At 61.5% G+C, this 96,146-nt stretch carries 97 protein-coding genes and 5 tRNA genes (1 of these 102 cut by a window edge); 27 read left to right on the top strand and 75 right to left on the bottom strand.

The features are described 5' to 3' along the window. Both V3330_RS07770 and putA read right to left on the bottom strand, forming a co-directional pair. Positions 1 to 225, bottom strand: a 225-nt coding sequence (locus tag V3330_RS07770; protein ID WP_354694835.1) for a hypothetical protein, incomplete at its 3' end; no start/stop codon positions are given. Between the two features lie 92 nt (positions 226 to 317). After that, positions 318 to 3,485 carry a bifunctional proline dehydrogenase/L-glutamate gamma-semialdehyde dehydrogenase PutA gene (putA, locus tag V3330_RS07765; RefSeq protein WP_354694834.1) on the bottom strand — a complete coding sequence of 1,056 codons (3,168 nt, stop codon included), beginning with the start codon at positions 3,483 to 3,485 and terminating at the stop codon, positions 318 to 320. A gap of 213 nt (positions 3,486 to 3,698) precedes the next feature. Here putA and V3330_RS07760 point away from each other — a divergent pair, with 213 nt between their 5' ends. The 6 genes from V3330_RS07760 to V3330_RS07735 are packed head-to-tail and all read left to right on the top strand — an operon-like array spanning position 3,699 to position 8,701. After that, positions 3,699 to 4,190, top strand: coding sequence for a DUF2244 domain-containing protein (locus V3330_RS07760; RefSeq protein WP_354694833.1), 492 nt, complete (start codon positions 3,699 to 3,701; stop codon positions 4,188 to 4,190). A gap of 45 nt (positions 4,191 to 4,235) precedes the next feature. Further along, entirely contained in the window at positions 4,236 to 5,396 is a 1,161-nt protein-coding gene (gene coxB, locus V3330_RS07755; RefSeq protein WP_354694832.1) for a cytochrome c oxidase subunit II, read from the top strand. A gap of 19 nt (positions 5,397 to 5,415) precedes the next feature. Then, on the top strand, positions 5,416 to 7,062 hold the full coding sequence (gene ctaD, locus V3330_RS07750) for a cytochrome c oxidase subunit I (protein WP_354694831.1): 1,647 nt from the start codon (positions 5,416 to 5,418) through the stop codon (positions 7,060 to 7,062). A 12-nt stretch (positions 7,063 to 7,074) separates the two neighbouring features. Then, positions 7,075 to 7,197 (top strand): hypothetical protein, encoded by a 123-nt coding sequence (locus tag V3330_RS07745; protein WP_354694830.1) that lies wholly within the window; start codon positions 7,075 to 7,077, stop codon positions 7,195 to 7,197. Between the two features lie 16 nt (positions 7,198 to 7,213). Then, positions 7,214 to 7,819: a cytochrome c oxidase assembly protein gene (locus V3330_RS07740; protein ID WP_354694829.1), complete on the top strand. Its 606-nt coding sequence runs from the start codon at positions 7,214 to 7,216 to the stop codon at positions 7,817 to 7,819. Positions 7,820 to 7,831: 12 nt separating this feature from the next. Beyond that, positions 7,832 to 8,701 carry a cytochrome c oxidase subunit 3 gene (locus V3330_RS07735; protein ID WP_354694828.1) on the top strand — a complete coding sequence of 290 codons (870 nt, stop codon included), beginning with the start codon at positions 7,832 to 7,834 and terminating at the stop codon, positions 8,699 to 8,701. A 110-nt stretch (positions 8,702 to 8,811) separates the two neighbouring features. Here V3330_RS07735 and V3330_RS07730 read toward each other — a convergent pair whose 3' ends face one another. Further along, entirely contained in the window at positions 8,812 to 9,051 is a 240-nt protein-coding gene (locus V3330_RS07730) for a twin transmembrane helix small protein (RefSeq protein WP_354694827.1), read from the bottom strand. 60 nt (positions 9,052 to 9,111) lie between these two features. On the opposite strand from V3330_RS07730, the gene V3330_RS07725 reads away from it, so the two are divergent. From V3330_RS07725 to gcvP, 5 genes are all read left to right on the top strand, one after another. Continuing rightward, the gene (locus V3330_RS07725; protein WP_354694826.1) at positions 9,112 to 9,846 is read left to right on the top strand and encodes an SURF1 family protein; all 735 of its coding nucleotides are present in this window, start codon (positions 9,112 to 9,114) and stop codon (positions 9,844 to 9,846) included. After that, the gene (locus tag V3330_RS07720) at positions 9,843 to 10,439 is read left to right on the top strand and encodes a redox-active disulfide-containing membrane protein (protein WP_354694825.1); all 597 of its coding nucleotides are present in this window, start codon (positions 9,843 to 9,845) and stop codon (positions 10,437 to 10,439) included. The genes V3330_RS07725 and V3330_RS07720 overlap by 4 nt, the downstream gene beginning before the upstream one ends. Beyond that, positions 10,436 to 11,428 carry a COX15/CtaA family protein gene (locus V3330_RS07715; RefSeq protein ID WP_354694824.1) on the top strand — a complete coding sequence of 331 codons (993 nt, stop codon included), beginning with the start codon at positions 10,436 to 10,438 and terminating at the stop codon, positions 11,426 to 11,428. Before V3330_RS07720 ends, V3330_RS07715 begins: the two co-directional genes overlap by 4 nt. A 3-nt stretch (positions 11,429 to 11,431) precedes the next feature. Then, the gene (gene cyoE, locus V3330_RS07710; RefSeq protein ID WP_354694823.1) at positions 11,432 to 12,319 is read left to right on the top strand and encodes a heme o synthase; all 888 of its coding nucleotides are present in this window, start codon (positions 11,432 to 11,434) and stop codon (positions 12,317 to 12,319) included. 86 nt (positions 12,320 to 12,405) lie between these two features. Further along, entirely contained in the window at positions 12,406 to 15,330 is a 2,925-nt protein-coding gene (gene gcvP, locus V3330_RS07705) for an aminomethyl-transferring glycine dehydrogenase (RefSeq protein WP_354694822.1), read from the top strand. 14 nt (positions 15,331 to 15,344) lie between these two features. On the opposite strand, the gene V3330_RS07700 is transcribed toward gcvP, so the two are convergent. The 5 genes from V3330_RS07700 to V3330_RS07680 form a co-directional block, all read right to left on the bottom strand. Next, on the bottom strand, positions 15,345 to 17,921 hold the full coding sequence (locus tag V3330_RS07700) for a bifunctional aspartate kinase/diaminopimelate decarboxylase (RefSeq protein ID WP_354694821.1): 2,577 nt from the start codon (positions 17,919 to 17,921) through the stop codon (positions 15,345 to 15,347). A 73-nt stretch (positions 17,922 to 17,994) separates the two neighbouring features. Beyond that, entirely contained in the window at positions 17,995 to 18,858 is an 864-nt protein-coding gene (rpoH, locus tag V3330_RS07695; protein WP_354694820.1) for an RNA polymerase sigma factor RpoH, read from the bottom strand. A 192-nt stretch (positions 18,859 to 19,050) separates the two neighbouring features. Further along, the gene (gene ftsX / locus V3330_RS07690) at positions 19,051 to 20,013 is read right to left on the bottom strand and encodes a permease-like cell division protein FtsX (RefSeq protein WP_354694819.1); all 963 of its coding nucleotides are present in this window, start codon (positions 20,011 to 20,013) and stop codon (positions 19,051 to 19,053) included. Next, complete coding sequence (gene ftsE, locus V3330_RS07685) at positions 20,010 to 20,696, bottom strand: cell division ATP-binding protein FtsE (protein WP_354694818.1); 687 nt, start codon at positions 20,694 to 20,696, stop codon at positions 20,010 to 20,012. Before ftsE ends, ftsX begins: the two co-directional genes overlap by 4 nt. Before the next feature lie 35 nt (positions 20,697 to 20,731). Continuing rightward, positions 20,732 to 22,075 carry a DEAD/DEAH box helicase gene (locus V3330_RS07680; RefSeq protein WP_354694817.1) on the bottom strand — a complete coding sequence of 448 codons (1,344 nt, stop codon included), beginning with the start codon at positions 22,073 to 22,075 and terminating at the stop codon, positions 20,732 to 20,734. Positions 22,076 to 22,327: 252 nt separating this feature from the next. Here V3330_RS07680 and trxA point away from each other — a divergent pair, with 252 nt between their 5' ends. Both trxA and rho read left to right on the top strand, forming a co-directional pair. Continuing rightward, positions 22,328 to 22,654: a thioredoxin TrxA gene (gene trxA / locus V3330_RS07675; protein ID WP_354694816.1), complete on the top strand. Its 327-nt coding sequence runs from the start codon at positions 22,328 to 22,330 to the stop codon at positions 22,652 to 22,654. A 325-nt stretch (positions 22,655 to 22,979) separates the two neighbouring features. After that, positions 22,980 to 24,236: a transcription termination factor Rho gene (rho, locus tag V3330_RS07670; RefSeq protein ID WP_354694815.1), complete on the top strand. Its 1,257-nt coding sequence runs from the start codon at positions 22,980 to 22,982 to the stop codon at positions 24,234 to 24,236. A gap of 80 nt (positions 24,237 to 24,316) precedes the next feature. On the opposite strand, the gene V3330_RS07665 is transcribed toward rho, so the two are convergent. Continuing rightward, positions 24,317 to 25,765 carry a bifunctional 2-methylcitrate dehydratase/aconitate hydratase gene (locus tag V3330_RS07665; RefSeq protein ID WP_354694814.1) on the bottom strand — a complete coding sequence of 483 codons (1,449 nt, stop codon included), beginning with the start codon at positions 25,763 to 25,765 and terminating at the stop codon, positions 24,317 to 24,319. Positions 25,766 to 25,818: 53 nt separating this feature from the next. Here V3330_RS07665 and V3330_RS07660 point away from each other — a divergent pair, with 53 nt between their 5' ends. From V3330_RS07660 to V3330_RS07650, 3 genes are read left to right on the top strand one after another with little or no spacing between them, the layout of a single operon-like run. Then, on the top strand, positions 25,819 to 26,454 hold the full coding sequence (locus tag V3330_RS07660) for a cytochrome b (RefSeq protein ID WP_354694813.1): 636 nt from the start codon (positions 25,819 to 25,821) through the stop codon (positions 26,452 to 26,454). Continuing rightward, positions 26,451 to 27,017 (top strand): YceI family protein, encoded by a 567-nt coding sequence (locus V3330_RS07655; RefSeq protein ID WP_354694812.1) that lies wholly within the window; start codon positions 26,451 to 26,453, stop codon positions 27,015 to 27,017. The genes V3330_RS07660 and V3330_RS07655 overlap by 4 nt, the downstream gene beginning before the upstream one ends. Then, complete coding sequence (locus tag V3330_RS07650) at positions 27,014 to 27,787, top strand: YceI family protein (protein WP_354694811.1); 774 nt, start codon at positions 27,014 to 27,016, stop codon at positions 27,785 to 27,787. The genes V3330_RS07655 and V3330_RS07650 overlap by 4 nt, the downstream gene beginning before the upstream one ends. Positions 27,788 to 27,799: 12 nt before the next feature. On the opposite strand, the gene prpC is transcribed toward V3330_RS07650, so the two are convergent. Genes prpC through V3330_RS07635 form a run of 3 tightly spaced genes read right to left on the bottom strand, consistent with a single transcriptional unit; the run spans position 27,800 to position 30,790 of the window. Further along, positions 27,800 to 28,921, bottom strand: coding sequence for a bifunctional 2-methylcitrate synthase/citrate synthase (gene prpC / locus V3330_RS07645; RefSeq protein ID WP_354694810.1), 1,122 nt, complete (start codon positions 28,919 to 28,921; stop codon positions 27,800 to 27,802). After that, positions 28,914 to 29,816 (bottom strand): methylisocitrate lyase, encoded by a 903-nt coding sequence (gene prpB / locus V3330_RS07640; RefSeq protein WP_354694809.1) that lies wholly within the window; start codon positions 29,814 to 29,816, stop codon positions 28,914 to 28,916. The genes prpC and prpB overlap by 8 nt, the downstream gene beginning before the upstream one ends. Then, positions 29,813 to 30,790 carry a malate dehydrogenase gene (locus tag V3330_RS07635; protein ID WP_354694808.1) on the bottom strand — a complete coding sequence of 326 codons (978 nt, stop codon included), beginning with the start codon at positions 30,788 to 30,790 and terminating at the stop codon, positions 29,813 to 29,815. Before V3330_RS07635 ends, prpB begins: the two co-directional genes overlap by 4 nt. Positions 30,791 to 30,953: 163 nt before the next feature. Between V3330_RS07635 and V3330_RS07630 the strand changes: the two genes are divergently transcribed. Together V3330_RS07630 and typA are read left to right on the top strand one after the other, a co-directional pair. Beyond that, on the top strand, positions 30,954 to 32,144 hold the full coding sequence (locus V3330_RS07630; RefSeq protein WP_354694807.1) for a 4-phosphoerythronate dehydrogenase: 1,191 nt from the start codon (positions 30,954 to 30,956) through the stop codon (positions 32,142 to 32,144). Between the two features lie 30 nt (positions 32,145 to 32,174). Next, entirely contained in the window at positions 32,175 to 34,010 is a 1,836-nt protein-coding gene (gene typA, locus V3330_RS07625) for a translational GTPase TypA (protein ID WP_354694806.1), read from the top strand. A gap of 40 nt (positions 34,011 to 34,050) precedes the next feature. On the opposite strand, the gene V3330_RS07620 is transcribed toward typA, so the two are convergent. The 4 genes from V3330_RS07620 to V3330_RS07605 form a co-directional block, all read right to left on the bottom strand. Beyond that, entirely contained in the window at positions 34,051 to 35,925 is a 1,875-nt protein-coding gene (locus V3330_RS07620) for a M61 family metallopeptidase (protein ID WP_354694805.1), read from the bottom strand. Between the two features lie 122 nt (positions 35,926 to 36,047). Continuing rightward, complete coding sequence (locus tag V3330_RS07615; protein ID WP_354694804.1) at positions 36,048 to 36,548, bottom strand: tetratricopeptide repeat protein; 501 nt, start codon at positions 36,546 to 36,548, stop codon at positions 36,048 to 36,050. Between the two features lie 89 nt (positions 36,549 to 36,637). After that, entirely contained in the window at positions 36,638 to 38,020 is a 1,383-nt protein-coding gene (locus V3330_RS07610; RefSeq protein WP_354694803.1) for a class II 3-deoxy-7-phosphoheptulonate synthase, read from the bottom strand. Between the two features lie 15 nt (positions 38,021 to 38,035). Continuing rightward, entirely contained in the window at positions 38,036 to 38,539 is a 504-nt protein-coding gene (locus tag V3330_RS07605) for a disulfide bond formation protein B (protein WP_354694802.1), read from the bottom strand. A gap of 172 nt (positions 38,540 to 38,711) precedes the next feature. On the opposite strand from V3330_RS07605, the gene hutU reads away from it, so the two are divergent. The 5 genes from hutU (at position 38,712) to feoB (ending at position 45,664) form a co-directional block, all read left to right on the top strand. Then, on the top strand, positions 38,712 to 40,367 hold the full coding sequence (hutU, locus tag V3330_RS07600; RefSeq protein WP_354694801.1) for a urocanate hydratase: 1,656 nt from the start codon (positions 38,712 to 38,714) through the stop codon (positions 40,365 to 40,367). Positions 40,368 to 40,370: 3 nt separating this feature from the next. Beyond that, positions 40,371 to 41,885 (top strand): histidine ammonia-lyase, encoded by a 1,515-nt coding sequence (gene hutH, locus V3330_RS07595; RefSeq protein ID WP_354694800.1) that lies wholly within the window; start codon positions 40,371 to 40,373, stop codon positions 41,883 to 41,885. Positions 41,886 to 41,936: 51 nt separating this feature from the next. Continuing rightward, entirely contained in the window at positions 41,937 to 43,184 is a 1,248-nt protein-coding gene (gene hutI / locus V3330_RS07590) for an imidazolonepropionase (RefSeq protein WP_354694799.1), read from the top strand. Between the two features lie 91 nt (positions 43,185 to 43,275). After that, positions 43,276 to 43,512 (top strand): FeoA family protein, encoded by a 237-nt coding sequence (locus tag V3330_RS07585; RefSeq protein ID WP_354694798.1) that lies wholly within the window; start codon positions 43,276 to 43,278, stop codon positions 43,510 to 43,512. Beyond that, entirely contained in the window at positions 43,505 to 45,664 is a 2,160-nt protein-coding gene (gene feoB, locus V3330_RS07580; protein ID WP_354694797.1) for a ferrous iron transport protein B, read from the top strand. Before V3330_RS07585 ends, feoB begins: the two co-directional genes overlap by 8 nt. Positions 45,665 to 45,848: 184 nt before the next feature. Here the strand turns inward: feoB and rplQ are convergent, their stop codons facing one another. From rplQ to V3330_RS07310, 54 genes are all read right to left on the bottom strand, one after another. Further along, entirely contained in the window at positions 45,849 to 46,235 is a 387-nt protein-coding gene (gene rplQ / locus V3330_RS07575) for a 50S ribosomal protein L17 (protein ID WP_354694796.1), read from the bottom strand. Positions 46,236 to 46,274: 39 nt separating this feature from the next. Further along, the gene (locus V3330_RS07570; RefSeq protein WP_354694795.1) at positions 46,275 to 47,261 is read right to left on the bottom strand and encodes a DNA-directed RNA polymerase subunit alpha; all 987 of its coding nucleotides are present in this window, start codon (positions 47,259 to 47,261) and stop codon (positions 46,275 to 46,277) included. Positions 47,262 to 47,324: 63 nt separating this feature from the next. Next, positions 47,325 to 47,951, bottom strand: a complete 627-nt coding sequence (rpsD, locus tag V3330_RS07565; RefSeq protein WP_354694794.1) for a 30S ribosomal protein S4 — start codon at positions 47,949 to 47,951, stop codon at positions 47,325 to 47,327. Positions 47,952 to 47,963: 12 nt separating this feature from the next. Then, positions 47,964 to 48,347, bottom strand: a complete 384-nt coding sequence (gene rpsK, locus V3330_RS07560; protein WP_354694793.1) for a 30S ribosomal protein S11 — start codon at positions 48,345 to 48,347, stop codon at positions 47,964 to 47,966. A gap of 67 nt (positions 48,348 to 48,414) precedes the next feature. Continuing rightward, positions 48,415 to 48,771: a 30S ribosomal protein S13 gene (gene rpsM / locus V3330_RS07555; RefSeq protein WP_354694792.1), complete on the bottom strand. Its 357-nt coding sequence runs from the start codon at positions 48,769 to 48,771 to the stop codon at positions 48,415 to 48,417. 106 nt (positions 48,772 to 48,877) lie between these two features. Then, positions 48,878 to 48,991, bottom strand: a complete 114-nt coding sequence (gene rpmJ, locus V3330_RS07550; RefSeq protein ID WP_354694791.1) for a 50S ribosomal protein L36 — start codon at positions 48,989 to 48,991, stop codon at positions 48,878 to 48,880. Between the two features lie 78 nt (positions 48,992 to 49,069). Further along, positions 49,070 to 50,413, bottom strand: coding sequence for a preprotein translocase subunit SecY (gene secY / locus V3330_RS07545; protein ID WP_354694790.1), 1,344 nt, complete (start codon positions 50,411 to 50,413; stop codon positions 49,070 to 49,072). Beyond that, entirely contained in the window at positions 50,413 to 50,844 is a 432-nt protein-coding gene (gene rplO, locus V3330_RS07540) for a 50S ribosomal protein L15 (protein WP_354694789.1), read from the bottom strand. Before rplO ends, secY begins: the two co-directional genes overlap by 1 nt. 45 nt (positions 50,845 to 50,889) lie before the next feature. Continuing rightward, the gene (gene rpmD / locus V3330_RS07535) at positions 50,890 to 51,084 is read right to left on the bottom strand and encodes a 50S ribosomal protein L30 (RefSeq protein WP_354694788.1); all 195 of its coding nucleotides are present in this window, start codon (positions 51,082 to 51,084) and stop codon (positions 50,890 to 50,892) included. 5 nt (positions 51,085 to 51,089) lie between these two features. Further along, on the bottom strand, positions 51,090 to 51,602 hold the full coding sequence (gene rpsE, locus V3330_RS07530) for a 30S ribosomal protein S5 (protein WP_354694787.1): 513 nt from the start codon (positions 51,600 to 51,602) through the stop codon (positions 51,090 to 51,092). A 41-nt stretch (positions 51,603 to 51,643) separates the two neighbouring features. Then, positions 51,644 to 52,000, bottom strand: coding sequence for a 50S ribosomal protein L18 (rplR, locus tag V3330_RS07525; protein ID WP_354694786.1), 357 nt, complete (start codon positions 51,998 to 52,000; stop codon positions 51,644 to 51,646). A gap of 64 nt (positions 52,001 to 52,064) precedes the next feature. Beyond that, the gene (gene rplF, locus V3330_RS07520) at positions 52,065 to 52,592 is read right to left on the bottom strand and encodes a 50S ribosomal protein L6 (protein ID WP_354694785.1); all 528 of its coding nucleotides are present in this window, start codon (positions 52,590 to 52,592) and stop codon (positions 52,065 to 52,067) included. 10 nt (positions 52,593 to 52,602) lie between these two features. Further along, positions 52,603 to 52,998, bottom strand: a complete 396-nt coding sequence (rpsH, locus tag V3330_RS07515; protein WP_354694784.1) for a 30S ribosomal protein S8 — start codon at positions 52,996 to 52,998, stop codon at positions 52,603 to 52,605. 13 nt (positions 52,999 to 53,011) lie between these two features. Further along, complete coding sequence (gene rpsN, locus V3330_RS07510) at positions 53,012 to 53,317, bottom strand: 30S ribosomal protein S14 (RefSeq protein WP_354694783.1); 306 nt, start codon at positions 53,315 to 53,317, stop codon at positions 53,012 to 53,014. Between the two features lie 13 nt (positions 53,318 to 53,330). Next, positions 53,331 to 53,873: a 50S ribosomal protein L5 gene (gene rplE, locus V3330_RS07505; protein ID WP_354694782.1), complete on the bottom strand. Its 543-nt coding sequence runs from the start codon at positions 53,871 to 53,873 to the stop codon at positions 53,331 to 53,333. An 18-nt stretch (positions 53,874 to 53,891) separates the two neighbouring features. Next, positions 53,892 to 54,209 carry a 50S ribosomal protein L24 gene (gene rplX, locus V3330_RS07500; protein WP_354694781.1) on the bottom strand — a complete coding sequence of 106 codons (318 nt, stop codon included), beginning with the start codon at positions 54,207 to 54,209 and terminating at the stop codon, positions 53,892 to 53,894. A gap of 30 nt (positions 54,210 to 54,239) precedes the next feature. Further along, positions 54,240 to 54,608: a 50S ribosomal protein L14 gene (gene rplN, locus V3330_RS07495; protein WP_354694780.1), complete on the bottom strand. Its 369-nt coding sequence runs from the start codon at positions 54,606 to 54,608 to the stop codon at positions 54,240 to 54,242. A gap of 40 nt (positions 54,609 to 54,648) precedes the next feature. Further along, the gene (gene rpsQ, locus V3330_RS07490) at positions 54,649 to 54,945 is read right to left on the bottom strand and encodes a 30S ribosomal protein S17 (protein WP_354694779.1); all 297 of its coding nucleotides are present in this window, start codon (positions 54,943 to 54,945) and stop codon (positions 54,649 to 54,651) included. Beyond that, positions 54,942 to 55,145 carry a 50S ribosomal protein L29 gene (gene rpmC, locus V3330_RS07485; protein WP_354694778.1) on the bottom strand — a complete coding sequence of 68 codons (204 nt, stop codon included), beginning with the start codon at positions 55,143 to 55,145 and terminating at the stop codon, positions 54,942 to 54,944. Before rpmC ends, rpsQ begins: the two co-directional genes overlap by 4 nt. Next, positions 55,145 to 55,558 carry a 50S ribosomal protein L16 gene (gene rplP / locus V3330_RS07480; protein WP_354694777.1) on the bottom strand — a complete coding sequence of 138 codons (414 nt, stop codon included), beginning with the start codon at positions 55,556 to 55,558 and terminating at the stop codon, positions 55,145 to 55,147. Before rplP ends, rpmC begins: the two co-directional genes overlap by 1 nt. 11 nt (positions 55,559 to 55,569) lie before the next feature. After that, the gene (rpsC, locus tag V3330_RS07475) at positions 55,570 to 56,250 is read right to left on the bottom strand and encodes a 30S ribosomal protein S3 (RefSeq protein ID WP_354694776.1); all 681 of its coding nucleotides are present in this window, start codon (positions 56,248 to 56,250) and stop codon (positions 55,570 to 55,572) included. After that, entirely contained in the window at positions 56,250 to 56,600 is a 351-nt protein-coding gene (gene rplV / locus V3330_RS07470; protein WP_354694775.1) for a 50S ribosomal protein L22, read from the bottom strand. Before rplV ends, rpsC begins: the two co-directional genes overlap by 1 nt. 11 nt (positions 56,601 to 56,611) lie before the next feature. Continuing rightward, the gene (gene rpsS, locus V3330_RS07465; protein ID WP_354694774.1) at positions 56,612 to 56,884 is read right to left on the bottom strand and encodes a 30S ribosomal protein S19; all 273 of its coding nucleotides are present in this window, start codon (positions 56,882 to 56,884) and stop codon (positions 56,612 to 56,614) included. Positions 56,885 to 56,895: 11 nt separating this feature from the next. Next, entirely contained in the window at positions 56,896 to 57,723 is an 828-nt protein-coding gene (gene rplB, locus V3330_RS07460; protein ID WP_354694773.1) for a 50S ribosomal protein L2, read from the bottom strand. A 12-nt stretch (positions 57,724 to 57,735) separates the two neighbouring features. After that, positions 57,736 to 58,038, bottom strand: coding sequence for a 50S ribosomal protein L23 (rplW, locus tag V3330_RS07455; RefSeq protein WP_354694772.1), 303 nt, complete (start codon positions 58,036 to 58,038; stop codon positions 57,736 to 57,738). Further along, positions 58,035 to 58,637 carry a 50S ribosomal protein L4 gene (gene rplD / locus V3330_RS07450; RefSeq protein WP_354694771.1) on the bottom strand — a complete coding sequence of 201 codons (603 nt, stop codon included), beginning with the start codon at positions 58,635 to 58,637 and terminating at the stop codon, positions 58,035 to 58,037. The genes rplW and rplD overlap by 4 nt, the downstream gene beginning before the upstream one ends. Before the next feature lie 10 nt (positions 58,638 to 58,647). After that, on the bottom strand, positions 58,648 to 59,289 hold the full coding sequence (rplC, locus tag V3330_RS07445) for a 50S ribosomal protein L3 (RefSeq protein ID WP_354694770.1): 642 nt from the start codon (positions 59,287 to 59,289) through the stop codon (positions 58,648 to 58,650). A gap of 33 nt (positions 59,290 to 59,322) precedes the next feature. Then, positions 59,323 to 59,634, bottom strand: coding sequence for a 30S ribosomal protein S10 (gene rpsJ, locus V3330_RS07440; RefSeq protein ID WP_354694769.1), 312 nt, complete (start codon positions 59,632 to 59,634; stop codon positions 59,323 to 59,325). Between the two features lie 27 nt (positions 59,635 to 59,661). Then, a complete protein-coding gene (gene tuf, locus V3330_RS07435; RefSeq protein WP_354694757.1) occupies positions 59,662 to 60,852 on the bottom strand; it encodes an elongation factor Tu in 1,191 nt (396 codons plus the stop codon). Positions 60,853 to 60,898: 46 nt separating this feature from the next. Next, positions 60,899 to 62,992: an elongation factor G gene (gene fusA / locus V3330_RS07430; RefSeq protein WP_354694768.1), complete on the bottom strand. Its 2,094-nt coding sequence runs from the start codon at positions 62,990 to 62,992 to the stop codon at positions 60,899 to 60,901. Positions 62,993 to 63,031: 39 nt separating this feature from the next. Further along, the gene (rpsG, locus tag V3330_RS07425; RefSeq protein ID WP_354694767.1) at positions 63,032 to 63,505 is read right to left on the bottom strand and encodes a 30S ribosomal protein S7; all 474 of its coding nucleotides are present in this window, start codon (positions 63,503 to 63,505) and stop codon (positions 63,032 to 63,034) included. Positions 63,506 to 63,565: 60 nt separating this feature from the next. Beyond that, complete coding sequence (rpsL, locus tag V3330_RS07420) at positions 63,566 to 63,940, bottom strand: 30S ribosomal protein S12 (protein WP_354694766.1); 375 nt, start codon at positions 63,938 to 63,940, stop codon at positions 63,566 to 63,568. A gap of 414 nt (positions 63,941 to 64,354) precedes the next feature. Further along, positions 64,355 to 68,563, bottom strand: a complete 4,209-nt coding sequence (rpoC, locus tag V3330_RS07415; RefSeq protein WP_354694765.1) for a DNA-directed RNA polymerase subunit beta' — start codon at positions 68,561 to 68,563, stop codon at positions 64,355 to 64,357. Positions 68,564 to 68,580: 17 nt separating this feature from the next. Beyond that, the gene (rpoB, locus tag V3330_RS07410) at positions 68,581 to 72,660 is read right to left on the bottom strand and encodes a DNA-directed RNA polymerase subunit beta (RefSeq protein WP_354694764.1); all 4,080 of its coding nucleotides are present in this window, start codon (positions 72,658 to 72,660) and stop codon (positions 68,581 to 68,583) included. Positions 72,661 to 72,907: 247 nt separating this feature from the next. After that, entirely contained in the window at positions 72,908 to 73,288 is a 381-nt protein-coding gene (gene rplL, locus V3330_RS07405) for a 50S ribosomal protein L7/L12 (RefSeq protein ID WP_354694763.1), read from the bottom strand. A 56-nt stretch (positions 73,289 to 73,344) separates the two neighbouring features. Next, positions 73,345 to 73,872, bottom strand: coding sequence for a 50S ribosomal protein L10 (rplJ, locus tag V3330_RS07400; RefSeq protein ID WP_354694762.1), 528 nt, complete (start codon positions 73,870 to 73,872; stop codon positions 73,345 to 73,347). 440 nt (positions 73,873 to 74,312) lie between these two features. Beyond that, positions 74,313 to 75,008 carry a 50S ribosomal protein L1 gene (gene rplA, locus V3330_RS07395; protein WP_354694761.1) on the bottom strand — a complete coding sequence of 232 codons (696 nt, stop codon included), beginning with the start codon at positions 75,006 to 75,008 and terminating at the stop codon, positions 74,313 to 74,315. After that, positions 75,008 to 75,442: a 50S ribosomal protein L11 gene (gene rplK / locus V3330_RS07390; protein WP_354694760.1), complete on the bottom strand. Its 435-nt coding sequence runs from the start codon at positions 75,440 to 75,442 to the stop codon at positions 75,008 to 75,010. Before rplK ends, rplA begins: the two co-directional genes overlap by 1 nt. Before the next feature lie 152 nt (positions 75,443 to 75,594). Continuing rightward, complete coding sequence (gene nusG, locus V3330_RS07385; RefSeq protein WP_354694759.1) at positions 75,595 to 76,128, bottom strand: transcription termination/antitermination protein NusG; 534 nt, start codon at positions 76,126 to 76,128, stop codon at positions 75,595 to 75,597. A 3-nt stretch (positions 76,129 to 76,131) separates the two neighbouring features. After that, a complete protein-coding gene (secE, locus tag V3330_RS07380) occupies positions 76,132 to 76,512 on the bottom strand; it encodes a preprotein translocase subunit SecE (RefSeq protein ID WP_354694758.1) in 381 nt (126 codons plus the stop codon). Between the two features lie 36 nt (positions 76,513 to 76,548). After that, positions 76,549 to 76,624 (bottom strand) — tRNA-Trp (locus V3330_RS07375). A gap of 76 nt (positions 76,625 to 76,700) precedes the next feature. Beyond that, positions 76,701 to 77,891, bottom strand: coding sequence for an elongation factor Tu (tuf, locus tag V3330_RS07370; protein WP_354694757.1), 1,191 nt, complete (start codon positions 77,889 to 77,891; stop codon positions 76,701 to 76,703). Between the two features lie 57 nt (positions 77,892 to 77,948). Further along, a tRNA-Thr gene (locus V3330_RS07365) sits at positions 77,949 to 78,024 on the bottom strand. Between the two features lie 60 nt (positions 78,025 to 78,084). Further along, a tRNA-Gly gene (locus V3330_RS07360) sits at positions 78,085 to 78,158 on the bottom strand. Positions 78,159 to 78,347: 189 nt separating this feature from the next. Further along, positions 78,348 to 78,432: transfer RNA gene (locus V3330_RS07355), tRNA-Tyr, on the bottom strand. Positions 78,433 to 78,630: 198 nt separating this feature from the next. Continuing rightward, positions 78,631 to 78,987 (bottom strand): DUF3545 family protein, encoded by a 357-nt coding sequence (locus tag V3330_RS07350; protein WP_354694756.1) that lies wholly within the window; start codon positions 78,985 to 78,987, stop codon positions 78,631 to 78,633. A gap of 102 nt (positions 78,988 to 79,089) precedes the next feature. Continuing rightward, entirely contained in the window at positions 79,090 to 80,181 is a 1,092-nt protein-coding gene (gene ychF, locus V3330_RS07345; RefSeq protein ID WP_354694755.1) for a redox-regulated ATPase YchF, read from the bottom strand. Positions 80,182 to 80,477: 296 nt separating this feature from the next. Beyond that, positions 80,478 to 81,044 carry an aminoacyl-tRNA hydrolase gene (pth, locus tag V3330_RS07340; protein ID WP_435791644.1) on the bottom strand — a complete coding sequence of 189 codons (567 nt, stop codon included), beginning with the start codon at positions 81,042 to 81,044 and terminating at the stop codon, positions 80,478 to 80,480. 30 nt (positions 81,045 to 81,074) lie between these two features. Continuing rightward, positions 81,075 to 81,797: a 50S ribosomal protein L25/general stress protein Ctc gene (locus V3330_RS07335; RefSeq protein WP_354694753.1), complete on the bottom strand. Its 723-nt coding sequence runs from the start codon at positions 81,795 to 81,797 to the stop codon at positions 81,075 to 81,077. Between the two features lie 199 nt (positions 81,798 to 81,996). Beyond that, positions 81,997 to 82,950 (bottom strand): ribose-phosphate diphosphokinase, encoded by a 954-nt coding sequence (locus V3330_RS07330; protein WP_354694752.1) that lies wholly within the window; start codon positions 82,948 to 82,950, stop codon positions 81,997 to 81,999. 111 nt (positions 82,951 to 83,061) lie between these two features. Continuing rightward, positions 83,062 to 83,138 (bottom strand) — tRNA-Gln (locus V3330_RS07325). 26 nt (positions 83,139 to 83,164) lie between these two features. Next, positions 83,165 to 84,016 (bottom strand): 4-(cytidine 5'-diphospho)-2-C-methyl-D-erythritol kinase, encoded by an 852-nt coding sequence (ispE, locus tag V3330_RS07320; protein WP_354694751.1) that lies wholly within the window; start codon positions 84,014 to 84,016, stop codon positions 83,165 to 83,167. Beyond that, positions 84,013 to 84,627, bottom strand: coding sequence for a lipoprotein insertase outer membrane protein LolB (gene lolB / locus V3330_RS07315; protein ID WP_354694750.1), 615 nt, complete (start codon positions 84,625 to 84,627; stop codon positions 84,013 to 84,015). Before lolB ends, ispE begins: the two co-directional genes overlap by 4 nt. Continuing rightward, positions 84,624 to 86,357, bottom strand: coding sequence for a tetratricopeptide repeat protein (locus V3330_RS07310; protein WP_354694749.1), 1,734 nt, complete (start codon positions 86,355 to 86,357; stop codon positions 84,624 to 84,626). The genes lolB and V3330_RS07310 overlap by 4 nt, the downstream gene beginning before the upstream one ends. A 170-nt stretch (positions 86,358 to 86,527) precedes the next feature. Between V3330_RS07310 and hemA the strand changes: the two genes are divergently transcribed. Together hemA and prfA are read left to right on the top strand one after the other, a co-directional pair. Next, positions 86,528 to 87,823, top strand: a complete 1,296-nt coding sequence (gene hemA, locus V3330_RS07305; RefSeq protein WP_354694748.1) for a glutamyl-tRNA reductase — start codon at positions 86,528 to 86,530, stop codon at positions 87,821 to 87,823. After that, entirely contained in the window at positions 87,820 to 88,902 is a 1,083-nt protein-coding gene (prfA, locus tag V3330_RS07300; RefSeq protein WP_354694747.1) for a peptide chain release factor 1, read from the top strand. Before hemA ends, prfA begins: the two co-directional genes overlap by 4 nt. Positions 88,903 to 88,937: 35 nt before the next feature. Here the strand turns inward: prfA and V3330_RS07295 are convergent, their stop codons facing one another. The 5 genes from V3330_RS07295 to miaB form a co-directional block, all read right to left on the bottom strand. Further along, on the bottom strand, positions 88,938 to 90,059 hold the full coding sequence (locus V3330_RS07295; protein ID WP_354694746.1) for a lipoprotein N-acyltransferase Lnb domain-containing protein: 1,122 nt from the start codon (positions 90,057 to 90,059) through the stop codon (positions 88,938 to 88,940). 37 nt (positions 90,060 to 90,096) lie between these two features. Next, entirely contained in the window at positions 90,097 to 90,939 is an 843-nt protein-coding gene (locus V3330_RS07290; protein ID WP_354694745.1) for a CorC family transporter, read from the bottom strand. A 156-nt stretch (positions 90,940 to 91,095) separates the two neighbouring features. Further along, positions 91,096 to 91,542, bottom strand: coding sequence for an rRNA maturation RNase YbeY (gene ybeY, locus V3330_RS07285; protein ID WP_354694744.1), 447 nt, complete (start codon positions 91,540 to 91,542; stop codon positions 91,096 to 91,098). Next, the gene (locus V3330_RS07280; protein ID WP_354694743.1) at positions 91,532 to 92,503 is read right to left on the bottom strand and encodes a PhoH family protein; all 972 of its coding nucleotides are present in this window, start codon (positions 92,501 to 92,503) and stop codon (positions 91,532 to 91,534) included. The genes ybeY and V3330_RS07280 overlap by 11 nt, the downstream gene beginning before the upstream one ends. A 6-nt stretch (positions 92,504 to 92,509) precedes the next feature. Next, complete coding sequence (miaB, locus tag V3330_RS07275; protein WP_354694742.1) at positions 92,510 to 93,862, bottom strand: tRNA (N6-isopentenyl adenosine(37)-C2)-methylthiotransferase MiaB; 1,353 nt, start codon at positions 93,860 to 93,862, stop codon at positions 92,510 to 92,512. Positions 93,863 to 94,063: 201 nt separating this feature from the next. Between miaB and tdh the strand changes: the two genes are divergently transcribed. Together tdh and kbl are read left to right on the top strand one after the other, a co-directional pair. Next, positions 94,064 to 95,113 (top strand): L-threonine 3-dehydrogenase, encoded by a 1,050-nt coding sequence (gene tdh, locus V3330_RS07270; RefSeq protein WP_435791561.1) that lies wholly within the window; start codon positions 94,064 to 94,066, stop codon positions 95,111 to 95,113. Beyond that, positions 95,110 to 96,146, top strand: partial view of a glycine C-acetyltransferase gene (gene kbl, locus V3330_RS07265; protein ID WP_354694741.1) — the 5' portion only. The gene runs 163 nt beyond the window's last position; the window shows 1,037 of its 1,200 coding nt (coding positions 1-1,037); its start codon is at positions 95,110 to 95,112; its stop codon lies off the right edge, out of view. The genes tdh and kbl overlap by 4 nt, the downstream gene beginning before the upstream one ends.

Below are 96,146 nucleotides of genomic sequence, written 5' to 3'. Positions count from 1 at the left end.
GCTTCTCGACTGCTTTAAAGGCGATTGCTCTGACTCGCTGCGCTCGCCAACTGCAATCGATTCTTGTGTCTCGTTTGCCTTCTTAACGCTGCGCGTTAAACCGGCTGCTCTCGACTGCTTTAAAGGCGATTGCTCTGACTCGCTGCGCTCGCCAACTGCAATCGATTCTTGTGTCTCGTTTGCCTGGCATGAGGCCGTGCCACCACTAACGGGGGTGTCGTTCACTTGCTTGCCTTCTTGACGCTGCGCGTCAAGCCGGCCGCGCTCGTTCACTCCGTCCCGATTGTCGTTGGAATTCTACTCCCTGCCGGGAACGCTCAGTCGTCCAGGGCGAGGAGGCTGGCGTTACCGCCCACTGCGGCGGTGTTGACGGTCAGGGTACGCTCTGTGGCGAAACGGTGCATGTAATGTGGACCACCCGCTTTCGGTCCGGTTCCGGAAAGACGCTCCCCGCCGAACGGCTGCACCCCGACCACGGCGCCGGTCATGTTGCGGTTGACGTAGCGGTTTCCCGCCCGGATGCGGCTGGCAACGTGCATCTGGGTGCGATCGATGCGGCTGTGTACGCCGAGGGTGAGTCCGTAATTGGCTGCGTTGATGTCATCGATCACGCGATCGAGGTCGCGCGACCGGTATCGAACGACGTGCAGAATGGGGCCAAATACTTCGCGCTCCAATTGCCCAATGCCATCGATTTCGAACGCACACGGCGCAAAGAAGTGTCCGCACAGACTGTCCGGAACCCGGGCCCGGGCGATCAGCCGGGCTTCCTTTTCCATTCGCCGGGCATGGGCCTGCAGCATGTCCAGTGCATCCGTATCGATGACCGGACCGACGTCTGTCGACATCCGGCGCGGGTCGCCGACCACCAACTCGGTGACGGAACCTTCGAGCACCTCCAGAATCCGGTCCGCGACATCGACCTGCAGGTAGAGCACGCGCAGCGCCGAGCAACGCTGTCCGGCACTCAAAAACGCGCTGGAAATCACGTCCTTCACCACCTGCTCCGGCAGTGCCGAACTGTCCACGATCATCGCATTCTGCCCGCCGGTCTCGGCAATGAGTGCCGCCAGCGGCGCATCGCGGTTGGCCAGCGAACGATTGATCAGGCGCGCGGTTTCCGTCGACCCCGTGAATGCGACCCCATCGATTCTCGGATCGGTCGTGAGAATACCGCCCACCGATGCACCGTCGCCCGGCAGTAATTGCAGAGCTTCGCGTGGAACCCCGGCAGCGTGCAGGAGCCGAACGGCCGCCGCGGCAATGGCCGGGGTCTGCTCCGCCGGTTTGGCCAACACGGCATTACCGGCTGCCAGCGCGGCGGAGACCTGTCCGGTGAAGATGGCCAAAGGGAAATTCCACGGACTGATACAGGCGAACACGCCGCGACCGTGGAGACTCAACTGATTGTGCTCGCCCGTCGGGCCGGGCAGCACCTGCGGCTCGCCGAAATCCTTGCGCGCGCGCATGGCGTAATAACGCAGAAAATCGACGGCTTCGCGTACTTCGGAAATGCTGTCCCGAACGGTTTTGCCCGCTTCGCGCGCACACAGGGCCATGAACTCCGGCAGGTTGTCTTCCATCGCATCGGCGGCGCGAACCAGCGCCGCCGCACGTTCTTCAACCGGTGTCCGGTCCCAATGCGGCGCGAAGTCGCAGGCAACGCCAATGGCTGCCACGACTTCGTCGGCCGTTGCATCGCGAACCGTGCCGACCACATCCGAAGGCAGGGCCGGATTGCAGTTGTCCACGGTCGCTGTCGCTTCCGAGATCATGTCACCGGCCAGCAGCGGCGTGACATCCCAGCGCGAACGGGCGAACTTCTGCATGCGCTCAGCCAATTCATCGACTTCAATTTCGTTGGCCAGATTGACGCCCCTGGCGTTCGGCCGTGCCTCTCCGTAGATATCCTGCGGCAAGGGAATACCCGGATGCGCAACCGGACGGGTCCCGGTCACTTTGCTCACGGGATCGGACACCACTTCCGCGGCAGGCAGCGAAGCATCGACAATCCGGTTGACAAACGAGGTATTGGCGCCGTTTTCGAGCAATCGGCGAACCAGGTATGGCAGCAGATCCTCGTGACTGCCCACCGGTGCGTAAACCCGGCAGGCGTCGTGAAAGCCTTCGCTGGCGAGCACGACTCCATACAGATCCGCACCCATGCCATGCAGACGCTGGAATTCGAAATCGAGTCGGTCACCCGCCAGTTCGTTGACCACCGCGATGGTGTGCGCGTTGTGGGTCGCGAACTGGGGATAAAATGCCTGACGATCAGCCAGCAGCGCCTTGGCGCACGCGATGTAGGAAACATCCGTGTTGGGTTTGCGCGTGAACACCGGATAGCCGGAATAGCCTTCGACCTGAGCGAGCTTGATCTCCGTGTCCCAATAGGCGCCCTTGACCAGCCTGACGGGAATCCTCCGTTTGGACCGGCGGGCACGGTCGGCCAGCCAGTCGATGACCGCGGTGGCCCGTTTCTGATACGACTGCAGCGCCAGGCCCAGACCGTTCCAGCCATCCAGAGCCGGTTCCGCCAGCACCCGGCCGAACACGTCCAGGGTCAGCAACAGGCGGTCTGCCTCCTCGGTATCGATGGTCAACGCCATGCGGTTTGCGCGGGCCAGCCGTGCGAGTTCCAGCACGCGCGGCACCAGATCGGGCAGTACGCGCTCGCGTTGAGCGAATTCAAACCTGGGATGCAGAGCAGACAGCTTGACCGAAATGCTGGGTGCGGCATGGATGTCTTCGCAATCGTGGCGATCGCCCACGGCCGCGATGGCATCCCGGTAAGCGGCCATATAACGCTCCGCGTCCCGCGCGGTCAGCGCTGCTTCGCCCAGCATGTCGAAGGAATACCGGTAACGGCGGTTGTTTTTTTGTTGCGACCGCTCCATGGCTTCCTCAATGGTTCGGCCCATGACGTACTGGTGTCCGAGAATGCGCATGGCCTGGCGAATGGCGGTCCGAACGACCGGCTCGCCGCTGCGATTGACCAGGCGGGCGATGGTGCTGCGGAAATTGGATGTCGCTCGTTCCGGCAGGGATACCAGGCGCCCGGTCAGCATCAGGCCCCAGGTCGATGCATTCACCAGAATGGATGAACTGCGTCCGATGTGGGACTCCCAGTCCGCGTCCGACAGCTTGTCGGCAATCAGTTTTTCCGCGGTGTCATCGTCCGGAATCCGAAGCAGGGCCTCGGCCAGGCACATGAGGACGACCCCCTCCTCGGAAGACAGGTCGTATTCCACCATGAAGGCTTCCATGACCCCCTGATCGTCGACCCGGTCGCGCACCTGCTGAACCAGGGCTTCAGCGGTCTGCGCCACCCGGCGGGCGCTACCGGCATCGAGCCGGGCCGCCTCCAACAGGCGCATCACGACCCGCTCCTCGTCCTCGTGGTAGAGCCGGTTGATATTTTCCCGAAGGGCGTCCTGCGGCCGACCCGGGGACTTCAGAAAATCGAACACTTGAGATTCGGACACGATGCCTTTCTCCCGAAAACGTCCGATTGGACGACGAATACGTGGCCAGAGGGTGGTTTTTCCGGCCAGTTTAACCTCAGCCCGGGCCCAATTAAAACGGGCTTATGCCTTGCCCCTGCGCGAGCCTGACGGATACAATAACGGGCTGGAAGCGGGGTCGCGGGATGTCACGGCCGGGAACGGTAAAGCCCGGGCCGTAATCTCAGGTCAGCCATGGTGATCGTGGAACACAGCGCGGACGGCACAGCCGCCCGAATTCAGGCGCGAGCCAATTTTTCGCTGGGTGCGAACGGATTACTTTTGCTTCTGACGGCGTTGGCGGTGGTAACCCTCGGCCTGGCAGTCCTCCTTGCATGGCAGGGATATTGGCCGATTCTGGCCATCGCCGTGGTACAGCTCGTTCTGGTTTTCTGGGTGCTGATCCGGGCCTGGCAAAACAGTTGGGCAGTCGAGGAAATCCTGATCGATGCCCGGCGTGTACGAGTTCTGCACCGGCGTTACCGCGAAATTCGGGAGTCCGGGTTGCAGTCGGCCTGGGCTGGAGTTCGGGTGGAATCGCCCCGATATCCCGGATACGCGCCGCGATTGATGCTCACGTCCCGGAACCAGACCGTGGAACTGGGAAAATTTTTGACGGTTGAAGAGAAATTGAGCCTGGCGAAACACCTCTCACATACACTTTCGAAAGTGAACGCCTGGCGTTGAACGACAGCGGGTTCCCGCAGATCGAAATTGAGGCCTGATATCCCGATGAAGAAACCAAATACGATCATCATTTCGCTGGCAGCCGTCGCGGCCGTGAGCGCAGCTTGCTGGCTACTGCTTGTTGCACCGGGACTTACCGGTAACGAGGTCAACATGACCCGCGGTGTGACCGAGCATGCAGAGATGAACTATTCCCTGCACATGATCGCGCTCTGGATTTGTGCCGTTATCGGCATCCTGGTTTTCAGCGCGATGTTCGTATCCATCGTTCTGCACCGCAAGTCGCGCGGTGAGGAACCCGCGAAGTTCACGCACAGCACCAAGGCCGAGATTGTCTGGACCATCATTCCGGTGCTGATCCTGATCGCCATCGCCATACCCGGCACGAAGGGCGTGGTCCTGATGGAGGTCAGCCCCGAGACCGAAATGACCGTCAAGATCACCGGTTTCCAGTGGCGCTGGAAATACGACTACCTCGAAGACGACATTTCATTCATCAGTTCGCTGGCTCCGGACTCCAACGCGGCGCGCAGACTGCAATCCGGTGTCGTTCCGGCGCAGGTGGATAACTACCTCCTCGATGTCGACAATCCGCTGGTACTGCCAGTGGATACGCCGGTCAAATTCCTCATCACCGCGGACGATGTGATTCATTCGTGGTGGGTGCCGGACCTCGGCTGGAAACGCGACGCGGTCCCCGGATTCATCAACGAAGCCTGGACCCGCATTCGCGAGCCGGGAATCTACCGGGGCCAATGCGCCGAACTCTGCGGCAAGGACCACGGCTTCATGCCCATTGTGCTGAAAGCCCTCCCAAAGGACGAGTATCGCGCCTGGGTGGCGGAGCAGAAGCAGGTCGCGGCTGTCGAAGCCGAAAACGTGCAACGGCTTTGGTCCCGGGCTGAGCTGATGCAGCACGGAGAGTCGGTGTACGCGACCCAGTGCGCCACCTGCCACCAGGCAGACGGCTCAGGCCTGGCACCGGCCTTCCCGGCCCTGGCCGGCAGTCCGGTAGCCATGGGCCCGGTTGAGGAGCACATCGAAGTGGTACTGAACGGCCGCGATGGAACGGCCATGCAGGCCTTCGGCGAAATGCTCACGGTAACCGATCTGGCTGCGGCACTGACCTACACGCGAAACGCTTTTGGAAATGATACAGGTGACGTCGTCCAACCCCAGGCGATCGCCCGGATCAAGAACGGCTGAACCCACGGGAATGAACGAGATGGCTAACGAGCACACGGATACGCACGCGAGCACCCACGAAGGCGCTCACGACGACCACCACGACCACAAGCCGACGGGCTTTCTGGACCGCTGGCTGTTCACCACCAACCACAAGGACATCGGAACGCTGTACCTGATGTTCTCGCTGATGATGTTCCTGACGGGCGGCCTGATGGCCATGATCATCCGCGCCGAACTGTTCATGCCGGGGCTGCAGTTGGTCGAGCCCGATTTCTTCAACCAGATGTCGACCATGCACGCGCTGATCATGATCTTCGGCGCCGTCATGCCCGCCTGGGTCGGATTCGCGAACTGGATGATTCCGATGATGATCGGCGCTCCCGACATGGCGCTGCCGCGCATGAACAACTGGAGCTTCTGGATTCTGCCTTTCGCGGTCACCATGCTGCTCAGCACGCTGTTCATGGATTCGGGCGGCCCCGCTTCCGGCTGGACGCTCTATCCCCCGCTGAGCCTGCAGACGGGCGACAGCTTCGCCTTCGTGGTCTTCGCCGTGCACATGATGGGCATTTCATCCATCATGGGCGCCATCAACGTGATCGCCACGGTGATGAACATGCGCGCACCCGGCATGACCCTGCTGCGCATGCCGATGTTTGTCTGGACCTGGCTGATCACCGCCTTTCTGCTGATCGCGGTCATGCCGGTTCTGGCTGGTGCGGTGACCATGTTGCTGACCGACCATTTCTTCGGCACCAGCTTCTTCAACGCGGCCGGCGGCGGCGATCCGGTGATGTACCAGCACATTTTCTGGTTCTTCGGGCACCCCGAGGTGTACATCATGATCCTGCCGGCCTTCGGCATCGTGTCCGAAATCATCCCGACCTTTGCGCGCAAACCGCTGTTTGGCTATGCGGCCATGGTGTACGCCACGGCGTCCATCGCGTTCCTGTCTTTCATTGTCTGGGCGCATCACATGTTCACGGTCGGCATGCCGCTGACCGGTGAGCTGTTCTTCATGTATGCCACGATGCTGATCGCCGTTCCGACGGGCGTTAAAGTGTTCAACTGGGTCAGCACCATGTGGCGTGGCGCAATGACCTTCGAGACCCCGATGCTGTTCGCCATCGCATTCGTGATCCTGTTCACCATCGGTGGGCTGTCCGGGCTCATGCTGGCCCTGGCATCCGTCGACCTGCAGTATCACGACACCTATTTCGTGGTTGCCCATTTCCACTACGTACTGGTCCCCGGCGCGGTCTTCGCATTGATGGCCGGAACGTACTACTGGCTGCCGAAATGGACCGGGCACATGTACTCCGAGCGTTGGGGCAAAATCCATTTCTGGCTTTCCGCCATCTCCGTGAATGTGTTGTTCTTCCCGCAGCATTACCTGGGTCTTGCGGGCATGCCGCGGCGCATTCCCGATTACTCGGTTCAATTCGCCGACTTCAACATGATTTCGTCCATCGGCGGATTCGTATTTGGAGCCTCACAGCTCATCTTTGTGGGCGTTATCCTGCACTGCGTGTTCAAGAGCAGGCAGGCCGCATCAGATCAGGTCTGGGAAGGCGCACGCGGACTCGAGTGGATTCTGTCCTCGCCGCCGCCCTACCACTCGTTCAATGAGCCACCGCCGATCAACTCTTCGACCGTGGCGCATGCGGACGAGTACGCCCACTGATCGAATCGGCCCATGATTGAACAGCGGGACATCGCAAAACAACGGTCACGCGCCGTCGTGACCGCATGGATCCTGGCCGCCGTGGCGGCCGGAATCTTCGCGGCTTACGTGCTGGCCGCAGTGCTGGCCCAGTGAATCGCGTCGCGAACCCATGAACCAAAACGAAACCCCTTCTCCGGACGATTCCCGCGCAAAAGCGTCGGGCCGCACCAATGCCCGCCTGGTTCGCAGGCTGATTCTGGTGGCTGTCGGCATGTTCGGATTCGGTTACGCGATGGTCCCGTTGTATACCGTATTCTGCGAAGTCACCGGCCTGCAGGGTCGTGGGGTGACTGTGGACACCGCCGCTACCGGTGTCGCGGAATCGGACCGGGACGTCCGCGTACGGTTTCTCGCGACCACCCATTCCGGCCTGCCCTGGCAATTTCAGGCGGGTGAACCCTACAAGTCGGTGCGGCTCGGTGAACTTTCCGAAACGCATTACATCGCCATGAACACCCGGGACGAGGCGATCACCGGGCACGCGACATTCAATGTCGTGCCGCCCGAGGCGAGCCTTTATTTCGTCAAGACCGAATGCTTCTGTTTCACCCAGCAATTACTGGATGGGCATGAAAGCCGCGAAATGCCCGTGTACTTCTACGTGCAGCCCGATCTTCCGGATCACATTCGCGAGATTACGCTGTCGTACACTTTCTACCGCAACGATGAACCGGACTCAGTCGCGGCCATTCCGTCCGCGACCCCGTCCCGCTGAAGAGAACTGACCATGGCCCAACACGCCGACGACTCCTATTACGTACCGCATGGAACCCGCTGGCCGATCATCGGCTCGCTGGGAATGATCACGATGCTGGCCAGCGCCGCATTCTGGATGAATGACAGTTCGGTCGCCCCCTGGACCTTCACCCTGGGCGCCGCCATCATCATTTACATGCTGTTCGGCTGGTTCGGCGAAGTCATCCGGGAGAGCGAGTCCGGCCTGTACAATGACCAGGTGGACACGTCATTCCGCATCGGCATGATGTGGTTCATTTTCTCCGAAGTGATGTTTTTCGCGGCGTTTTTCGGCGCGTTGTTCTATGCCCGCGTGCTTTCCGTTCCCTGGTTGGGTGGCGAGGGTGCAGGCGCGTATACCAACGAGATGCTGTGGCAGGGCTATCAGAATGTCTGGCCCACGGCCGGACCGGCGGATCTGGGCGGATCCTTCCAGACCATTCCCGCTTTCGGCGTACCCTTCCTCAATACCCTGATCCTGTTGACTTCCGGAATCACGGTAACCATGGCCCATCACGCACTGAAGAAGAATGACCGCAAACCGCTGATTCTGTGGTTGTTCGCCACAGTCGCACTGGGGTTCATCTTCGTGTATTTCCAGGTCGAGGAATACAAGGAGGCCTATCATGAACTGGGCCTGACCCTGGGCTCGGGAATCTACGGGTCGACCTTCTTCATGCTCACCGGATTTCACGGAATGCATGTGACCCTGGGGGCGGTGATGTTGCTGGTCATCGCCATTCGCTGCGTACGCGGACATTTCCGGCCGGATCATCACTTTGGCTTCGAGGCCGTGGCCTGGTACTGGCACTTCGTCGACGTGGTCTGGCTGGGCCTGTTTATCTTCGTCTACGTATTCTGAGACAGAATCCGGGACCGCCGGGTACCGACTCGACGTAGCGGCGCCTGGTGACGGACAGCGAAGGCCGGCCCCGAACGGGGCGGCAACTCCGAGATCCGGAACGCGGAAATTCAGTCCGCGGGCTGACTCACCGGCGGCACCTGGACAGGACCGCCGTTGGGCTGAATCCACCCGAGGTGGTGGAAGGCCCACAGCAACACGAACAGGACCAATGACAAGCCGATACGCCAGGTCAGACGGCGCACGGTCCGGTCCCCTTCTCCCTTGTCACGCACCAGAAAGAAAAACGACGAGGCGAGACTGTACAGGATGGTCAGCAGGAACAGGACGATGAATATCTTGAGTAGCATGGCGATGCACCCCCGCATTGAAGCGGCATCATTATAGCGGACCTCCGGGAAATTGATGCCATGCGATTTCGTTTCTCCCTTCCGGCCACCCTTTTACTGCTGACACTGGCCGCGGCATTTGCCTGGCTGGGCTCCTGGCAGTGGCAGCGCATGGGGGAGAAAGAACGTCTGATCGCAGAATTCGAAGCCGCCCCGGAATTGGAGTATTCGGCCGCGACCCGCGACCGGGAGGGTTATTCCCGGGTCGCCCTGTACGGCCGATTCCAGTCCGATTGGCATGTCCTGCGAGATAACCGAATCGAGCGCGGCCGACCCGGTGTCGAAGTATTCAGCCTGTTTCTGCCCGATCACGGCCCCGGCCTGCTGGTGAACCGGGGTTGGCTCCCGCTCCCCGCCGATCGCCGCAGCTTGCCGGCGGTACCGACGCCCGACGGCCGCGTGCGGATCTCCGGCCTGCTCGCTCCGCCGCCGGAGCCGGGTGTCCGACTGGGAGAAGCGGTTTTTCCTGAAAACCCCAAGGGTCCGATATTGATGACGTATTTCGACTTCCAACAGATATCCGACCGGATGGAAGACGGCTTGCACGACGCGGTGTTGCTGTTGGATGCGGCTGACCCCTCCGGTTTTGGCGCGCGTGCCTGGGAACCGACCGTGATGCGGCCCGGTCAACATCGCGCTTACGCCGTGCAATGGTTCGCGCTGGCGGCCACGGCTGTCATCATCTGGCTGCTCCTCGGATATCGCCGGACCCGCGCCCGGGATTCCCATACGTCTGACAACGGGGGTTTGGCATGAAAGCGACCCAGGCCCGCCTCGCATTTCTCGGCATACTCGCACTGTTCGTGATCCCGCTGGCCCTGGCCTGGCTGATGTATTCCGGCACGATCGAATATCGCCCCGGAGCCACGGACAATCACGGCCAGCTGGTGGAACCGCCGGTGCCCGTCGACTGGTCACAGGCAAGCCGGAGCCCCGGGGATACGGCCCGCGCGTCCCTGGCGGGTGTATGGGTCGCGCTGTACCCGCTGGAGCAACCCTGCACGGAGCGGTGCCTGGAGCGGGTGTACCAGTTACGGCAGGTACACCGTGCAGCCGGCCGTCATGCCGACCGCATCCGTATAGCGGTGCTCAACGCGGCTCCGACCGAAGGTTCAATGCGCCAGAAACTGGAGGCCATTGACGACGAACTGGTGCTGCTGGAGCAACCGGAGACGGCGTTCATGTCCGCGATAGAGCGAGCCGGCTCGGATGCCATCGAACCGTCGGTATACTTGGTGGATCCGTTGGGTAACATCATGATGACCTACGAGGTAAATGACAGCATGAGCCTGCTGAGCAAAGATCTCAAGAAACTGCTGACCTGGTCCAAAATGGACGAGTCATCGTGAATTCCACGCTGCACCGCCTGGCCGTCGCGGCAACACTGGTGGCCTTCGTGGTTATTGTCCTGGGCGCCTTCGTCCGCCTGTCCGATGCCGGCCTTGGCTGTCCGGATTGGCCGGGATGCTACGGCAAGTTGACCTGGCCGAAAGAAACACATGAAATTGCCAGCGCCAATGAAGCATTTCCGGAGCGGCCCGTTGAACACCACAAGGCCTGGAAGGAAATGGTGCACCGGTATCTGGCCGGTATCCTCGTGCTACTCGTCCTGGCGATCAATTTCGTGGCCTGGCGTGGTGTATCCGACCGTCCACGTTTTCGGATTCTGGCCGCCGCCATCCTGGCACTTATTCTGTTTCAGGCCGCCCTGGGCATGTGGACAGTGACCCTCAAGCTGTTGCCGCTGGTGGTCATGGCCCATTTGCTGGGCGGGTTGACCCTGTTCGCGTTGCTGGCCTGGCTGGCGTTTCGTTCCGGGATTTCGGTCCATTACGCGCCTGGATTGCCGCTGCGGCGGCTACGACCGTGGATTGCGGCCGGGCTGGTGATTCTGATCGCGCAGATCGCGCTCGGTGGCTGGACCAGCGCGAACTACGCCGCACTCGCGTGTCCGGACTTTCCAACCTGCCATGGGCAATACCTGCCTGACACCCAATTTCGCGATGCATTCACCCTGTGGCGTGAAGTCGGCGTGGACTACGAAGGTGGCGTGCTCGATCTGCGATCGCGCGTCACCATTCACTTTGCCCACCGGGTCGGCGCCATCGTCACGTTCCTCGTCCTGCTGGCCGTCGCGGTCCGGCTGATGCGGACGCCCGCCACACAACGCGGTGGCGGGCTACTGGTTTTCTTGCTGGTGACGCAGATCACACTTGGCATTCTCAACATCGTGTTGCAGTTACCGCTGCCCAATGCCGTTGCCCATAATGGCGTGGCCGCCCTGTTGCTGCTGCATCTCATCTGGCTGTTCAACAAGGCCTCCCCGGGGAGACCCTGACCCATGTCGTCGACCGCGGGCCGTTACTTCGAACTGTGCAAGCCCCGCGTGGTGGCGCTGATCGTGTTCACCGCCGTGGTCGGCATGTTCCTGGCCACCCCTGGCTGGCCACCACTGAACGTGTTGGTGGCGGGCACGGCGGGTATCGCGCTCGCCTCGGCATCAGCCGCCGCGATCAATCACCTGCTCGACCAGCGTATCGACGCCGTCATGGCGCGGACCCGTAACCGGCCCTTGCCATCAGGTGGATTGAAACCGGTGCAGGTTCTCGCATTCGCGATACTGATCGGCACCGTATCCATGATACTGCTGGTATTGCTGGTCAATCCGCTGACCGCGGTACTTACGTTTTTCTCGCTGATCGGATACGCGATCATTTATACCGTCTGGCTGAAACGGGCGACACCGCAGAACATTGTCATCGGCGGCGCCGCCGGAGCGGCACCTCCCCTGTTGGGTTGGGTCGCCGTCACCGGAAGTATCGACCCCGACGCACTGCTGTTGTTCTTGATCATATTCGTATGGACGCCGCCTCATTTCTGGGCGCTGGCCATCCACCGACGGCATGATTACGCGGCGGTCGACATCCCGATGTTGCCCGTCACGCACGGCGTGACCTTCACCCGCTGGCAGATTCTCTTCTACACCATTCTGCTGGTGATCGTGACCACCCTGCCCTACCTGACCGGCATGAGCGGACTTCTTTACCTGGCCGGTGTGTCCGTGCTCAATGTGGGCTTTCTATGGTATGCGTTTCGTCTCCTCGCCACGCAGAGGACCCGGGATGACGATCCCCTGCCGATGCAGACCTTTTCGTACTCCGTCGTGTACCTGATGGCCCTGTTCGTGCTGCTGCTGGTTGACCACTATTTTCACCACGCACTGGGCTGAACCTTGATCCTTCTGCCTGTGAGCAGCCGTGCGCAAGCCTTACAATACCGTGAGAAATCAGCCCAAGTCCCCGGAGTACCAAAGTCATGACGCAAGAGCGGCCCGCCGCGATTCCCGACACGCCCTTAAAGCGACTGGAAGACCACGCAGAGTTCGTCACCCGCCACATCGGACCCGACAATGACGACATCGGGCACATGCTCGATACGGTGGGAATCGAATCGCTGGCGGAGCTGATACGCACCACTCTGCCGCCGTCCATTCAGGACGAAAGCGGCCTCGACCTGCCGCGGGCACGCAACGAGAGCGAAACCCTCGAGCGCCTGCGTGCGATCGCGCAACAGAATACGCTGATGCACAACATGATCGGGATGGGCTATCACGAGACCGTTCTCCCTCCCGTTATCCAGCGTAACGTGCTGGAGAATCCCGGCTGGTATACCGCCTACACACCTTATCAGGCGGAAATCTCCCAGGGTCGCCTCGAAGCGCTGCTGAATTTCCAGCAGATGATCTGCGATCTGACGGGCATGCCGATCGCCAATGCTTCACTGCTGGACGAGTCCACCGCGGCGGCGGAAGCCATGGCCATGTTGCATCGTGTGAACCGCAAGTCCCGCTCGCGTCAATTCCTGCTCGGTCCGGGCGTGCTGCCGCAAACCGTGGATGTGGTGCGCAATCGTGCCCGGCACTTCGGGATCGAAGTCATTGAAGGCGAACCTGGAGTGTTGCTCGAAGACGGGGATTTCTTCGGCGTCCTGCTGCAGTTCCCCGGTGTGGACGGCAACATTCCCGATTACCGCGAAATCGTGTCACGCGCACACGAAAAAGGCGCGCTGGTCGCGGTCGCGGCCGATTTGATGAGTCTGGTGCTGCTGACGCCTCCTGGTGAGTGGGATGCGGATGTCGTGGTGGGTTCGGCCCAGCGGTTTGGCGTACCGATGGGGTACGGCGGCCCGCACGCCGCCTTTTTCGCCACCCGCGAAGCTCACAAACGAGCCATCCCGGGGCGCATCATCGGGGTGTCGCGGGACGCGCACGGGCGTCTCGCCCTGCGCATGGCCCTGCAGACACGCGAACAGCACATCCGCCGGGACAAGGCGACCAGCAACATTTGCACGGCGCAGGCCCTGCTGGCTGTCATGGCCGGCATGTACGCCGTCTGGCACGGGCCCGAACGGCTGACGCGGATCGCCAGCCGTATCCATCGACTGACCAGCTTGCTGGTCGCCGCCCTCGAACCGGGCGGTATCGTGCCGGAGTCCGACAACTGGTTTGATACCGTTACTTTCCAACGTTCCGGGGAGGAGATCGATCGAATTTATCGCCGCGCCCTGGATGCCGGCATCAACCTGCGAAGGATCGGAACGAATCGACTCGGCGTCAGCGTGAGTGAGAAGACCACCCGGGCACACATAGCCACCCTGGTGGCGGCGTTCACCGGCTCGGAGACCGCCATTGACCTGGCCGGTCCGGATGCGGCGCTGGCTGCCGATGCCAGCGCCCTGCCTTCGGCGATGCAGCGATGCTCGGAATTTCTCTCTCATCCTGTGTTTCACCGTTACCAGTCGGAAACCGAAATGCTCCGCTACCTCAAGCGACTGGAGAACAAGGACCTGTCGCTGACGCACGCGATGATTTCGCTGGGTTCCTGCACGATGAAACTGAACGCAACGGCGGAGATGCTGCCGGTGACATGGCCGGAATTCAGTGACATGCATCCCTTCGCCCCTCTGGACCAGGCGCAGGGGTACCAGCAACTCTTCCGGGAACTGGAGGCAATGCTGGCCGCCTGCACCGGATACGACGCGGTGTCACTGCAGCCCAATGCCGGCTCTCAAGGGGAATATGCCGGTTTACTGGCCATCAAGTCCTGGCATGAATCGCGTGGCGACGAGCAGCGCGACCTCTGCCTGATACCGTCGTCCGCGCACGGCACCAATCCGGCCAGCGCGGCCATGGCCGGCATGCAGATACGGGTGGTGCGCTGTGATGCCCGGGGCAATGTCGATCTCGACGACCTGAAAATCCAGATCGAAGCCTGTGCGGAACGGCTGGCCGCGCTGATGATCACCTATCCGTCCACCCATGGGGTGTTCGAGGAAAACATCACCGAAATCTGCGCCCTTATCCACGACGCCGGCGGTCAGGTTTATCTCGACGGCGCCAACCTGAATGCCCTGGTCGGTTGCGCCGCGCCCGGCAGGTTCGGCGCCGATGTGTCACACCTCAACCTGCACAAGACCTTTTGCATTCCGCACGGCGGGGGCGGCCCCGGGGTCGGACCGATTTGTGTGCGGAATCACCTGGCGCCGTTTCTGCCGGGCCATAAGGTCATCGCGATGGACGGTCCACATGCCGGAAATCCGGCCGTCGCCGCCGCCCCGTGGGGCAGCGCGGGCATCCTGCCCATCTCGTGGGCCTACATCGCAATGATGGGCCGCGACGGGCTGACTCGCGCGACTCAGGTCGCCATCCTGAGTGCCAATTACATCGCGGTGCGGCTCGCCGATGCCTACCCGGTGCTTTACACCGGCCGCAGCGGCCGCGTGGCGCACGAATGCATCATTGATCTGCGGCCGTTCAAGGAGTCGTGCGGCGTCACCGAGGAGGACGTGGCCAAACGGCTGATCGACTACGGCTTCCACTCGCCGACGATGTCATTCCCGGTGCCCGGAACCCTGATGATTGAGCCCACCGAGAGCGAATCGCTCGCTGAACTGGACCGTTTCATCGACGCCATGCTGCACATCCGAGAGGAAATTCGGGCGGTCGAGTCGGGGCAACCGGACAGCCCCCTCAAGAACGCCCCGCATACCGCGCGTGATCTGACCGGCGAATGGCCGTGGACCTACAGCCGCGAGCAGGCGGTCTATCCGGATTCCGCCCTGCTCCTCAACAAGTTCTGGCCTCCCGTCAGCCGGGTCGACAACGTCCACGGCGACCGCAACCTGGTCTGTTCCTGTCCGCCGATCGAGGACTGGATCGAGGAGGGAAACGGCTCCAATTAGCCGTGCGTCCCCCTTCAATCCTCCAGTATCAGCTCCTCTGCCGGCGGGCGGCGATTGTAATGTGATGCCATGACGCGGCCGTAAGCGCCGCAATTGGCCATCAGGATCACGTCGCCCTCCCGGCACTCCGGTAACAGGCGGGATTCACCCAGCACATCTCCGGATTCGCAGATCGGACCCACGATGCGGACCGTGCGGTCCGGGGCCTCGTCCAGCCGGTTCAGGTTGAACAGTTCGTGGTACGCACCGTACAGCGCTGGCCGGATCATGGAGTTCATGCCGGTGGCGACGCCAACGTAGTGATGGCTGCCCTTGTCCTTGAGCTGGGTGACTCGCGCCAGCAGCACTCCGCACTCGGCGACCAGGTAGCGGCCGGGCTCCACCCACAGTTTCAGCGGGCGGTCTCCGAGCGTCTCGGAGAACTGCCTGTCGAGGACATCCAGATCCATACCCGGCTGCGAGATGCGTTCAGGAACTCCGAAGCCTCCGCCCAGGTCCAGGATACCCACGTCAGGAAAGTGCGGCAGGACAGCCAACAACCGATCGAGCTGCTCCTGCCACACCACCGGATCAATCACGCCGCTGCCCGTATGCGCGTGGAGACCAACGACCTCGATCCGATGCCGTGACAAATGCCCTGCAAGGCTTTCGAGGTGATCGAGGGAAATGCCGAACTTGGAATCCTTGCCCATGGTCACCACCTTGCGGTGATGGCCATGTCCCGACTCCAGGTCGATGCGCAGGAAGATTTCCCGGCCGGTGAACAGTTCGGGCCACTGGTGCAGAACCCACGAATTGTCGACCGTCAGGGTCGCCCCAATCTCGAACGCTTTCGCGTATTCGTCGCGGCTGGCGAAATTGGGGGTGAATAACAGATCCGATGGAGCAACCCCCGGAACCTCGGCCAATACGTGCTCGACTTCCGCCAGGGACACGCACTCGAATCCCAGGCCTTCAGCAGCCAGCGCACGCAGGACTTCCGGGTGATCATTGGCCTTGGCCGCGTACAGGACGCGCTCGACCGACCGCAACCCGAGCAGACGGCGGGCGGCGGCACGGGCCGTCTCGAGGTGATAAACGAAGGCGGCGTCGCGTTCACCGAGCAGGCCGAGCAGCGAATCCGATCGGGCACGCCACCAGGGCTCCGGAAGCAGGGCTCCATCGTCCGCACGATTCAGATCCAGCCAACTCGGCCCGAACTCGGTGCGCTGATCTGCCTGGGAGGCAATAAGCAGTTGGTGGAGTTTACGCACCAGGCTGTCCGCGTAATCGGGATCCACAACCAGGGTCAGGTTGAGGTCGTTGGCGGACTGCGTGACCATGTGGACCTGCCGGTCGTGAAAAACGTCCAGAGCGGAGGACAAACGCCCGAGATTGGTACGAATCGCATTTCCGACCAGACTGATCGATACACAGTCCGCACGCACTTCCACGCGGCAGATCTTTTCCAGCTCGGAAACGAAATCGCGCAATCGCTGGCCACCGGGATCAACGGCGGATTCCGGATCCAGGCTGACGGTCACCGATGATTCCGAAGTGGAGATCAGGTCGACCGAGAAATCGTGTCGCTTGAACACCGCAAAAGCATCCGCCAGAAAACCGACCTGCCGCCACATCGCCGGGTTCTGCATGTGCACCAGGGTGATCCCCCGCCGGCTCACCACGCCTTTCACCTGAGCCTGGCCACGGCGGCGCGTGGCCGCGATTTTCGTACCTTGTGCCTGCGGCCGGCTGGTGTCGCGGATAAACAGAGGTATGCCGTGCCGGGCCACCGGTTGAATGCTGGGCGGATGAAGCACCTTGGCGCCCATGGACGCCAGTTCTTGTGCTTCCAGATAGTCGATCTCACGCAGCAGCCGGGCTTCCGGAACGATTCGCGGGTCGGCACTGAACATTCCCGGCACATCGGTCCATATCTGCAGCGCGCTGGCACCGAGCCGGGCCGCCAGACAGGCCGCCGACGTGTCCGATCCGCCGCGGCCCAGCAGGCAGGTCTGTCCGTCCGGGCCCGCCACGATGAATCCCTGGGTAATGTGCAATGGTCCCTCAGCGGCCAGGCGCGCGGCGAGGTCCGGATCGGCGTCGGGAGAACAGCGCACCGATAACGGATTGGCTTCCGATCCCGGCACCGCCTGGAGCAGGGCCCGCGCGTCCTGCAGCTGCGCATCCAAACCGGCAGATTGCAACACCGCGGCCCCGATGGCGCTGGACAGCTGCTCGCCGCAGGCCAGAATAGCCGCGCGGGCATCACCTCTTGCCGGAAATGCAGTCGTGGAAAGCAGCTCGCCCAATTCCCCCCAGTGTGCCCCGAACGCGGCCAGGTCCCGCAGGCCACAGGCTTCCAGCAGGTCATGGTGTCGGGCTTCGATCTCACCCAGAATCCGCTCCCGCTCCTCGCGCTCCGCGGAGTCAACCAACTCGGTCAGCAGGTTGGTCACGCCGGAAAGCGCGGAAACCACGATCATGACGTGATGCCCCCGCTCGAGGTTTTCCCGCGCCTGGTGACGGATCGTTTCCCAGCGCTCCACCGAACTGACACTGGTACCGCCGAACTTCAACACGACCCAGCCAGGCCGGTGTTCCTCACTCATGTTTTCTCTCCCCATAAACCAGAACGGCCTCCGCTGTGGAGGCCGTTCAATCGAACTAAAGTGCGCAGCGGATTCAGGCCGTTATGGATGCCCTCATCTTTTTCAGCGCGTTGGCTTCGAGCTGACGGATGCGTTCCGCGGAAACGCCGTATCGGTCCGCCAGTTCCTGCAGAGTGACCTTGCTGTCCTCCTGCAGCCAGCGGCTGCGGATGATGTCCTGGCTGCGTTCGTCCAGTTCATCCAGACCCGCGTACAGCAATGCGTCATTGTGTTCGCGCCAGTCATTGTTCTCGGCTTCCACACCGGGATCCTGCAAATGGCTCTCGAGAAACGCGACGGGCGCCACATACGGCGTTTCATCGTCCGCGTTGGAAGGCAGATCGAAACCGATGTCCTGCCCGGACAGGCGCGATTCCATTTCCAGCACCACTTCAGGCTTCACGCCGAGATCCTCGGCGACGGTATTGACTTCCTTCTGATTCAACCAGCCCAGACGTTTTTTGGACTTGCGCAGATTGAAGAACAGCTTGCGCTGCGCCTTGGTGGTCGCGACCTTGACGATTCGCCAGTTGCGCAGGATGAATTCGTGCATTTCGGCACGGATCCAGTGCACGGCAAAAGATACCAGCCGCACGCCATGGTCCGGGTCGAATCGCTTGACCGCTTTCATCAGGCCGATGTTGCCTTCCTGAACCAGATCACCCAGGGCCAGGCCATAGCCGGTGTAACCCTTCGCCACATGAACCACGAATCGCAGGTGAGCGAGCACCATCCGGCGAGCCGCTTCGATGTCATCCTCGTCGCGGTAGCGGCGTGCCAGTTCCTGTTCTTCCTCGAGCGTCAACACCGGAATCTTGTTGACTTCCTGGATGTAGGCTTCGAGGCTGCCGGTTCCCGCTGGAACCAACAGATGACTAGGTACCAATTCTTTGCTCATTCTTCCTCCTGGGCCAGCGGTACATTATAGCACAGCGGCCCCTTTAATCACCATTCAGAACGCCATTTCAGCCAGTCTTTGGCGGGTGGCGCCCTTCTGTTTTCACGCTGATTTTTTTGACAGTGGGCGAGCCCATTCGTTCCTTGTCCGCAGCTTTCGGATCCGCATCGGAATCGGGGCAGCCTCCGCCCTTCAGATGCGGCCGAGCAAGCCGTCGCGGCGCAATGCACGAAGGTAGCGGGCCACCGCGATCCAGGCGCCCCCCAGCCCCAACAGACCACCCGTAGCCAGAACGGCCAGGGATGGAACGAAACCCACGCCTGACAATTCAAACCGATTGCCATAGGCATCCAGGAGCCCGCTGAGCGGCCCGTCGATAAAGGCCAGGCAGACCCGGAGCAGTAGCAGTGCACCGAGCGCCCCGAGCAGGCCGTACCAGAACCCCGAGTACAAAAACGGGAGACGGATGAAGCCGTTACCGGCACCGACGAGGCTCAACACCTCGATTTCATCGGCCCGGTTGGCGACATCCAGACGGATGGTATTGGCGACGACGACCAGTACCGCCACCGAAAACAGCGCCGCCAGCACGGTCACCAGCGCATTACCGACTGCCAGTAGACCCGCCAAACGCTGCAACCATTTCGTGTCGACCACAACCGAATCGATGGCTTCCTGCGACTGCAGCCAACCGGTCAGATCCTCCACCACCAACGTCAGGCGATCCGTCCGGTCGGGCTGGGGCCGCACTTCGATGACCCAGGGCAGCGGATTGGGCGACAGCATGTCCAGCGCCGGGCCGAAACCGGACGCATCACGAAAGTCTTCCATTCCCGCTTCCGGTGAAATCGCTGTCGCGTTCGCGTCTTGGCGCGCATCAATCCGCGCGGTCAGTTCACGGGCGTCCGCCGCGCTGGTCCCGCTCTGCAGAAACACGGTGATGGTGCCCCAGGAATCCTGTTTCAGATCCACCGCATTGAGATTGGTGAGCGCAACGTAAAGACCCAGCGGCAACGCCATGGCGATGCCCAGCACGACCACCGTCATCAAGGTGCCGACCCGGTGGCTGAGCAGGGTACCGAGACTGGAAAAGAAGCTATAGAGTTGGCGCCGCAACCAGGCCCGGAAACGCAGGCGTATACCCGGCCGTTTCATGCCGCACCCCCGCCTTCCAAAGCCGGAATGTCATCAATCAGGCTGCCACCCGAGAGCACGAGAACTCGCTGACCCATGCGACGGATCAGCGCCAGATCGTGGCTGGCGATCAGAACGGTCACGCCCAGCGAATTCAGCTCGCGAAAGAGCTGGAAAAGACTGGCCGAGAGTTCCGGATCGAGGTTTCCCGTCGGCTCATCCGCCAACAGCACAGGAGGCATGCCGACGATGGCGCGCGCGATACCGACCCGTTGCTGCTCGCCGCCCGACAACGCCAACGGCCAGGCGCGCTCGCGTTGCAGCAGACCCACCTTGTCCAGCGCCGCCCGGACCCGTTTGCGAATGTCGGCATAACGCAAACCCGCGATCATCAGCGGCAACGCGACATTGTCGAACACCGTCTTGTCGCGAAGTAGTTTGTGGTCCTGAAAAATCATGCCGATGCGCTGGCGGATACGCGGCGCGGTGCGCATGGACAAACGGCTGAGATTGCGTCCCTCCACGAGAACCTGCCCGCGAGTGGCCTGCTCCAGCATCAGGATCAGGCGCAGCAAGGTGCTCTTGCCTGCGCCGGAATGGCCGGTGAGAAACGCCATTTCGCCCTGGACGAGCTCGAAGTTGATATCCGTCAACGCGTTGATGCCGCCCGGATACCGCTTACTGACATGTTCGAACCGGATCATCGCGAATGTTCCCCAAACGCTGCCAGCCGGTGGTTTCAGCCGGATCCGGCCTGGCCACCACCCCCACCACCGGGTTTGCGGGAGCCACGCCTGCGGCGCGAAGACTTGCGCGGTGCTCCGCCGTCACCGCGGGAGCGTCCACGCCGGCCGCCGCCGTCCTTCGGGCCGCTCTTGCGTGGACGGGGCGGCGGTTTCTTCAGGCTCAATTCGCCGGCCGCTTCGTCCTGCTGGACCGGAATGCTGTAACCGATGTATTCCTCGATCTCGGGCAGGTGAAACGCATAGTTTTCACAGGCGAAACTGATGGCCTCGCCACGAGCGCCCAGGCGTGCCGTTCGTCCGATCCGGTGCACGTAATCTTCAGCGTCCTGCGGCAAATCAAAGTTGATGACATGGGAAACATCGGGGATATGCAAGCCACGCGCCGCGACATCAGTGGCCACCAGCACCGGAATCTCTCCATCGTGAAATCGCCGCAACAGACTCTGCCGCTTTTTCTGGGGCACCTGCCCGGAAATGGCTGCCGCGTGAACGCCGTTCGCATTCAGGGTGCGTTCGATCCGGTCTGTCGCCGCGCGGGTGTTGGCGAACACCATGACGCGGCCGCTGTCAAAACGCCTGAGCAGGCTGACCAGCAACGGCAGTTTTTCTTCATTGGCCGGGTAATAGACGGATTGCTGCACGTTATCGGCAGTGACCTGGTCGGCTTCGACCTTGAGCAGTTCGGGCTCGTTCATGTGTTCGTACGCCAGTTCCAGCACCCGCTGGGACAAGGTGGCCGAAAACAACAGGCACTGGCGCTCCTCCCGCGGCGGCAGGCGGCGAAGCACGTAGCGAATATCCTTGATGAACCCGAGGTCGAACATGCGGTCGGCTTCGTCCAGCACCATCGCCTCGATGTGCCGCAGGTTGAAGACGTCCTGTTTGAAGTAATCGATGATCCTTCCGGGTGTACCGATCAGGATATCGACACCTTCCTGCAGGGTCTTGCGCTGCTTCTCATAATCAATGCCGCCGTAAGCCAGCCCCAGGTTCAGACCGGTTTCTCCTCCGAGCAGCATGGCATCCTTGTGTATCTGAACGGCCAGTTCGCGCGTCGGAGCCAACACCAGCGCCCGGGGTTGCCGCCGGTCAGCTGTGTCCTGGCTCTGCAGCAATTTCTGGAACAGGACCAGCAGGAAAGCAGCCGTCTTGCCGGTGCCGGTCTGGGCCTGCCCCGCGACGTCCTTGCCTTCGAGCGCAACGGGAAGGGTGAGCGCCTGGATGGGCGTGCAGTGAGTGAATCCGGCCTGTTCTACGCCGGCTCGCACCGGGTCGAGCAGGTCGAGACTGGAAAACTGCAGTTCACTGAGATGTTCGCGGCTAACTTGCTGGGTCATAGTGTCTTTTCCGTAAGCGCTGGCCTCGACCGCCGGTCTGGTCAGGCAGGATAAGCAGGTAAGGCCAGGCTTGAAAACTCTTGCTGGCGCCTTGATATCGACATGCGGTTCAGTTGAAATGTTGACCCTGTCAGCCAGGAGTGTCCTGACCGGTGTCCTGCGGATCGATTTTCGGGCCTCTCAGCCAAACATCTTAACCGCGCGGCCTTGCATAAACCAGAGGCGGAGCCGCGCCAAATGCGGAGAATCAATGTGAGCGACAATATAACCCACGTTACCGACGGCAGTTTCGACAGCGATGTACTCAACGCTGACGGCCCGGTTCTGGTCGATTACTGGGCCGAGTGGTGCGGCCCGTGCAAAATGATCGCACCCATCCTCGAGGAAATCGCGGACGAGTACGGCGACCGCCTGAAAGTCGCCAAGATGGACATAGACAGCAACACCGCGACGCCACAACAGTACAGCATTCGTGGCATTCCGACCCTGATGATTTTCAAGGACGGAAAAGTGCAGGCCACCAAAGTGGGTGCGCTCACCAAAGGCCAGTTGAAAGCCTTCGTCGAGGAAGTCGTGTGAACCGCATCGGCGGTCGGCCCCCTGCCGGCCGCCGATGCGCCACCTCGCCACTTACTGGACGCTGTGGCCCGATCATGCTAGTTTTACCCCATTCAAGCCGGGATTTCGCCCGGATTGCAACTTTCCCTGATTCGAAGCTGGCCCGGAGCCAATTCCGTCCAGCCATACACAGAAAAATATTTTGACATAGGCCGAGCAATTCCTGCGCGCTCGCGCGTGGACAAGGCATGCTGGGCCACCGAAACAGGTCCCGAATCCGAATTAGCTCTTTCCTCAACACCCCTGCGTCTGAGCAGGACCACTCCACCCCGGCAGAACCCTTTTCATGAATCTGACAGAACTGAAACAGAAGTCGATCTCCGAACTCCTGGAGATTGCCAACGACATGGGCATCGAAGGCGCGGCCCGCTCGCGCAAACAGGATGTCATCTTCGCGATACTCAAGGCACACGCCAAGAATGGCGAAAGCATTTTCGGCGACGGCGTGCTTGAAATTCTGCAGGACGGTTTCGGTTTCCTGCGCTCGGCCGACAGTTCCTATCTCGCCGGGCCGGACGACATTTACGTGTCGCCGAGCCAGATACGCCGGTTCGCACTGCGCACCGGCGACATGCTGTCCGGCAAGATTCGCCCCCCCAAGGACAGCGAACGTTACTTTGCGCTGCTGAAAGTCCAGGAACTCAACTACGAATCACCGGACGCGGCCAAACGCAAAATTCTGTTCGAAAATCTGACCCCCGAATTCCCGACCAGCCAGTTCAAGCTCGAACGCGGGACCGGCAGCACCGAGGACATCACCGCCCGCATCATCGAACTTGTCGCACCCATCGGAAAGGGCCAACGCGGACTGGTGGTTTCCCCGCCCAAAGCCGGCAAGACCATCATGTTGCAGAACATCGCGACCAGCATCCGGGCCAATAATCCGGACTGCAAGATGATTATTCTGCTGATCGACGAACGCCCGGAAGAAGTGACTGAAATGCAGCGCTCGGTGGACGCCGAAGTGATTTCCAGCACCTTCGACGAACCGGCTTCACGGCACGTGCAGGTAGCGGAAATGGTCATTGAACGGGCCAAGCGACTGGTCGAGCACAAACTGGATGTCGTCATTCTGCTCGATTCCATCACCCGCCTGGCGCGCGCCTACAATACCGTCGCTCCTTCCTCCGGCAAGGTACTGACCGGCGGTGTCGATGCGAATGCGCTGCAGCGCCCCAAGCGGTTTTTCGGCGCGGCGCGCAACGTGACCGAAGGGGGATCGCTGACCATCATCGCCACCGCGCTGGTGGAAACCGGATCCAAGATGGACGAGGTGATTTACGAGGAATTCAAAGGCACCGGCAACATGGAAATCCATCTCAATCGCCGGATCGCCGAGCGCCGCACCTATCCGGCCATCGACATCAACCGCTCCGGCACCCGCCGTGAAGAACTGATGATTTCCCAGGACCAGTTGCAGAAGATGTGGATTCTGCGAAAATTGCTGCATCCGATGGACGAAGCCCAGGCCATCGAATTCATGCTCGACAAGATGAAGGCGACGAAGACCAACGAGGAATTCTTCAACTTCATGAAACGCTGACCGGGACAGACCGGACAACAAAAAAGGCCGCCCTCCCGGGCGGCCTTTTTTGTTGTCTCAGGTGGTGCGGGCAATCAGGTCTAAACGACCCATTCGTCCACGAAGTCCGGCACCGGCATTTTCTCAACACTTTCCTGCGACCTGCAGGCCCGCTCGATCTCTTCGGCGCGATCGGAATCATAATGCGCCGCGACCGCCTTGCGGAACTTTTCGACCAGTACCGGAATACCTTCTTCACGGCGGCGGCGATGCCCGATGGGATAACTGACTTCAATTCGCTCGGACTGGCTGCCATCGGTGTAGAAAACCTGGACGGCATTGCCGATACCGCGCTTGTCGGGATCGAAGTAATCCCGTGTGAAGGTCTCATTCTCTACGACCTCCATGCGATCGCGCAATGCGTCGATTCGGGGATCGGCCGCCACTTCGTCGTTATAACTCTCAGCCGTGAGTTCCCCAAAGATCAGGGGCACCGCGACCATGTACTGAATGCAATGGTCGCGGTCGGCGTAATTGTCCAGCGGCCCCGTCTTGTCGATGATGCGAACACCGGCTTCCTGGGTTTCGATAACGATCTTTTCGATGTCGTCCAGGCGGTCACGGACCGAAGCGTGGAGCTGCATGGCGCATTCCACCGCGGTCTGGGCGTGGAATTCCGCCGGGAAGGAAATCTTGAAAAGCACGTTTTCCATCACGTAGCTGCCATAGGGACGCTGGAATTCGAATTTCTTGCCTTTGAAGAGCACGTCGTAAAACCCCCACACCGGAGTGCTCAACGCGGAGGGATAGCCCATTTCCCTGCGCAGGGTCATCAGCGCCAGGGTCACTGCGCGCCGACAGGCATCACCGGCCGCCCAACTCTTGCGCGATCCCGTATTGGGCGCGTGCCGATAGGTACGCAGCGCGCCCCCGTCGATCCACGCGTTGGACACCGCATCGATCACCTGCTCGCGGCTCCCACCCAGCAGGCGGGTGACCACCGCCGTTGACGCCACGCGAACCAGCAACACATGATCGAGGCCAACCCGGTTGAAGCTGTTTTCCAGCGCCAGAATCCCCTGAATCTCATGCGCCTTGATCATCGCCGTAAGCACGTCTTTCATGCTCAGCGGGGCCCGGCCCTGCGCGATGTTACGGTGAGAGACGTAATCGGCCACGGGCAATATCGCTCCGAGGTTGTCCGATGGGTGACCCCACTCCGCCGCCAGCCAGGTGTCGTTGAAGTCCAGATATCGGATCAGCACACCGAGATTGAAAGCCGCCTGGGCCGGATCGAGGTGGAATCCGGTTCCCGGCACACGGGCGCCGTCGGGCATCTCCGCACCGGGAACCAGAGGTCCTAGCAACCGGGTGCAGCCTTCAAACTTCATGGCCAGCATGGCGCAGGCCAGGCTGTCCATCAGGCAATATCGCGCCGTCGAGAGTGCTTCTTCGCTATCAATTTCATACTCACAGACGTAGTCCGCGATATCGACCAGAACATCATCCGGCTGGGGCCGCTGCGCGGCCCGAACACCAACTTGGGACATGGGGAAAACTCCAGAGCCAGGAAAACCGCCTATTTTACGCGAGCACACCAGGTATGACGACCGTGACGTACGGGTCCTGCATCCGTTACACGGACGCCATGCTATATTCGAGCCATGCCCTGCGCAGATCTGTCGGCATGATTCGCAACACGGCCCACGGCTGGGGCGCGTTGGCGCGCCAGGCGCACTGGCTGATGGCGGCATTGATCCTGGGCCAGGTGGTGCTGGGAAAGTACGCCGAAGCTCTGGACCGGACCCCGCAGAAAATCAGCCTGTTGATGTGGCACAAGTCCTTGGGCATCACTCTTCTTCTGCTCGCGCTGTTGCGGCTGGGCTGGGCTCTCGCCAATCCCCGCCCCACACTGCCGCCCGACACACCACCATGGCGACGGCATGCGGTCCGGCTCAGCCACGGAATGCTGTACGGATTGATGCTCGCCATTCCCATCAGTGGCTGGTTGTACAATTCCGCGCGCAACATTCCGCTCAGCCTGTTCCGCCTCATCCCGTGGCCACCGCTGATGGAGCCCGATGAAGCGCTGGCACCCCGGCTCGGAGACTGGCACGAGGGACTGGTGATGGCCCTCCTCGTGCTGGTCACCCTGCATGCCGGCGCCGCCCTGTGGCATCACTTCCATCAGCGCGATTCAGTCCTGCTTCGCATGCTGTTCGACCGGACCCGCACATGAACCTGCCCGCCATCATGCTGGTCTGTGCCGCGGCGTGTGGTCCTTTCGCCATGGCGCACGCTTGTGAGGGCTGGCGTTCGGTCGCCACGCCCAGCCGCCTCGCCTTCGAGGCCCGTTACGAAGGCGCGGCTGCGCCCGGCCTGTTCCACCGTTTCGACGTCTGCGCGGTGTTCGACCCCCGGGACCCGGTCACCGGAACCCTCACCGTGACGGTGGACGTCACTTCGGCGGACATGGACAGCGGCGACCTCAACCAGGCCATCACCGAACCGGTCTGGTTCGACAGCGGAACCCATCCACGGGCCCGCTTCGTCAGCGAATCCATCGAGGTCGCGGAAAACGGGGCATTCGTCGCGCGCGGTACCCTGCGGCTCAAGGGCGTGACCCGCCCCATCGACGTTCCTTTCTCCTGGCAGATTGACGGCGAGCGAGCCCGGCTGCGGGGCGCACTGAGCCTCCAGCGAACCGAATTCGGCATCGGCAGCGGAGAGTGGTCAGCGGATGGGCCGATTGGACATGAGGTGAATGTCAGGTATGACGTGAGCCTCGAGCCGCCTCCGTGAACGGTCACCACCTGAACACGGGTTCACCGAGGGCCGGCCGGCTCCTGTCCGGACTGCTGCTTATCGCCACCGCGGCCACCGCCTGCACCGCGCCGGAGCCGACGAAACCACCGGTGCCGGGCAGCGACACGCCCGCATGGATCGACCTTGCGCCTTACCGCCAGGGACTGGATGCCGGTGAAGTCTACCGGGTCGTACCCGAACGCTCACGCACGGACATCGTCGTCCGCCGCGGCGGCGCCTTGCAACGACTGGGCCACGATCACGTGGTGACACTGCGGAAGATCGACGGCTATGTTCGCCACGTTCCCGGCAGCAGCCGCGAATCACGCGCCGATCTCGTAATCGAGTTGGTGTCGGCGGAAGTCGACGAGACAGCGGCACGGTCCGTCTGGGGTCTGGACACGTCTCCGGGCGCCGAAGACATCGAGCGAACCCGATCGAATCTTCTGGAACGGGTGCTGGAAACCGACAGGTGGCCGCTCGCCCGCATCGAATTGATCGTACTTTCGACTGACGCGGAGAGCGTCGAAGCGGCGGCGACCCTGTACATCAAGGGGCAGGCACACCGCTTTCCGGTGACCGCCCTGCTGGTCCCTGAAGACGGACGGCTGCGCGCCGTGGGCGCATTCGCCCTGCGTCAATCAGACCTCGGCATCGAGCCCTTCAGCGTACTGGGTGGTGCCCTTCGGGTCGCTGATCGCGTTGAAATCGCCTTTCAGATCGAAGCGGACCGGATCAGCCGTCTGGATCCGGTCCGCACACACTGAGCCGGCGTTCGCTCAGCGGTCGCCGATCGGAACGTAACTCCGGTCGTCCGGACCCACGTAGTCCGCTCCGGGACGAATGATACGGTTGTTGGCGCGCTGCTCGAAACAGTGTGCCGCCCAACCCGTCACCCGGGACATGACGAAGATCGGCGTGAACAGCTTGGTGGGAATTCCCATGTAGTGGTAGGCGCTGGCATGAAAGAAATCCGCGTTGGCGAACATGTTCTTGCGCTCTTTCATGGTGCGTTCGACCGCATCGGAAACGGCGAAGAGCAAGGGATCATCTTTCAGTTCGGCCAGTTTGCGTGACCACTCCTTGATAATCGCATTGCGCGGGTCACGCAGCCGGTAGACCGCGTGTCCGAAGCCCATGATCAGCTCTTTCGCTTCCAGCTTCCGCAGCACGTCGGCAACCGCTTCCTCTTCGGAGGCGTATTGCTCGATCATATCCATGGCAGCCTCGTTCGCGCCACCGTGAAGCGGACCGCGCAGCGAACCGATCGCAGCGGTAATGCACGAATGCAGGTCGGACAGGGTCGACGCGCAGACCCGGGCGGTGAACGTCGACGCATTGAACTCATGTTCCGCGTACAGGATCAGTGAAACGTCCATGACACGGCGTTCGAGATCGCCGGGTGCGGTGCCGTGAAGCATGTGCAGAAAATGCCCGCCGATGGTGTCCTCGCCGGTATCGGTATCCGCGCGCACGCCGTCGTGGCTGTACCGGTACCAGTAGACAACCATGGACGGCAAAGCCGCGAGTAACCGTTCGGCCACGTCCATCTGGCGCGAGAAATCCCCTTCGGGTTCGATATTTCCAAGGAAGGAGCAGCCGGTTCGGAGCACATCCATGGGATGAGCCGATGCCGGGATGCGCTCCAGCACTTCACGCAATGCCGGCGGCAGATCACGGTGCCCGTCAACTCGCGCGCGAAACGCTTCCAGTTCCGCGGCAGTCGGCAGTTCTCCGTGCAGGATCAAATGGGCGACTTCGTAGAACGTCGACTGTTCGGCCAATTCGACGACGTCGTAGCCGCGGTATCGCAGGCTGTTGCCTTCGGCGCCGACGGTACAGATCGCCGTTTGGCCCGCCGACTGACCTCGCAGGCCGGCTCCGGTATTTTTCTCAACCATGATGATCCTCTGTTGATTGGGGTTCGTCATCCGCAAACAGATTATCCAGTTTGCGTTCGTAGTCGTGATAGCCCAGGTAGTCGTAAAGTTCCTCCCGGGTCTGCATGATGTCCAGAACGTCGCGCTGATGGCCATCCTCGCGCAAGGCGCGATAGACGGTTTCCGCCGCCCGGTTCATGGCCCGGTAAGCCGAGCAACAGTACAGAACGATATCGACTCCGACCGCTCCCAGCTCGGCGGTGGTGAACAACGGCGTGTGGCCAAATTCGGTGATGTTCGCCAGCACCGGGACTTTCACGGCCTGCTTCAATCGCGTGTACTGATCGAGTTCGCGCATGGCTTCGGGGAAGATCATGTCGGCACCGGCCTCGACGCAGGCGACTGCCCGTTCGATGGCACTGTCGATGCCTTCGACCGCCAGGGCGTCGGTACGCGCCATGATCACGAAACGGTCATCGCCACGCGCATCCACGGCGGCCTTGACCCGGTCGACCATTTCGGACTGCGACACGATGGCCTTGCCCGGCCGGTGGCCGCAACGTTTGGTGGCGACCTGATCTTCGATATGCATGCCGGCGGCTCCGGCCCGAATCAGGGAACGCACCGTGCGGGCAATACCGAAAGCTCCGCCGAAGCCGGTATCGGCGTCCACCAGCAAGGGCAGCGTGCTGGCCTGGGTGATGCGTTCGACGTCCACCAGCACATCCTGCAGAGTGCTGATGCCCAGATCCGGCAGGCCCAGCGAATTCGCCGCCAATCCACCACCCGAAATGTATATGGCGCGGTGGCCCAGACGCTCGGCCATCCGGGCCGTATAGGCGTTGATGGTGCCGACGACCTGCAGAGGCGCTTCGTTGGCGACCCTGTCGCGCAGCAGCTGTCCGGGTGAACTCACAGCAGATCCTCGACCGCGGCGCGCTCCTCTCGCAGTTCGGCGTCGCTGGCATCCATCCGTTCACGGCTGAATGCATCGACGTCGAGACCCTGCACGATCTCCCAGCCACCGTCCCGGCAGACACAGGGGTAGGAATAAATCACGCCCGGCTCGATTCCGTAGCTGCCATCGGCCGGAACCGCCATGGAAACCCAGTCACCTTCGCGGGTGCCCAGCGCCCAGCTGCGGATGTGATCAATGGCCGAGGATGCGGCGGAAGCGGCACTGGACGCGCCGCGCGCCTTGATAATCGCGGCACCCCGCTGTTGCACATCGGGAATGAAGGTTTCGCGGTACCAGTCATCGTCCACCTGTTCCGGTGCCGGTTTGCCATCAACCTCCGCAAAGCGGATGTCCGGATACTGCGTGGAGGAATGGTTGCCCCAGATCACCATTTTGCGGATGCGATCGTGATGCACGCCGGTTTTCATCGCCAGTTGGGCCAGCGCACGATTGTGGTCGAGGCGAGTCATGGCGGTGAAATTCCGCGGATCCAGGTCGGGAGCGGCGGCGCTGGCAATCAGCGCATTGGTGTTGGCGGGGTTGCCGACCACCAGGACTTTGACGTCGCGGGACGCGACTGCATTCAGCGCGCGCCCCTGCGGCCCGAAAATCTTGCCGTTTTCGGAGATCAGATCCTTCCGTTCCATGCCTGGACCCCGGGGCTTCGCGCCAACCAGCAAGGCGTAATCGGCTTCGTTGAACGCCACTTCGGCGTCGTCCGTCGTTACGGTGCCCGCCAGCAGGGGGAACGCGGCGTCCTGCAACTCCATGGCCACCCCTTCGAGCGCACCCAGGGCGGGCGTGATTTCCAGCAGTTGCAGTATGACGGGTTGGTCCGGGCCCAGCATGTCGCCCGCGGCAATCCGGAAACAGAGTTGATAGCCGATCTGGCCTGCGGCGCCGGTTATGGCAACGCGAACGGGTGATTTCATGCCTGACTCCTTGCGATATGATCGGGAATTCGAAGATGGTCCGGCGGCGGCGGGCCGACCGGTGCAAAACCCGACTATTATAGACGATTAAATTGAACTCCCACCCATTCAATACGTTAATAGTGCCCTTTCCAGCCCTAATACTGACGGGGGCGGCCCGAGCATGAGCCAGGTGTACGGCGAAGGCCCCTCGAACGCGGACGAATCGCCGCTGCGCATCGTCGCCGACGCCAATATTCCGGGCCTGGACACGACGTTCGCACAGCACGGTTCCGTGACCCGGCTGAATGGCCGAAACCTGACTTCCGCCGACCTTCGTACGGCCGATATCCTCCTTGTCCGTTCCGTGACCCGGGTGGATGCCCGTCTGCTCGATGACACTCCCGTCCGGTTCGTCGCCAGCGCGACCATCGGCACCGATCATCTCGACCGCGACTGGCTGGACCGGAACGGCGTCACCTGGATTCATGCGCCCGGCTGCAACGCCGATGCAGCCGCCCAGTACAGCGTTGCGATGCTGTTGCTTTCCGCGCGACGGCTGGGTTTCGAGCTCTCACAGAAGACGCTTGGCGTGGTCGGTCACGGCAATGTAGGCAGTCGCGTCGGGTATCTGCTCAATGCGCTAGGGATCGAATCGGTCCGGATCTACGATCCGCCACTGGCCGAAGCCGGACAAAGCGAATTCTGCTCCATGGACGAGATTTCCCGTTGCGACATCATCAGTCTGCACGTCCCTCTCACCCGATCAGGCCGCTGGCCGACGTTTCATTTGATCGACCGTGACTTTCTACGGCGCCTGCCTGCGGGGGCTCTGCTGGTGAACAGTTCGCGCGGCGACGTCGTGCACGGCGAAGCCCTGCTGCGCTGGCTGCGGGCCGGGAAAGGCCACGCCGCACTCGACGTTTGGCCCGGCGAACCGAGGCCGGATCCCGAACTGATTCGGGCGGCCACGGTGGCAACCCCGCACGTCGCCGGCTACAGCCTCGACGGAAAATACCGGGGCACGCTGTGTATCTATGCTGCTTTTCGTGAATGGCTGGGCAAGGATCCGGCAGCACCCGAACTGCTGCGTACCCTGCCCCCACGTCACTTGCCGGAGGCAACCCGGACCGCGGCGGACGCCATTCTGGCCGCCTGCCCGGTGGAGCAGGACGACGCCGCAATGCGCCGCCTGACCGAAGCGACCGCGACCGAAATCGGCACCGGATTCGACGCCCTGCGCGCAGGCTATGCGCCGCGCCGCGATTTCGCCGGCTGGCAGGTGCCCACCGAGCTGCCGCAAAACCTGAAAAACCAACTCCGTGCGCTGCGCTTCGACACGGATTTCATTGATTTAACGCCGAAAACCGGTTAATGTGCGCGCCCCGCCAATCGGTACAACCCCGTGATCGAAAATCTCAGAAATATCGCCATCATCGCGCACGTCGATCATGGCAAGACCACGCTCGTCGATCAGTTGCTGCAGCAATCAGGCACACTGGGCGAGCGCGCCGCGCGCCCGGAAAGGGTCATGGACTCCAATGACCTGGAACGCGAACGCGGCATCACCATCCTGTCCAAGAACACCGCCATTGACTGGAATGACGGCGAAACCGACTGGCGCATCAATATCGTGGACACCCCGGGGCATGCCGATTTCGGCGGCGAGGTGGAGCGCATTCTCAGCATGGTCGATTCGGTGCTTCTGCTGGTCGATGCCGTCGACGGGCCGATGCCGCAGACCCGCTTTGTCACCCAGAAATCCTTCGAGATGGGATTCAAACCCATCGTCGTCATCAACAAGGTGGACCGCGAGGGTGCCCGCCCTCACTGGGTCATGGATCAGACGTTCGACCTGTTCGACCGGCTGGGCGCAACGGATGAGCAACTCGACTTCCCGGTGGTATACGCGTCGGCCCTGAAGGGCTACGCATCCCTCGACGACAAAGCAAGGGACGGCGACATGCGCCCCTTGTTCGAGGCCATCGTCAAGAATGTGGCGCCGCCGGAAGTGGACGCGGAAGGCCCGTTCCAGATGCGGATTTCGTCCCTGGACTACAGCTCCTATGTCGGCGTCATCGGCATAGGCCGGGTTCAGCGCGGCAGTTGCCGGCCCAACCAGGCGATTTGCGTGATCGACCGAGAAGGCAATGCGCGGAACGCGCGCATCCTGCAGGTACTGGGCTTTCGCGGACTCGAACGCACCGAGGTGCCTTCAGCCCAGGCCGGCGATATCATCGCCATCACGGGCGTGGAAGGTCTCGGAATATCCGACACCCTGTGCGACCGCGAACATCCCGACGCACTGCCGCCGCTGACCGTGGATGAACCCACCATCAGCATGACTTTCCGAGTGAACAACTCCCCGTTCGCCGGAAGGGAAGGCAAGTACCTGACCAGCCGGCAACTGCGCGAGCGCCTGTTGCGCGAGGCGAGCCACAACGTGGCTTTGCGCGTGGAGGAGACCGACGACGCCGAGAAATTCAAGGTATCGGGCCGCGGTGAACTGCACCTGTCGATCCTGATCGAAACAATGCGCCGCGAAGGCTATGAACTGGCCATCTCGCGCCCCGAGGTGATCATTCACGAGACGGAAGAAGGACTCGAGGAACCGTTTGAACAGCTGGTCGTAGACCTGGAAACCGACTACCAGGGTCCGGTCATGGAACGCCTCGGTGAACGCCGTGCGGAACTTCAGAACATGCAGCCTGACGGCAAGGGGCGGGTGCGCCTGGATTACCTGATTCCGGCACGAGGCCTGATTGGATTCCAGAACGAGTTTCGCACCCTCACCGCCGGCACCGGACTCATGTTCCACGTGTTCAGCCACTATGGCCCGTTCCAGACCGGGGGCATTTCACCCCGCAACAATGGCGTCCTGATCTCCAAATCCACAGGCAAGGCCGTGCCTTACGCGCTGTTTAATCTGCAGGAGCGGGGCCGTCTCGTCGTCGAGGCCGGCGCGGATATCTACGAAGGTCAGATTGTGGGCATTCACAGCCGTTCGAACGACCTGACCGTCAACCCCAGCAAGACCAAGCAGCTCACAAACATCCGAACTGTACTCAAGGATGACAACGTGCAGTTGGCTTCCCCGCAGCGCATGACTCTTGAACAGGCCCTGGAATTCATTGAAGACGACGAACTCGTCGAAGTCACGCCAGCTTCGATCCGCCTGCGCAAGACCCATTTGAAGGAGCACGAGCGCAAGCGCGCCGATCGTGAACGCACGGAGGCCTGAGGCCGGTCGCGCGCAGGTATTCACCCCGGGGGGCCGCTGATCAGTTCTCGATGAATTTCAGCTTAACGCCCAGCCACCTGGACAGCCGCGTTTTTTCGCGGCGGCTGATATCGGACCGGATCGTAATGAGGTACTTGTCGGCAATGGCGTGCTGGACTCGAACCGGGATCTCCAGGAGCCGGTCATGCCGCACCAGGGTCAGGACCACGGTGTCATCCACTCGAAGTCTCTGCAGCCGGTCCGCCAGGTTATTCCGCGTCACGCGGGTGCCGGCAATCGCCAGCAGTTCATCGGCGGGTAGAATGCCGGCCGCCGATGCGGAACCACCCTGCACGACCGCACTGACGACCAGACCCGGCTGCTCCTGATCCCAGATGATTCCGAATCCGGCCGGCACCGGACGACCGGCAGCTTCCGCGGCCGTGCGGGACGGGTGGCGGTCGATCTGCAGGCCATACCAGTTCAGGGCGCGATCGATGTCCGGGTCCCGGGTCGTGCTCAGCAACGACTCGACCCGTTCCCGGGCCGGTGCGCCGGCCATCTGTTCAATCAATTCCGCGAACGCTCCGGGCGGGTAACCCGCTCCTTGCTGCCCTTCAGGGCCGAAATTCCGGTATAGCGTGCGCATCACCGAGTCCAGGCTTTCGGCGTGATCGGTCTCGCGCCGAACGATCGCGTCGGTGACGAAGCCGATCAACGCGCCCTTCCGGTAATAGCTGATATTCGAATTGATGCTGTTGGGGTCCGGTTTGTAATGCTTGATCCATGCGTCGAAGGAAGCCAGCTCAGCGGAGCGGACCCGTCGACCGGGCGTGGTTTCATAACGGTGGAATTCCGCGGCGAGCAAGGTGAAATATTCATCGACAGTGATGGTGCCAGAGCGAAACAGCAGCAGGTTGTCGTAGTAGCTGCTCAAGCCTTCGGCCAGCCAGAGATCGCGGGTGTACATTTCGCGTTCGTAGTCGTAGGACACCAGCGCCCGGGGCCTCAGACGCCGGATATTCCACGCATGAAAGAACTCGTGAGTGAGCAGCGAGAGCCAACGGACGTAATCCTCGCGGTCGCGCATCTGCCACAACCCCGATAGCAGCACCGTGCTGTGGTCGTGCTCGAGTCCGCCGGTACCGTCCGCGATCACGTTCAGGAACAGGTAGGGCCGGTCGAACGGATTCGAGCCCCAGAAGTCCTGCACCGCCCCGACGATACGTGATGCGTCCCGGGCCGCCGCTGTCCCGTCCCACAGATCGGTTTCACCCTGATTGACCAGTGCATACGCCTGGTCCTGGACCGTGAACGGGTACCTGGCGGCATTCCCCGCCAGCAGGGGGCTGTCGACGAGCTCATCGTAATCGGTGGCCAGATATCCGCCGCCGGAGGCCTCCGGCAGCGCAATGTGTACCTGTTTCCACGCATCGGGAAGCTCGACTCGCAGGCGTTGTGGCCGGTATCGGCCGGATTCGCTGAACAGAAAGATACCCGCTCCGTTCAGCAGGGCGAACGCGGGTTCTACCCAACTCGTGTGAACAGCCAGTTCTCCCGCCCACACCGCGTAGGAAACGATGACTTCGGGTTCGCCTCCGGCGTCGATGCGCCAACGGTTCTTGGCCACCTTGCGCAGCGACAGGGTGCGTCCGTCCCGGGCCGTGGCCCGCATGCGTTCCACTTGCGCGGCGTAGTCCCGGATCAGGTAGGAACCCGGTGTCCAGTTGGGCATTGTCAGTTCAAGCACGGGCCCCTCGGAAGGGGTCCGCATCTCCACATCGACGTACTGTGCGTTCAGATCGCCGAAACTCACGCGATGCTCCACAACGGGTTCGGGATCGGGCCCGGCCGGTACATCCCGTTGGGCGACAGCCGGCCGGAATCCCGCGGCCATCAATCCGAAGATCACCCATGCGGCGATCAGCGGTCGCATTCCGGCTCCTGTGCAATCAACATGTGGGGCGGCGAGTCCGGCGGCGTGCGACGGTCTGACCAATGCCAGGCAAACCCACCGCATGAAGCGCCGGTTTGCTTATCACCGCTGCCGGAAGCCATTCAAGGGGGAGGAGATGAGACGCCCAGCTTTCCGCTGCGGTCGCGTGCCGTCGCGACCTGCTTCTCGTTGAGAATACCGTCCAGCTCGGCCAGCAGGGCTTCACTGCCGGAATGCCCCCGCTCACGGGCGAGTAGCAGCCAGGCGTAGGCCTCGACAGGATCGCGATCCACGCCGTGACCGTGCAGGTGCAGAACCGCCATGTTGTATTGCGCGCGGCTGTGCCCTTGCTGCGCGGCTTTGCGGTACCACTGCGCCGCCAGTTTGTCGCTCTGGACAACACCGGATATCGACGGGTCACTGTCCGCCTTGTAGTAGAGGTAAGCCAGATCGTACTGCGCTTCAGCGTCTCCGAGTTCGGCCGCCTGCCGCAATTTGCTGTAGGGCTGCAGATAAACCGTATGGGCGAAGCGCTTGTCACGGGGATCAACAGCCAGCGCAGTACTGGCCTGTATCACCAGGAACAGGGCCAGCACACTGCAGATTGGCCGTACTGAACGCATGTGCATTTCCGCCTACGAAAACCTTCATAGACATTATACCGCGCGACCCCCGCCCCGCAAAACCCGACCCGGCAGCGCTTTGCCCCGGATCAGCCCGCCTGGCCGTACTTTTGCACGATGAGCATCGCCAATTCCAAGGACTGCTCATAGTTGAGACGCGGATCGACGGTGGACTTGTAGGCACGATTGAGGTCCGCCTCGGACAGGTCGCGAGCGCCACCCGTGCACTCGGTAACGTCTTCGCCGGTCAGCTCGAGGTGGGCACCGCCAAGCCGGGATCCGGCCGCGCGGTGAATGTCGAATGCCAGGTCCATTTCCCGCATGATACGCCGGAACCGCCGGGTTTTGATGCCGGATTCGGTGGATTCGGTATTGCCGTGCATCGGGTCGCATATCCACAACACGGGACTGCCCTGATCCTCCACCGCCTGAATCAGGGGCGGCAGGCACTCTTCGATGCGGCTCTCGCCCATACGGTGGATCAGCACGATGCGGCCCGGCTCGCGCTCGGGGTTCAGCGTATCGAGCAATTGAGCGACCCAGTCGGCGGTCATGCCCGGTCCCACCTTGATTCCGATGGGATTGCGGATTCCGCGGAAGAACTCGACATGAGCTCCGTCCGGTGCGGCGGTGCGCATTCCGATCCAGGGGAAATGCGTGGACAGGTTGAACCAGCCCCATTGGCGGGGAACCTGGCGGGTCAATGCCTGTTCATAATGCAGGTGCAGGGCCTCGTGCGAGGTGAAGAAATCGACCCGTCTCAAACTACCCGCATCCGTTCCGGTAAGCGTTTCCAGAAAGCGCAATGAGTGACCGATGTTGTCCGCGATTTTCTGGAACTCCTCAGCCAGCGGCGAGTGCTCCACCCAACTCAGATTCCAGTATTCGGGGTGGTGCAGATCGGCAAAACCGCCGTCGACCAGCGCCCGCACGAAATTCATCGTCATGGCCGAACTTGCATGTGCCTGAATCAGGCGCGCGGGATTCGGCACGCGAGCCTCTGGCGTGAAATCGATGGCGTTGACGATATCCCCGCGGTAGCTCGGCAAGGTCACGCCGTCACGGGTTTCGGTATCCGAGGAGCGCGGCTTGGCGTACTGACCGGCGAAGCGTCCCACACGCAATACCGGCATCTGCAGGCCGTGTACGAGGACCAGGCTCATCTGCAGCAGCACCTTGAGGCGGTTGGTGATCAGCGGCGAGGTGCATTCATTGAAGTTCTCGGCGCAGTCCCCGCCCTGCAGCATGAAACGTTTGCCCACCTGCGCTTCGGCAATCTGCTCTCGCAGGGAGAGAATTTCCCACGAAGTGACCAGCGGCGGCGATTCCGCGAGCTGACGTACTGCCGATTCCAGTTGGGCTTCATCCGGGTACCGGGCCTGCTGCAGGGCTTCACGCCGCTGCCATGATTCCGGTTTCCAGTTTTCCGGTTCCCGCACCTGCTGAACGGGCGGCCGAGCATGCTTGATCATCAGACTTTCCTGCTGTTACACCATTTTCCGAGCCCGGACAACGACGCCCAGGGTGATTACTCCGAGGCCAATGTAACAGATCAATGTCCACGATGGCATGCTCAGCCCCATGAATGTCCAGTCGATGGTCGCGCATTCACCCGACCCGTAGAACACCTGCGCCATGACTTCGGCGAACGGCATCGTGTCGAGCATGTAATTGAGACCCATGCCGCAATCCGGGACCTGGTCCGGTGGCAAGCCCTGGAGCCAGACGTGACGGCCGGCGATCACGGCGCCCGCGGCCGCCCCCAGCATCACGAGTGCTCCATAGAACGCGCGACCCGTGGGGCCGGGGCCGTGGATTGCGGCCATCAGCGCGAAGACACCGATCCAGACGAAGGCAACCCGCTGCAGCACGCATAGCGGACAGGGATCGAGAAACTCCACGTGCTGTACGTACAAGGCGTACGCCAGCACGCTCACGCAGAAAAGCGCGACGGCGAGAAACCAGATTCGGGGCCGGACAAAAATGAACATGCTTGAAAGTACTCCCGCATCAGACGGCCGCGCATTAGGCGCTAAGCCCTCATCAGACCGGATTGTGGGGATCGGGTTCCATTATACTCGCTAGTTTTAGACGCCGAATGGATGCCGGGACGAGCAAGTCTGCGGGCACGTTCGGCACACTATCGACCCGGACGAAAAATACATGAGTGCGACAAGAAGACAAATCGAGGCTCCCACCGGCAAGGAAATCAGTTGCAAGGGTTGGCACCAGGAGGCCGCCCTGCGCATGTTGATGAACAATCTGGATCCCAACGTGGCCGAAAAGCCGGACGATCTGATCGTCTATGGCGGCACCGGCAAGGCGGCACGGGACTGGGATTGCTATGAACGCATCGTCAAAACGCTGAAGCGGCTCGAGAATGACGAGACCCTGCTGATCCAGAGCGGCAAACCCGTCGGTGTGTTCCGCACCCACGACCAGGCGCCGCGCGTACTGATCGCCAACGCCAACCTGGTGCCACGCTGGGGCAACTGGGACGTGTTCCGCGATCTGGAACGCAAGGGTCTGACAATGTACGGCCAAATGACGGCCGGTTCGTGGATTTACATCGGTTCCCAGGGCATCGTGCAGGGAACCTACGAAACTTTTGCGGAGTGTGCGAACCGGCATTTCGGGGGTTCCCTGGCCGGCAGGCTCGTGGTCACTGCCGGTCTGGGCGGCATGGGAGGCGCCCAACCGCTGGCCGTGACGATGAACGACGGCAAGTGCCTGGCCGTCGAGATCGATCCCTGGCGCATCCAGAGGCGGGTCGAAACCGGATACTGCGATCGCATGTGCGAAGACCTCGACGAAGCGCTGTCGGCTCTGGAACAGGCTCCGGGAGCACTGTCGGTGGGTTTGCTCGGGAACATCGCCGACATATTGCCGGAGTTGGCGCGTCGCGGAATCGTGCCTGATGTGATCACCGACCAGACATCGGCCCATGACCTGCGTGAAGGCTACATTCCGCTGGGCCATTCACTGGAATCCGCCACCGAATTGCGATCAGCCGACCCCGAACGTTACGACAACGAGGTTCTGGACGCCATGGTGCTGCACGTTCAGGCCATCCTGGACCTGCAGAAGCGCGGCGCCATCTGCTTCGACTACGGCAACAACCTGCGCGGACAGGTGGCCGACCATCGGGGCATGTCGGAGGCCTTCGACTTTCCGGGCTTCGTACCGGCCTATATCCGGCCTCTTTTCTGCAAGGGCGCCGGACCGTTCCGTTGGGCCGCATTGAGCGGTAATCCAGCGGATATTGCGGTCACCGACAACGCCATCCTGGAGCTGTTTCCCGAAAAAGAAGCGCTGGCCCGCTGGATCGAAAAGGCACGCCGGCAAATCCATTTCCAGGGGTTGCCGGCACGCATTTGCTGGCTGGAGTATGGCGAACGGGCCGAAGCCGGACTCAAGTTCAACTGGCTGGTGCGCAAGGGCAAGGTTGACGCCCCGCTGGTCATCGGGCGCGACCACCTCGATACCGGCTCGGTCGCCTCGCCCAACCGGGAAACCGAGGCGATGCTCGACGGCTCGGATGCCATTGCCGACTGGCCATTGTTGAATGCCATGCTCAACACCGCCTGCGGGGCCAGCTGGGTCTCGATCCATCACGGCGGCGGCGTGGGCATTGGTTACTCCATGCACGCCGGGATGGTATGCGTTGCCGACGGCAGCGCCGAAGCCGACCGGCGCCTGGAGCGCGTCTTGACGGCCGACCCCGGAACCGGCGTCATGCGGCACGCCGACGCGGGTTATCCCGAAGCCATCGACACCGCCCGTGAACGGGGTGTCGATCTGCCGATGATCACGGGCTGAGCCATGACCGATTCATCCTCGCATTCGTTGACGATTGCCCGTCTTTATGCCGACATCGCGGCCAGCATGTCCGCTCTTCGCCGCGCCCACCCGAGGGTCGACCGCTCGCGGGAAACCGTTCTCAAGGCCCTGGACGACGGCAAGGCCCACTACGGCATCAATACCGGTTTCGGCGTGCTTGCCAACAAACGCATCGACGCCGACCAGTTGGCGGAACTGCAGCAGAACATCCTGCTCAGCCACGCCTGCGGCGTGGGTGAGCCGGTACCGCGCGAGATCACGCGCCTGATGCTGCAGTTGAAAATCCATGCACTCGGTCTGGGTCAGTCCGGCATTTCCCGCTCTACCTTCGACCAGTTGCTGGCGCTGGAAGCGGCTGACCTCCTGCCCTGGGTTCCCAGCCGGGGCAGCGTAGGTGCCTCCGGTGACCTGGCTCCCCTGGCCCACCTGTGCCTGCCGCTCATCGGCCGCGGTGAAGTCTGGAGCGATGATGGCGCAAAGCAGCCTGCGGCCGAAGCCCTGGGTGCACACGGGTTATCCGCCATCCGGTTGAAACCCAAAGACGGCCTGGCGCTGATCAACGGAACCCAATTGATGGCCGCTTACGGTGCGTTCGTGCTCGAACGCTCGCAACGCCTGCTGAAACTCGCGGACATTCTGGCCGCCATGAGCCTGGAAGCCCTGCAGGGCAGCGCCGTTCCCTTCGATGAGCGCATCCACGACCTTCGCCCACATGCGGGGCAGTTGCAGGCCGCCAGCAACGTGCGCGTCCTGCTGGAGGCCAGCGAGATTCTCGACTCCCACCGCGACTGCGGGAAAGTGCAGGATCCGTATTGTCTGCGTTGCGTGCCCCAGGTGCACGGAGCCAGCCGGGATGCGCTGGCCTACGCGACGGGGGTTCTGGAGACCGAAATGAATTCGGTCACGGACAATCCCCTGGTATTCGATGGTGGAGACATACTCTCGGGCGGCAATTTCCATGGACAACCCCTGGCGCTGGCATTGGATTTCGCAGCCATAGCCCTGGCTGAACTCGGAAGCATTTCCGAGCGCCGGACCTACCTGTTGCTGGAAGGTCACGACGGACTCCCCAAGCTGCTCATGCAGGATACCGGCGTCAACTCGGGCTTCATGATTCCGCAGTACACCGCCGCCGCCCTGGTTTCGGAAAACAAGGTTCTCTGTCATCCCGCATCGGTCGACTCCATTCCCACCAGCCTGGGGCAGGAAGACCATGTATCCATGGGATCGATCAGTGCCGTGAAACTGTTGCAGGTGCTGCACAACGTGGAAAACGTTCTCGCCGTGGAATTGCTGACAGCGTCGCAGGCCCTGGACTTTCGGCAGCCATTGCAGCCGGGCGCCGGAGTGCTCGCGGCCCATCAGTACCTGCGCGGGTGCATCCCCCACGCCCGGCAGGATTATGAGGTGCGCAACGATCTCGACATCTGCGTATCCCTGTTGCGTGGCCATGATTTTCTGGCCGAAGTCGAACGGGCCTCGGGAGCGCTGGCATGACCGGCGGCCCCGGCGGCACACCCTGAGTCCGGCAAGCGCCGCGTCCGCCTCGTGCCGATCCTGAAGAACATCTCCCAACTGGCCACCTGCCCGGCGAACAATCCCCAGGGTGATGCCGGACTGCTCGAGGATTCCGTACTGGTCTGGCGGGGAGACCACATCGAGTGGGTGGGTCGGGCCGCGGACCTGCCAACCCGTTTTCATGGCGAAGCCGTCACCGACTGTGGCGGCAGACTCGTTGTCCCCGGCCTGGTGGACTGCCATACGCATCTGTGTTTCGGCGGTTGGCGGGGAGATGAGTTCGCCCAGCGCCTGGCCGGCGCAAGCTACCAGGACATCGCCGCCGCGGGCGGCGGCATCATGCGAACGGTGACCGCGACCCGCGCCGCAAGCAGCGGCGACCTGGAACGTACCGCGATGGGCCATCTGGCTCACATGCTGCGCCTGGGCGTCACGACGGTCGAATGCAAGTCGGGCTACGGTCTCAATTACGACACCGAACTGAAACAACTCCACGTGTACCGGACTCTGGCGGAACGCCAACCGGTCAGCCTGGTGGCGACCTATCTCGGCGGACATGTTCTTCCACGGGAATTCCGACAGGACCGGGAAGGCTACCTGCGGCTGGTTTGCGAGAGCGTACTTCCCACCGTCACTCGGAACGGACTGGCGGAGTTCTGCGACGTGTTCATCGAGGAGGGTGCATTCACCGCCAACGAGGCCCGGGTCATCCTGTCCCGCGCTCAAGAACTGGGACTGGGTCTGAAAGTCCATGCCGATCAATTGTCCGATGGCGGGGGTGCCCGGCTGGCCGCAGAGATGGGAGCCGTCTCGGCGGAGCACCTCGAGTACGTCGGCCCGGATGGCGTGCGTGCGCTGGCTGAGGCTGGTGTCGTGGCCGTCAGTCTGCCGCTCGCATCACTGTATCTGAAGGAACGCTACATCCCCGCCCGAAGCCTGATCGAAGCCGGGGTCAGGGTCGCGGTGGCGACCGATTTCAATCCCGGCTCGGCGCCAAGCTATCACCTGCCATTGGCCATGACCCTGGCCTGCCTGAACCAGAACATGACACCGGCGGAGGCACTGATGGGGGCCACCGCATACGCCGCACGTGCCATCGGACGCGGCGAGCGGATTGGCTCGCTGCAAGCGGGCTACCTCGCCGACATCGCCATCATCGACGCCCCGGACGTCAATCATTGGCTGTACCACTTCCGGGACAATGCCTGCACCGGCGTGATCAAATCCGGAAAATGGGTACACACTCGAACGCCTGTCCGGAACTTGTCTTCCGATTGACCTGACAGGGTGCTCAACTCGTCGATTTCCTTTACAATTATCCCATAAATGCGAATAACTCTCATTTGCGTCTGAATTCTTCGGAGTTACAGTGACACTCGCAGAACTGAAACCGGGTCAATCGGCCCGAATATTGAGTATCGACACGGGCGTGCCGGGCGTCATCCGGCTGATGGTGCTGGGCCTGATCGAGGACGCGATCGTCCGAATCGAGAATGCGGCCATCGGTGGAGACCCCATCGAGATCAGTCTGTTCGGAACGTCGGTGTCCGTCCGCCGCCAACATGCCCGCCATTTTCTCATCGAGCCGGTGACCGCCCATGGCTGACGCCTCGGTGATCGAGGTTCCGGTAAAGGCGATTGGCATACGCCGCAAGGCGCGCCATTCCTTCGTCGTCATCGGCAATCCCAATTCCGGCAAGAGTACCCTGTTCAACCGGCTGACCGGCCTGCGCCAAACCACTGGAAACTATCCCGGAGTCACCGTCGAAAAGCATGTTGGCATCATGCAGACGGAAATCGGGGCCATGGAACTGATTGATCTGCCCGGTATTTACTGCCTGGGCGGACAGTCGCTGGACGAACGCATCGCCGTGGACGTGATTCTCGGCAGGCTGGACGACGTCGCCCGCCCCTCCGGCATGCTGTTCGTGCTCGACGCGACCCACCTGTATCAGGGGCTCTACCTGCTGGAGCAACTGCTGGAAATGCAGGTTCCCACGGTCGTTGCCCTGACCATGACCGACCTCGCCCGGGCACGCGGCATCACGATCGATATCGATGCCCTGCAGGCGCGCCTTCCGGGAATCACCGTACGCGAGGTCGTGTCCACACGGCGCCAGGGTATCGAGGCCCTCAAACAGGAGCTGCAAGACCTGCACGAGCGGGCCGCTCCTGACTTTCCGGCGTCCTGGCCGGCTCTGAGCCACACGGCCCAGGAACTGGCCGACCGGACTTCCGGCGAGCTGACCCGCATGGATGTCATTCAATCCCTGCTCCATCCATCCTCCGATGCCGAGGCTCGCGCAAACGCACTGCTGAATGCCGGGGAATTGAAGTCCGCCCGCGAGGAGCTGTTCGGTACAGAGCCTCCACAGGCCGTAGAAGCGCGGCAGCGCTACCGGTGGGTGCGTGGCGTGCTGGGAGAGGTCCTGAATGAAGCCCCGCTTCTGGGACAGGTCGGTGCGCGACTGGGTAACTGGCTGAACCGCCCGTGGCCCGCCACCGTGGCATTTTTCGCTCTAATGGCCCTGGTTTTCCAGGCCGTGTTCTCCTGGGCCACGCCCATGATGGACGCGATCGACGCGGGCGCGTCCGATCTCGGGTTGTGGGTCAGCGCAGCAGCCGGTGACGGCATGCTGGGCAGTTTCCTGTCGGACGGACTCATCGCCGGGGTCGGCAGCGTCATCGTCTTCCTGCCACAGATCCTGATCCTCTTTCTGTTCATCATCGTCCTGGAGGATTCCGGCTATCTGGCTCGAGCGGCCTTCCTGATGGACCGGGTGATGCGCACGGTGGGCCTTTCCGGCCAATCCGTCATCCCCATGCTGTCCAGTTTCGCCTGTGCCGTACCTGCCATCATGGCCACACGGGTCATACCGGATCGCAGGGATCGAATCGCGACCATTCTCGCGGCACCCTTCATGACCTGTTCAGCTCGCCTGCCCATCTATGCCCTGCTGATCGCCGCTTTCGTCCCCGCAGGTTCACTGGGCTGGTTCAATCTTCAGGGCATCGTGCTGTTCGGCCTGTATCTTCTGGGCATTTTCGGTGGTCTGGTCACCGCCCGCCTGCTCAAGCTGACCGCCCTGCGCGGCCCCAAACCGGTTTTTGTCCTGGCCTTGCCGGAATTTCGCAAGCCCGACCTCGTGACCGTACTGCTCAAGTTATGGGACCGGGTACGTGTGTTTCTCAAGCGTGCCGGCACGGTGATCTTCGCCGTCGCCGTCGTGGTGTGGGTGCTGGCTTATTTTCCGCGCGCGGAGGTCGTCACGGACCCGCCCGGACCGTCGGTCACTTCAATGCAGGGCCCGGCCGGAGATACACCGCAGCAACAAGCCGAAGCGATGCAGCTGTCTCAGAGCTGGCTGGGCCGCATGGGGCGCTGGGTGGAACCGGTATTCGAACCCCTCGGCTGGGACTGGCGTGTGTCGTCCGCCGTGATTGCGGGCTTTCCGGCACGTGAAGTGGTGGTTGCCGTGCTGGGAACCCTGTACGCAGTGGGGTCGGACACCGACGAGGAAACCCTCGCCGGACGCCTGCGCTCGGCGACCTGGCCCGATGGCCGGCCCGTGTTCACCCTGCCCATGGTGCTCGGCCTGCTGGTCTTCTACGCATGGTGTCTGCAGTGTGCCGCGACCCTCGCCACCATTCGGCGGGAAACCAACAGCTGGCGCTGGCCGATCTTCGCGTGGTTCTACATGACGACGCTGGGTTACGTGGCGGCTCTTTTGATTTACCAGATTGGCAGTCGCTTGTAGGTCACTCCACCCCCGAGATCAATACCTCTTGCAGGCGCTGAAGGTCAGCAATCGGCTGAATGGGCAAGTGAGCTCTTTAGTTCGGCGGGGGTCCGAGCACTACTGATACTTTCCAGCAGCACAAAAAATGCCCGGCATTGCCGGGCATTTTTGGTTTCGTTCGTGTCAGTTGCGGGCACGCGGTTTATTCTGCCTCGACAACGTCCTCTTCGCGCGGCCGGTCGACCAGTTCAACGAACGCCATGGGTGCATTGTCACCGGCGCGATAACCGCATTTCAGAATTCGCAGGTAACCTCCGGGACGATCCACGTAACGCGGACCCAGTTCGTTAAACAGCTTGGTCACCACTCCCCGGTCGCGCAGGCGATCGAATGCCTGACGGCGGTGGGCGACGCTGTCTTGCTTGGCGAGCGTTATCAGAGGCTCGGCAACGCGCCGCAGTTCCTTGGCCTTGGGCACGGTGGTCTTGATGATTTCATTCTGAAACAGCGACGTAGCCATATTGCGGAACATCGCTTTGCGATGTGAACTGTCACGGTTCAGTTTTCTTCCTGATTTCATGTGGCGCATGGTCTTGTCCTTACGCTATCTGTCCAAAGCGGACGGCGGTCAGCCGTTCGCCAGGCTGGCCGGCGGCCAGTTTTCCAGCTTCATGCCCAATGAAAGGTCGTGCGATGCCAGCACGTCCTTGATTTCCGTGAGCGATTTCTTGCCCAGGTTGGGGGTTTTCAGCAATTCAACCTCGGTGCGCTGCACGAGGTCGCCAATGTACAGAATGCTTTCCGCCTTGAGGCAGTTGGCCGAACGCACGGTCAACTCCAGATCGTCGATCGGGCGCAGCAGCACCGGATCGATCTCCTGCGACTTCTGCTCGACCGCAACTTCCTGCCGCGCCTTGAAGTCGATGAAGACCGAAAGCTGATCGGCCAGGATATTGGCCGCGAGCTTGACGGCTTCCTCGCAATCGATCGTGGCATTGGTTTCAATGTCCAGGATCAGTTTGTCCAGGTTGGTGCGCTGCTCCACGCGGGCGGCATCCACGCTGTACGCCACTTTCCGCACCGGGCAGAAAGAAGCATCGAGCTGAAGTCGGCCGATCGGGCGACTTTCCTGCTCGCCAATCTCGAGCTGGGTGGCCGGCTGATAGCCGACGCCACGCGCGATCTTGAGTCGCATGTTGACGCTGCCGTCCTTGGTCAGGTTGCAGATCACATGGTCGGGATTCACCACCTCGACCGTGTGGTCGATCTGGATATCACCCGCCGTCACCGGACCCTGACCAGACTTGCTCAGGGTCAGAACCGCTTCCTCACGGTCGTGCATGCGGAGCGCGACGCCCTTGAGGTTCAACAGCACCTCGATGATGTCTTCCTGGAGGCCTTCCACGGCGGTGTATTCATGCAGCACGCCGTCCATTTCCACTTCGACCACGGCACAACCCGGAATGGACGACAGCAATACCCGCCGCAGCGCATTACCGAGCGTGTGCCCGAAACCGCGCTCGAGCGGCTCCAGCGTAATCCGTGCCCGGTTGGGGTTGACGGTGTCGACGCCCACGGCACCGGGCTTAAGCATGTTTTCAATAACGCCCATCATATGGATGGCCCTCGTAAACAGATTTCAAATTGCGGATTCAGTGTCAGACTGCTTCAGGAGCGGTTACTTCGAGTACAGCTCCACGATCAGACTCTCATTGATGTCCGCGGACAGGTCCGCACGGTCAGGCAAAGCCTTGACCACGCCCTCGAATTTCGAGGCATCGACTTCCAGCCAGTCAGGAACGAGATCCATTTCCTGGCTGAGGGTCAGCGATTCCTTGATGCGCAACTGCTTCTTGGCGCGATCGCGGATCGAAACCACGTCCTCTGGCGAAACCTGATAGGACGGAATATTCACGGGCTGGCCATTGACAGCCACACCCTTGTGCGACACCAGTTGACGAGCCTGCGCGCGGGTAACGGCGAAACCCATCCGGTAGACGATGTTGTCCAGCCGGCCTTCCAGCAGCCGCAGCAGGTTTTCACCCGTCGCGCCCTTCTGCTGCGCGGCGACTTTGTAGTAATTGCGGAACTGCTTTTCCAGGACGCCATAAATGCGGCGCACTTTCTGCTTCTCACGAAGCTGCAGCGCGTAGTCCGACAGGCGGGCGCGACGCGAGGAGCCGTGCTGACCGGGAGGCTGATTGAGTTTGCACTTCGACTCGAGGCCTCGTGCCGGGCTCTTCAGTTCCAGATCGACGCCTTCGCGACGTGCGAGTTTGCAGGTAGGTCCGATATATCGTGCCATTTCGTTACTCCGTCAGACGCGGCGTTTCTTGGGCGGCCGGCAACCGTTATGCGGAATCGGCGTCACGTCCGTAATATTGGTGATCTTGTACCCTACGGCGTTGAGAGCCCGCACCGAGGACTCACGCCCGGGACCCGGTCCCTTCACGCGAACCTCGAGGTTCTTCAGACCGTAGTCGAGCGCAGTCCGGCCAGCGGTTTCGGCCGCCACCTGGGCGGCGAACGGCGTGCTCTTGCGCGAGCCACGGAAGCCGGCGCCGCCGGAAGTGGCCCACGACAGCGCGTTGCCCTGCCGGTCGGTGATCGTGATAATCGTGTTGTTGAAAGAAGCATGCACGTGGGCGATACCGTCAACCACGGTTTTCTTCACCTTCTTTCGCTTGGTCGGTTTAGCCATGTAAATTCCGCCTTGTTAAATCGATACCGGCGATCACTGCCGCCGGAACTGCGTGTATTCGCTCGAATCAGCGCTTGATCGGGCGCCGCGGGCCCTTGCGGGTTCGCGCGTTGGTCTTGGTCTGCTGTCCGCGAACCGGCAGCCCGCGACGATGGCGCAGGCCGCGGTAGCAACCCAGATCCATCAATCGCTTGATGTTCATCGCCACTTCGCGGCGCAGGTCGCCCTCCACGGGGAACCGGGCGATTTCAGCACGGATCGCCTCGACCTCGGGTTCGGTGAGATCGCGAATCCTGGTGTCCGGTGCCACGCCCGCAGCTTCGCAAATCTGCAAAGCACGTGTACGGCCAATACCGTAGATGTGCGTCAGGCCCACCCAGGTGTGCTTCTGGACCGGAATATTGACTCCTGCTATGCGAGCCATGCTATGAACTCCTGTTTTCTCTGTGTCTTAGCGCCGCGCGAGTAAACGGCACATTATATCGAAACAAAATGGCTGGTAAAAGCCTGTAAACACTCTGGTTTTCAGCTCATCCCTGCCGTTGCTTGTGTTTCTTGTCCTTGCAGATCACATACAACACGCGCTTGCGGCGCACGATCTTGCAATTCCGGCAGATCTTCTTCACTGAAGCCTGGACTTTCATTTCCTTTCTCCCAAACATCCCGGTCACGGTCGATCACGACCGTTCCCGGATCAATCCGCCGCAGCGGGTTGCGAAGTCTTACCTCCGAACGACCCCTGATCGCCCGTAGGATTTCAGATTGGCCTTCTTCATCAGGCTGTCGTACTGGTGCGATATCAGGTGCGCCTGCACCTGGGCGATGAAATCCATGATCACCACCACCACGATCAGTACGGAAGTGCCGCCGAAGTAGAACGGCACGGCCCAAAGCACGCGCATGATATCCGGCAACAGGCACACCGCGACGAGATAAACCGACCCGACCATGGTCAGGCGGGTCAATACGAAGTCGATGTACTCGGCCGTCTGTCGTCCAGGCCGGATGCCCGGTATGAACGCTCCGGATTTCTTCAGGTTGTCCGCTGTCTCCTTCGAATTGAACACCATCGCCGTGTAGAAGAAGCAGAAAAACATGATCAGGGCCGAATAAAGAATCGTGTATGCCAGATTCCCGGGCGTCAGCGCCGCCGACACGTCAGTCATCCAGCTCATTCCTTCCGAGCCACTGAACCAGTTCACCAGGGTCGACGGAAAAATCACGATACTGGAGGCGAAGATCGCCGGAATAACACCGGACATGTTCACCTTGAGCGGCAAGTGAGTGGACTGATTCTGATACGCCACCCGACCCTGCCGCTGGGCGTAATTCACGGTAATTCGACGCTGGCCCCGTTCCACGCGCACCACGAAATAGATCACGCCAAGAACGAGAGCGATGATGAACAGGGTCGCGGGGATGCTCAGCTGACCGGTATTGACCAGTTCCAGCGTGCCGGCGACCGCGCGCGGCAATCCGGCGACGATGCCGGCGAAGATGATCAGCGAAATACCGTTACCCACGCCACGCTCGGTGATCTGCTCACCCAACCACATCAGGAATATGGTGCCCGCGGTCAGGGTGACGATGGCCGTGAAGAGAAACCCGTATCCGGGCGCCATCACGACATTTGACTGGCCCTGCAACGCGAACGCGACCCCACCTGCCTGTACGCCCGCCAGCAACACCGTGAAGTTACGCGTGTACTGCGTGATTTTCTGGCGCCCGCTGGAGCCTTCCTTTTTCAACTGCTGAAGCTGCGGTACGGCGCTCGACATCAACTGCATGATGATCGAAGCCGAAATGTACGGCATCACGCCCAGCGCAAACAGCGAGAATCGTTCCAACGCGCCACCCGTGAACAGGTTGAACACGTCCACGATCGTACCCTGCTGCGAATTCATGAACTGCAACAGGGCCTGCGGATTGACACCCGGCACCGGGATGAAAGTCCCGACGCGGTAGATGATCAGCGCGACGAACACGAACAGCAGACGCTGCCGCAATTCGGTCAGCCGGCCAATGCCGCCCAGGGCTTCCGCCATTTGTGATGGGCTGCGGGACATTACTCTACCTTGCCACCCGCCGCTTCGATCGCGGCCCGGGCACCTTCGGTGACCTTGAGCCCCTTGACCGATACGGCACGCTCGATATTGCCCGTATTGATGATTTTCACGGTACGAATGTCATGCCCCACGATACCCTCCTTCTTGAGGGTCTCGAGGTCGATGACATCGGCCTTCATCACCTGCACCTGGTACAGCCGAACCTCGCCGTTGTAGCGCGCTGTACGCGAGCGGAATCCCCGCTTGGGCAGGCGGCGCTGCAGCGGCATCTGGCCGCCTTCGAAACCGACCTTGTGAAAGCCGCCCGAACGTGCGCGCTGGCCCTTGTGCCCACGGCCGGCCGTTTTGCCGAATCCGGAGCCAATGCCGCGTCCCACGCGCTTGCGCGCCTTCTTACTGCCTTGTGCGGGGCTAAGCGTATTCAGTTTCATTTCGTCAATTCCATTCAGCAGGGTTCGCCGGACGGGCCGATAACATCAAGCCTCGGCCACGCGAACCATGTAATCGATCCGGTTCACCATGCCGCGAACCGAGGGCGTATCCTCGAGCACGACGGTCTGGTGCATTCTTTTCAGCCCGAGCCCCCGCACGCACTCTCGGTGGCGCGGCTTTGCGCCTGCCGGAGAGCGAACCAGGGTTACGGCGATCTGTTTGGATTTCTTCTTGGCCATGTTGATCAGTCCACGTTCGCCATGATGTCATCGATCGACTTGCCACGCTTGGCGGCGACGGTCGACGGGCTCTGCATCGCCTGCAGCCCCTTGATGGTCGCGCGCACCAGGTTGATCGGGTTGTTCGAGCCAACACTCTTGGCCAGCACGTTGTGCACACCCACGGTTTCCAGCACTGCGCGCATGGCGCCGCCCGCGATGACACCGGTACCCTCGGATGCCGGCTGCATGTACACCCGCGAACCCGAATGACGGGCCTTCACGGCATGCCACAATGTGCCTTCGCGAAGATCAATCGAGATCATGTTCCGCCGCGCCTTGTCCATGGACTTCTGGATCGCGACCGGAACCTCCCGGGCCTTGCCATAACCGAAGCCGACCTTGCCATTTCCGTCGCCCACGACACTCAGGGCCGTGAAACCGAAAATGCGGCCGCCCTTGACGACCTTGGCCACCCGATTGACCGCGACGAGCTTTTCAAGCAAGCCGTCTCCGTTGTCTTTTTCCATGTTCGCCATGCTGTTTACCTAAGTTTCGCTCGACCGCGTTCGCGGCCGGATCAGAATTTCAGCCCGCCTTCCCGAGCCGCGTCGGCCAGCACCTTGATGCGGCCGTGGTAACGGAAACCGGAGCGGTCGAATGCGACGTCGGTCACACCCGCTGCAACGGCTTTCTCGGCGACGGCCTTGCCCACAACCTCAGCTGCATCGCGGTTGCTCGTGCCTTTCAAACCTTCCCGCACGTCTTTCTGCACGGTGGACGCCGAGGCGATCACCGACCCGCCTTCGCCACTGATGACCTGCGCGTAGATGTGCCGGCCACTGCGGTGCACAGTCAACCGCGCCTTGCCCTGCCGGCGGATCTGGGCGCGGGCTTTGCGGGCCCGGCGCAAACGTGCATCCTTCTTCGTGTTCATTACCATATCCTCTTGCTCGATCCGGCCGGTTATTCCGGGCGGACTCGTTCAAATCCGTATTGGGTCAGGCCTTCTTGGCTTCCTTACGCGCGACGTATTCGTCGGCGTAGCGCACACCCTTGCCCTTGTAGGGTTCCGGCGGACGGAAGGCACGGATTTCTGCCGCGACCTGGCCGACTCGCTGTTTGTCGCAACCCTTGACCACGACCTCAGTCTGGCTCGGAGCTTCAATCGTGATGCCTTCCGGCGCCTTGTATTCAACGGGGTGCGAAAATCCCAGCGCCAGCGAGAGCGTATTGCCCTGCACCTGCGCGCGATAACCCACGCCGATCAGGCTCAGCTTCTTTTCGAAGCCTTCGGTCACCCCGACAACCAGGTTATTCACCAGCGACCGGTAAGTTCCCGCCATCGCCACGTTCGAACTCTTGTCGAATTCAACCCGGACTTCACCGTTGTCGTGCACCAGTTCCACTTCGGGGTGCACGGGCAGTGCCAAGGCGCCCTTGGGGCCCTTTACGCGAATCTCGCTGTCCTGGATGTTGAATTCGACACCCGACGGCAGCGCGATCGGTGCTTTTGCTACGCGTGACATGCCAATCTCCTTACGTGACGATGCACAGCAATTCGCCGCCGTGACCGGCTGAGCGAGCGGATGCATCAGTCATAATGCCCTGCGACGTGCTGACGATCGCGGTGCCCAGACCGTTGAGGATCTTGGGCAGATCGTCTTTGCCTCGGTACGTGCGCAGACCGGGGCGGCTGATGCGCTTCAGGGTCGTGATGACGCCACGGCCCTCAAGATAACGGAGGGTAATCTCCAGGCCCGCTTTGCCTTCGTACTCCACTTCGCGGAAATCCTGGATATAACCTTCGTCCTTCAACACTCCGGCGATGCCGAACTTCACCTTGGAAGCCGGCATCGTGACCGTTGCTTTCTGTACGGCCTGGGCGTTGCGAATGCGCGTCAGCATGTCCGAAATCGGATCATTCATGCTCATCTTCGTGTCCTCTTTACCAACTGGCCTTGCGCAGACCGGGTACGTCACCGCGCATGGCCGCTTCACGCAGCTTGTTGCGGCTCAGTCCGAACTTGCGGTAGAAACCGCGCGGCCGACCGGAAATCGCGCAGCGGTTGCGCTGCCGCGCCGGGCTGGAATCACGCGGCAGACGCTGCAGGCGAAACATCGCCTCCTGCTTCTCGTCGAAGTCCGCGTCCGGATTGGAGATGATCGCCTTGAGTTCAGCGCGTTTCTCCGCGTATTTCTTCACCAGCCGTTCGCGACGTTTCTCGCGGTTGACCATCGATTTCTTTGCCATCGTGAATCCTTGCCTATTTCGCTTTGAACGGAAAGCTGAAGGCTTCCAGCAGTGCCATCGCTTCTTCGTCGCTCTGTGCCGTCGTGGTAATGGTGATATCCATGCCACGAATCGCATCGATCTTGTCGTAGTCGATCTCGGGGAACATGATCTGTTCCCGCACGCCGAGGCTGTAGTTGCCGCGGCCGTCGAACGACTTGCGGCTGACACCCCGGAAATCCCGGACACGGGGCATGGCGATGTTCACCAGCCGATCCAGAAATTCATACATGCGCTCACGACGCAGGGTGACTTTGCAGCCCACCGGCCAGCCGTCGCGAATCTTGAAGCTGGCGACCGACTTGCGCGCATAAGTGACTATCGGCTTCTGGCCGGCAATCTGCTCCATGTCGCCGACGGCACGATCCATGACTTTTTTGTCACCGACCGCTTCACCCACGCCCATGTTCAAGGTGATCTTGGACACGCGGGGCACCTGCATCGAGTTGGTATAGCCGAAGCGTTCCATCATTTGTGGAACGACGGTTTCCTTGTAATAGGTCTGCAATCTGGACATTGGCCAAAACCCTTGCTGTTAAATATCGACGGCTTCGCCATTGGACCGGAAAATCCGGACCTTGCGGCCATCGTCGAGTGTCCGAAACCCGACGCGATCGGCCTTGCCGGTCGCGGGGTTGTACATCTGCACGTTGGAAACGTGAATGGGTGCTTCCTTCTCCACAATACCGCCAGGCTGTTGCAGGCCCGGGTTCGGCTTCTGGTGTTTCTTCACCATGTTCACGTTCTCGACCAGCAGGCGCTCTTCGCCGAGCACGCGCAATACATGTCCGCGCTGGCCCTTGCTGCGGCCACTGATCACGATGACTTCGTCACCTTTACGAATTCGATTCATTTTCTGGCTCCTCTCGACCGTTGCCTGTGCTCAGAGCACTTCCGGCGCCAGCGAGACAATCTTCATGAACTTTTCGGAACGCAGTTCACGTGTGACCGGTCCGAAAATTCGGGTGCCGATCGGCTCATTCTTGGTGTCCAGCAGGACGGCAGCGTTTCCATCGAAGCGGATCAGCGAGCCATCGCCACGACGCACACCCGACCGGGTGCGCACAACCACCGCGTTGTACACCTCACCCTTCTTGACCTTGCCGCGCGGAATCGCGTCCTTGACAGTGACCTTGATCACATCGCCAATGCGCGCGTACCGGCGCTTGGACCCACCGAGCACCTTGATACATTGGATCTGCCGGGCACCGCTGTTGTCTGCGGCGGCCAGCAAGCTCTGCATCTGAATCATTTCTGTATCCTCGTTTCCGATCTGTTCCCGCTCGCGGGAATCAGACCACCTGGGCCCGCTCGACGACTTCCAACACGCGCCAGGCCTTGGTCTTGGACATCGGCCGGCACGGCACGATCCGAACCAGATCGCCCTCGCCGCAACTGTTTTCCTCATCGTGCGCATGGACCTTGGAGCTCCGCTTGATGTACTTGCCGTACAGCGGATGCTTCACCTGGCGTTCCAGGCTCACGGTGACGGTCTTGTCGGCTTTGTTGCTGACCACCCGGCCAACCTTGACGCCTTTGACGGTCGTGTTTTCGCCGGCATCACCGGACGTGGTGCTGTTGTCGCTCATGCCGCGTTACCTTTGCTGCTCTTCTCATTCAGGACAGTCTTGACCCGCGCGATGTCGCGCCGGACCCGGCGCAATTCGTGTGGGGTCACCAGTTGTCCCGTACCTTTCTGCATACGCAGGCTGAACTGCTCCTTTAGGAGTCCGGACAGCTGCTCTCGCAGATCGCTTTCGCTCTTGCTTCTCAGTTCCTGCGCGTCCATCACATCACCGATCTCTTGATGAAGGTGGTCTTGACGGCCAGTTTGGCCGCAGCCAGGCGAAACGCCTCGCGTGCCACCGGCTCCGACACACCCTGAATTTCATACATCACCCGGCCCGGCTGAATCGGCGCGACCCAGTACTCCACATTACCCTTGCCCTTGCCCATGCGGACCTCGACAGGTTTCTTGGTAATGGGTTTGTCCGGGAACACACGGATCCACAACTTGCCGCCACGTTTAACGTGACGAGTGATCGCGCGACGGGCAGCTTCGATCTGGCGAGCCGTGACGAAGCCGCGGGTCGTCGCCTTCAGGCCGAACTCCCCGAAACTCACGCGATTGCCCACCTGGGACAGGCCGCGGTTACGACCTTTCTGCTGTTTTCTGAATTTTGTGCGCTTGGGCTGAAGCATGGCTCAATCTCCTAGCTGGCGGCAGCCTGGCCGCGCTTTTCGTCGCCGGCCGCTTTGTCATACAGGTTGAAAACCTCACCCTTGTAGATCCAGACCTTCACGCCCAGAACTCCATAGGTGGTTTTTGCTTCAACGAAGCCGTAATCCACGTCGGCCCGCAGCGTGTGCAGCGGCACACGCCCTTCGCGGTACCATTCGGTGCGGGCGATGTCGGCGCCGTTGAGGCGGCCGGAAACACACACCTTGATACCCAGTGCGCCCAGGCGCATGGAATTGCCGACAGCCCGCTTCATCGCGCGCCGGAACATGATTCGGCGCTCGAGCTGTTGCGCAATACCTTCCGCGACCAGTTGCGCGTCCAGTTCGGGCTTGCGAATTTCCGCCACGGTAATGTGCGTGGGGACACCCATCAGTCGGGTTACGTCCCGGCGCAGGGTCTCGATGTCCTCACCCTTTTTGCCGATCACGATACCCGGCCGCGCCGTGTGAATCGTGATGCGGGCTGACTTGGCCGGCCGTTCGATCTGGATGCGGCTGACCGCAGCCTGCGCGAGGCGTTTCTGGAGGAACTCCCGCACTTCGAGATCGGACTTGAGCTGATCCGCGTAGTCGCCCTTTTCGGCGTACCACGTCGAGTTCCAGTCCTTGGCGATGCCGAGGCGGATTCCGGTTGGATGTACCTTCTGACCCATTATGCTTGTCCCATCTCGTTGGTGTCGGCGACCTTCACCGTAATGTGGCTGGTGCGCTTGAGGATGCGCGTGCCACGGCCCTTGGCGCGGGCGCGTCCCCGCTTGAGCGTCGGGCCTTCGTCGACCATGATGGTCGAGACCTTGAGCTCATCGATATCCGCGCCGTCGTTATGCTCCGCGTTGGCAACGGCCGACAACAGAACCTTCTTGACGATGTGCGCCGCTTTTTTCGGGCTGAACGTCAGCAGCTGCTCGGCTTTTTCAACCGGCATGCCACGGACCTGGTCAGCCACCAGCCGCACTTTCTGCGCCGAAATCCGCGCATTTCTCAGAATGGCTTTCGATTCCATGATTCCGTTACCTACTTGGTTTTCCGGTCGCCCGAATGACCCCGGAAGGTCCGGGTCGGGGCGAACTCACCCAGCTTGTGTCCGATCATCTGATCGCTGATCAGGATGGGCATGTGCTGGCGGCCGTTGTGAACGGCAATCGTCAGGCCCACCATCTCCGGCAGGATCATCGAACGGCGTGACCAGGTTTTGATCGGCCGCTTGTTGTTGGTTTCGACGGCCTGGCTCACCTTCTGCATCAGGTGATGATCGATGAACGGGCCTTTTTTGATCGAACGTGGCATGGCTCTACCTGCTATTTACCGGTGCGCTTGCGCGAAATGTACTTGTCCGTGCGCTTGTTCTTGCGCGTCTTGTAACCCTTGGTCGGCACGCCCCAGGGCGTCACCGGATGACGGCCGCCCGAAGTACGTCCCTCACCACCACCGTGCGGATGGTCGACCGGGTTCATTGCGACGCCCCGCACGGTCGGGCGCACGCCGCGCCATCTCTTGGCGCCGGCCTTGCCCAGTTTCTCGAGGTTGTGCTCCGAGTTGGAAACCTCGCCGATGGTCGCGCGGCAGCGCGACTGAACCTTGCGCATTTCGCCGGAACGTAAACGCAGGGTCGCATGATGTCCTTCACGGGCAACGAGCTGCACAGCGGCCCCGGCGCTGCGCGCCAACTGGGCGCCCTTTCCGGGCTTCAGTTCCACGCAATGGACAATGGAGCCGACCGGAATGTTGCGCAGAGGCAGGGCATTACCCGGCTTGATGGCCGCATCACGCCCGCTCAATACTTCATCCCCGGCCCGGATTCCCTTGGGCGCGATGATGTAGCGGCGTTCGCCATCCGAGTACAGCACCAACGCGATGTGCGCGCTGCGATTCGGATCGTATTCAATGCGTTCGACCCGGCCCTTGATGCCGTCCTTGTCGCGCTTGAAATCGATTACCCGGTAGTGTTTCTTGTGTCCACCACCCTTGTGACGAGTCGTAATCCGACCCGTGTTGTTGCGGCCGCCGGACCGGGATTTCTTCTCCAGCAACCCGGACCAGGGCGCGCCATCGTGAAGATGGTCGTGCTTGACCTGAACGACGCCACGCCGTCCGGGCGATGTGGGTTTTGCCTTAACAATTGCCATGACTTCGGGTCCTTAAGCTGACTCTCCGCCCAGGAAGTCGATGACCTGACCTTCCTGCACGCGAACATAAGCTTTCTTCCAGTCGCTGCGCTTGCCCGCGCGCATCCGGAAGGATTTGTTTTTCCCTTTGACGTTAACGATGCGGACAGACTCCACATTCACGCCGAACAACGATTCCACGGCAGCGCGGATCTCGGTCTTGTTGGCGTCGTTGACGACACGGAACACGTACTGATTGCCCTGTTCTCCGACCCGCGTGGTCTTTTCGGTGACCCGCGGCGACAACAGCACTTCGAATAGCCGATCCTTACTCATGCCAGCCACTCCTGGACTTTCTCGACCGCGTCGACGGTCATGATCACTTTGTCCGCGCTGACCAGGCTTACCGGATCGATGCCATTGACATCGAGCACGTACACGCCCGGAATGTTCCGGGAAGCGAGATAGAGGTTCTCCGTCGCCTCACCGGTGATGATCAAACCCCGACTGAAGTCCATCGCGGCCAGCTCTTCGGCCAGTTCACGGGTCTTCGGCTGATCGGGCTCCAGCGCCGGCACGACAATCAGCCGTTCCTGGCGGACCAGTTCGGACAGAATGGCCTGCACCGCACCCCGGTACATTTTCCGGTTCACCTTTTGTGCATGATCCCGCGGTGAAGCCGCGAAAACCCTGCCGCCTCCACGCCACAACGGGCTGCGGATGGTGCCGGCACGAGCGCGGCCCGTACCCTTCTGACGCCACGGCTTGCGGCCGCCGCCGGAAACCGCCGAGCGGTTCTTCTGCGCCTTGGTGCCAGAGCGCGAACCGGCGAGATAAGCCGTCACGACCTGGTGCACCAGCGCTTCCGAAAATTCCCGACCGAACACGTTTTCCGAAACGTCGATGTTTTTGCCACCGGCAACTGCGAGTTGCATCGTCATCTCCTCAATTCGCCTTGACCGACGGACGCACCGTCACGCGGCCACCCGGTGCACCCGGGACAGCACCCTTGATCAAGAGCAGGTTGCGATCGGCATCGACACGGACGACTTCCAGATTCTGGGTCGTGACCCGTTCATCGCCCATGTGGCCGGACATCTTTTTGCCCTTGAACACACGTCCGGGCGTCTGGTTCTGCCCGATCGAACCGGGCGCTCGGTGCGACAGCGAATTACCGTGCGTCGCATCCTGCATGCGGAAGTTATGCCGCTTGACGGTGCCCGCGAATCCCTTGCCCTTGCTGGTACCGGTGACGTCTACCTTTTCACCGGCCTCGAACACGGAAACCGTAATTTCCGCGCCGGGCTCGAATTCGGTGTCTTCACCATCGTCCAGACGCAATTCCCACAGTCCTTCGCCCGCTTCCACGCCTGTCGAAGCGAAATGTCCCGCCTCCGGCTTGTTCAGCAGGTTGGCGCGACGACTGCCCGCGGTAACCTGGATCGCGCGATAGCCGTCGGTTTCCTCGGTTTTGACCCGGGTAACCCGGTTCGGGCTGACTTCGATGACCGTAACCGGGATGCTCTCACCTTCCTCGGTGAACATCCGGGTCATGCCACGTTTTCGCCCAATCAGTCCAATCTTCATGGCTTTGCCTTTATTCAGCTGTTACAGGCCGGATCAGTACAGTTTGATCTGTACGTCCACGCCGGCAGCGAGGTCCAGTTTCATCAGTGCATCCACGGTCTTGTCGTTGGGATCCACGATGTCCATCAGGCGCTTGTGCGTGCGCGTTTCGTACTGGTCCCGCGCGTCTTTGTTGACGTGGGGGGAAATCAGCACGGTATGGCGCTCGATCTTGGTCGGCAGAGGAATCGGGCCCAGCACCTGCGCACCGGTGCGCTTGGCGGTTTCCACGATCTCTGCAGCCGAACGGTCGATCAGGCGATGATCGAACGCCTTCAGCCTGATGCGGATTCTCTGTTCTGCCATCTCTATGTACTCGCTTTGTTTAAACGCTTACTCGTGGATTTTGGCCACGACGCCGGCACCCACGGTGCGGCCGCCTTCACGGATCGCGAAGCGCAGACCTTCTTCCATCGCGATCGGCGCGATCAGCGACACCTGCATCTGCACGTTGTCGCCCGGCATCACCATCTCCACGCCTTCCGGCAACTCCACCGCGCCCGTCACGTCCGTCGTGCGGAAGTAGAACTGCGGCCGGTAGCCCTTGAAAAACGGCGTGTGACGTCCGCCCTCTTCTTTCGACAGAATGTACACCTCCGCCTCGAACTTGGTGTGCGGCGTGATCGTGCCCGGATGCGCCAGCACCTGGCCACGTTCCACTTCGTCACGCTTGGTGCCGCGCAGCAGCACACCCACGTTGTCGCCCGCCCGACCTTCGTCCAGCAGCTTGCGGAACATCTCCACACCCGTGCACGTCGTCTTCGTCGTCGCGTTAATGCCCACAATCTCGATTTCGTCGCCCACCGTGATGATCCCGCGCTCCACGCGCCCGGTTACCACCGTGCCGCGGCCCGAAATCGAGAACACGTCCTCGATCGGCAGCAGGAACGGCTTGTCCGTGTCACGCACCGGCTCCGGAATGTACGCATCCATCTCTTCGATCAGCTTCAGAATCGACGGAATGCCAATGTCCGACGTATCCCCTTCCAGCGCCTTCAGCGCCGAACCCGTTACGATCGGCGTGTCGTCGCCCGGGAACTCGTACGAAGACAGCAGCTCGCGCACTTCCATCTCCACCAGTTCCAGCAGCTCTTCATCGTCCACCTGGTCCGCCTTGTTCAGGTACACCAGGATGTACGGCACACCCACCTGGCGCGCCAGCAGAATGTGCTCTCGCGTCTGCGGCATCGGGCCATCGGCCGCCGATACCACCAGAATCGCTCCGTCCATCTGCGCCGCACCCGTGATCATGTTCTTCACGTAGTCCGCGTGTCCCGGGCAGTCCACGTGTGCGTAGTGCCGCGAATCCGACTCGTACTCCACGTGCGCCGTCGCAATCGTGATGCCGCGCGCGCGTTCTTCCGGCGCGTTGTCGATCTGGTCGTACGCCTTGAACTCGCCGCCACGCGCTTCCGCGCAGATCTTCGTCAGCGCCGCCGTCAGCGTCGTCTTGCCGTGATCCACATGACCAATCGTTCCCACGTTGACGTGGGGCTTGGTACGTTCGAATTTTTCCTTGGACATGAGTAAAACCTCTTTAACTATTCTGGTCGCAATTCCGCCGGGAAAATCAGGCGGTCTTCTTGACGATTTCTTCGGACACGCTGTTCGGAGCCTCGGCGTAATGCTCGAATTCCATGGAGTACGTCGCACGGCCCTGGGTCTGTGACCGCAGATCGGTGGCGTACCCGAACATTTCCGACAGGGGAACGTGGGCGTTGATCAGTTTGCCCGCCGGACTGTCTTCCATGCCCTGCACGATGCCACGACGCCGATTCAGGTCGCCCATCACGTCGCCCATGTACTCTTCGGGCGTTACGACTTCCACTTTCATGATCGGCTCGAGCAGAACGGGTGACGCGGCGGTCGCACCATTCTTGAACGCCATCGAGCCGGCAATTTTGAAGGCCATCTCACTGGAGTCGACCTCATGGTAGGAGCCGTCATACAGGGTCGCTTTGCAATCCACCATGGGATAGCCCGCAACGACACCGTTTTCCAGGGCTTCCTGGATACCCTTGTCGACCGCGCCGATGTATTCCTTGGGCACGACACCACCGACGATCGAGTTTTCAAACTCGTAACCGGCACCCTTTTCCATCGGCTCCAGGCGAATCTTCACGTGCCCGTACTGGCCACGGCCGCCCGACTGGCGGACGAACTTGCCTTCGGCTTCGACCGCTTTGCGGATGGTTTCGCGGTAAGCGACCTGAGGCTTGCCTACATTGGCCTCAACCTTGAACTCACGTTTCATTCGGTCGACGATGATGTCGAGGTGCAGTTCGCCCATGCCGGAAATAATGGTTTGACCCGATTCTTCATCGGTGTGCACCCGGAAGGACGGATCTTCCTGAGCCAACTTGCTCAGCGCAATGCCCATTTTCTCCTGGTCGGCCTTGGTCTTGGGCTCCACGGCCACCGCGATGACCGGGTCCGGAAACTCCATCCGCTCCAGCGTGATGATGTTGCCGGCGTCACACAGGGTGTCACCGGTGGTCACATCCTTCAGGCCCACGGCCGCGGCAATGTCGCCAGCCCGGACTTCCTTGATTTCCTCACGGGTGTTGGAGTGCATCTGCAGGATGCGGCCCACACGCTCTTTCTTGTGCTTCACCGGGTTGTACACGGTGTCGCCGGAACTCAGAACACCCGAATAAACGCGGAAGAACGTCAGCGAACCCACAAACGGGTCGGTAGCGATCTTGAACGCCAGCGCCGCGAAGGGGTCATCATCGGTACTCTTGCGCTCACCGGTGGATTCGTCTTCGTTGATCCCTTTGATGGAGGGAACGTCGACCGGCGACGGGCTGTACTGGATCACAGCATCGAGCAGCGCCTGCACACCCTTGTTCTTGAACGCCGTCCCGCACAGGCATGGCACCAGATCATTGGACAAGGTGCCGGCGCGAATGCCCTCGATGATTTGCTCCTCGGTCAGTTCGCCCGACTCGAGATAGGCTTCCATCAACTCTTCGGTCGTTTCTGCCGCCGACTCGACGAGGAACTCGCGCGCCTGCTCGGCTTCGGCCTTCAGCTCCTCGGGAATTTCCCGGGCGTCGTAGGTAATCCCCTGGTTCTCGGCGTTCCAGTAGATCGCACGCATCTTGACCAGATCAATCACACCTTCGAAATTTTCTTCAGCGCCGATCGGCAGCTGAATCGGCACCGGCCGGGCACCGAGGCGCTCACGAATCTGATCCACCACGCGAGTGAAGTTCGCGCCGGTACGGTCCATCTTGTTGACGAACGCCAGGCGGGGCACTCCGTAGCGGGTCGCCTGACGCCATACCGTTTCGGACTGCGGCTGAACGCCACCCACGGCACAGAAAACAGCCACCGCACCGTCGAGCACGCGCAGCGAACGCTCCACCTCGATCGTGAAGTCGACGTGGCCAGGGGTGTCGATGATGTTGATGCGGTGTTCCTTGAACTGCTGATCCATGCCGGACCAGAAACAGGTCGTAGCAGCCGAGGTGATGGTGATACCCCGCTCCTGCTCCTGCTCCATCCAGTCCATGGTCGCATTACCGTCATGCACCTCACCGATCTTGTGCGAAACACCGGTGTAGAACAGAACACGCTCGGTAGTCGTGGTCTTGCCGGCGTCAATGTGCGCCATGATGCCGATGTTGCGGTATCGTTCGATCGGAGTCTTTCGTGCCACTGTCTTATCCTCGGATAACCTGTTGACCTACGCTGGCCCTTACCAGCGGTAGTGTGCGAATGCCTTGTTGGCCTCCGCCATGCGATGCGTTTCTTCGCGGCGTTTGACCGCCGCACCACGCTGCTCGACCGCGTCCAGCAGTTCGCCCGCGAGACGCTGCGGCATATTCATTTCACTGCGCTTGCGCGCGGCGTCGATGACCCAGCGCATGGCCAGCGTCTGACGGCGTTTCGGCCGCACTTCGACCGGCACCTGGTAGGTAGCGCCACCGACACGGCGGGATTTCACCTCCACCATCGGACTCACGTTTTCCAGCGCTTTTTCGACCAGCTCGACCGCATCCGCGCTCTTGTTCTTGTCGCCGATGCTGTCGATCGCGCCGTACACGATTTTTTCAGCGACGGACTTTTTGCCGCTGATCATCACCATGTTGATGAACCGCGCGATCATCTCGCTGCCGAATTTCGGATCCGGCAGGATCTCCCGGGTGTAGTTGGTTTGCTTTCTGGACATCGATTCTGTTCCGTCATTGATCCACGTACGGGATCACCTAGTTGCAGCTTCCGCTCGGATTCAGCCTTTCGGGCGTTTCGCGCCGTATTTGGAGCGTCCCTGGCGGCGGTCTGAGACTCCCGCGGTGTCGAGACTGCCCCGAACGGTGTGATAACGCACACCGGGCAGATCCTTGACACGCCCCCCGCGGATAAGCACAACGCTGTGCTCCTGCAGGTTGTGGCCTTCACCGCCGATGTAGCTGGTTACTTCGAAGCCGTTGGTCAACCGCACACGGGCAACCTTGCGCAGGGCCGAATTCGGCTTTTTCGGCGTAGTGGTATACACACGGGTGCACACACCGCGTTTCTGCGGGCAGCCTTCCAGCGCCGGCACGGTGCTCTTGTAGAGCTTCGGCTTGCGCGGCTTGCGTACGAGCTGGTTGATCGTTGCCATATCTGTTCCTGATCTCGCTTGGCCTGGTTTCCTGCGACCGGCGCTATTTGGGCGCCGGACAAAGTAACCGGCAGTCGGGACGATCCCGGCCGCCGGAAGGGCGCGCATGATACACCGTGCCCTGACAATGTCAAACGCCCAACCCCGCGAATACTGGTTCGGGATTGGGCGCCGTTGAATCCGGCCCACGCGCCGGCGACATCGGCTCTCCGCAACGGTTTCATGGCCGCGCGGCCCTCCTTGTGGAGGGATTCAAGTAGTTAGCCGGAGAATTATGACAGGAGGATGGGACTTTGGCAAGCCCCGCTGCCGAATTTCAGGCCGGACCGGGCCGCACCCCTTGGTGGTACCACCCGCCGGGCCGGATTGACCGGCCCGACGGGCTCCACAACGGGCTTGCAGGCCGCCTCGTGCCTACTCCTTCTCGCCTTCCGCGTCGAGACTGGCGAACTCCTCGGCCGCGACCGCAGCGGCAAGAGCGGCCAGATCGATTTCGGGCTCTTCGTTGGCCTGACGCTTGCGCGAGTTGTGATACGCCATGCCGGTACCGGCGGGTATCAATCGGCCCACGATGACGTTCTCCTTCAGGCCGCGCAGGTGGTCGGTGGTGCCGCGAACGGCCGCCTCCGTCAGTACGCGGGTGGTTTCCTGGAACGAGGCCGCGGAAATAAAGGACTCGGTCGCCAGAGAAGCCTTGGTGATGCCCAACAATACGCGCTGGTATTCGGCGGGACGGCCCTTGTCTTTTTCCACCTGCTGGTTTTCCTCCAGCACGCGGGTGACATCCAGCTGTTCACCGCGCAGCAACTTGCTGTCGCCGGCATCGGTGATCTCGGCCTTGCGCAGCATCTGCCGCACGATGACCTCGATGTGCTTGTCGTTGATTTTCACACCCTGCAAGCGGTACACGTCCTGGATTTCTTTGACCAGGTACGCGTCCAGCGCCTCGACGCCCAGCAGGCGCAGGATGTCGTGCGGGTTCGGCTCACCGTCAACGATGGTTTCGCCCTTCTCAACCTGCTCACCTTCGAACACGATCACGTGACGCCACTTCGGAATCAGTTCCTCGTGCGTGTCGCCATCCGGCTTGGTGATCACCAGACGTTGCTTGCCCTTGGTGTCCTTGCCGAAACTGACGATACCGGTTACCTCGGCCAGAATGGCCGGTTCCTTGGGCTTGCGCGCCTCGAACAGGTCGGCCACGCGCGGCAGACCACCGGTGATGTCACGGGTCTTGGAGGATTCCTGCGGAATGCGGGCCAACACATCACCCACCTGCACATCCTGGCTGTCCTGCATCTGAACGATGGATCCGGCCTGAAGGAAATAATGCGCCGGGATCTCGGTGCCGGCCAGGCACAGATCCTTGCCGTTCTTGTCGACCAGGCTGATCATCGGACGCAGATCCTTGCCGGCACTTCCGCGCTGCTTGGGATCGGTGACCACGAGACTGGTCAGACCCGTGATGTCATCCACTTCTTCGTTGACGGTTACACCATCGGTGAATTCGTGGAATTTCACGCGGCCGGCCACCTCGGTGACGATCGGATGGGTGTGCGGGTCCCAGTTGGCCACGATGTCACCGGCAGATACCGGCTGCTCGTCACGCCAGGAGATGATCGCACCGTACGGCACCTTGTAACGCTCTCGCTCGCGGCCGTGTTCGTCGATCACCGAAACCTCACCCGAACGGGAAACCGCCACCAGCTTGTCGTTGGCGTTTTCGACCGTCTTCATGTTGTGCAGGCGAATGGTGCCGGATGACTTGACCTGAATGTGGTCAACGGCGGCGGCACGGGATGCGGCACCACCGATATGGAAGGTCCGCATCGTCAGCTGTGTGCCGGGCTCGCCGATCGACTGGGCGGCGATGACACCGACGGCTTCGCCAATGTTGACCAGGTCGCCGCGTGCCAGATCGCGCCCGTAGCAGTGGGCACAGACGCCGTGCCGGGTTTCACAGGTGATCGTCGAACGCACGAAAATGCGGTCGACACCTGCTTCCTCCAGTTGCTCGACCCACTGCTCATCCAGCAGGGTGTTGCGCTCGCACAGCACCTTGTCGGTGCCCGGGACCAGGATGTCCTCGGCAACCAGACGTCCCAGCACCCGCTCACTGAGCGGCTCCACGACGTCACCACCTTCAACGATGGGTTGCATGGTCACACCACCCTCGGTGCCACAGTCGTTCTCGGTGATCACGAGATCCTGGGCAACGTCGACCAGTCGTCGGGTCAGGTAACCGGAATTGGCCGTTTTCAGTGCCGTATCCGCCAGACCCTTGCGCGCGCCGTGCGTCGAAATGAAGTACTGCAGCACGTCCAGTCCTTCCCGGAAATTCGCCGTGATGGGGGTCTCGATGATCGAGCCATCCGGCTTGGCCATCAGGCCACGCATGCCCGCCAGCTGGCGAATCTGGGCCGCCGAGCCACGAGCACCGGAGTCAGCCATGATAAAGACCGAGTTCATGGAATCCTGCTCGACTTCCTTGCCGTCGGCGTCCTTGCGTATCTCCTTGCCCATACGCTGCATCATCGCGCGCGCGACCTGCTCGTTGGTACGCGACCAGATGTCGACCACCTTGTTGTACCGTTCGCCGGCCGTGACCAGCCCCGATACATACTGGTTCTGGATCTCCACGACTTCGGCTTCGGCCGATTTCAGGATGTCCTTTTTCTCGTCCGGAACCATCAGGTCGTCAACACCGATCGACACGCCCGCCTTGGTCGCGTAATGGAAGCCGGTGTACATCAGCTTGTCCGCGAACACGACCGTTTTCTTCAGACCCAGGCGGCGATAACACGAATTGATCAGGCCTGAAATCTGTTTCTTCTTCAGAGCCTTGTTCAGCATGTGGAACGGCATGCCGACGGGACGAATCTCGGCCAGCAGAGCACGCCCGACCGTGGTCTCGATCAGGTTGGTCTCGTGACGTTCCTCCCCGTGCTCGGAGATGATGGTCTCGTCAATTCGAACCTTGATTTGCGCGTGCAGCGCGACCGCCTTGTTCTCGTAGGCGCGGTGCACCTCGGCGATGTCGCTGAAATACATGCCCGCACCCTGCGCGCCTTCGAGCTGCCGCGTCATGTAGTACAGGCCCAGGACCACGTCCTGGGTCGGCACGATGATGGGTTCGCCGTTGGCGGGCGACAGGATGTTGTTCGATGACATCATCAGGGAACGCGCTTCGAGCTGCGCTTCGACCGACAATGGCACGTGCACGGCCATCTGGTCACCGTCGAAGTCGGCATTGAAGGCGGTGCAGACCAGCGGATGCAACTGGATGGCCTTGCCCTCGATGAGCACCGGTTCAAACGCCTGGATACCCAGGCGGTGAAGGGTCGGTGCACGGTTCAGCATGACCGGATGTTCGCGAATGACTTCCGACAGGATGTCCCAGACTTCAGCGCGCTCGGCTTCGACCAGCTTCTTGGCGGCCTTGATCGTCGCTGCCATGCCGCGCCGTTGCAGTTTGCTGAAAATGAACGGCTTGAACAGTTCCAGCGCCATTTTCTTGGGCAGACCACATTCGTGGAGCTTCAGGGTCGGGCCCACCACGATCACCGAACGGCCGGAATAGTCGACGCGCTTGCCGAGCAGGTTCTGGCGGAAGCGGCCCTGCTTGCCCTTGATCATGTCGGCCAGCGACTTCAGGGGGCGCTTGTTGGTGCCGGTGATGGCCCGGCCACGACGGCCGTTGTCCAACAGGGCATCCACCGACTCCTGCAGCATGCGTTTTTCGTTGCGCACGATGATGTCCGGCGCATTGAGTTCCAGCAGCCGCTTGAGCCGGTTGTTGCGATTGATCGTGCGGCGATACAGATCGTTGAGATCCGAAGTCGCGAACCGTCCGCCGTCGAGCGGAACCAGCGGACGCAGGTCCGGTGGCAGCACGGGGAGCACGGTCATGATCATGAACTCGGGCCGGTTACCCGACTCGATGAAGGCTTCGACCAGCTTCAAGCGCTTGCCAAGCCGTTTGAGCTTGGTTTCCGAGCGGGTGCCGCCAATTTCCTCGCGCAGCCTCGCCACTTCTTCTTTCAGCTCGATCATGCGCAGCAGTTCGAAAATCGCCTCGGCACCCATTTTGGCGGTGAACTCATCACCCCATTCTTCCATGGTGTCGAGATACTGCTCGTCGGTCAGCAACTGGCCCCGCTCGAGCGTGGTCATGCCCGGGTCGAGCACCACGTAGGACTCGAAGTACAGGATGCGCTCGATGTCGCGGAGGGTCATGTCCAGCATCAGGCCGATGCGGGAAGGCAGCGACTTGAGGAACCAGATATGCGCGACCGGACTGGCCAGTTCGATGTGCGCCATGCGCTCGCGGCGAACCTTGGTCTGGGTGACCTCGGTGCCGCACTTCTCGCAGACCACACCGCGATGCTTCATGCGCTTGTACTTGCCGCACAGGCACTCGTAGTCCTTGACGGGGCCGAAAATGGCCGCGCAGAACAGGCCGTCACGCTCGGGCTTGAAGGTCCGGTAGTTGATCGTTTCCGGCTTCTTCACTTCACCGTACGACCAGGAGCGAATCAGATCCGGCGGGGCAAGCCCGATACGGATCGCGTCAAAGTCCAGCGGCTGGCGCTGGCGGTTGTAGAGATTGAGAAAGTCTCTCACTTTTCATCTCCTCCTGATCAGGATTCTTCGAGTTCGATGTTGATACCGAGCGAGCGGATTTCCTTCACCAGTACGTTGAAGGATTCCGGCATACCGGCCGCCATCTCGTGATTTCCATCGACGATATTCTTGTACATCTGGTTACGCCCGCTGACGTCATCGGACTTCACCGTCAGCATTTCCTGCAAGGTGTAGGCGGCACCGTAAGCTTCCAGTGCCCAGACCTCCATCTCACCGAAGCGCTGTCCACCGAACTGGGCCTTGCCGCCCAGCGGCTGCTGGGTGACCAGGCTGTACGGTCCGGTCGAGCGTGCGTGCATCTTGTCATCAACCAGGTGGTTGAGTTTCAACATGTACATGTAACCCACGGTTACCGGACGGTCGAACGGGTCACCCGTGCGGCCGTCGTACAAGGTCGTCTGGCCGGTCTCCGGCAGGCCCGCCAGCTTCAGCAAGTGCTTGATCTCAGCCTCGTTGGCACCATCGAAGACCGGGGTTGCCATCGGCACACCGCCCCTCAGATTGCCCGCGAGCGCGTTGATCTCTTCCTCGCTGAACTCACCGAGATCCACGCGATTCTTGCGGTCGCTGTTGTAGACCTGGTCGAGGAAATTGCGCAGGGTGTCCGCGTCGGCCTTCTCCTGCACCATCTCGGATATCCGGTGGCCCAGACCCTTCGCGGCCCAGCCCAGGTGCGTTTCCAGAACCTGTCCGATGTTCATCCGTGAGGGAACGCCCAGCGGGTTCAGCACGATATCGACCGGCGTGCCGTCCTCCATGTAAGGCATGTCCTCGGTCGGCACGATCATCGAGATCACACCCTTGTTACCGTGACGGCCGGCCATCTTGTCACCCGGCTGAATGCGACGCTTCACGGCCAGGTAGACCTTGACCATTTTCAGCACACCCGGTGCCAAATCGTCGCCCTGGGTGATCTTGCCCTTCTTCTCGTCGAACTTCGCGTCGAATGTCTTGCGCTGCTCCTTGAGCTGATCGGCCATCTGCTCGAGCAGTTCATTGACGTCTTCGCTGCGCATGCGAATCTTGAACCACTCCTCGTGCGACAGACCGTCGAGATAGGTGGCGGTGATCTTGGTGCCCTTCTTGAGGCTCTTCGGACCCTTGTCCGCCAGCTTGCCGATCAGCGCGTTGCGCAGGCGACCGAAAATGGCGTTCTCCACGATGCGCAGCTGATCGTCCAGATCCTTGCGAACCTGGCGCAATTGCTCTTTCTCGATCGAGATCGCACGCTGGTCCTTCTCCACGCCATCACGTGTGAAGACCTGAACATCGATGACGGTTCCGTCCATGCCCGAAGGCACCCGCAGGGACGTGTCTTTCACGTCCGATGCCTTCTCGCCAAAAATGGCCCGCAGCAGCTTTTCCTCCGGAGTCAGCTGGGTTTCGCCCTTGGGCGTGACCTTGCCGACCAGGATGTCACCGGCCGAAACTTCGGCGCCAATATAGACGATGCCCGACTGATCGAGCTTGTTGAGATTGTGCTCACCGACATTGGGAATATCCGAGGTGATTTCCTCGGAACCCAGCTTGGTGTCACGGGCAACGCAGGTCAGCTCTTCGATGTGGATCGTCGTGTAACGATCCTCCTGAACGACACGCTCGGAGATGAGAATGGAGTCCTCGAAGTTATAGCCGTTCCACGGCATGAACGCGACCAGCATGTTCTGACCCAGCGCCAGTTCACCCAGATCGGTCGACGGACCGTCCGCGAGCACATCGCCCTTGGACACCAGGTCGCCCACATTGACCAGCGGACGCTGGTTGATGCAGGTGTTCTGGTTGGAGCGCTGGTACTTGGTGAGGTTGAAAATGTCCACACCCGGGTCTCCGACCGGAACCTCTTCCTCGTTGGCACGCACCACGATGCGGCCGGCGTCGACCTGATCGACAATACCGCCACGGCGCGCCACCGCGGTCACACCCGAGTCGGTGGCCACGGCGCGTTCCATGCCGGTTCCGACCAGCGGCTTCTCCGCACGCAGGGTGGGCACCGCCTGGCGCTGCATGTTCGATCCCATCAACGCGCGGTTGGCATCGTCGTGTTCCAAAAAGGGCACCAGCGACGCCGCCACGGAAACGATTTGTTTCGGCGACACGTCCATATAACTGATATCCGCCGGCTCTTTCAGCGTGAATTCACCCTGATGACGGCAAGGCACGAACTCGTCGACAAACTTGTGGTTGCGGTCCAGCTCGGCGTTGGCCTGGGCGATGACGTAATCCCCTTCCTCGATCGCGGACAGGTATTCGACGTCATCGGTCACCTTGCCATTGGTCACCTTGCGATAGGCGGTTTCCAGGAAACCATAATCGTTGGTCCGCGCATAAACGGCCAGCGAATTGATCAGGCCGATGTTCGGGCCTTCAGGGGTTTCAATCGGGCACACCCGGCCGTAATGCGTCGGATGCACATCGCGTACCTCGAAGCCGGCGCGTTCGCGGGTCAGACCGCCCGGGCCCAGCGCCGAGACGCGGCGTTTGTGCGTCACCTCGGACAGGGGGTTGTTCTGATCCATGAACTGGCTGAGCTGCGAGGAACCGAAAAATTCCTTGACCGCCGCAGCCACCGGCTTGGCATTGATCAGCTCCTGCGGTGACAGACCTTCACTTTCTGCCACGGACAGGCGTTCCCGAACGGCGCGCTCGACGCGAACCAGTCCGACGCGGAAGACGTTCTCCGCCATCTCGCCGACGCTGCGCACACGGCGGTTGCCCAGGTGATCGATGTCATCGACGCTGCCCTTGCCGTTGCGGATATCAATAAGAACGCGCAACACGTCCAGAATGTCCTCACGATCGAGAACCCCGGAGCCCTCGACTTCCTTGCGGCCAACGCGGCGATTGAACTTCATCCGGCCGACGGCGGAAAGATCGTACCGTTCCTCGGAGAAGAACAGGTTTTTGAACAGATTCTGTGCCGCGTCCTTGGTCGGCGGTTCACCCGGACGCATCATCCGGTAAATCTCGACCAGGGCTTCGAGTTCGTTGCTGGTCGGATCGATATTCAGTGTGTTCGAAACGTACGGACCCTGGTCCAGGTCGTTGATATAGAGCGTCTCGAGCGACTTGATGCCGGCTTCACGCAGGGTTTCGAGCAACTCATCGGTGATTTCGGCGTTGGCCGCCGCGAGCAACTCGCCGGAATCCTTGTCGATGATGTTCTGCGCGAGGATTTTGCCGATCAGGTACTCGTCAGGAACGTCCAGGGTCTTCACCCCGGCTTCCTCAATCAGCTTGACGTGGCGAGCGGTGATGCGTTTGCCCGTCGGCACGATGACCTTGCCCTTGCCCTTGATGTCGCTCCAGGCAGTCTCGCCGCGCAGGCGGCTGGGCACGAGTTCGAGTTTCGCACCTTCCTTTTTGAGGGCAATCGTGCTCTTTTCGAAAAACCGGTCCAGAATCTCCTCGTCATCCATGCCCAGGGCGCGCAGCAGGATGGTCACCGGCAATTTCCGGCGACGATCGATGCGCGTGAAGATGGAATCCTTGGGATCGAATTCGAAATCCAGCCAGGAGCCCCGGTACGGAATCACCCGCGCCGAGAACAGCAGCTTGCCACTGGAGTGGGTCTTGCCCTTGTCGTGGTCGAAGAATACGCCTGGCGAGCGGTGCAACTGGGAAACGATGACGCGCTCGGTACCGTTGACGATGAAGGTACCGGTTTCGGTCATCAGCGGCAGGTCGCCCATGTAGACTTCCTGCTCTTTGACGAACTTGACCGGCTTGACCTTGGCCGAGCTGTCCTTGTCGTAAATGACCAGGCGGACCTTGACGCGCAGAGGCGCGCCATACGACATGCCGCGGAGCTTGCACTCCTTGACGTCGAACGGCGGATCACCGAGTTGGTAGCTCACGTATTCCAGAGCCGCATTGCCCGAATAGGAGCTGATCGGGAACACGGACTTCAGCGCACCGTGCAGACCCCGGTCACGCAGTGATTCCTCCGGTACGCCGTCCTGCAGAAACTCCTGGTAGGAACGGATTTGCGTTTCAAGGAGGAACGGCACACCGAGAATCGATTCGCGTTTTCCAAAATCCTTGCGAATGCGCTTTTTTTCCGTGAATGAGTAACTCATGTTGTCTACCCGCCTGGTTTGCGATCAAATTTCAAACTGGTTAAATTAGCCGGCGACGGCTTTCGGGTCTCAGGGTGACTCACCTGACCGCAGCGCTGCTGCAATCCCGGTGATTCACGCCGGCCGACCCGCCCCCGGAGCGGATTTCACTCCAGGGACACAAACAGGAACAGGCCGGGGACTCAAGTCCCCAGCCAGTTCACTGCTCAGCCCTGCAGACCCAGATCTGTAGAACTGGGACGCGGATTTACTTGACCTCGACAGATGCGCCCGCTTCTTCGAGTTTCTTCTTGATTTCTTCCGATTCGTCCTTGGATGCGCCTTCTTTTACCGGTGAAGGTGCACCTTCAACGAGGTCTTTCGCTTCCTTCAGACCCAGGCCCGTGATTTCACGAACAACCTTGATCACCGGAACCTTGTTGGAACCGAAGGAAGTCAGCACGACGTCGAACTCGGTCTTTTCTTCCGCTGCAGCGGCATCGCCACCCGCGGCCGGACCTGCAGCCACAGCCACCGGGGCTGCGGCAGAAACGCCGAACTTCTCTTCCATTGCTTCGATGAGGTCAACGACCTCCATCACACTCATGTTGGAAATGGTTTCCAGAATATCGTCTTTCGAAACGGCCATTGTCGTCTCCGTAATTGCCTGGCGTGGCTAATGCGCACGCATGGATGTTAAAAAAATCAAGCAGCCTGCTTCGCGTCGCGAACTGCCGCGACAGTGCGAACCAGCTTGGTGTGGGGCTCTGCGAGCGTACGCACGAATTTTTCGACCGGCGCTTTCATTACGCCCATCAAAATGGCCAGCGCCTGGTCGCGGGTCGGCAGCTTGGACAGACGTTCGAGTTCCGAATCGTCGTACAGCTGTCCTCCCACGGCCACGAGCTTGGCTACCAGCTTATCGTGGTCCTTCGCATAGTCCTTCACCAACCGCGCCGCGGCGCCCGGGTCCTCAACACTGAAGGCAAACAGGAGCGGTCCTGTCAGTGCATCCTTCATGCATTCGTACTCGGTGCCCTCAACGGCTCTGCGCACCAGCGTATTCTTGGCGACCTTGAGATAGACTCCTTCGTCACGCGCCTTGGCGCGCAGCTCGGTCATCTCCTCTACAGTCAATCCGCGATACTCGGCGGCAACAGCGGCAAGCGCGGTGCCGGCCACATCGGCCACCTCGGCTACTACTGCTTTTTTCTGCTCAAAATTGAGCGCCATTGGTTACCTCCTGGAGTCGCAAGCCGGCAAAACCGGCATTGGTGACTCGGAACCCGTGGAGACCTGACCTTGAAAGGTTCTGTTTTCCGCCACCTGGGCGCAAAACCCTTCAATGGTCAGGGCTTCCACCATCTGCGCAGGCCATGGCCGGTCTCCCGGTTTATGCTTAGGCGCCCGGCTCGAAAGCCGGACCACACCTGCGGTCTCTGACGGCCATCCCTCTTGCGAGTGAAGCCCGCCTATCCATCACCCCAAAACCTGCGGGTGAGAATTCATTCCCCTCTGGACCGACTTTCATCGCGCAGCGATGAATGAAGTGCCCGAGGGACTCATCCCATCTTCGCAATTGGCGCGTCAGCGCCAGTAGCGAAGTCCTTTCTTCCGTCCCGAGGGAGCGACTTTCATCGCGCAGCGATGAATGAAGTGCCCGAGGGACTCATTCAATAGTCGAGCGTCGCCTGATCCACAATGATTCCCGGCCCCATGGTCGTGGAGATGGAAACCTTCTTCAGGTACGCGCCCTTGGCCGCTGCCGGCTTGAGCTTGACCAGATCCTTCAGCAGCGCGGACAGATTGCCTTTCAGGGCATCCACCTCGAAATCGGCTTTGCCGATGGTCGAATGGATAATGCCGGCCTTGTCCGTCCGGTAGCGCACCTGGCCAGCCTTGGCGTTGCGGACCGCCGTTTCCACGTCGGTGGTCACGGTGCCGACCTTCGGATTGGGCATCAGACCACGCGGCCCAAGCACCTGACCGAGCTTGCCAACGACACGCATGGCATCCGGGGTCGCGATCACGACATCAAAGTCCATGTCGCCTTCCTTGATCCGGTCATGCAGGTCGTCCATGCCGACCACATCGGCACCGGCCGCCTCGGCTTTTTCGGCATTTTCACTCTGCGCGAAGACCGCCACCCGCACCGATTTACCCGTACCGTTGGGCAGCACCGTCGAACCACGAACATTCTGGTCCGACTTGCGGGGATCGATTCCGAGACGAATCGCGACATCGACAGACTCGGTGAACTTGACCTTGCTCGAATCTTTGAGTAACGACAGCGCCTCGTCCAGTGCGTATGGACGCCCGCGTTCGAATTTCTCGCGAATGGCCCGGATTCTCTTGCTCTCGCTTGCCATCACTCAACTCCCGTCACGTTAATGCCCATGCTTCGGGCCGAACCGGCGATGGTCCGGACGGCGGCATCCATATCGGCCGCAGTGATATCCGGTTCCTTGATTTTGGCGATCTCCTCGAGCTGTTCCCGGGTGACCGTTCCGACTTTTTTGGTGTTCGGTTCGCCGCTGCCTTTCGGAACGCCCGCTGCCTTCTTGAGCAGAACGGCCGCCGGGGGCGTTTTGGTAATGAACGTGAAGCTGCGGTCGGAATAGACCGTAATCACGACCGGGATGGGCATCCCGTTTTCCGTGCTCTGCGTCTGCGCATTGAACGCCTTGCAGAACTCCATGATATTGACGCCGTGCTGACCCAGCGCCGGGCCCACCGGTGGGCTCGGATTCGCCTGGCCGGCAGGGACCTGCAGCTTGATGTAGGCTGCGACCTTCTTTGCCATTGCCGTTTCTCCCCGGGTTCAATCGCCGCCCAACGCGCGGTACGGCTCCCCGTCTGTGTTCGCCACCAAAGCGGCGGCCTGCATGCCGGCACAATGCCGACTGCGTAAATTCATGACCCGTTGTGGCGCCCCGCGCCAACAATGGATTCCGTTCAGGCTTTCTCCACCTGGTGGAATTCGAGATCCACCGGGGTCGAGCGCCCGAAAATAAGCACCGCCACTTTCAGGCGGCTCTTGTCGTAATCAACATCTTCAACCACTCCATTGAAGTCGTTGAACGGCCCGTCGACGACGCGCACCATTTCGCCGGGCTCGAAAAGCACTTTCGGCCGCGGCTTGTCCACGCCTTCCTTGACCCGGTTGAGGATCGCGTCCGCTTCCTTGGTCGTGATAGGCGCCGGCCGATCCGCGGTACCGCCGATGAACCCCATCACTTTCGGCACGTCTTTGACGAGGTGCCAGGTTTCATCGGTCATTTCCATTTCCACCAGCACATAGCCTGGAAAGAACTTGCGATCGGAACGGCGCTTCTGGCCGCCCTTCATTTCCACAACCTCTTCCGTCGGCACCAGCACCTCACCGAAACTCTCTTCCATCCCGGCGCGCTGGATACGGTCCTCGAGAGAGCGTTTGACCTGCTTCTCAAAGCCCGAGTAGGCGTGCACGACGTACCAACGTTTAGCCATACCTCAGGCTCCGCCAACCAGGCCGCGCACCGCGGCGCCGAGCAACCAATCCACTCCGGCCAGGAACAGGGAGATCAACAAGGTAACAATGATCACCATCAGTGCTGTCTGCATGGTTTCCTGGTGTGTGGGCCAAACAACTTTTCGGCGCTCCACGTCCGATTCCTTCAGGAACCGGAACAGCGCCGCGCCACTGTCCGACTGGGCCGCAACCAGCGAGGCAACGACGACCAATGCGATCAAACCAACCACCCGAACCGGCGTGATGACCGCATCCTGGAAGTAGTAATACGCAGCCACGCCACCGATCAACATCATGGCGGACAATGCCAACAACAGAGTGTTGACCGCCTGCGACTTACCTGTTTCCGCTTTTGTCGTCATAACTCGCTTCACGGGTCTGATGGCCCGGTGTTTCAGTGGCAGGCCAGGAGGGACTCGAACCCCCAACCTGCGGTTTTGGAGACCGCTGCTCTGCCAATTGAGCTACTGGCCTATCAAACTTCATCATGTAATTCGGAAACGCTGTTCATCGCTCGGCGATGCAACAGGCGCCCGAATCACGCTCTGGCTCACTCGTGGATTTTGGCCACGACGCCGGCACCCACGGTGCGGCCGCCTTCACGGATCGCGAAGCGCAGACCTTCTTCCATCGCGATCGGCGCGATCAGCGACACCTGCATCTGCACGTTGTCGCCCGGCATCACCATCTCCACGCCTTCCGGCAACTCCACCGCGCCCGTCACGTCCGTCGTGCGGAAGTAGAACTGCGGCCGGTAGCCCTTGAAAAACGGCGTGTGACGTCCGCCCTCTTCTTTCGACAGAATGTACACCTCCGCCTCGAACTTGGTGTGCGGCGTGATCGTGCCCGGATGCGCCAGCACCTGGCCACGTTCCACTTCGTCACGCTTGGTGCCGCGCAGCAGCACACCCACGTTGTCGCCCGCCCGACCTTCGTCCAGCAGCTTGCGGAACATCTCCACACCCGTGCACGTCGTCTTCGTCGTCGCGTTAATGCCCACAATCTCGATTTCGTCGCCCACCGTGATGATCCCGCGCTCCACGCGCCCGGTTACCACCGTGCCGCGGCCCGAAATCGAGAACACGTCCTCGATCGGCAGCAGGAACGGCTTGTCCGTGTCACGCACCGGCTCCGGAATGTACGCATCCATCTCTTCGATCAGCTTCAGAATCGACGGAATGCCAATGTCCGACGTATCCCCTTCCAGTGCCTTCAGCGCAGAACCCGTTACGATCGGCGTGTCGTCGCCCGGGAACTCGTACGAAGACAGCAGCTCGCGCACTTCCATCTCCACCAGTTCCAGCAGCTCTTCATCGTCCACCTGGTCCGCCTTGTTCAGGTACACCAGGATGTACGGCACACCCACCTGGCGCGCCAGCAGAATGTGCTCTCGCGTCTGCGGCATCGGGCCATCGGCCGCCGATACCACCAGAATCGCTCCGTCCATCTGCGCCGCACCCGTGATCATGTTCTTCACGTAGTCCGCGTGTCCCGGGCAGTCCACGTGTGCGTAGTGCCGCGAATCCGACTCGTACTCCACGTGCGCCGTCGCAATCGTGATGCCGCGCGCGCGTTCTTCCGGCGCGTTGTCGATCTGGTCGTACGCCTTGAACTCGCCGCCACGCGCTTCCGCGCAGATCTTCGTCAGCGCCGCCGTCAGCGTCGTCTTGCCGTGATCCACATGACCAATCGTTCCCACGTTGACGTGGGGCTTGGTACGTTCGAATTTTTCCTTGGACATTCCGGTCTCCGAAAATTCAATCAGTTTCTTCAGTACGTTGCCTTACCGGCAAATTCATGGTGCCCACAACTGGAATCGAACCAGTGACCTCTCCCTTACCAAGGGAGTGCTCTACCACCTGAGCTATGCGGGCAATTTGTTCCGCGTGGCACCCCGAACCTGACCTTGCCCGTCACGTGGAGCGCCTTAATAATGGAGCGGGTGATGGGAATCGAACCCACATCATCAGCTTGGAAGGCTGAGGTTCTACCGTTGAACTACACCCGCCCGTGATCGCCATTCCCACTGACCGGGCCCGCCGGCCCAAAGCCTGCCTTGCTCCTGCACCGAATCCTGACCCGGTACATACGACAACGGAGCGAACCACGGCCGACGCGGGTCTTGCTCCGTATGGTTAATACCTGTCGCCGCGCAAAGCGGCCGCGCCGACCGAACCGTGGATCGACACGTTCAATCTGGTGGAGGGGGTAGGATTCGAACCTACGTAGGCATAGCCAGCAGATTTACAGTCTGCCCTCGTTGACCGCTTGAGTACCCCTCCGGTACCTCGAACCTGATGGCGGAATGGCGGATACCGGCCCGCCTTTCCCGGCCAATGAACTGGGATCGGTCGGCCAAAACAACCCGGGCCCAGCACATGCAGGCAAGCCGCGTATTCTCACCCACGCTCGCTCGGGTGTCAAGAATTCACACGCAATACGCCTCAAATTCTCCATCGGGCCGGACCGCGTCGAATTCATCAGTCATCATTGTCGTCAAAATCCTCGTATTCGACATTGTCATCGGGATCCGCAGGGGGCTCTTCGACTTCGCCCTCCGCGTAATAGCCCGCCAGATAGCCGGATTCGCCGAATATGTCCTCTTCGAGCTCGACATCCTCGTGCCAGATGTCGGCGAGCAGGCTTTTAAGCCGCATACGCTCCCGAATTTCCTCGATATCCCGCCAGCCTCGCTTGCGCGCTCCGCCCTGTGCAACGGCCCCGCGCCCGCTTCCGCTCCCGTTGCGCGCGACGCGCGATGGCCGTAGCCGACCGTCGTCCCCGACGGCCGTCGATTTGCCGGTTTTGCCGGGCGTTTTCTTCCTGGCTGGTGGCACGGAAATCTTCCCGCTTCCGCTGGCAGCAAATTCTGCCCCGCCTTATAACGCAAATCGCACCACATGCAAAGAGGGAACGGGGAACAGCAGGAGGAATTCCGCTCAGACGTTGAACCGGAAATGTATCACGTCGCCTTCCCGGACGATGTAGTTCCGCCCTTCCAGCCGCAATTTACCGGCCTCGCGAGCACCCTGCTCACCCTCCAGGCGTACGAAATCGTCGTAGGCGATCACCTCTGCGCGGATGAAACCACGCTCGAAATCCGTGTGAATGCGTCCAGCCGCCTGCGGGGCGGTCGCTCCGGTACCGACCGTCCAGGCCCGAACTTCCTTTTCACCCGCGGTGAAAAAGGTGAGCAGATCCAATAGCTGGTATCCGGCCCGGATGACCCGGTCCAGACCGGCCTCCTGCATGCCCAGGGCCTCCAGGAACTCGGCTCGATCGTCGTCTTCGAGCGTCGACAGTTCCGCTTCGATAGCGGCACATACCGGGATGACCTCGGCGCCCTCTCCGGCGGCCATTTCGTTCACCGCCTGCAACCAGGGATTGTCGGACTCACCTCCTTCGGCCACGTTTGCCACGTACATCACGGGCTTGGTGGTAATCAGGTGCAGATCAGCGACAGCCGCGACCTCGCTTTCGTCGAGATCGGCATTGCGGGCACGCCGGCCCTGGTCGAGACAGGCCCGCAGCTTCTGCAATGCCTGCAAGCGCAGGCGGGCGTCCTTCGGATTGGCCTTTGCCTGCTTTTCGGTCCGGTCAATCGCCCGCTCGACCGTTTCCAGGTCCGCCAGCGCGAGTTCGGTATTGATGACCGCGACATCGGCCAGCGGCTCAACCCGACCCGACACATGGACGATATCGTCGTCTTCGAAACACCGCACCACATGCGCGATCGCATCGGTCTCCCGAATGTGCCCGAGAAACTGGTTACCCAGCCCCTCACCGCGCGACGCACCTTCGACCAGGCCGGCAATGTCGACGAATTCCATCGTTGTTGGCACGGTTTTCAGGGGACGCACGACGCTCGCGATCTCCTGCAGGCGCGGATCAGGAACGGCCACCACACCGATATTGGGATCGATGGTACAGAACGGGTAGTTCTCAGCCGCGATACCACCGCGGGTGAGTGAATTGAACAGCGTCGACTTGCCCACGTTGGGCAGGCCTACGATTCCGCATTTAAATCCCATCTAAAGAGTCTCGCTTGCCTTCTTACGCTGCTGCGCAGCGCAGGTGTTAGCAGTTGTGCGGCTTGCGCGCAGCGCAAGAAGCGCGACTGCGTCACCGTTGCGCGTATAAATCGGCTGCACGGGCTACGGCTGCGCTTCCTTACTCATTGAGCTGCGCTCAATACGTGCGGGCGCTTCCGCCTGCCCTCAACTGAACTTGATGCGATTGCTCTGGCCCGGCTTCGCCGGTCCAACCGCAATCGACTTGTCCCGCTTGCCCTGAACTGACGGGATGGACGGTCCCGGGTTCTTTTCCTTCAGTCCGCCGCGGTGTGGAGCGCTTTCATCGCGGGAGCAATCCGTCCCGCCACGATTTCAGGAAGCACGTCCACAGCGCGGTCGATGGCATCACGGATACTGCGTTCGTCGTCCGCGCCGGGACGTCCGAGGACGTAGCCCGTGACCCGGTCTTTCGAGCCCGGATGGCCGATGCCAATCCGAAAACGCAAAAATTCGTGGTCCGGCACGTGCCGGAAAATGTCACGCATGCCATTGTGGCCGCCGTGACCGCCGCCCTGCTTGAGGCGCACAATGCCCGGCGGCAGGTCGAGTTCGTCGTAAGCCACCAGAAGATCCGCGGCCGGAATGCGGAAGTAGTCGAGAACCGAACGCACCGGCAAACCGCTCTCGTTCATGAACGAGGCCGGACGGGCCAGCACACAATCACGCCCCTCGATGACCGTGCGGGCCGTTTCGGCCTTCAACTTCGACTGGGCGCGCAAGTCCCCACCAAACCGCTGCAACACGCGATCAAGAAACCAAAACCCGGCATTGTGCCGGGTTTCAGCGTATTTCGGACCAGGATTGCCCAGGCCGACGATCAATAACGGACCAGACACGTCCGCGGCGCGAACTCAGTCGCCCTCGCCTTTGTCGTCGGATTCTTCCGCACTGCCGTCAGACTCGTCCACGTCTTCGCCCGCGTCCGCGGCCGTTTCGATGTCGGCCTCAGCTTCAGCAGCCTCTTCAGCGGCGGCACCCGTACCCTGGGTCTCGCGAATGTGGGTGGCGATCGCGATGGCCACGTCGTTGTCGTCACTGACTGCCAGTGCCGGGATGGAGACGCCATCCGGCAGCTCGATCTGCGACAGCAGTACTGTATCGCCGGGTTCCATTTTCGACAGGTCGACGGACAGGAATTCGGGCAGCGCCGCAGGCACAGCCTCGATATCGACTTCCGTGACCTGGTGCTGGATCACGACGCCGGAGGTCTTGCCCGCCGGAGACTGGCCTTCTCCCACGAAATGAATGGGTACCGCGATCGTCAGCTTTTCACCCGCCGTAATGCGCATGAAATCCACGTGCATGATGACCGGCTTGAACGGATGACGCTGCAAATCGCGAACGACGGCCTGCTGTGTGGCGTCATCTCCGATTTTGATCTCGATGATGCTGGAGTAGAAAGACTCCTGCTCCGTGGCATGCCGCATTTCATGCTGATCCAGTGTCAGAGCGACGGGATCAAGGTGACCGCCATACAGAATCGCGGGTACTCGACCGGCGTGACGCAGGCGGCGGCTCGCACCTTTCCCCACGTCCTCGCGGAGCTCCGCGGCAATTGTGTGTTGTTCAGACATGTTAAACCTCGATGTTCAGAATCCGCCTACAAGCGGAAGGGTGCTCCTGCGTGGAGCGAACCCGCCGGGCCCGCGACCAGGCACGACGACAAAAAACAGCCGGGCATTATAGCCCAGTGAGGCGGCAGAGGAGAAGGGGGTTGCGCGCCAACAACAGTAAAGGCAGGCAAACGCCCGCCGGGAGAAGTGGGTTCAACCGTCAGTCGACGTACATCGAACTGACTGATTCACCCTGCGCCATGCGGCGTATGGTCTCCGCCATCATCTGGGCAACGCTGAGCTGCCGGATTTTGCCGCTTTCACGCGCTGCGTCACCGAGCGGAATGGTATCGGTCACGACCACTTCATCCAGCTCGGACTGGCGGATGTTGTCGACAGCGGGCCCGGAGAGCACCGGATGTACGCAATAAGCCACCACGCGGCTGGCGCCATTTTTCTTCAGCGCCGCCGCGGCGGAGCACAGCGTACCTGCCGTATCCACCATGTCGTCAACCAGAACACAGCACTTGTCGCGAACGTCGCCGATGATGTTCATGACCGTCGCGACATTGGCGCGCGGTCGGCGCTTGTCGATAATCGCCAGTTCAGCATCCAGACGTTTGGCAATGGCGCGGGCACGCAGCACGCCGCCCACGTCCGGAGAAACGACGATCAGCTCGTAGCCGGATTGTCGCTGCCAGATGTCGGCGAGGGTGAGAGGAGAGGCGTAAACATTGTCGACGGGGATGTCGAAGAACCCCTGAATCTGATCGGCATGCAGATCAACGGTCACGACCCTGTCGGTGCCCACCGCGGAAATCATCTTGGCCGCGACCTTCGCCGTGATCGGCACCCGTGCTGACCGGGGACGCCGGTCCTGCCGGGCATAGCCGAAGTACGGAATGACGGCGGTTACCCGCGAGGCCGATGCGCGCTTGATCGCGTCGATCATCACGAGCATCTCCATGAAATTATCCGCCGCGGGCGCGCAGGTGGGCTGAACCACGTACACATCCTTGCCGCGAACGTTTTCCATGACCTCGACCATCACCTCGCCGTCACTGAATCGGCCGACGATGGCCTTGCCCATGGGAACGTTCAGCTCATGCGCGATATTGTTCGCCAGATCGAGATTGGCGTTTCCGGAAAATATCAACAAGGACGGTGCGGCCACTATCTGCCTCCCCCAGCCGGTTCACCCGTAGTGCATTTGCGATGGAAGCCTTCTGCCGGGGCAGCCAGGGCTGCTCCGGTATTGACCCACCCAGAATGTGCCGGCGCAGGATGGCTGGGACGGCAGGATTCGAACCTGCGAATGCGGGGATCAAAACCCCGTGCCTTAACCAACTTGGCGACGTCCCAGCAGACTGAACCCCGGCGCCGATACGTCATTCCGATTCCAGCATTTGGTGCACTGATGATCGATCTACTCCTCGCACGGCGCGCACATTATATCGGCATTTCAATTCCCGTGCCGCGCGATTCGCAAGCTCCTGATCCGGCACCGGCACGAAGACCGCGCTGCCCGTCCCGGACAGCTTAGGCTCACCCCATTCGCGCAGCGCATCCAGAGCTTCGGCGACTTCCGGAAAGTGGGCGGCGACCACCGGTTCGAAAACGTTTTCACCGTGCCCGGACAACGCACGGGTCCGGTCGAGCCTGGGCGCGGATCGCTTCAGATCCGGTGCCGCAAAGGCCCACCGGGTCGCGACCCTGACATCCGGGACCACGACGACGTAGTGACGAATGCCGAGCTGAACCGGTTGCAGACGCTCCCCCACACCCTCTGCCATGGCACTGTGTCCACGCACGAACACGGGCACATCCGCACCCAGCTCCAAGGCCAGTTCCGCCAGTTTCGCAACGCTGAACCCGACGCCCCAGAGACGGTTCAGCACCAGCAGCGTGGTCGCCGCGTCTGTGCTGCCCCCGCCCAGCCCCGCACCCATCGGGATGTGCTTGCGCACCCGGATCTCAGCGCCTCGGTCCACGCCAGCGTGCTGCTGCAGCAGGCGGGCGGCGCGCACGGCCAGGTCATCGTCCTCAGCCACGTCGTAGTCCACGGCCTGGCGCCGCACGCGTCCGCTGTCATCCACCGCGAACGCCAGTTCGTCGCTCCAGTCGACGAGTTGGAACAGGGTATCGAGCTCATGGTACCCGTCGGCCCGGCGGCCGGTGACGTGCAGAAACAGGTTGAGCTTGGCCGGTGCCGGCCACCAGGTTTCGGCGAGCCGATTCATTCCGCGTCCGGGCCGAGACGCCAGTCCCGAATCACCAGTTTGACCGCGTAATCGCCGCGCCGGGCGAAAATCCGGGCGGGCACCTGCGCGATTCCGGTCTCGCGGTAGCGGCTGAACTCCACCTCCCATCCCGACTGCTGCAGACGGGTCAGACGGCCGAACTCATCCAGTTCACGTGACTCCCAGGCCTCATCGGCAGCCAGACCGCGAACCCACCAGCTCAGCGCATCGACGGGAACTTCCCAACCGGCGTGCAGACGAACCAGGTCGCCCACGTCAGACGCCTGGTAGACCTGACCATCGGCGGTTTGCAACTCGGCATGCCGGGCTGTGGCGGACAAACGCCAACTTCCCCGCCCCAGGGTGCCACGGAAGCTCATACTCACGGCTTCGCCGGACTGCACCCAGATCAAGGCGCCGCTACCCCCCTCCCGCCCGTCGGTAATGGCCAGGCGGCCTTCGACTTCCCAGTCAGCCACGCCCGTCAGCAGGCGCAACCGTTGCTGATAGGCTTCGACCCGTACCGGGTCTTCGGCGGTTCGGCGCGGCACCGGACTGCATGCGGTCACCAAGGCGCACAGCACGACGATGAACGCCAGAGTGCGCTTCAAAGCTCGGCTTCCAGCCTGTCGATGGTTTCCTGCAGGATGGGATTGCCATCATCAACGGCCAGGCCCTGACGCCAGATATCGCGTGCTTCTTCGACCCGCCCCTGCTGCCACAGGACTTCGCCCAGATGAGCGGCAATCTCGGGATTGTTCTCCATGCGCCACGCCCGGCCCAGGAAATCCACGGCCTCTTCCAGCCGGCCCAGCCGATACGCCACCCATCCCATGGAATCGGTAATCGAAGGGTCGTTGGGCTGCAGAGAATAAGCTCGCCGGATCAGGGCTTCCGCTTCGTCGTAGCGGTCGGTCTGGTCGGCCAGGGTATACCCCAGCGCATTCAGCGCGGCCGCATTATCGGGCTGCTCCACCAGAATGAAACGCAAATCCCGTTCAGCAACCCCGATTTGCCCGACTTCGGCCGCGATCAGCGCCCGCGAGTAGCGCAGGGCGATGGAATCGGGGCTCAGTTCGAGCGCCTTCCCCAGGGCGTCCAGGGCCCCCTGGAGATCCTCCGCCTGCTGCAGGATTCGGGCTTCCGTGAGAAAGGCCTCCTCGACGACCTGGGGGTCTGAATGACGCCTCAGTGGTTGCAATACCCGCAACGCCTCGTCGATGTCACCACGCATTGCAATCAGTTCGGCCCGGCGCGCCACAGACTGAACGTGGAGGTCGCCTTCGGTAACGGCAGCGTAATGGCTCACGGCGTCTTCGAGCAGGTCCAGCGACTCGGCCGCCTGGGCCTGGTAAAAGGCCTTCTCGAACGGGTCGTCAAATGCCATCCGTGCGAATTCATCGTACAAGGCCATGGCCGCGGGAATGTCGCTGGCGCTGAGTTCGAAGATGATGCGCGTCAGCATCACATCAGGCGTCTGGACCATGTCCGACATCAGCCGGCGCGCTTCATCTTCCCGGCCGCTTCGGGCCAGGAGATCCGCGTACGCCAATGTCATATCGTGATCATCCGGATCGAGCTCCCAGGCGCCACGGATGTACTCGAGGCCGGCTTCCTGGTCGCCCAGGTTGAGCGCCAACCGGCCCGCCCAGGCGAGAAATTCGACGCTCTCCGGCTGCATGCTCACGGCTTCCTGCGCCAGTTCGTACGCGCGCGGAATGTCCCCTGACCTCGCCATCATGCGGCTTCGGGCGTGCACGCCGATGGCGCTGCCTTCCTCTCCCGAGGTTTCGAGCAGGTGCGCGAGCACACTTTCCGCCTTGTCCGGATTGGCCGACCGGCCCAGCAAACCGGACGCCAGGGTCCAGGCCTGTTCCTTGTCTTCCGCCATCGCGATGATTTTCTGCAGGTGCAGTTCGGCACCGGCGTAATCCGCCGTCGCCAACAGCGCAAGCACCGCCGACTCACGTGCCGCCATGCTCTCAGGAGCCAGTACGGTCCAGCGGTCAGCGGCCATGGATGCCTGCAGCCAGGCCTGGGCGGCAAACGCCACCCGGGTCGCACGCATCGCAATCGCGGGATCTTCCGACTCGAGCGCCGCTTCGAGATACTCACCGACCGCACCTTGAAGGTCGCCCTCGCTGCCCAGAACTTCACCCGCGAACACCCGGTACATCACGTCGTCGTCGGTCGGACGCCGCGGAATCTCCGTTTCGGCCTCCACCCGAGGCGGCGCAGAGGCATCGGGTGCCTCCCGCGATCCATCCTGAACAGGCGGCGCAGTGCCGGCACATGCCACCAGCCCGAAAACCGACAGACACACCATCGATGCGCGAATCATGAAACAATATCGGTCAATCATGGGCATAAAGGATACGCGCTTGACGCGCTCGAACCAATCATCTCGTGACCGCGGCCGGCCGGCTGGCGGCAAGCTGACCGATGCCGCAATCGCTGCACCGCCGCCGGCCCCTTCCACATCACTCACCGTCTGATCGCACGTATACCGCCATGCCGTTGTTCACGCTCGGAATCAGTCACCATACCGCGCCGGTCGAAGTGCGCGAGCAGGTCGCGATCGCTCCCTCCGACTACGGGGCACGAGTCCGCGAGCTGATCGCCTTGCCGGCCGTCGAAGAGGCGTTGATTCTGGGCACCTGCAACCGCACGGAAGTATTCTGCCTGGCGTCCGGCGAAGCCGAAGATGCAGTGCTGAAATGGGTCCACCGAATCAACGGACTGCCCGCAAACACACTGGATGCCCACTTCTACCACCACGGGCTGGAAGAGACGGTCCGGCACGTGATCCGGGTGGCCGGTGGGCTGGATTCACTGGTTTTGGGCGAGCCCCAGATTCTGGGCCAGCTGAAAGAGGCCTGGCACGCGGCGCGCGAAGTCGGCGGGGTGAACCGGGTGCTCGACCGGCTGTTCCAGCACGCCTTCGCCGCCGCCAAGTCCATCCGCACCCAAAGCGGCATCGGCAGCCGCCCGGTCTCCGTGGCATATACCGCGGTGATTCTGGCGCGGCAGATTTTTGGCGACCTTTCGTCGCAGAACGTCGTGCTGATCGGAGCCGGAGACATGATTCGTCTGTGTGGCCAGCATTTACGCGAATCCGGCATCCGGAATATCGAGATCGTCAACCGAAGTCGTGAATCAGCGACGGAACTGGCGGAACAGCTCGACGCCCGCGTCTCCGTTCTGGACCAACTGCCGGAAGTATTGCCGCGTGCCGACATCCTGATCAGTTCGACCGCCAGCCCGGTCCACCTGATCGGCTCCGATGACGCGAAAGCCGCGCTGCGGCAGCGGCGCCACCGTCCCATGTTCATGGTGGACATCGCCGTGCCCCGCGATATCGACCCCGCGGTCGGGCGGCTGGACGACGTTTATCTCTACTCCATCGACGATCTGCAGCAGGTCGTGGATGAAAATGTAAGGCACCGCTCACAGGCGGCGGAAGCTGCATCCAGCGCGGTGGACGACGCGACCCAGGATTTTCTGCGTTGGCTCTACGGCATTCGGGCCGCCCGATCCCTCAAGCGCATCCGCGATCGCGCTCACGGGCACGAGGAGGATCTGGTGGCGCGAGCGGTGCGCCGCCTGCGTGCCGGACACGATCCGGAACGCGTTCTGACACAACTCGCGGGCACGTTGACCAACCGCATCCTGCACGAACCCAGCCAGCATTTGCGGCAGGCAGCCGAGCAGCAACGTTACGAAATCCTGCAAGCGGCGGACTGGCTGTTTCGCGGAGGTGACGAGGCCGCCGAAACGAACGACACCGATAACTCCGACCCGTCATGAAAGAATCCATCAGAACCCGCCTGCACCAGATTCAGCAGCGATACGAAGAAATCGCGATGCTGCTGGCGGAACCGGATGCGTTCGCGGATCCGGACCGCTTCCGGGAACTGTCGCGGGAGTACGCCCGTCTGGAACCCGTGGTGGAAACCTGGAAACAGTGGCAGGCGGCCGATCACGCACTGACCGAAGCCCGCCAGATGCTGCAGGAGTCCGATGCCGATCTGCGCGATCTGGCCGAGGAGGAAATTCGCGAGAACGAGGAACAAACCAGGACCCTCGAGCGCGACCTTCAGCTTTTGCTGCTGCCGTCCGACCCCAATGACGAACGTAATATCTTTTTGGAAATCCGGGCGGGAACCGGCGGCGACGAGGCGGCCATTTTCGCTGGTGATCTGTTTCGCATGTATCAGAAATACGCCGAACAACAGGGCTGGAATGTCGAGGTCATCAGCCAGAGCGCGGGCGAACACGGCGGATTCAAGGAGCTGATCGCCCTGGTGGAGGGCACTGGCGCCTGGTCACGACTGAAGTTTGAATCCGGCACCCACCGCGTGCAGCGCGTGCCTGAAACCGAATCCCAGGGACGAATTCACACCTCGGCGTGCACGGTGGCGATTCTGCCGGAAACAGACGCCATCGAGTCCTTCGATATTCAGGCCGCGGACTTGAGAATAGACACCTTTCGCGCATCCGGTGCCGGCGGTCAGCACGTCAACAAGACCGACTCGGCCATCCGCATCACCCATTTACCCAGCGGGATCGTCGTGGAATGCCAGGAGGAACGCTCGCAGCACAAGAATCGGGCGCGTGCCATGTCGCTTCTCCAAGCCCGACTCCTCGAGCGAGAACAGTCACGCCAGGCCACCGAGACGGCGGAATCGCGGCGACTTCAAGTGGGCAGCGGCGACCGTTCGCAACGCATCCGTACCTACAATTTCCCGCAGGGGCGAGTCACCGATCACCGGATCGGACTGACCTTGTACAAGCTCGACGAGTTCATGGCCGGCAGTCTTGATTTGCTGGCCGAACCGCTCATTCAGGAGCAACAAACCCGCCAACTGGCGGAAATCGGCGAATGAGCCCCAACCATCCGTGGAGCGTGACGTAACCGGGGTCAGGCGCCTCGCCGGCTCCAGACGACCCAGGCGGCCGCCAGGTTCAGGGGGAGAAAAGCCGCCAGCACATCTGCCGTGTATTGATGCGGCGGGGCGAGCGATGCGATCGGTACCAGCAACGCGCAGATGACGGTCAATACGGCCGCGGGCGGCGCGCCTTTGCGCCCTCCCAGCACGAGCAAGCCGAACGGTGTGAAGACCAGCAGGTTGAGGTTCCACGCGGCCACGGCATGATCGGTTCCGAACCAGAAAAACAGCAGGGCGGCACCCACGAGTCCGGTCACGGCAAGCCAGCTTCGGGCGAGAGTTCTGCCCCACCCCGCGCCGGCCCACCGCACCACCGCCGCCACGGCCGCCAGCAGACCGACCGAAGCCAGCAGATAACGCAACCAGACCGCAGTCGGACGATCCGGCGGCAATGGCGAGCCGGTTTCGTGTATGAGCACGTCTTCGACCACCAGCGGCGCACCGTTCGCCGTGAGGCCGGAAATCCCCTCGGCCAGTACCGCGGGAATGAAAAACTCATCCCAGCGCGATATCGGCCGGTCAACGGGCGAACCCAGGCCGATCTCCAGACCCAGATACAACCAGAATGCCGACTGGGTCAGGCGCCGCGTGTGGTCCCGAAAATGCAGCGGCGCGGGCTGCGTCTCGAAAGATTCACGCAGCGCACCGCCCAGTGCCAGGTCCAGCGCGTCCCGGACCCGGGTCGAACAGTTGTCGAGGTAATAGTCGTACAGGTAGTCACGGTTCTGCGGCTGAACCTGCTCAACCAGAAAGTCCGCGAGTTGCAAGGCGCGATCGGGTGGCAACGCCAGTCGTTGCGCGCGAATGGAACGGTTCTCGTTGATGTACTGCGAAAACTCGTCGGACGCCCGTTGCGCCGCTGAAAAATACAGCATCCGCCCCTGCAGGAAACGCACAAAAAAGTCTTCCTGCTCGAAGTCGAAGAAGCCGAAATTGAATGTGTGGTCCAGGCCCAGTTCGGCATCGCGAACCCAGATGGCATTGTGACCAAAGCGCTGCCAGTACACTTCCCCCGGCCCGTAGGTCACCAGCCAGATATCCGGCGTGCCACGGGGCTGGCCGGCGGCCACCGCCGGCAACAGGAGCAAAAGCAATGCCAGGCACCGCCCCAACGTCCCGGCAGGACCCCGGTTACTGGATGTCATTCAATTCGAGCGTGAGCAGCCGGCGGCTGTCGGCACGTGTGACCCGGAACTCCCAGCGATCACCCAGCACGACCACGTCATCGACCTCGGGGACACGGCCGAAACGGGCCATCAGCAAACCGCCGATGGTGCCGTATTCGTCATCACTGAACTCGCTGCCAATGACCTCGTTGAGATCATCGATCGGGGTCAGCGCCTGAACCTGGTAGCGGCGCGGGCCCAGGGACAGCACGAGGGCTTCCTCCTGTGCGTCGTACTCATCGTCGATGTCGCCGACGATTTCTTCCAGCACGTCCTCGATGGTGATCAGGCCGGAAACGCCGCCGTATTCGTCGACCACGATGGCCATGTGATTGCGGCTTGCGCGGAAGTCGCGCAACAGCATGTTCAGCCGTTTGCTTTCGGGTATCAGCATGGCCGGCCGGATCGCTGATTGAAGGTCGAAGTGCTCACCTCCGGAGGCGACGTGCGGGAGGAGGTCTTTGGCCAGCAGGATGCCGACAACACCGTCCTTGTCCTCGCCGATGACCGGGAAACGGGAGTGACCGGAATCGATGATGCGTGGCAGAAACGACTCGAGATCCACATCGCTAGGCACCACCACCATCTGCGAGCGAGGAATCATCGCATCGCGCACCTGCATTTCGGAGACTTCCAGCGCACCTTTCATCATGGCCAGCGCATCTTCGTCGATCACGCCGGCCGTGAGGCTTTCTTCAAGGAGTTCGATCAGTTCTTCGCGGTTCCGGGGAAGGTTCGACAAGGCCTTGCCGATCCGGTCGACCCACGATCTGGGCCCGGAACCGTTACTAGATTGGTCTTCTGTCATGATGCAAACCCGGTCGATGTCGTTGATTTCCTGACGAAACCAACCAGGGCCACACTGGCAACGCCATTCGCGTCTCCCCGAATATAGGGCCGCAAGGCACGTGATTCCAGTCTTTTCCGGGTGTCGGGGCAAACGGCGCCCGTGCGCGGGTCACGTTCAGGCATAGGGGTCGGAAAACCCCAGCGACTCCAGGATGTCCTTTTCAAGCCCTTCCATGTGTTCCGCCGCGGCTTGCTCTTCATGATCGTAGCCGCGCAGATGCAGAACGCCATGCACCACCAAATGAGCCCAATGGGCCACGGGTTCCTTGCCCTGGGCGCGCGCTTCCTCATCCACCAGGGGTGCGCAGATCACGATGTCCCCAAGCAGTGGCAGGTCGATTTCCGCGGGAAGCTCGGCGGGAAAGGAAAGCACATTGGTCGGGCCGGTTTTTGAGCGGTAGCGCTCATTCAGCCGGGCGCTTTCCTCGCGTCCAACCACCCGGACCGTGAGTTCAGCGGCCTCCAGACCGGCTGCGGCGCCGCGCACCCAGGATTCAAAGCGGGCGATATCCGGTACACCACGCTCATTGGTGGCGATCTGAAGGTCCAGTTCAAGATCCATCGCCGCCGCGGGTCTCTGCCTCGTAAGCCTCGACAACGTGTTGCACGATCGGGTGACGGACCACATCGCGTGCCGAAAAGTGACTGATGCTGATGCCAGGCACCTTACCCAGAATGCGCAGCGCATCGGTGAGTCCGGAAGCGCGCTTGTCCGGCAAATCGACCTGGGTGACATCCCCGGTGACCACGGCGGTCGAGCCGAAGCCAATGCGGGTCAAAAACATCTTCATCTGCTCGCGGGTGGTATTCTGCGCCTCGTCCAGGATCACGAAAGCGTCATTGAGCGTCCGCCCGCGCATGAAGGCCAGCGGCGCCACTTCGATCACGTTGCGCTCGATCAGGGTCGCCACCCGGTCGAAGCCGAGCATTTCGTAGAGTGCATCGTAAAGCGGCCGCAGGTAGGGATCGACTTTCTGCGCCATGTCGCCCGGAAGAAAACCAAGACGCTCACCCGCCTCCACCGCCGGCCGCACCAGCACGATACGCTGAACATTGTCTTCCTGCAGCGCGCCCACGGCACATGCGACCGCGAGGTAGGTCTTGCCCGTGCCCGCAGGCCCCACGCCGAAATTGATGGCGTGACTGTTGATGTTGCGCAGATAGCGCTTCTGGTTGGGCCCGCGACCGCGGATGACTCCGCGCTTGGTTTTGATGCCGATTTCCTGCGCGCTGTCGCCGGCTGCTTCCTCGAGTTCGTGAATGCCGGACTCCTGCAGGTGCAGATTCACGAGATCGGGCGTAAGCACATCCGAGGCGGTGAGCCGGTACAGGTTCTGCAGCAGGCGCCGCGCGGCGCGTGCCGCCCGCGGCTCACCTTCGACGGTGAACAGATTGCCACGACAGAAAATCTCCACCCCGAGGCGGGACTCGATCTGCTTGAGGTGGGCATCGAACTGGCCGCACAGGTTAGCGAGCCGCAAAGTGTCCGCGGGTTCCAGTTCCAGGGTCAGGCGTTCGCTCATGGGGTATCAGGCAACAGCGACCGTTCCGCGCTCACCGGTCACCAGCCGGCCCCGCAGGGAGTGACTGAGCGCCTCGGTGATAACGACATCGGCAAAACACCCGATGACCTCGCGGGGCCCCTGAAAGTTGACCACCCGGTTGTTTTCGGTCCGGCCCGCGAGCTCCGCCGGATCCTTGCGGCTGGGCCCTTCGACCAGAATTTTCTGTACCGAACCCACCATGCCTTCGCTGATGCGCGCTGCCTGCTCGTTGATCCGCGCCTGAAGCCGCGACAGGCGGGACTTCTTCCCGGCGAGGTCCAGGTCGTCCGGCAGGCTGGCCGCCGGCGTACCCGGCCGGGCCGAGTAAATGAAGCTGAAGCTCTGGTCGAAATCGAGTTCTTCGATCAGTTTCATCGTGTCCTCGAAATCACGGTCCGTTTCTCCCGGAAACCCGACGATGAAATCCGACGACAGGCTGATATCCGGCCGAACCGCGCGCAGCCGGCGGATTTTCTGCTTGTACTCGAGCGCTGTATGCCCGCGTTTCATCAGCGAAAGAATCCGGTCTGAACCGCTCTGTACCGGCAAATGCAGGTAGTTCGCCAGTTCCGGCACCTCGGCAAACGCATCGATCAGACTGTCGGAAAACTCCACCGGATGCGAGGTGGTGAAGCGAATGCGATCCACACCGTCGATGGCGGCCACGTAGTGGATCAGCAAAGCGAGATCCGCGGTCGTGCCATCGTGCATCGGGCCACGATAGGCGTTGACGTTCTGCCCCAGCAGATTGATCTCGCGAACTCCCTGTTCGGCCAGGGCGACACATTCGGCGATCACATCGTCGAAGGGCCGGCTGACTTCCTCACCACGGGTGTAAGGCACCACACAGAAACTGCAGTACTTGCTGCAGCCTTCCATGACCGATACGAAAGCGGTCGGCCCCTGGGCACCCGGAGCCGGCAGATTGTCGAATTTTTCGATTTCAGGAAAACTGATGTCGATCGCCGGCTCGCGCTGCGAGCGAACCTGGTCCAGCATGCCCGGCAACCGGTGCAGTGTCTGAGGCCCAAACACCATGTCGACATACGGCGCACGGTCGATGATGGCCGAACCCTCCTGGCTGGCCACGCATCCGCCAACCCCGATCACGACCCGGGGATTGCGTTGCTTGAGGTGCTTCCATCGGCCCAGTTGGGAAAACACCTTTTCCTGGGCCTTGTCCCGGATTGAACAGGTGTTGATCAGAATGACGTCGGCCTCGTCTTCGCAGTCGGTCAATTCCAGGCCGTGTGAAGCCAGCAATACATCCCGCATCTTGTCGGAATCGTACTCGTTCATCTGACAACCGTGGGTCTTGATGTAAAGCTTGCCTGCCATGCGGTTCTGTCCCGTTGAAAACTGGTGAATTCGCGCGGCAGGGTCGACGGCTGCAACCGCAGACAAGCGCGCGCGGGGAACCGCGTAGAATACACGCTGGAGCGGCTCCACGCCACGCCGGGGCCGTAACGCTTCGTCTATAATCCGCAGTTCGAATCGCGGGCCGCGTCGGCTCCGGCACAGACTCTTCGGAGAGGTCGAATGAGCGAAACAATGCGCGCGCTCGTCAAGGAAAAAAGCGAGCGGGGAATCTGGATGGCCGAGGTCCCTGTTCCCGAACCCGGCACCAACGAGGTCCTGATCCGGCTGGAAAAAACCGCGATTTGCGGCACCGACCTGCATATTTACAACTGGGACGAGTGGGCGCGGCGCACGATCCGACCGGGACTCGTCATTGGCCACGAATTCGTCGGCATCATCGAACACCTGGGTGACGGTGTGACCGGTTACGCCGTGGGAGACCGCGTCTCGGCCGAGGGACACGTGGTCTGCGGTCATTGCCGCAATTGCCGCGCGGGCCGGCCGCACCTGTGCCCCAACACCGTTGGCATCGGAGTCAACCGCGACGGCGCCTTCGCCGAATTCGTCGTCGTTCCGGCATCCAATCTCTGGCCTATTCCGAACGAGATCGCACCTGAACTCGCCGCGTTTTTCGACCCCTTCGGCAATGCCGCGCATTGTGCCCTGCAATTCGACCTGGTGGGTGAAGACGTACTGATCACCGGCGCCGGGCCGATCGGCATCATCGCCGCCGGGATTTGCCGCCATGTCGGAGCCCGTCACGTGGTGATCACCGACGTCAATCCGTACCGCCTCGAACTGGCCCGGAAAATGGGCGCCAGCCACACCCTCGACGTGCGCTCGGAATCGATCGCCGATCTGGTCGCGGAGTTGCGCATCGATGGTTTCGACATCGGACTCGAAATGTCGGGACATCCAGTGGCGTTCAACGACCTGCTCCATCACATGTACCATGGCGGCAAGGTCGCCCTGCTGGGCCTGTTGCCCGAAGGCACCGGTTGCGACTGGGACCAGATTATTTTCAAGGGGCTGGAGTTACACGGCATCTACGGCCGCCGCATGTACGAAACCTGGTACAAAATGACCCAGATGGTGCTGACCGGCTTTCCGCTGCAAACCGCACTCACCCACCACATTCCGATCACTGAATTCGAACACGGTTTCGAGCTGATGAGCAGCGGACAGTGCGGCAAGGTCGTGTGCGACTGGACGGGAGAAATCGGATCATGAATGAACCACGCGGCACCGCGGCGCTGGAGCACTTTCGCGCGTCCCTGGAAGAAATTCGGGCGGCCGGGCTGTACAAGGATGAACGCATCATCACCAGTCCCCAGTCCGTGGAAATCCGGATTCGCGATGGCCAGGAGGTGCTGAACTTCTGCGCCAACAACTATCTCGGACTGGCCGACAACGACGAGGTCATCGCCGCCGCGCACCGGGCTTTGGACGATCATGGCTTCGGTCTGGCCAGCGTCCGGTTCATCTGCGGCACCCAGGATCTGCACAAGGAGCTGGAAAGCGCCGTTTCACGATTCTTCGGCACCGACGACACCATCCTTTACACGTCCTGCTTCGATGCCAACGGCGGATTGTTCGAGACGCTGCTGGGTCCCGAGGACGCGGTAATTTCCGATGCGCTGAATCACGCGTCGATCATCGACGGCATTCGCCTGTGCAAGGCACAGCGCCACCGCTATCCCAACAGCGACATGGAGGCGCTCGAGGAAGCCCTGCGCCAGACCCGCGATTGCCGCACCCGCCTGATCGCGACCGACGGTGTGTTCAGCATGGACGGGTACATCGCGCGCCTGGACCGAATCATCGAGTTGGCCGAACGCTACGATGCGCTGGTCATGGTCGACGACAGCCACGCCACGGGATTCGTCGGACCCACCGGTCGCGGCTCGGCCGAGCATCACGGTGTGATGGAGCGGGTCGACATTTTCACCTCCACCCTCGGCAAGGCGCTCGGGGGCGGCTCGGGCGGATTCACCACCGGCCGGCAACCGGTGATCGACCTGCTGCGCCAGCGATCACGGCCGTACCTGTTTTCCAACACCCTGCCGCCCGCCCTGGTCGCGGCCTCGATCCGGGTGTTCGAAATGCTCAGCGCCACGACCGAACTGCGGGACCGCCTGATCGCCAATACACGCTATTTCCGGACCGCCCTGAGCCAGGCCGGCTTCGACATCAAGGCCGGTGAACATCCGATCGTGCCGGTCATGCTGTACGACGCGCCCCTGGCGCAGGAGTTCGCGGCGCG

The sequence above is a fragment of the Elongatibacter sediminis genome (assembly GCF_037892215.1).
In the GTDB taxonomy this organism is placed as follows: Bacteria; Pseudomonadota; Gammaproteobacteria; order Xanthomonadales; family SZUA-36; genus Elongatibacter; species Elongatibacter sediminis.
This window is presented reverse-complemented; position numbering and strand designations above follow the sequence as displayed.

Bases quoted from the DNA above. Each gene is read 5' to 3' on its own strand.
- rplQ (WP_354694796.1), bottom strand. From the start codon at position 46,235: ATGCGCCACATGAAATCAGGAAGAAAACTGAACCGTGACAGTTCACAT.
- prfA (WP_354694747.1), top strand. From the start codon at position 87,820: ATGAAAGAATCCATCAGAACCCGCCTGCACCAGATTCAGCAGCGATAC.
- rplN (WP_354694780.1), bottom strand. From the start codon at position 54,608: ATGATTCAGATGCAGAGCTTGCTGGCCGCCGCAGACAACAGCGGTGCC.
- nusG (WP_354694759.1), bottom strand. From the start codon at position 76,128: ATGGCTAAACGTTGGTACGTCGTGCACGCCTACTCGGGCTTTGAGAAG.
- V3330_RS07660 (WP_354694813.1), top strand. From the start codon at position 25,819: ATGACGACCGTGACGTACGGGTCCTGCATCCGTTACACGGACGCCATG.
- V3330_RS07290 (WP_354694745.1), bottom strand. From the start codon at position 90,939: ATGACAGAAGACCAATCTAGTAACGGTTCCGGGCCCAGATCGTGGGTC.
- ctaD (WP_354694831.1), top strand. From the start codon at position 5,416: ATGGCTAACGAGCACACGGATACGCACGCGAGCACCCACGAAGGCGCT.
- V3330_RS07605 (WP_354694802.1), bottom strand. From the start codon at position 38,539: ATGTTCATTTTTGTCCGGCCCCGAATCTGGTTTCTCGCCGTCGCGCTT.
- rplX (WP_354694781.1), bottom strand. From the start codon at position 54,209: ATGAATCGAATTCGTAAAGGTGACGAAGTCATCGTGATCAGTGGCCGC.
- ftsX (WP_354694819.1), bottom strand. From the start codon at position 20,013: ATGAAACGGCCGGGTATACGCCTGCGTTTCCGGGCCTGGTTGCGGCGC.
- prpC (WP_354694810.1), bottom strand. From the start codon at position 28,921: ATGGTTGAGAAAAATACCGGAGCCGGCCTGCGAGGTCAGTCGGCGGGC.
- rpoH (WP_354694820.1), bottom strand. From the start codon at position 18,858: ATGAGCAAAGAATTGGTACCTAGTCATCTGTTGGTTCCAGCGGGAACC.
- cyoE (WP_354694823.1), top strand. From the start codon at position 11,432: ATGTCGTCGACCGCGGGCCGTTACTTCGAACTGTGCAAGCCCCGCGTG.
- rplC (WP_354694770.1), bottom strand. From the start codon at position 59,289: ATGAAGATTGGACTGATTGGGCGAAAACGTGGCATGACCCGGATGTTC.
- secE (WP_354694758.1), bottom strand. From the start codon at position 76,512: ATGACGACAAAAGCGGAAACAGGTAAGTCGCAGGCGGTCAACACTCTG.
- ftsE (WP_354694818.1), bottom strand. From the start codon at position 20,696: ATGATCCGGTTCGAACATGTCAGTAAGCGGTATCCGGGCGGCATCAAC.
- rho (WP_354694815.1), top strand. From the start codon at position 22,980: ATGAATCTGACAGAACTGAAACAGAAGTCGATCTCCGAACTCCTGGAG.
- rplW (WP_354694772.1), bottom strand. From the start codon at position 58,038: ATGAGTAAGGATCGGCTATTCGAAGTGCTGTTGTCGCCGCGGGTCACC.
- V3330_RS07665 (WP_354694814.1), bottom strand. From the start codon at position 25,765: ATGTCCCAAGTTGGTGTTCGGGCCGCGCAGCGGCCCCAGCCGGATGAT.
- rplP (WP_354694777.1), bottom strand. From the start codon at position 55,558: ATGCTTCAGCCCAAGCGCACAAAATTCAGAAAACAGCAGAAAGGTCGT.
- rpsQ (WP_354694779.1), bottom strand. From the start codon at position 54,945: ATGAGCGACAACAGCACCACGTCCGGTGATGCCGGCGAAAACACGACC.
- V3330_RS07720 (WP_354694825.1), top strand. From the start codon at position 9,843: ATGAAAGCGACCCAGGCCCGCCTCGCATTTCTCGGCATACTCGCACTG.
- V3330_RS07620 (WP_354694805.1), bottom strand. From the start codon at position 35,925: ATGCGACCGCTGATCGCCGCATGGGTGATCTTCGGATTGATGGCCGCG.
- V3330_RS07760 (WP_354694833.1), top strand. From the start codon at position 3,699: ATGGTGATCGTGGAACACAGCGCGGACGGCACAGCCGCCCGAATTCAG.
- rpsG (WP_354694767.1), bottom strand. From the start codon at position 63,505: ATGTCCAGAAAGCAAACCAACTACACCCGGGAGATCCTGCCGGATCCG.
- secY (WP_354694790.1), bottom strand. From the start codon at position 50,413: ATGTCCCGCAGCCCATCACAAATGGCGGAAGCCCTGGGCGGCATTGGC.
- V3330_RS07740 (WP_354694829.1), top strand. From the start codon at position 7,214: ATGAACCAAAACGAAACCCCTTCTCCGGACGATTCCCGCGCAAAAGCG.
- rplB (WP_354694773.1), bottom strand. From the start codon at position 57,723: ATGGCAATTGTTAAGGCAAAACCCACATCGCCCGGACGGCGTGGCGTC.
- rpoB (WP_354694764.1), bottom strand. From the start codon at position 72,660: ATGAGTTACTCATTCACGGAAAAAAAGCGCATTCGCAAGGATTTTGGA.
- rpsN (WP_354694783.1), bottom strand. From the start codon at position 53,317: ATGGCAAAGAAATCGATGGTCAACCGCGAGAAACGTCGCGAACGGCTG.
- V3330_RS07725 (WP_354694826.1), top strand. From the start codon at position 9,112: ATGCGATTTCGTTTCTCCCTTCCGGCCACCCTTTTACTGCTGACACTG.
- rpmJ (WP_354694791.1), bottom strand. From the start codon at position 48,991: ATGAAAGTCCAGGCTTCAGTGAAGAAGATCTGCCGGAATTGCAAGATC.
- rplF (WP_354694785.1), bottom strand. From the start codon at position 52,592: ATGTCACGCGTAGCAAAAGCACCGATCGCGCTGCCGTCGGGTGTCGAA.
- V3330_RS07630 (WP_354694807.1), top strand. From the start codon at position 30,954: ATGAGCCAGGTGTACGGCGAAGGCCCCTCGAACGCGGACGAATCGCCG.
- rpsH (WP_354694784.1), bottom strand. From the start codon at position 52,998: ATGAGCATGAATGATCCGATTTCGGACATGCTGACGCGCATTCGCAAC.
- tuf (WP_354694757.1), bottom strand. From the start codon at position 77,891: ATGTCCAAGGAAAAATTCGAACGTACCAAGCCCCACGTCAACGTGGGA.
- ispE (WP_354694751.1), bottom strand. From the start codon at position 84,016: ATGAATCGGCTCGCCGAAACCTGGTGGCCGGCACCGGCCAAGCTCAAC.
- rpsM (WP_354694792.1), bottom strand. From the start codon at position 48,771: ATGGCTCGCATAGCAGGAGTCAATATTCCGGTCCAGAAGCACACCTGG.
- V3330_RS07610 (WP_354694803.1), bottom strand. From the start codon at position 38,020: ATGATCAAGCATGCTCGGCCGCCCGTTCAGCAGGTGCGGGAACCGGAA.
- miaB (WP_354694742.1), bottom strand. From the start codon at position 93,862: ATGGCAGGCAAGCTTTACATCAAGACCCACGGTTGTCAGATGAACGAG.
- rplR (WP_354694786.1), bottom strand. From the start codon at position 52,000: ATGAACACGAAGAAGGATGCACGTTTGCGCCGGGCCCGCAAAGCCCGC.
- tuf (WP_354694757.1), bottom strand. From the start codon at position 60,852: ATGTCCAAGGAAAAATTCGAACGTACCAAGCCCCACGTCAACGTGGGA.
- V3330_RS07615 (WP_354694804.1), bottom strand. From the start codon at position 36,548: ATGCGTTCAGTACGGCCAATCTGCAGTGTGCTGGCCCTGTTCCTGGTG.
- ybeY (WP_354694744.1), bottom strand. From the start codon at position 91,542: ATGGATCTTGAACTGGACCTTCAGATCGCCACCAATGAGCGTGGTGTA.
- V3330_RS07730 (WP_354694827.1), bottom strand. From the start codon at position 9,051: ATGCTACTCAAGATATTCATCGTCCTGTTCCTGCTGACCATCCTGTAC.
- rplL (WP_354694763.1), bottom strand. From the start codon at position 73,288: ATGGCCGTTTCGAAAGACGATATTCTGGAAACCATTTCCAACATGAGT.
- rpsS (WP_354694774.1), bottom strand. From the start codon at position 56,884: ATGCCACGTTCGATCAAAAAAGGCCCGTTCATCGATCATCACCTGATG.
- feoB (WP_354694797.1), top strand. From the start codon at position 43,505: ATGGCTGACGCCTCGGTGATCGAGGTTCCGGTAAAGGCGATTGGCATA.
- rplK (WP_354694760.1), bottom strand. From the start codon at position 75,442: ATGGCAAAGAAGGTCGCAGCCTACATCAAGCTGCAGGTCCCTGCCGGC.
- rplV (WP_354694775.1), bottom strand. From the start codon at position 56,600: ATGGAATCGAAAGCCATTCTGAGAAATGCGCGGATTTCGGCGCAGAAA.
- rpsJ (WP_354694769.1), bottom strand. From the start codon at position 59,634: ATGGCAGAACAGAGAATCCGCATCAGGCTGAAGGCGTTCGATCATCGC.
- V3330_RS07335 (WP_354694753.1), bottom strand. From the start codon at position 81,797: ATGTCTGAACAACACACAATTGCCGCGGAGCTCCGCGAGGACGTGGGG.
- gcvP (WP_354694822.1), top strand. From the start codon at position 12,406: ATGACGCAAGAGCGGCCCGCCGCGATTCCCGACACGCCCTTAAAGCGA.
- V3330_RS07745 (WP_354694830.1), top strand. From the start codon at position 7,075: ATGATTGAACAGCGGGACATCGCAAAACAACGGTCACGCGCCGTCGTG.
- V3330_RS07655 (WP_354694812.1), top strand. From the start codon at position 26,451: ATGAACCTGCCCGCCATCATGCTGGTCTGTGCCGCGGCGTGTGGTCCT.
- V3330_RS07280 (WP_354694743.1), bottom strand. From the start codon at position 92,503: ATGAGCGAACGCCTGACCCTGGAACTGGAACCCGCGGACACTTTGCGG.
- hutH (WP_354694800.1), top strand. From the start codon at position 40,371: ATGACCGATTCATCCTCGCATTCGTTGACGATTGCCCGTCTTTATGCC.
- rpsC (WP_354694776.1), bottom strand. From the start codon at position 56,250: ATGGGTCAGAAGGTACATCCAACCGGAATCCGCCTCGGCATCGCCAAG.
- V3330_RS07635 (WP_354694808.1), bottom strand. From the start codon at position 30,790: ATGAAATCACCCGTTCGCGTTGCCATAACCGGCGCCGCAGGCCAGATC.
- rplE (WP_354694782.1), bottom strand. From the start codon at position 53,873: ATGTCCAGATTGCAGACCTATTACAAGGAAACCGTCGTTCCACAAATG.
- rpsK (WP_354694793.1), bottom strand. From the start codon at position 48,347: ATGGCTAAACCGACCAAGCGAAAGAAGGTGAAGAAAACCGTGGTTGAC.
- V3330_RS07700 (WP_354694821.1), bottom strand. From the start codon at position 17,921: ATGAGTGAGGAACACCGGCCTGGCTGGGTCGTGTTGAAGTTCGGCGGT.
- rpsD (WP_354694794.1), bottom strand. From the start codon at position 47,951: ATGGCACGATATATCGGACCTACCTGCAAACTCGCACGTCGCGAAGGC.
- rpmD (WP_354694788.1), bottom strand. From the start codon at position 51,084: ATGGCCAAGAAGAAATCCAAACAGATCGCCGTAACCCTGGTTCGCTCT.
- hutU (WP_354694801.1), top strand. From the start codon at position 38,712: ATGAGTGCGACAAGAAGACAAATCGAGGCTCCCACCGGCAAGGAAATC.
- V3330_RS07680 (WP_354694817.1), bottom strand. From the start codon at position 22,075: ATGACCCAGCAAGTTAGCCGCGAACATCTCAGTGAACTGCAGTTTTCC.
- V3330_RS07735 (WP_354694828.1), top strand. From the start codon at position 7,832: ATGGCCCAACACGCCGACGACTCCTATTACGTACCGCATGGAACCCGC.
- rplD (WP_354694771.1), bottom strand. From the start codon at position 58,637: ATGCAACTCGCAGTTGCCGGTGGCAAAAACATCGACGTTTCGGAAAAC.
- hemA (WP_354694748.1), top strand. From the start codon at position 86,528: ATGCCGTTGTTCACGCTCGGAATCAGTCACCATACCGCGCCGGTCGAA.
- rplJ (WP_354694762.1), bottom strand. From the start codon at position 73,872: ATGGCGCTCAATTTTGAGCAGAAAAAAGCAGTAGTAGCCGAGGTGGCC.
- ychF (WP_354694755.1), bottom strand. From the start codon at position 80,181: ATGGGATTTAAATGCGGAATCGTAGGCCTGCCCAACGTGGGCAAGTCG.
- rpsE (WP_354694787.1), bottom strand. From the start codon at position 51,602: ATGGCGAACATGGAAAAAGACAACGGAGACGGCTTGCTTGAAAAGCTC.
- rpmC (WP_354694778.1), bottom strand. From the start codon at position 55,145: ATGGACGCGCAGGAACTGAGAAGCAAGAGCGAAAGCGATCTGCGAGAG.
- V3330_RS07310 (WP_354694749.1), bottom strand. From the start codon at position 86,357: ATGATTCGCGCATCGATGGTGTGTCTGTCGGTTTTCGGGCTGGTGGCA.
- tdh (WP_435791561.1), top strand. From the start codon at position 94,064: ATGAGCGAAACAATGCGCGCGCTCGTCAAGGAAAAAAGCGAGCGGGGA.
- rplA (WP_354694761.1), bottom strand. From the start codon at position 75,008: ATGGCAAGCGAGAGCAAGAGAATCCGGGCCATTCGCGAGAAATTCGAA.
- V3330_RS07570 (WP_354694795.1), bottom strand. From the start codon at position 47,261: ATGATGGGCGTTATTGAAAACATGCTTAAGCCCGGTGCCGTGGGCGTC.
- coxB (WP_354694832.1), top strand. From the start codon at position 4,236: ATGAAGAAACCAAATACGATCATCATTTCGCTGGCAGCCGTCGCGGCC.
- rplO (WP_354694789.1), bottom strand. From the start codon at position 50,844: ATGAAACTGAATACGCTTAGCCCCGCACAAGGCAGTAAGAAGGCGCGC.
- rpsL (WP_354694766.1), bottom strand. From the start codon at position 63,940: ATGGCAACGATCAACCAGCTCGTACGCAAGCCGCGCAAGCCGAAGCTC.